The organism is Shumkonia mesophila (assembly GCF_026163695.1).
Taxonomy (GTDB): Bacteria; Pseudomonadota; Alphaproteobacteria; order Rhodospirillales; family Shumkoniaceae; genus Shumkonia; species Shumkonia mesophila.
Genome location: NZ_JAOTID010000003.1, coordinates 1 through 115343, shown reverse-complemented (window position 1 = coordinate 115343; position 115343 = coordinate 1). Strand labels below are relative to the sequence as shown.

Below are 115343 nucleotides of genomic sequence, written 5' to 3'. Positions count from 1 at the left end.
CGGATAATTTTGGGCAAATGCGCCTCCAGCCGTGGCGGCAAGAAAGACGCCAATGACTCCAGCCGTGATGACATTGCGCAGTCTCATGGGATGCCTCCTTGTATATGTTCTATTTGCTGATCAAAGAACGCGTACTGGACTGTGCTCCGCGAAATGTTGTCAAATTCCATAGGAGGAGCCTTGCCTCCCCGCATCCATCAGATGCACTTCCGGCGGGCGCTTTCGACACGCCGCTTTCGCGACATACGTTGCGAATTGATCCACGCGATTACCCAAACGGGCTTGACTCCCCAGCCCCGCAGCCACCATTCCTTCTCTGGTATTGATGCACCCTTTTTGTTTTATTAAGCCGGATTAGCCGTCCCGCAACAATTGCAGAAATTGATTTGATTAATGCGTTATACGCATTACTGACGTCCCCCAAAGCCCAAACCTGGATCAGTCCACGAACTCGCAGCCTTTGTCGATCAATCTGCTAATGACTAACGGCTCTGTACATCCCGATCCGCGGAGCGACGACCGGTTGGCTTGGAACAACACCGCATCCACAGCAAGACCACCAGCAAGACAAGGCTCAACCCGGCCGTGGTTAGACGCTCTTTCCAATACTGACGCTTCCGCATCCCATGGTCGAATGCCACGTCCATAGCGCTGCCCTCTTCCAAACCTCTCCGTAGAGCCAAGAAATGCCGCGTACAGGTAACGGCCGGATGTCCGGGGCATGGCATCGTGTAACGCTGTGTAACACGCATGGCGGGTGAAACACGGCGTTACAATTTTCAGAGAGGCAGACATCCGGGTTGGCGATTGGCGCGATGGCCGACAGCGGCTTCTCCATTGTCCTTGACGAGACGACGACCAATTAATACAAACGTTTGAATTAGACCCAGTCATGGGAACTCGCATGCCCCCTGAATCGCGAACCCGCAGCCGGATCCTGGACGTCGCCGAGGACCTGTTCGCCAGCCGCGGCTACAAAAACGTGTCGCTGCGCGAACTCACCGCGGCGGCCGAAGCCAATCTGGCCAGCGTTCGCTACTATTTCGGCTCCAAGGACCAGCTGCTTTACGCCATCTACGAGCGCTACTGCACGCCGCTGAACAACGCGCGCCTGCAGCGGCTGGCCGAGTGCGCGCCGGGCGACGGCCGGCCACCGATGATCGAGCAGATCATCGCGGCCTTCCTGGAACCGGCCCTCGATGTCAGCGTCGACGCCGTCGGCGGCGGCGCCCGCTTCACGCGTCTCAGGGCGGTGCTGATCGGCGAGAACCTGGACTTTCTGGAAGACCTGATCGCCCGCAACTTCGATACCACCAGCCTGACCTTCGTCGAGGCCATCCGCAAGGAGTTTCCGGCTCTCGGCCGCGAGGAGGTGCTGTGGCGGTTTTCGTTCGTACTGGGCATCCTCCACTACATGCTGATCGATCCCAACCGCATCCGGCGCCTGTCGCGCGGCCGGTGCGACCCGGGTGACAGCCGCACCATGGCCCGTTTCCTCGTCCCGTTCATCGCCGAAGGGTTCAGGGCGCCGGGCATCGACGCGCCAACAACCGCCGTCGCCCCGCGGGCCAAAGCTGGCCGCCGCACACGGCGGAGGGACAAGGAGACCGCGGCATGAGCATGCAGGCCCGCATCCCGGCCACGATGATGCGCGGTGGCACCTCCAAGGGCCTTTATTTCCGCGCCGAAGACCTGCCCGGCGACGTCGCGACGCGCGACCGGATCCTGCTGGCCGCCATGGGCTCGCCCGACCTCCGCCAGATCGACGGCGTCGGCGGGGCCGATCCGCTGACCAGCAAGGTCGCCATCGTCAGCCCCTCGACACGCGAAGGGGCCGACGTCGACTACTTGTTCTGCCAGGTCGTGGTCAACGAAGCCGTGGTCGACACCAAGCCCAACTGCGGCAACATGCTGGCCGGCGTCGGCCCATTCGCCATCGAGAAGGGCATGGTCAAGGCGACCGATGCCGAGACGGTGGTCCGCATCTTCATGGTCAACAGCGAAATGATCGCCGAGGCCACCATCCAGACCCCCGGCGGCCGGGTCGACTACGACGGCGACGTCCACATCGACGGGGTCCCCGGCGAGGCGGCCGGCATTCCCATCGCCTTCCTCGATACCGAGGGCTCGGCCTGCGGCGCGCTGCTGCCGACCGGGAACCTTGTGGACACCATCGATGGCATCGACGTCACGCTCATCGACAACGGCATGCCGGTCGTCGTGCTGGAGGCCGCCGCCCTCGGGCGCACCGGCTATGAGAGCCGCGAGGCGATGAACGCCGACGCCGATTTGAAGAAGCGGCTGGAATCGATCCGCCTTCAGGCCGGCCCGATGATGAACCTGGGTGACGTCGCCAACCAAGTGGTGCCCAAGATGTCGCTGGTGGCGCCGCCGCGGGCGGGCGGCAGCGTGTGCACCCGCACCTTCATCCCCCATGTCTGCCATTCGACCATCGGCGTGCTGGGCGCGGTGACGGTGGCCACCGCCTGCGTGCTGCCCGGCTCGGTCGGCGCCCGCGTCGCCAAGGTGCCGGACGGGCGGCGCAAGCGCCTGTCGGTCGAGCACCCCACGGGAGAATTCTCGGTCGACCTCGAGGTGGGCGGCACGGCCGACGCCCCGAAGGTGGAACGGGCCGCCCTGCTGCGCACGGCGAGGCCGCTGTTCGAAGGGGCCATCCTGGTGCCGGCCCGCGCCTGGGGCGGCACCGTATAGGCGTCCCGCGGCGGCTTTACGACTTCGGCGCCCGACGATTTACGATACACAAAGGAGAGACACCAACCATGGCTGAACAGAAGGCGAAAACGGCGTTGGTCGTAAGCGCCCACTCGGCGGACTTCGTGTGGCGCGCCGGCGGCGCCATTGCCCTTTACGCCAAGCGCGGCTACCGCGTGTTGATCGTATGCCTGTCCTACGGCGAGCGCGGCGAGTCGGCCAAGCTGTGGAAGCAGCCCGGCATGACGCTCGATGCGGTCAAGAAAGCCCGCCGCGCCGAGGCCGAGCAGGCGGCGGCAATTCTGGGCGCGGAGACGATGTTCCTGGATGCCGGCGACTACCCACTGCGCGTCACGCCTGAGCTGTTGAACCGGCTGGCCGAAATCTATCAAGACCTTCAGCCCGAGTTCGTCCTCAGCCATTCGCTGGAAGACCCCTACAACTTCGACCATCCGCTGGCCACCCACCTGGCCCAGGAGGCGCGCATCGTCGCCCAGGCCCACGGCTTCCGCGGGGCAGAGAAGATCATCGGGGCGCCGCCGGTCTTCCTGTTCGAGCCGCACCAGCCGGAACAATGCAACTGGAAGCCCCAGGTGCTGCTCGACATCACCGAGGTCTGGGACGTCAAGCGCAAGGCCTTCGAATCGATGGGCGCGCAGGAGCACCTGTGGGACTACTACACCCGGGTGGGCTTGCAGCGCGGCGTCCAAGCCAAGCGCAATTCCAACCGTACGGCCACCAAGTATGCCGAAGGCTATCAGCGCGTCTTCCCCCATGTCACGGATCACCTGTCATGAAAAACGTCGTCGTCACCAAGATCGAACGCACACCCTTGGACCTGATCAATGCGCTGGGCGCCCAGGGCGTCGCCACCGTCCATGAGGCGCAGGGGCGCACCGGCCTCCTGAAGCCCTACATGCGCCCGATCTACGCCGGCGCGAAAGCAGCCGGCACCGCCATCACCGTGTGGACGCATCCCGGCGACAACTGGATGATCCACGTCGCCGTCGAACAGATGAAGGAAGGCGACATTCTGGTGGTCGGCGTATCGTCTGAAAACACCGACGGCATGTTCGGCGACCTGCTGGCCACCTCGGTCCGAGCGCATGGCGGCCGCGGCCTCGTCATCGAGGCCGGCTGCCGCGACGTCGGACCGCTGCGCGAGATGGATTTTCCGGTGTGGTCGAGGGCGGTGTCGGCGCAGGGCACGGTCAAGGCGACGCTGGGCGCCGTCAACGTGCCGATCCTCTGCGCTGGGGTGATGATCCATCCCGGCGATGCCGTCATCGGCGACGACGACGGCGTGGTGGTCGTGCCGCGCGCCCGTGCCGCCATTGTGGCCGAAGCCTCGGCCAAGCGTACCGCCAAGGAAGACGCCACGCGCCGGCAGCTGGCGGCCGGCAAACTGGGCCTCGACCTCTATGACATGCGGGCCAAGCTCGAAAGGGCCGGCCTCAGCTACGTCGATACTTTCGAGCCGGACTGAGTGCGGGCAAGGGGCCCGTCGCCGGCTCAGGAAGGCTTGCGTGCTTCCAGCCGGCGCAGCGCGGCCCGGGCAAGGGCGCGATAGTCCTCGGGCACGCCGTCCGGAAAATCGGCCGCCGCCCCCAGGTCGACGAACCAGTCCTGGCGGCGCGCCGTCGCCGCCGCCATGAAGCCGTCGATGCCCAACTCCTGCAGCGTCTTTTCGACCTCGCGCATCTCGGCGGCACGGCGCCGGCCGTGGACCATGACGCGCTCCATCATGTAGCCGGCATGCTTGGCCATATCCATGCCGGGATAGACGTTGCCCAGCGAATTGAGGATGCGTTCGTCCACCCCCGCCTTGACGGCGGCCACGACGCTTTCGACCATCAGGCTTTCGAAGCCCTTGACCAGGACGCTGCGGATCATCTTGATCACCGAAGCGTCGCCGACCTTCCCGGAGATCAGCTCGAATTTCATGTCCAGGCGATCCAGAAGGTCCGCCGCCTTCTCGGCGCCCGGCCCGCTGATGAGCAGCGGCGTGCGGTGCAGTTTGGGATGGACCGGAGCCATCACCGCGACGTCGACGTAAAGGGCGCCGGTGGCCGCGATCAGGTCGGCCGATGCGCGCTTGCGATTCGGCGACACCGAGTTGATGTCGAGATAAAGCGCGCCCGCCCCGATGGCCGGCACCACGCTTTCGGCGGCATCCAGGCTGGCGTCGGCGGTGACCGCCGAGAAGACGAAGGATGCGCCTTGCACCACCTCGGCGGCGCTTGCCCCACCCCCGATGCCATGCATCCGGTAGTCCTCTTGCTTGGCAATCCGGGTTTCCGTCTGATCGGTCTTGATGTCGTAGGCGTCGACGGCGAACTCGGCCACCGTGCGCCAGCCAGTCAGAAAGGCCTGTGCGGCCTCGCCGAACCCGATGAAGGCGATCCGACCGTCGATTTTCTTCTTGTCCTTCACGACCGCACCCATGTGTCTTTTCCCCACACCGAAATCACCCGTTTACAATAGCAAGCCGCCCGGCAACGGAACGTCCAGGAGGCGTTGAAAAACCAGATAGAGGAAGGCGGCGACGCCGCCGCCGACGGCAACCGGCAAGACCGCCTTGCGCGACGACTCCAGGACGTAGACGCCGACCGCCGAGAAGACGGCGGCGGCGACGACGAACCCGATGAACGGGATCGCCACCAGGAAAGCAAGGGCCAACAAAAGGAATCCGGCGCCTTGGCGGGTGAACGAGATGACCTCGTCGGCCGCCTCCCGCATCCGCCATTGCGACACCACCAGAACCATCGACAGCAGGACCCCGGCCACGCCCAGCCAGGTCGGCAACTCGCCGGGCCCGACGTCATCGGCGGTCGGACTTTCCGGCAGCAACTGCGCCTGATGGATGAAGGCGATGCCGAGCGCCATGAAGATCAAGGCAATGACGATGGAACCCTTTCTCATCTGTTCACCTTCTGCGCGATCGGCCGTTCCGCTCGATCGTCCTGGTCGTTGGGCGCCCCGGGGGATCGCGGGTCCCCCGGGGCCTGCACGTGTTCCTACTTCTTGAGGAAACCCGCCTTTTCAAGGTACGCGCGCTGCTCGACGATCTCCTTTTCCACCTTTTGGCGGAAGGCGTCGTCGCGGTAACCGGGATTCTCCTGGAACTCATCCTTCATGTAAGCCTGCCATTCGGCACTGGCCTCGACCTTGTCGAGCGCCTTCTGGATTTCCGCCACGATCGGTTCTGGCGTTCCCGCCTTCAGCGCCACGCCACGCCAGATCATGTCGACCAGATCGAAGCCCTGTTCCTTGAAGGTGGGCACGTCGGGCAGGAACTTGGAACGCTCGGGCAGGCTGACGCCGAGCAGCCGGATATCCCCCGACTGCACCTGCGACAGGCCGGACGACGGCGTCATCATGGAGGCGTCGATATGCCCGCCCATGATGTTGAGCGGAATCTTGGCCGAGGAATCGTGCGGCACCCATCCGGCTTCAAAACCGCCCTTCTCCATCAGCTGGAACAGCATGTACTGGTGGAAGCCGCCCGAGGAATGGCCGCCGGTCTTCAGCCCCTTTGGATGAGCCTTCATGTAATTGACGAAGTCGGCGGTGGACTTGAGCGGGCTGTCCTTGCGAACGGCCAGCGACGTCGGTTCCGCCGTCATCGCGCGCACGAAGCGGATGTCGGAGGTCTTGAACGGAATCAGCTCGCGGACGATGCCGGTGCTCAGCGTCGCCGTGAAGATCAGCCAGGTATGCCCGTCGGCCGGCTGGGTCATCATGTAGGACATGCCGACCGACCCGCTGCCGCCGGGGCGGTTCTCGACCTTGGTCGTCCAGCCCATCTCCTTGGTGAGCATCTCGGCAAGCTTGCGGCCGTATATGTCGAGCGCGCCGCCGGCGCCGCTCCAGACGGCGAGGTTGATGGTCTTTCCCGGGAAGGCGGCCCTGGCCTCGGGCGTGGCGACGGCGAGAACCAGGCAAACCGAGGCAAGAAGCCCCGAAACCCATCCTCCGGTTTTTCCAAATGTCATGTCGACCTCCTCTGTTGCGAAGCACTATTTGGTGGTGTTGAAACCGAGAACGCGAGCGACGCGTTGCTTGAGCAGCGGCCAGACGAAGGTGCCGACGCTGAGGACGATGAACAGCAGGCAAAGCCAATCCTCAAAAAAGATCGCGTAGCTTCCCTGGGACATGAGAAGCGCGGTGCGGAAATTGGATTCGACCAGGTAGCCCAGCACCATCGCGAGCACGATGGGCGGCATCGGGAACCTGAACTTCTTGAGGATGTAGCCCAGCACGCCAAAGCCCACTGTGACATAGACGTCGAACATCAGGCTGCGCAGGCTGAAGGCGCCGACGGTGGACAGCACGCAGATGACGACGACCAGCACCGAGTCGGAAACCGACATCAGGCGGGCCCACCAGGACAGCGTAAACGAGCCGATGAGGAACATCACGGCGACGCAGACCGCCAAGCCGATAAACAGCGCGTAGATCATGTCCGGCGCCTCGGTAAACAGCTGCGGTCCCGGCCGCACGCCGTGCAGGATGAGGGCGCCCATGAGAACGGCCGTGGTCGGCGAGCCGGGCACGCCCAGGGACAAGAGTGGGATCATCGCGCCTCCCACGGTGGCATTGTTGGCGGCCTCCGGCGCGGCGATGCCCTTGGGTTCGCCGGTACCGAAGCTTTCCGGATGCTTGGAGCGCTTCCTGGCTCGATCATAGGCGAGCCAGCAGGCGATGTTGCCGCCGACGCCGGGGACAATCCCCAGGATGGTGCCGATGATCGAGCCGCTCATCATGGTCGGCAGCAGGTCGCGCCATTGTCTGAGCGACAGGAGGATGTGTCCCACCCGTTCGTCAACCTTGCGTTTGGTGATCTTGCGCTCGGCCATGCCGAAGGCTTCGGACAGGGCGAACAGGCCGATCAGGGCGGTCAGAAAGGGAACCCCCTCGAAAAGTTCCATCTGCCCGAAGGCGAAGCGCGGCGCCCCGGAAATGGGATCGATGCCGATGGTCGCGATGGCCAGCCCGAAACAGGCTACCAGCAAACCCTTGATCGGCGATTCGGCCGACAGCGAGGCGACCGTCGTCAAACCGAACAGGCCGATGGCGAAATAGGCGGGCGGACCGAAGCGCAGGGCCACCTCGGCCAGCGGCTGGGCGAACAGGATCAGCGCCAGCGTACCGATCAGGCCACCCACCGACGAGGCGCTGAGCGAAATGCCGAGTGCCAACCCGGGGAACCCCTTCTGCCGCAAGGGATAACCATCAAGCACCGTGGCGGCGGCAGCCGACGTTCCCGGCGTCGCGATCAAAATGGCGCTGATGGACCCACCGTATTCGGCCGCCATGTAGAGCGAAACCAGCAGCAGCAGGCTATAGCTGGTCGAAAGTCCGTAGGTGAAGGGGATGAGCAGCGCGATGCCGATCGACGGACCGAGGCCCGGCATCGCCCCGACGAAGATGCCGACCAGGACGCCGATGACAATGCACGAAAGGCCGCCGATGCTGAAAACGATCACCAGCGCGTCCATCAACGTATGTGCCATTTCCCCCGCCTGCTCCCTTTGGCCTTGCCCCCGTCGTCGCTCCCGTCACCTGGTGGCCGGCTTGGCCCGCCGGTCCCAGCGGCTCCCGATCGACGGTCAACCGCCGAAGTTCAATCTCTCACCAGGTAAAACAAACGTTTGTTTTCATACGGTCGTTTTAGCATGGAGTAGGCGGCGGCGGTCCAGCGTTTTTTTGGCGCCGCTTTCCGATGCCGGATTATCCAACGGATCAACGATGGGTTTTTCGTCCCGCTTCCACCCTTCCGAGGCGACGACAAAAACGCCGCAGCTTTTGAGGCTGCGGCGCTCGGAGACCACCGGAACGGATGCGATGTCTTAGCGGTTGGCCGCCCCCCTGGCGAAGCGGCTGGCGTAGCGGACCGCCTCGATGAGGGACTGGGGGTTGGCGCGGCCTTCGCCGGCCCGATCGAAGGCGGTGCCGTGGTCGACCGAGACGCGGATGATGGGCAGGCCGAGCGTGATGTTGACGCCGGCCATCTGGGCCCAGGTGTCGGTCTTGCCGTCGTACTTGAAGCCGACCAGCTTGGTCGGGATATGGCCCTGGTCGTGGTACATGGCGACCACGATGTCGAACATGCCGCCGGCCATCTTGGAAAAGATGGTGTCGGCCGGCAGCGGCCCTTCGGCGGCGATGCCGCGCCCCCTGGCCTGCTCGACGGCGGGACGGATCTCGTCCTCGTCCTCGGTGCCGAACATGCGCGCCTCGCCGCAATGCGGGTTGAGGCCGCAGACACCGATGCGAGGTTCGGCGATGCCGAGCTGCTTGAGCGCGGCGTCCGCCAGTTCGATGACGCGCAGCACGCGCGGCGTCTTCACCCTGTCGCAGGCCTGGCGCAGGCTGACGTGGGTGGACACATGCACCACCCGGAAGTCGCCGTCGGCCAGCATCATCGCGTAGTCCTTGGTGCGGGTCAGTCCCCCGTAGATCTCGGTGTGGCCCGAATAGTGGTGGCCGGCGAGGTTGAGGGACTCCTTGTTGATCGGCCCGGTGACGGTGCCGTCGACTTGGCCCGCCATGGCCAGTTCGATGGCTTTGGCGACGTAGTGGAAGGCGGCGTCACCCTGCCTGGCGGTCACCTGCTTGTAGCGGTGTTCGTCGGGCTCCAGGAAGGCAAGGTCGAGGACGTCGAGGCTGCCGAAGCGGTACGTTCCCGCCGCTGGATCGTCGATGGCATGGATGGCGAGGTCGAGCTTGCACAGGCGCACGGCGTCTTCCATGACGCAGGCGTCGCCGATGACGAGCGGGCGGCAGATCTTGTACGTCTCCTGCTCGGCCAGGGTCTTGGCGGCGATCTCGGCGCCGATGCCGGCCGGGTCGCCCATGGTGATGGCGAGAATGGGCAGGCTCATGGTTGGTTCCTTCCTCATGACCAGAAATCACGCCATCGAAGCAACGCGTCGTCGTCGCCGAAGGCGCCAGGTTTGGTGCCGATGGCCAAGCCTTCGAAGGCACAGCCGACCACGGTACCCAGCACCAGGCCGGGCACGATCTCGAGTTCCAGCCGAAGTCCGCGCGCGCCCAGCCTGCCCAGCACCGACAACGCCGTGTCGCCGCCGGAAAGAAACAGGCTGGCCGGCGGCGTGCGCGCCACCAGGGCCGCCACCAGCGCGCCGAAGCCGCCGGCCACCCGCCGCGTGGTGCGCGCCGAGGTCTCGGCCGGCGGCGGCGCGATGCGCGCCACCACGTCGCCGTTCGCCAGCGCCTCCGCCAGGTCGGCGAGATCGTCCTCCTCGGGAACCAGGTCGGTCCTGGCCAGCCGGCCGGCATCCAGCTCGATGAGGGCACAGGGACGGGCGGCTTGCAGAACCTCGACCTGGCGGCGCGCCCGCGGCGATGCCGTGCCCAGCACGATCAGGTGATGGCCGGGCGCGGCGGCCAGTTTCCTGGGCCGGGATGCCGCGCGATGGCGCCGACAATCGCACAACCCCTCGGCCAGTCCCGCCGAGCCGACCAGCAGGGCATCCGGAAAAAACTTCAACGCCAAATGAGCCACCGCCGCCAGATGGCTCTGCTCGACGATGTCGAAAACGATGTGGCGGGCCCCCTCGTCCACCAGCCTGTTGACGGCGGCAACAAGCGCCGCCTCGCCGTCGACCACCGTCTTGAGGTCGACGTGGCCGACCCGGTGGTGGCTTTGGGCGGCGATGACCCTGGACAGCCGGCTTTCCGTCACCGGGGTCGCCGGGTCGCACCCCATCTCGGTCTCCGCCACCGGCCGACCGTGGACCAGATGGACGTCGTCGCGCGTGGTGCGCCCGACCTTGGGAAAGGCCGGCGCGATAAAGCTCATCGGCACGCCCAACGTATCCATCAGGGCGTCGGTCTCGGCACCGATGTTGCCGCGCAGGCAGGAATCCACCTTCTTGAACACCCGTCCCGGCCGCCATAGGGTCAGCCTCTCGCCGGCCAGCCGGATGCGGGCGCGGGCCTGCCCCACCGGCAGCGCCCGGCTCATCGTGTGCACCGCCAGCACCTCGGGCGTCGGCTGCGGCGGACGCGCCGCCAAGCCGTTGTCGGCCATCAGCAGCGCCTGGCCATAGAGGGCCCGGAACTGGATGCCGGTGTCCGCCGCACCCGTCAGGTCGTCGGCAATGATTGCGATCTCCAGCATGCCTTCCTCAGAAGACCTTGATCGGCAGCATATCGGCCGAGTTACCGGCGGGCCGCCAAGCGCCGGTAAATGCCGAGGATATCATTGCGACCGACATCCCGTGGATTATTGTCGAGCAGGCGCTTGATGGAGAAGGCCTCGTCGGCCATCGCCTCCAGATCGCCCTCGGCGAAAGACGGAATGGCGGCGCCATCGATCCCGACACCCCGGCAGAATCCGTCGGCGAGACGGAAGACTTCTTCCTCCGACGGAGTGTCGCCACCGGGCTGGCCGAGCAGATCGAGAATACGGGCCGTCTTGGCGGGACAGGCCGGCGCATTGAACGCCAGGACGTACGGGAAGATCAGGGCATTGGCCAGCCCATGCGGCAGGCCGAACCGGGTCCCCAGCGGGTAGGCGACGGCGTGACCGGCTGCCGTGTTGACGGGGCCGAGGCAAAGTCCACCGTACATGCTGGCCAGGCTCATGCCCATCCGCGCCTCGCCATCGTCGCCGGCGGTGACGGCTTGCGCCAGATGCCGTCCGACAAGCCGGATCCCCTCCTCGGCATAGAGATCGACGAGGGGGTGGGACTTGCGATTGGTGAACGATTCCACGCAGTGCGCCAAGGCGTCGACACCCGTCGCCGCCGTCACCGCCGGCGGGACCGATATCGTCAAATCCGGATCGATCACCGCCATGTCGGCCAGCATGTGGCGGCTTTCCACCGCCAGTTTCCGATGATTGGCCGCATCCGTCACCAGGGCGCGCGTGCCACATTCGCTGCCGGTCCCCGAAGTGGTCGGCACCTGGACCAGGACGCTTCGCCGTCCGGCGACACGGCCGGCGCCGACGACGTCGGCAAGGGTCTGGACGCTGTCGTGCAGGACCGCCGCCAGTTTGGCGAGGTCCATCGCGCTGCCGCCCCCGAACCCGATGACGAGATCGGGCGCAGCCCCGCGCGCGACGGCAAGAAGAGCGTCGAGATTGGCGATATCCGGCTCGGGCCTGATCCGATCGAAGACGACCGCCTGGCCGGGCAGCCCCAGCCGCTCGATCCGGTCCGCATTAAAGGCGTCCGCGACCACCAGAACGCGCCGGCACCCCTGCATCTCGGCCCAAGGGCCGACTGCCGAGGCGGTTCCCTGGCCGCATTGGAGGGTGGGCGGGTATTGCAGGGTGACGGGACGGGCAAGACTGGACAAAACCGATTCCTCCGACCGCAACCCTGCGCCAAGCTCTGGGGGGTGCACAAAATGTCTCTGACGCTTTTGTTCGTATTCCGAACATTCGCACGCGTTTGCGCATGGTGCCGTCAATCACCCCTCCTGTCAACCACCCGACGAGGGCCGCCGGGGCGCGCTCCCTCCGGTCCGTACTGGCTTCCCTTTGAAGCTTATCATAATCCAATTTTTTACGGATACCGAACACCCTGTGGCCAACTTCCCCTTTCTCTCAAGCCGGCCTCCAGATCCTCCCGCCAGCCAAGCCCCGGTGGCCGCCGGCCGCGTGTTGACAGGGCGCCGGCCCCCCTATAGATAACCAAGCAGACGTTCGGATAGCGATCAGGAGAAAGCCGGGATGGTCGAACGGCGTGACCCTACGGAGAACGAGAAGAACAAGGTCCGATCGGCGGCCAAGGTTTTGGGCGTGCTTGCGGTCTTCCAGACCGACGAACCGGAACTGTCATTGCCCGAGATCGCGGCCCGCGCGGGCATCGATCGCGGGACCGCCTTCCGCCTGGTCCACACCCTGGTTTCGTTGGGTTTCCTTCGCGCCACCAGCGACAACAAGCGGTTTCGACTGACCCTGAAGTGCCTGCAGATCGGCTACAACGCCCTGATGGGCTCCGATCTCCGCGAACACGCCTTTCCCATCCTGCGCGAGCTGGTCCCGGAGATCGCCGATGCGGCGTCCTATGGGGTGCTGGACCGCGACGACGTCGTCTACATCGTCCGCGTCGAAAGCGGACTGTCGTTGTCGGGACTCGACCGCCGCCCGGGGACGCGCACGAAGGCTTATGCCGCCGCCCTCGGGCACGCGATGCTGGCGTTCCTGCCGCGCCAGGAACAAATCGAGCGCCTGAATGCCTCGCACCGGACGAAGTTCTCCGAACGGACGCTGGTCGGCCTCGAGGAGCTGCTTGTCCGCCTGGAAGCCGTCCGTTCTCAGGGATATGCCGTTTCCGATGGCGAGAACGCCTTCGGCCTGCGAACGGTGGCGGCACCGGTCTTGAACGCCGATGGCGTGCCGGTGGGCGGCATCAGTCTGACCATCACGTCGGAGCGCATGGGCATCGAAGCCTTCGTCGAACGGGCGACGCCGGCCGTCCTCAATGCAGCCACAGAGCTGTCGGACGCCGTGAAGTTTTCCTTCGGCCGCCTCGCCGACGGACAGTTTTCGGCCCCCTCCACCTCCTCCCGCCGCTGAAGGCCGGACCTTTCTCCATAGTCCTGACCGGGCTCGGAAGGCGCCGGTCGTGAACCCCATCCCCTAGGACGGCATTCGCCGCGCCCGACGCATGCCCGTTGACAAATCCATCATCGGCGCGCATCATAAATCTCGAACACATGATCGGATTCCGATCATCACAAAAGCAGGGATAGGCGGTTCAGGCTGAGCGCGCACGGGTTGCGCACCAAACGACAAACAGCCGGCCGCCACGTGTGAACAAATGCCGTTTTGCCGTTCGAACCCTGGATTCGATGGGGTGGCCATCTGCCAACCGGCGACCTTGGCGCCCCCCGCAGAGCCATGTCATCACCCCCACCGATGGGCCACCCCTCGGAACGCCGTCGGCACCCCGAAACGGAACCATCCCCATGAATAGGCATGCCGATCTGTGGTTGGCGCTCGCCCTCCTGTCCTTCTGTGTTTTCGCCGCCGTGTTGACCACGGGCCTTTCTACTGTTGGCACGGGGACATGGGCGGGCCCCAGCTTTTTCCCATGGTTGATGATAGGCGGCATCGCCCTTCTCTCGATCGCGCTTGCCCTGCGGACGCTGGTGACGCGCCAACGCCAACCGCAAGAAGGCGCGCGCACCACCAGCGTCCGCCTCGCGATAAAACTCGCGCTTTTCTTTTTGCTGATGGTTGCCTACGCCGCCTTCTATGTCCAGACAGGGTACATCATCAGTACAGCCGCGTTCTTCATCATTGCGATGCTTGTTCTTGGCGAACGAAAAGTCCTCCATTTTGCCGTCATTCCTTTGGGAATCATTCTAAGCGTGTATCTGGTTTTTACGCAGATCATCAAAGTCTACCTACCCTGACGAATCGACGCCGCTGATAGCCCTCGATACATTTACAAGGAGAAGAGCGATGAAGTACCCCGTGACCGCCCTGGTCGGCTGCTGTTTGTCCGTTTTCGTCGCCACGGCCGCGGCGGCGGATTCCTATCCGGCCCGCCCCGTACAGATCGTCGTGCCCTATGCCGCGGGAGGGGGGACGGATCTGTCCGCCCGCGTCATGGCGGAATTCATCGAACCCTACTTAGGCGGCACCATGGTGGTGCGCAACATGCCCGGCGGCGGCGGCTCGATCGGCACCAGCGCGGTGCTTCACGCCGCCCCCGACGGCTACACCGTCGGTTTCGGCGCTCAGGGGCCGTTGGCGATGCTGCCCCACTACGGCGGCATCGACTACGCCGTCAAAGACGTCGAATTCCTCGCCCTGATGGGACGCAACCTCATGCTGGTCGGCGTCAACAAGAACGTTCCGTTCCAGGACGCGAAGTCGTTCCTCGCATACGCCAAGGCCAACCCCGGCAAACTGTCGGTCGGCAACTCCGGTGCCGGCGGCGCCAGCCACATCGCGATGGAAGGCTTGGCCATGGCGGCCGGCGTGCAGGTGAAGAGCATGCCGTACGGCGGCTCGGCGACGGCCATTACCGCCTGCGTCGGCGGCCACATCGATGCCGTGGTGGCTCATCCCTCCGAACTGCTCACCCAGGCTAAGGCCGGGAACATCAAGGTCATCATGGTCATGGAGGAGCAGCGGATCAAACAGTTCCCCGACGCCCCGACCGCCAAGGAAGCGGGCGTCGATTTCACGTGGTCGGCATGGAAGGGAATCATTGCGCCGAAAGGCCTTCCCGCGCCCGTCAAGGCGAAGCTGGAAGGCGCGCTCGACAAGGTGTTCCAAGATGCGAAGTTCCTCAAGAAGATGGACGACCTCGGCGAGTACATCGAGTTCCGGACCAACGCCCAGTACAAAGCGCTGGCCGAGCGGGATTCGGCGGTCGCCGAAAAGGTCATCCGTTCCCTCGGCATGTATGGAATGAACGTCAAGAAGTAGACCTCCCACGGACGCCGGCCGGGGCCGCAAACGCAGCGCGGCCCCGGCACCGACGGCCCCATCCCTTCTCGGTTCCATGACGGGGCGAAGAGAGCAGACATGGAGTACTTCCAGTACATTGAGGCGGCCTTCAGCCCAGGTGTCTTGTGGGCCATCGCGCTGGGAACGGCCGGCGGAATCGTCATCGGCGCGCTGCCGGGGCTAACCGCAACGATGGGCGTCGCCTTGCTCATCCCTCTGACGTTCGGGATGGAGCCGATCGAAGGCATCAACATGCTGATCGGCATTTACATCGGCGGCATCTATGGCGGATGCATCTCGGCCATTCTGATCAAGACGCCGGGAACGCCCTCCTCCGCCGCAACCGTTCTCGACGGCTACCCCTTGGCGCAGAAGGGATTCGCGGGAAAGGCGCTGGGGATGGCGACCATCGCCTCCTTCGTCGGGGGCGTCTTCAGTTCGATCGTGCTGGCGACCCTGGCCCCGCAGCTCGCCTCCATCGCCCTCAAGTTCGGCCCGTCCGAATATTTCGCGTTGGCTCTCTTTGGGTTGACGATCATCGCCAGCCTGTCCAGCGACATTCTCAAGGGATGCATCGCCGGCATGTTGGGTATTCTCTTGTCCTGCGTCGGCGGCGATCCCGTGACGGGCGCCACACGCTACACGTTCGGGTTTACCGGCTTTGCCTCCGGATTTGCCTTTACGCCGGCGCTGATCGGGTTGTTCGCGCTCTCCGAGGTTTTCGTCCAGCTCGAACACATCTTCGAAGACAGGATCAAGACGATCAAGATTTCGGGCGTCCTGCCCTCGTGGGCCGATATGCGGGAGTCGGCCGGCGTCCTGCTGCGCGGTTCGATCATCGGCACCATCGTCGGCATCATTCCCGGCACCGGGTCGGGAACAGCCTCCTGGATCAGCTACAACGAAGCTCGTCGGGCCTCCAAGACGCCGGAGAAATTCGGTACCGGACACGTGCCCGGCGTCGCCGCAACCGAGAGCGCCAACAATGCCGTCTGCGGCGGCGCGCTGGTCCCGCTGTTGGCACTGGGCATTCCCGGCGATGTGGTCACGGCGGTGCTCATGGGCGGACTGATGATCCAGGGCATTGCGCCGGGACCCATGCTTTTCCAGGAGAACCCAGGCATCGTTGTCGGCATTTTCACCGGAACCTTCCTGGCCAATATCTTCATGCTCATTTTCGGCATGATCGGCATCCGGTATTTCTCGAAAATTCTGGCGATCCCGAAGAAGACCCTGACTGTCTCCATCGTCGTGTTCTGCTTCATCGGCTCCTACGCGATCAACATGAATGACATAGACCTGTATACGATGCTGGGCTTCGGGGTGCTTGGCTACGTGATGCAGAAATTCGACTTCTCGCAGGCCGCGCTCTGCATCGCCTTGATCCTGGGGCCACTTGCCGAGACCAACCTGCGCCAAGGCCTCATGCTCGCCGACGACGATATCGTGAAGTTCGTCTCCAGCCCGATCACCGTGCTCTTTCTGCTTCTCACGCTGCTTTCGCTGGCCTGGCCGATCTACCAGAAGCGAGCCCAGAAGAAGAAAGACGCAACGACCTGAAAGCAGCGTCGCGCGACGCATCCGCACCGGCACCCGCGTCGGCGGGCGCCGATCCATCCCAACAGTCTTTCGATAACGTGAGGAATCCCATGAAAGAACGCCTTCCCTTTGTCGCGTTGGTCACCTGCTTCGACGATCAGGAGAACATCAACTATCCGGCGGTCAGAAAGCAGGTCCGCCGCCAGGTGGCCGCGGGCAACAACATTCTTTGCTGCGGCACCAACGGGGACTTCACCAGCCTGACCTTCGAAGAGAAGGTGCGGCTTTGCGGCGAGGTCGTCGACGAGGTGGCCGGCAAGGTCAAGGTGTTCGTGAACGTCGGAACGCCGTCGACCTACGAGACAATCCTGCTCGGCAAGGAAATGGTGAAGCTCGGCGTCGATGCGATCGCCGTCATCACGCCCTACTTCATCGGCTGCACGCAGGACGGTCTGTTCACCCATTTCTCCCGCGTCGCCGACGCTTTGCAGCGTCCCGTCTACCTCTACGACATCCCGGCGCGCACCCAGAACCATATCGAGCCGGCAACGGCGGCTCGGCTTGCCGACCACCCCAACATCCTCGGCATCAAGGACAGCGGCGGCACCAAGGAAACGATCGACGCCTACCTGGAGATCGCCAACGGCCGAAACGATTTCGATGTCTTCTCGGGGCCGGATTCCCTCATCTACTACGCGCTGTCCCATGGCGCCAAAGGGTGCATTTCGGGTCTCGGCAATGTCATGCCGGTGCCGCTCAACGCGATCTGCAAGGAGTTCGAGAAAGGCGACATGGCGGCGTCGGAACGCCAGCAGGATCTGTTCACCAAGCTTCGGATCGACCTCTATGCCCTGGGCTACGCGCCGGCGATGGTCAAGCGCGCGCTTTACCTGATGGACGCCAGCGTGGGGGCCAGCCGCCAGCCGGCCCTCCTGTCCACGCCCGACCTGGACGCGAAGATCCGGGCGATCCTGGAAAAGCACGCCATCGCGCAATAAAGGGGCCCTGAACGAGAGAGTGGATATCATGAAAACCGTCGTTGTCACCACGTCCCCCGGTTTCGGCAAGGTCGGCTGCGTGCCGCAGCGCATCCAGGAGCACGACTGGGAGTTCATTCGCTGCACGGACACGACGCGGCCGGACGGCGGGGTCGCCGATCATATCGAGCGGATGGAGTTCCTGGTGGTGGGGCTGATCCCGGCGACCGCCGCCGTCATCGGGAATGCCCCGCGGCTGCGCGCCGTCCTCAAGCACGGCGTCGGCGTCGACAATATCGACGTGCCGGCGGCGACGGCGCGCGGCATCCCGGTGTTCAACACCCCCGGCGCCAATGCCAACGCGGTGGCGGAATTGGCGCTGGGCAGCATGCTGTCCCTGGCCCGGCGTATTCCGATGATGCATCAGGTGGTGGTCGGCGGCGCTTGGCAGCGCCATATCGGCACGGAAGTCGAGGGCAAGACCCTGGGGGTCGTCGGGCTCGGCAACATCGGCAAGACCCTGGCGCGCAAGGCCCGGGCATTGGGCATGAAGGTCGTCGCAACCGAGCTGTACCCCGATGCCGCCTTCGTCCGGGAACACGGCATCGAGCTGCTCGGCCTCGATGCGCTTCTCGCGCAGGCAGACTATGTCTCGCTGCATGTCTTCGGCGGCAAGGACAATGCCCATCTCATCGGCGCCGCCGAACTCGCCCGGATGAAGCCCACGGCCTACCTGATGAACTTCGCGCGCGGCGAGGTCGTCGACCTGGACGCCCTGACGGCGGCCCTGCAATCCGACCGCCTGATGGGCGCGGCGATCGACGCCTACGTGGCCGAACCCCCGGACCGCAGCCACCCGATCTTCGTCCACCCGCGCGTGGTCTTCACCCCCCACTGCGGCGCCGATACCACGGAATCGGTGGAGCGCATGGGACTGATGACCATCGCCGATATCGATACCGTGCTGGCTGGCGATCGTTCCCCCCGCGTGCTGAACCCTGAAATCTATGCCACCCCGCAACGGGGGTGAGATGCGGCGGGAGATTTTCCGCAGGACGTCATGAGACCTCGATACCTCAAGCTGGTCGAACATGTCGGGCTGCCCCCCGTGGCGTTGGTCCGCCAGACCTTCGAGACCCGCGAGGCCGGCGATCCGGCAAGTGCCGTTCACGATGCGCTCGCCGGTGCACCGTGCGTTTCCGCGCTGAAGCCAGGCATGAGCATCGCGCTTACCGTCGGCAGTCGCGGGCTCGCCGATCTGCCGGAACTCGTCCGCGCCATCGTGCGGGAGGTGCGCGAACGTGGCGCCCATCCCTTCATCGTCCCTGCCATGGGGAGTCACGGCGGCGCCACGGCGGAAGGGCAGATCAGCGTGCTCGCCCAACTGGGCGTCACCGAACGGACGGCCGGCTGCCCGATCCGCTCGAGCATGGAAACGGTGGAACTGGGGCGTCTCGCCAACGGCATGGAGGTCCGCATCGACAGGCTGGCCTTCGAGGCGGACGGCATCGTCCTTTTCAATCGCATCAAGCCGCACAGCGCGTTCCGGGCCCCCAACGAAAGCGGCCTCGTCAAAATGCTGTCGATTGGCCTCGGCAAGCGGTCGGGCGCCGACAACTGCCACGCCTGGGGCTTCAACCACGTCGGGCGGTTCATCGTCGAAATGGCACGGATGAAACTGGCAACCTGCCGCGTGCTGTTCGGCATCGCCACTATCGAGAATGCCTACCACCGGCTGTCCCGAGTCGTCGTCTTGCCCACGGAACGCATGATTGAGCGGGAACGCGAACTGCTGACCGAGGCCATGCGCAACATGCCGCGCCTGCCGTTGGGCCCGCTCGATCAGCCGTTGGCTTCCGGTCCGCTGGATGTGCTCGTCGTCGACGCCGTCGGTAAGGAATTTTCCGGCAGCGGCATGGACCCCAACATCACCGGACGCCCGTCCACCACGGCGATCAGCGGCGGCCCCTCGGTTTCGCGCATCGTCGTGCTCGACGTGACGGACAAGAGCGAAGGCAACGCCACGGGCGTCGCCCGCGCCGACGTCGTCACCGAACGCCTGGCCGGCAAGTTCAGCCGCGACGCCGTCTACACCAATTCCCTGACCTCCTGCGTCCTAGGCGCGGCAGCCCTGCCCATGGTCATGCCCGATGACCGAACCGCCATTCAGGCCGCCGTCAAGACCTGCGAGTCCCACACGCCCGACTCTCTCGGCCTGATCCGCATCCCCAACACGCTGAACCTGGAATACCTCTATGCCTCCGAGGCGTTGCTTCCCGCCCTCAGGGATCGGCCCGGCGTCGAGATCCTGACCGACCCGCAACCGATGCGGTTCGGCGGGGACGGCGCATTGGTGGATCAATGGCCCGGGGCTGGGATCGGGATGCCGGAAGCGTAATCGCGGATCCCGACGGCTCGTGGCGTGAGTTATGGCGCCGCCCAACTCAATGCCGTGGCGGCAGTCCAGGAGAAGCGCTCGCCGCCAAGACCTTCGCCCGTGGTGGGATCGAAGTACTCGGCGAAGCCGCCACGGCGCACCAGGGCTTGGGTATGCCCGTGGATGCGCGTTGCCAGCGCGTCCTGCCCATAGTCGGCGAGACCTTCGGCGATCATGCGGTTGACGATGGCCCACACGGGGCCGCGCCAATAGCGCTTGGCGTCGAAGCGGGGATCGCGGGGCGACAGGCTGGGCACAAGGTATCTCACGGCCTCAGCCCATCGTTCGATTTCGGCGGCCATGCGCCGGGCCTGTCTGGTGTCGACCAGCCCGGCAAAGAGCGGCAGGAACCCGGCGCTCGTCGCGACCGGCACGGGGGCCTGCGCGATCAGGTCGAACGGCTCGAAGAGCCCGGCGGCCTCGTTCCACAAGCCCGGCATCGCCTGGCGTCGCCGCTCCAGGCGTAGCGCGATCTCGTCCTCGTCGCCGGGCTGGCCGAAGCCCCCAGCCAGCGCGAGCAGGTCGGTTTCGGCGCGGTGCAGCATGGCGTTGATGCCGACGTCAGCAACCTTAAAAGGGGTATGCGCCCACATCGCTTCGGGTTCCCAGCGCAGGGTCCGGAAGAGATCGACGAGCGCAATATAGCGACGGTATTCGTCGTCCTGCGGGCGCATGTCGGCACCGATGTGGCGGGTATCGCGGCGGCGGATTGGCGTGACGCCAGACATCGGCACGCGAGCCAACGCCAAATCCCACGCCGGGCTGTTGTCCATCCCCGATTCCCAGGGATGCAGGATGGCGACCAGGCCGGTGCCTTGGGGGTCGCGCGCCTTCGCCCACCAGCGATGCCACGCCAACAGCTTCGGATACAGCGCGGCGGCGCGCTCGGCGGCACCCGTTGCGTCAAACAGGCGGCGAACCACCGTCGCCAGCACCGGCGGTTGGGTGACGCCGGACGTCGCCGGGCGATGCTTGGTGCCCCATACGTCCGGCCCCGGAAAGTAGTCGTCGCTCGGCACGTGGAAAACGATGTGCGGCACCATGCCGTCGTCCCACTGCCCTTCGAGAAGCCGCTCGATCTCGCGCCACGCCCGATCCTCGTCGAAGGTGGCCCAGCCCAGGGCGACAAAAGCGGAATCCCAGTTCCACTGGAACGGATACAGGCGATCCGTGGGCACGGTATAGCCGCCCCGGTCGTTGGCGCGCAGGACGGCTTGGGCCGCGTCGATCAATTCCGTCATTCCTTTCGTTCCAAAGCCTGTTCCGACTTGGGGTCCATCCAGACGATCCGTCCCGCCGCGGGCACCAGGCCGATCCGGCGGCCGGCCGGCCAATCCACGATGTCCGGCGCGACAATCCTGATCGTGCTGCCGTCGCAGCGGGCGGTGAGCAGCGTATGCGAGCCCAGCGGCTCGACCACCAGGATCTCGGCGGCGATTCCTTGCGCCGGCTCGACGATGGCGAAGTCTTCCGGCCGCACGCCGGCCAGCAGCGGCCCGTCGCCGGCCGATACCGGAATGGCCAGGCCGCCAAGCCGCACCTGGCCGTCCTTGACCTCGGCCGACAGGAAGTTCATCGGCGGACTGCCGACGAAGCCGCCGACGAACCTGGTCTTCGGATGGCGGTAGATCTCGGTCGGCGTGTCGATCTGCACGATCCTGCCGCCGTGCATCACGGCGATGCGGTCGGCCAGGCCCATGGCTTCCGTCTGGTCGTGGGTGACATAGATGGTCGTCGTCCCGGCGTGCTGCAGCACGGTTTTCAGTTCGGCCCGCATCTCAAGGCGGAGCAGCGCATCGAGGTTCGACAGCGGCTCGTCCATCAGCAGCACCGGCGGTTCGACGGCCAGCGCGCGCGCCACCGCCACCCGCTGGCGCTGCCCACCCGAAAGGTTGCCGGGATAGCGCTCGAGGTAGGGCTCGATGTGCAGAAGCTGGGCGGCACGGGCCACCAGATCGGCGACCCGCTGCTGATCGGCCCGCTGCATGCGAAGGCCGAAGGCGATATTCTCGTAGACCGTCATGTGCGGGAAGACGGCGTAGTTCTGGAACACCATGGCGAGACCGCGACTGCGCGTCGGCACGTCGGTCAGGTCGCGCCCGCCGATGACGATCCGCCCGGCGGTTTGCGTCTCCAGCCCGGCGATGATGCGCAGCAGGGTCGTCTTGCCGCAGCCGGATGGCCCCAGCAAGGCAACGAATTCGCCGTCGGCGATCTTGAGCGTCACCTCGTCGAGGGCGCGAACCGGCCCGAAGTCCTTGCGGACGCGATCGATCAGGATCTCAGCCATCTTGCGACCTCAGCGGTTGGCGATGCCCCACATCGCGAAGAGGTACTTCCTCACCGCGAAGATGAAAGCGATGGACGGAACAATCAGCAGGAAGCCGCCGGCAAAGCGGAAATGAAGCGGCGATTCCGACAGCACGGTCAAAAGGTATGCGGTCAGGGTGCGCTCGCGCACCGTCAGCACCGAGGCCGCGAAAACCTCGTTCCACGAGATGACGAAGGCGAAGATGGCGGTGGCGGCGATGCCCGGCAGGGCAAGCGGCAGCACGATCTTGCGAAAAGCCTGGGCGCGCGTACAGCCGAACACCCAGGCGGCTTCTTCGAATTCGCGCGGGATGCCCAGGAACAGGCTGGAGGAAATGAGCGCCGCGAACGGCAGGGCAAGCGCCGTGTGGATGAGGGCGACGCCGAGCGGGGTATCGTAGAGGCCGACGCGAATGAAGATGACGGTCAGCGGCAGGGCCAGGATGGCCAACGGGAAGGCCCGCGTCAGCAGAATCAGCAGCCGATAGACGTTTTGGCCCGGAAAGCTGTAACGGGCGAGCGCGTAGCCGGCCGGGGCGCCGAGCGCGATCGAAAGGACCATGCAGATGCTGGCCGCAATCACGCTGTTCAGCGCGGCATGGCCGACTCCCTCGATGGACAGGAAGAGCTTGAAGGCGGCGAACGAGGTATCGACCGGCAGTACGCTCTTCGGCCATTTGAACACTCCCGTCCGGCCGCCGAAGGCGCCCAGCGTGATAAAGTAGATCGGCACCAGCACCCAGGCGCACAGCGCCAGAACGCCGGTGGCGTAGACGAGACGACGGAGCGCGCTCATGGACGCTGCTCCGACTTGTTGCGCAGGACCCGCAGGTAGAAAAGCGTAGCGGCCAGCGAGATGACGACGATGAGGACGGCATAGGCGGCAGCGACCCCGTAAGCCTGGTTGTCGCGCTGCCAGACATAGGCCTCGCCGACGAGCACCGGGAAGTTGCGGCCGGCGATGGCGTAGACCACCGCGAAGACCTCGAAGGCCAGGACGGTGCGCAGGATCAGCGCGGTCTGCAGGCTTGGTTTCAGGAGCGGCAGGGTGATGCGGAGGAAGGTCGTCCACGGGCTGGCGCCGAAGATCTCGGCCGCCTCGCGGTATTCCTTGGGGATGAGTTGCAGCCCGGCGACCAGGATGATGAAGACGATCGCCGTCGCCCGCCAGACCTCGGCCAGCAGGATGGCGACAAACAGAGTGCCGGGGGTCTCGTAGGTCAGCCATTGCGTCGGCCCGTCGATCAGCCCCAGCGCCGCGAGCGCGCTGGTGAGATAGCCGCGCTCCTGCATAATGGCGAGCCAGACGAGCCCAGCGGCAAGATCCGAAACGCCGAGCGGAATCGTCCAGATCCACAGGATGAGGTCGCGCCCCCGGGGCAGCTTCTGGAGCATCGAGGCCATGCCCAGCGCGAGGGCGACCTGCAACGGCACGACGGTCAGGACGAGCAGGAACGTGTTGCGTATGGCCGGCCAAAAGTTGAGGTCGCCGGCCATGCGTTGATAGTGGGCCAGCGATGGCGCGCCGTTGTCCGAGAACGAGAGCGCGATCGTCTCGAACAGCGGCACCACGAACAGCGCCGCCAGAAAGAGGACGGACGGCGCCAGCAGCAGGTACGGCAGGAGCTTGGAACGCGCGCTCATGTCATGCTTCCCGGACAGACCGGCGGCGCCGGCGAAAGGCGCGCCGCCGGTCGTGCCTTGTTGCTCAGTTGACCGGGCAGGCGCCCTGGCTCGGCTTGTCGGGCGCCCAGCACGGCGCCTTGGTGGCTTCCATGATGCCCTTGAGCGCCGCCGCTTGCGCGTCCAGCACGGTACGCGGCTGCTCGTTTCGCAGCACGATGCGCTGGAAGGTGTCGAAATAGACCTTGTTGAACTCGCCGCCCTTGTCGGCAAGCCCGACCGGTAGCAGGGCGGGAAGAGCGTCCTTGGCGTCCTGGGTTTTGGCCACCGCGCTGGCAATGAGCTTGATGCCCGGCGACAGGTCGGCCGGCAACTGGGCTTTGACGATCGGGAAGAAGCCCACTTCGGCGGCGGTCGTGATCTGCGTTTCCGGCCTGGTCAGGTGTTCGATGAGGGCAATCGCCCCGGCCCGGTTGGGGGCGTCCTTGGGAACGGCAAGCCCGGCGATGACAGGCATGTAACCGCGGCCCTTGGGGCCGGCCGGCGCCGGGAAGGTGACGAAGTCGTCAGGCATCTGGACGAGGGCTTCCTTGACCCGCGCCACGTGGTCGAAGGCGACCCATACCTCGCCGCCCATCAGCGGCTCCTGCATGAAATCGTACGAGGTCGAATTCGGGTTGACGTACCGCCAGAGGCTTTTGAACTGCGTCCACATCGTCTCGGCCTCGGGCGAGCGGAAGGGCGTGACGACACCGCCGGTAAACGACGGATAGAGATAGCCCTCGAAGAAACGCGGCATCAGGCCCTTGGGTCCCGCCGGGAAGCCGAGCAGGCGCTTGCCGGTCTTGTCGGTCATCGCCTTGCCCCAGGCCTCGAGATGCCCATAGGTCAGCGTGTCGATATTGGCGCCGGCCGGCAGATACTGGAGCGCCTCTTTCTTCGCGACCATGATGTAGGTTGCCTGCATCCATGGCACGTACACCTGCTTGCCGGTGCCGAATTTGCCAAGCTCCATCAGGTTCGCCGGGATGCCGCGGTCGGTTAGCTTGGCAACGACATCATCGAGAGAATCGAGATTGCCGGTTGGCTGCAGCGCCGACAATTCGCCATGCAAGGCACCCACAAGACTGATCGTGCGCTTGCCGGCCTGCCCCTCGGCGCGCACGCGCACGTCGAAGGGCGAGGGCTCCTCGACCAGGTAGGTGACCTTGCCTTTGAAGTCCTTGAGGATGACCTCGCGCACCTTCTGCGCCTCTTCGATGGGGCGCAGCTGCGTCGACAGGAACACGACGTCCTGTTGGGCGTCGGCCTGCTGGGCACTGGCGAGCGCCGCCACGCAGCCGACAGACGCCCAGGCGGCAATCTGTGTGAGCATTTTCATGATGAAAGCCTCTTCCTGTTAAAATGACTTAGCTTCGGCGCGGCTCTTCATGGCCGTTCACGCCCATTCTCAAGGCCCCTCCCCCGACGAAGCGCGCGGCATCTGGACGAGGGGACGGATTTCAACGAGGTCGCGGGGATCGGCCCCGCCAAGCCGCGCCAGCACCATGTCGGCGACCCGTTCGCCCACTTCGCGGAGTGGCAGCTCCATGGTGGTCAGGGCCGGATCGGTAAGGGTGGCGGCCTGGATGTTGTCGTGGCCGGTGATGGCGATATCGGTGCCGACCTTGAGGCCGAATTCGCCGGCGGCGCGCATGGCCCCGATCGCCATGCGGTCGGTCGCGCAGACCAGGGCGGTCGGGCGCTCGGCCCTTGCCAGAAACGCCTTGGCCAACGCGTAGCCGCCGTCCTCGGTAGGCGTTCCTTCGGCGATGAGATCGTCGGCCAGCCCCGCTTCAGTGAGCGCCCTACGCCAGCCCGACGTTCGAAAGACCGTAAACATCAGGTCGCCAGGCGCCGAAAGAAGCGCGATGCGACGGTGGCCGCGGGCGATCAGGCGCGCGGTCACGTCCCTGAACCCGCTCTCGCCATCGCCATCGATGAAAGCGTAGGGCGTGGCGACATCGGTGCGGCCGTGGCAGACGAAGGGCACGCCTTTGCTCTGCAAAAAGATGACCCGCTCGTCGACGCGCCGCGTACGCACCACGATCAAGGCGTCGGCGCGCCGGCCTTCGACGAGGCGCCGGTAGACGGCCATTTCGTCCGGCCCCGGGCGCGCGGCAAGCAGGACGAGATCGTAATGCTGGGCGGCCAACCGCTCGCCAACTGCCGCCAGTAATTCGACAAAGACGGGCTCGTAAAAGCGCCCCGGTTCGCTCGGCATGACCAGGGCGACCGTTTCACCGGAACCCTTGCGCAGGCGCCGTGCCGCCGAGTTGGGATGGTAGCCCGCTTCCGCCGCGGCCTTGAGCACGCGCTCGCGAGTCGCTGGCGAAACATCGGGATAACCGTCGAGCGCCCGGGACACGGTCGTGATCGACAAGCCAAGCGATGACGCGAAGCGGCGGAGCGAGGACATAGCCTCCATCCAAAACGTTTTGGATATAAAAAAGTAGCGTTTGTCCCTGTTTATGTCAATTGCGAAAGAGTTGCGGGTGGCTAGGCTTTGACGCAGCCAAAATCCGCGTTTCTTTTCTCGCAGAACGCGTTGACCGCCCCCATGAGGGGCGCATCCGGGCCCAGGGTGCCGCGCATTACGGGAACCGTCAGGTGGCCCTGCAACGCGCTTCCGAAAAGATCGAAAGCGCCGCCGAGCCCCCCGGCGACGAGGACGGCGTCCGCGCCGAAGGCCCGGACGTAGCCGCCGAGAAAGCGGCCGACGTCGTTTCCGAAGGCTTCGAAGACCGCCTCGGCGCGATGATCGCCCCGGCGCGCGTCACCCGCCGCCGCTTCGGGCCGGCGGCTGGCGGCTCCGGCCTGGACCAGGCGACGCTCGACCCCCCGGATGGAGAAACAGTCGTCGGCCATCGCCCCTTCGAACGGCTCGTCGAACAGCCAGCCTCCGTTCGCCGGCACGCCAGGCCCCTCGGTCTGGCGGCGGCCGTTCACGAAGAAGCCCGATCCGATGCCGGTTCCCAGGGTTACGCCGATAACGCGGGGATACCCGTGCGCCGCGCCGTACCTGATTTCGCCTGCGATCGCCGCTTCGGCGTCGTTGATGAACACGAAGGCGGATGGCGCGAAGCCGGTGCGTCGCGACAACTCGTGACCGATGGAGAGGCCGTAAATCGTCTCGAACTTCTGCACGCCGGCTATCCGGCAAATGCCGGTGTCGTATTCGAAGGGGCCGGGAAAAGCCAAGGCGACGCCGGCCACCGTGCCGGCCGGCGCCGATTCCGCATGGCCACGTATGCAGCGGGCGAAAGCGGAGAGGATGTCCCCGGCAGGGGCCCGGCTGTCGATCAGGGCGCGCGATCGGTCGGCAATCTTCATGCCGTCCGGTTGCACGAGGCCGCTCTTGACCGACGTGCCGCCGACGTCCAGGGCAATAACGAACGCCTCAGGTGCGTCCGTAGATGTCGTCCCGGCGCTCGATGTCATCTTCCCGCAGATCTTTGCCGTACTGAATTTCGATGATGCTCAACGGCGCGCTGCCCGGATTTTCCAGCCGGTGCCACGTGCGTACGGGAATGAAGACGCTGCCGTTCTCCTCGACCGACCGCACCTCGTCGCCCAAGGTGACCTTGGCGGTCCCCTCCACCACCACCCAGTGCTCGTGGCGGCCCTGGTGGCGCTGCAGCGAGAGCTGCTGGCCCGGCAGGACGACGATCCGTTTGACGACATGGGCGCGGCCGAGATCCAGCACCTCCCACGTTCCCCATGGGCGCGTGTCGTGTTCGCCCCTGTTGTAGGCGTTGACGCCGGCCGGGTCGGGCATGCTCACCTCCCTGTCATTTCAGCATCGAGGCATGGATGTCCGCGAGGTACAGGGCATAGGCATTGTCCATATGGCGTTGCATGGCGGCTGCCGCCCGTTCGGCGTCGCGGCGCAGCACGGCGTCGAAGATCTCTTTATGGTCCTCACAGGAGCGCCGGTTACGGTCCTCGACGTCGACGATCTCCGGGCGCTGCATGATCAGCCATTCGACGAATGCGTCGTGCATGGCCATGATAATGGGATTGCCGGCCGTTTCCGCAAGCGCCCGATGGAAAGCGACATCCGAATCGAGGAACGCCCGTTCCTGCCCGACGGCCCGCTGATTGTGCTCCAGGCAATAGCCGAGGCGGGCGATCTGGGCGTTTGTCGCGTGGTTGGCGGCATAGCGGGCCAGGCTGACCTCGATGAAGGAACGCACCTGCTCGAAATGGGCGATGCCCTCGGGCTGTCCCAGGATGAACCGCGCCGCGCCGCTCAATTCGCGCAGGATCTTGCCGACCGTCGGCTGGGCGACGCGGGGCCGCTGGCGCGGGGAAAGCTCGGCCAGTCCGGCGCGCTGCAAGGCGACCAGAGCTTCGCGGATCGACGGGCGGCCAACGCCGAATTCCTCGCACAACTCACGCTCGGAGGGAAAAAAGGACCCGACCGGATACTGTCCCGACCGCACCCGCTCCGCGAGTTGATCGACGACGTCGGTCGAAAGCCGTTTGGGGCTGCTCAGCAGTTCGTTCATGCGGCCTTGTACCATGGGGCGCCGAATCGTGACAATCTGGATGACCAAACGGCTGTTTTGGCTCGCTCAGTTCAGGAAGGCGTCAAGCACGCCGGAATCGATGAAGCGGTCCAGCTTGTCGACCGCGGCCGGGGCCCCCAGGGTCAGCGGAAGCCGGGACGGCCCGCAATCCACACCCCGCCGCGACAGCACGTGCTTGGTCGCCGGCAGCAGGTTGGCGTCGAGCAGGTGCACCACCAGATCGCGCGACAGGGCCTGGAGACGCCGCGCCTCGTCCAGGTTTCTGGCCTCGATGCACTGGTGGATCTTGCGATACAGCCCGCCGACCAGATTGTAGGTCGAGCCGATGCCGCCATCGGCGCCGAACAGGGCGCCGCCGGCATAGATCTCGTCCTTGCCGAAAAGCAGCGCGCGGTCAGGGAAGGCGCGGCGCAGGCGGCTGAACAGATAGAGGTCCTCCGAGGTGAACTTGATGCCGGCAACGCCTTCCATCGACAGCAACGCCGACGTCTCGTCGAAGCTGAAGGCCCGTCTCTCCCGCGATGGGAAGTGATAGACGAAAAGCGGAAGCCCGGAGGCCTGGAGGACGGCCTTGTAATAATCGAGGACGGCATCGAAGCCCCCGGCGTGGGATTCGTCGGGCGGCAAAGCCGAAACGGCGTCGTACTCCGCCTCGCGCGCCGCTTTCGCCAGAATTTCCGCCCCTCTCAGGCTCGGCGTCCCGACGTGGGCAATGAGGCGGGTGCGTTTGGGCTCGGCGCATTCGGCCACCACCCTCAACTGGGTGATCCGTTCCGAAATTTGCATCAGGGCCTGCTCGGCCGTGGTGCCGCCCACATAAAGCCCGTCGATATCCTGGCGGAGCACGTAGGCGCAGATGGCGCGCTGTCGCCCCTCGTCGAAGGCGCCGTCGTCGGCAAAGCCCGAAAGGATCGCTGCGTAGAAACCGGAAAAGCCGTGCGTGGACATAAACCTCACCCGATGGAAACCTGTCTGGCCGCGTATGGTTTACCAAACTTTATATTTTGGCAAGCCATATAGCAATTATTGACAGCCAAAATTGTCGAATGGTACGCTCTCGATGTCGATACGGATCAATTCCGGCCAGAACTGGCTACGGTCCGATGCCCGTCACTGACGAGTCGGCCCGGTAAGAACAGTCAAACCAGGAGGTTGCACGCCATGACCACAGCGAAAGGATTCGTTGCCGGCCTTATCGGGTTGGCGGCCATTCTGACGGCGGCGCCGTCGATGGCCAAGGACTACAAGTTCGCCATCCAGGATTCGCCCACCAGCATCATCTACAAAGGCGTCGAAGCGATGAAGGCGGAGGTCCAAAAGATTTCCGGCGGCGAGGTGACGTACGCGATCTTCCCCTCCGAACAACTGGGCGGCCTGCAGGCGATCATCGATCAGGTCCGCGAAGGGGAAATCGACTTCACCGCCGTCGGCTATCCGGACATGAGCTATCTCATCCCCGAGTTGAAGCTTATCGGCGAACCCTACGTCGTGAAGGACTACGACCACCTGCTGCGCATCATCAAGGGCCCCTACGGGCAGAAGATGAACACCGAGTTCAACAAGAAGGGCGTGCGCGTGCTCGACATCTGGTACGGCGGAACCCGCCAGACCTCGTCGAACAAGCCGATCAAGGCCATCGCCGACATGAAGGGCCTCAAGCTGCGGACGCCGAACGTCGACTTCCTCATCGATTTTGCGACGGCCGCCGGAGCGAAAGCGGTTCCGGTGGCCTTCCAGGAAGTCTACCTTGCGCTGAAGACCAACCAGGTCGACGCCGAGGAGAACCCGCTTCCCACGATCGACACCATGAAATTCTACGAGGTCCAAAGCCACATCGCGCTGACCAACCACTTCGTGGCCAGCAAGGCGATCGTGGTTTCGGAAAAAAGCTGGCTGGGGATGAACGACAAGCAACGCACGGCGATCGTCCAGGCCGCCGCGAGCGCGCGCAAGGTCAACAACGACATGATGTTCAAGCAGGAAGCCGAACTGCTGGACAGTTTTCAGAAGCGCGGCATCACGGTGACGAAGCCGGATACGGCGCCGTTCCGCGACGCCATGCGTCCCTTCTACCAGAAGCTGGAAGACAAATTCGGCGCCGGCACCATCGACGCCCTCATCAAGCAGTAGGTCTTTCGTGAACGCCGGGGCGATACTCCCGCTCCGGCGTTCGTTTTACGCGCGATGAGGCCGGTGCCCCGATGGATGAAGCCCCGATCAAGAAAACGTCTCCTGAAGGATGGACGGCCGCCGGGCTGCTGCTGGGGGTCTTCCTCGTCATCCTCCTACAGATCCTCAGCCGTTATCTGCCGTTACCGGCTCCCGTTTGGACGGAAGAACTGTCGCGCTGGCTGTGGGTATGGCTGGTTTTCGTCGGCATCGCCGAAGTCGAACGAACCGATGCCCACCTCAAGATGGATCTCCTCGCCCCCCTGCTCCCTCCCCGGTTCCGGACGCTGATCTTCCTGGCGATCGACCTTTTGTCGCTTGTCGTCTTCGTCGAGCTCATCCGCATCGGGTACAAGGGCGCCGTGCGGAGCATGGACGCCACCTCGGTCACCCTGCCGGTGACCATGGTCTTCTTTTACGCGGCCTATCCCGTTGCCGGCGTCTTCATCGTCCTGCGCGTCATGCAGCGGATCGTCCGCCGCCTGCGAGGCCTGGGCGGCCAATCGGGGACGGGAAATCGATGATCATCCTGATCCTCGCCTCCGCATGGCTCGGCCTCGTCCTCGTCGGGGTGCCGATCGGCATCGCGATGATCGTCGTTTCCGTCGGGTACTTCCACATCGTCGGCGCCGGGCTCAGTTTCGCCGTCAGGCTGATGTCGGACGGCCTCAACAGCTTTCCGCTGCTCGCGGTGCCGCTGTTCATCCTGACGGCGACGCTGCTCAACTCGTCGGGCATCTCGCGTCGCTTGTTCGACTTCGCCAAGACCCTTGTCGGGCACGTTCCCGGCGGGCTCGGCCACGTCAATATCCTGGCCAGCCTGTTCTTCTCCGGCATGTCCGGTTCCGCCATGGCCGATGCGGGGGGGCTCGGCAAGATGGAAATCAAGGCGATGCGCGACGCCGGCTACGACGACAAGTTCTCGGGCGCGGTGACGGCGGCCTCCTCCATGATCGGCCCGCTGGTCCCTCCCAGCATCCCGATGGTTCTCTATGGCGTCATCGCCAACACCTCGATCGGTGACCTGTTCCTCGGCGGCGTCGTTCCCGGCTTTCTGACGGCCGGCGCCTTGATGGTCATGGTCTATGTCTATTCCCTGCGCCGCAACTACCCGGTCGCGAAGCGGGCCACCCTCCGCCAGATCATGCGCGCTTTCTGGGAATCGATCTGGGCCCTGCTGACGCCGGCCGTCATCATCGGCGGCATCTTCAGCGGCTATTTCTCGCCGACCGAGGCCGCAGGTATCACCGTGCTATACGCCATCCTTCTGAATCTTTTCGTCTACCACGAGCTGTCACTGAAGAAGTTCCTGGCCGATGTCTATGAAACGGCCGTGACGTCGGCCTCGGTCGGAACCATCATCGCCGGAGTCGGCCTGTTCGGTTACATCCTGGCGCGCGAGCAGGCCCCCCAGCAGATCGCCGAATTCTTCCTCGGCCTCACCAGCGATCCGCTTGTCTTCCTGTTCATCGTCAACGCCCTGATGTTCGTGCTGGGCGCATTCATCGAATCGCTCGCGATCCTTCTCATCCTGGTGCCGATGGTGGCGCCGGTGGCCATCACGCTCGGGGTCGATCCGGTTCATTTCGGGGTCGTCATCGTCCTCAACCTGATGATCAGCATCCTTACGCCGCCGATGGGCATGTCGCTCTTCATGGTCGCCAAAGTCGGCAACATCCCGATGCAGGACCTCGCCCGCGCGATCCTGCCGTGGCTTATCCCGCCGGTGGTGGTGCTGATCCTGATCACGGTGTTCCCGGACCTCGTGACGTTCCTGCCGGGATTGTTCCACTAGCCGCGCGTCTCCTGGACTCCCTCCCCATGCCGTCCGGCACCGACACGCCCCACGCTGGGGTTACGGTGCCGAACCGTGCGCGACCTCGAAACGCCCATAGGCGTCTTCGAGCGCCCATTGCAGGCGCGCCTTTTCGCTGCCACCGAGAAAGGCGGCGCAGGCGGGGGAAGGCACTGGCGTTCCCGGCCGGTCGTCTCTGCACGCCTCGACACGCCGGGCGCGGACCGGATCGGACCACAGGCTTGCTCCCTTGAGGAAAGCGTAGGTCAGGCTGTTGCGCGACAACTGCTTCACGTCGTCGTAGGTAAGATCGTAGGTGAGGACCGCGCGGCCATATTCATGCGTCAGGTCGATCCTGGACACCCCCTCGTCGTCGGTCGAGAGCGCCAGCGGCACGCCGAAGGCGCGATAGGTGGCAAACGGGTGCGCGTCGCCCGCGACGCCGAGGATGACATCGTTGCTGGTCAGGTTGATCTCGACCATGACTTGCTTGCGCGCCATCTCGGCAAGCAGGGTTTCGGGGGCATCCTCGTGCATGATGTCGATGCCGTGACCGATGCGCGCCGCGCCGGCGACGCGCACCGCCTCGGCGATGTGAAAGCGCAGTTCCTTGGGCGGCACCAGGCCCAGCGTCAGTTCGCCGGCATGCAGCGTGACTTGCACCTCCGGGAACCGCTTCCGCAAGGCCGCGATCATGCGCATGTGCAGGCTGTAGTCGTCCAGGCTGACGCGATCGTCTTCCGGCGCCACCAGGTTCAGGCCGACGACGCGCGGGTCTTGCGAGGCGAGCAGGAAGCCCAAGGCGATCTGGGCGAACACCTGCTCCTTCGGAAACACCCGGATGACCTGGGCGATGAACCGCGCCTCGACGCCGCAGCCCGCATCGGGCGCCGCGCCGGAGCAAGCCATCAGGGTGCGCGAGCGGGCCTCCATCGCCGCGAAGTCGGCCCTGGCGTCGGCGGCGACGCGATCAAGGCCGGCCGCAGCAAGGCGCTCGTACATGCGGGTGAAATCCTCGTCCCAGCCGACCTTGCGGCCCAGTTGGGCGGCCGGCCACATGCCGGAGGAATCCATCAGTTCGAGATAGAGAATGTTCTGTTGGCCGGCGCGAGAGCGCACCTCGGCCAGCATGTCGCCCTTGCGGCCCTGGTCGGCGGCGTCGAAGCGGTCGAAGGTGGCGAAGAACTGATCGTGGCCTGAAACCGGGCGGATGGCGTAGTTGCGCACGGAAAAAGCGTCGATCAGTGCGTTGTAGGCCTCAGACTTGGCGACGGCGTCCTTGACTGGCAGCCGGCCGGCGGCCGGGTCGCACGGCGGCGGCGTGATCGTCTGCGTCGCCACCGTAAGGCACAGCCCGTCCTCGATGGCCCAGGCGATGAAGCTTTCGGCATAGACGGCGCCGCTCATGTGGTTGTGCAGGTCGCCGCCCTTGGGCATGGCGCGCAGGAAGGCAGAGAGCTGCGGCGGCGAGGATTTCAGCGCCTCGAAGCGGGCAGCGACGGGACCGTCCACGGCGGGGCGGGCGACACAGCCCGCGACCATGAAAACCGCGGCTAGCGGCAACAGACTCAGACGATGCAGACGCATGGCTTCCTCTCCCCTCGTGGCCGCTCCTGCGGCCCCTTTACACGAACAGCGGCAGCGGCTTCTGGGTTTCCACGTCGAACAGCGGGTACTTGTCGGTGATCCGCACTTCCGGAATGACGGCCAGCGCAATGCCGGTCATGGCGACGATCGGCGTCGCCGTCTCGGGGCGGATTCCCCGCTCCAGGGCCGCCGCGTTGAACGCCTCGATCTGACGGCCCACCGCCTCGCACGGCTCGAACGACATCAGCCCGGCCAGCGGCAGCGGCACCTCGACGATCACGGCGCCGTCCTCCACCAGCACGAAGCCGCCGCCGGTCCGGCGCAGCGCCGCCACGGCGGCGGCCATGTCGGCTCCCGAGCGGCCGGCAACCAGCAGGTTGTGGCAGTCGTGGGCCACCGTGTGGGCGATGGCGCCGCGTTCAAGCCCCAGGCCCAGCATCGGCACCGCCGTCGGCCGCCCGCCCTGGCCGTGGCGCGGCACCACCGAGAGCATGCAGGCACCCTCGGGCAGGCTCTCCGGGGTGATCCCCGCGTCCGCCGCCTCGACTGTGACCTGGGCCAGCGTGGTCAGGCGGGTCGGCAGCAGATGAATGGCGTTCATCGTCGCCCGGCCCTTGGGTGCGGCGATGGCGAAGTCTGCCGCCGCCACCGTCCCGGTGCGTACCGAGTTGGCGAAGTTCTGGGGCTTCAGCGGGTCAGCGATCGCCTCTTTCAGCCGGCCGTCGGCGACGATGTGGTGGCCACCGACGAAGACGTCGGAGGTCCTGACCTCGTCGAGCGAGGACAGCAACTGGAAATCGGCGATGAAGCCCGGCGCGATGGCGCCGAAGTCCCTGAGCCCATAATGCTGCGGGCCGATGTAGCAGGCCCAGCGGATGGCGCGGGCCGCCGGCACGCCATAGGCCATGACGCCGCGCACGACCCGGTCCATGTGGCCGTTGACCAGCAGATCCGCCGGCTCGACGTCGTCGGTGCACAGCGCGACGTCGACGTGTTCGGCCTTGAGCAGTTCGGGCATGAGGCGCGGCAGATGGTTGCCATGCGATCCCAGCTTGACGAGGGGCAGCAGGCCGAGGCGCAGCTTTTCGAGAATTTCGGGGCCCAGCCGGCATTCGTGGTCGTTGTCGATGCCGGCGGCGATGTAGGCGTTGAGTTCCCGCCCCATGAGGCGCGGGGCATGCCCCTGGATGTTGACGCCGCGCGCAAGCGCCGCATCGACGATGCCGCGCATGCGCAGATCGTTGCCGATGACCCCGATGTAGTCCATGACCTCGGCCAGCGAGATGACGCGCGGCCAGGTCAGCATCTCGGCGATTTCCTCGGGGCCAAAGAAGGCGCCGGCCGTCTCGTGGCCGAGCACCGAGGGCACGCAGGACGGCACCGCGACGTAGACGCGCAGCGGCAGGCCCTCGCTTCCCTCGATCATGGCGCGCACGCCGGCCAGCCCCATGACGTTGCCGATCTCGTGGGGGTCGATCACCGCCGTCGTCGTCCCGAAGGGCAGCACGCCGGCGGCGTAGTTGGCGGGCGTCACCATGGCGCTTTCGATGTGAAGGTGGGAATCGAAGTAGCCGGGGCAGGCCCACTTGCCGGTGCCGTCGATTTCCGCCTTGGCCGCAAGGTCATGGGCGCCGGCGGCAGCGACGATAGCGATCCGTTCGCCATAGACACCGATGTCGGCCGGATAGATCTCGCAGGTCAGCACGTTGACCAGCCTGACGTTACGCACGACGAGGTCGAGCGGCCGCCTTCCGCTGGCCGCTTCGACGAGGGCCAGGCGGTCGGCCGGAAGGCGCTTGAATACCTCTGTCATCGCATTCTCCATCAACGGTCCGTGAAGATCTTGAGGCCGACCGTCACGCACAAAGTTTTGTCCGCCGCGCTCCCTAGTCGCGCGCTCAGGTGAAATTGGGCATCGCGAACTCTTCCAGGAAGATGCCGAAAGTGATGACCAACATCAAAATGTCCGTGTCGAACGTCGTGTCGATCCTGGCGTTTCCCTGGGAGTACTGGTTTCGCAGTCGATTGACGGCCCCGGCGTCGAAATAGTTCTGGCGCTCGATGCGCGCCGGCGAGAGAAGGTCTTCGACCCATTCGACTTTTTGCGCCAGCAGATAGGGCGATCCCGGCGCCACGAAGCTGAATTTTTCGCGCTCGGCGAGCGCCGGCGGCAAATGGCGTTTCGCCACCTCGCGCAGGATCCATTTTTCGCGCGCCCCACGCACCAGCAGGTCGGGCGGAATGGTGCGGGTGAACTCGACCACGTCGAGGTCGAGAAAGGGATACCGCGCCTCGATCGAATTGGCGTAGGAAACCCGATCCCCATGATCGGCCAGCAGATGGTCGGCCAGCCTGAGCTTGCAATCCACATAGGAACGCTGGTGCAGGGGATGGCGCCCCTTGAGGCGCCGATGGTCCACCGCCGGCCCGGCCGTGCAGTCGAACTCCGCCAGGCGCGCCCCGACATCGGCGGAATAGAACCCGGCCTTGAGGTCGCGGAATTGGCGGTACTCGCGCTCATAAAAAAAGGCGGGGTCACCCCAAAGGGCGCCGCGCAATTCCGCCTCCAGCAGTTCCTCCAGGGTCTCCTCGCGGGGCTCCCGGCCACCCAGCGCGTCCAGGCGATAGCCGACATAGCCGGCGAAAAGTTCGTCCGCCCCCTCCCCGGTCAGCACGACCTTGTGCCCGCTTTCGCGCACCTGGGCCGAGAGGGCAAGGGAACAGGTATCGTACGATTCCTTCAGCGGCGCCTCGGCAGCAACAACCACCCGGCGCAGATGCTTGAGGATTGCCTCGGGCGGGAAGGCGATCTCGTGGTGGCGGCTGCCCAGGTGGCCGGCCATCAGCCGCTGCGCGCCGCTTTCGTCGATCTCGGCCTGGGGAAAGGTGATGGAAAAGGAATGGAACGAGCGCTCGGGCGCAAGCCTGTGCGCCAGCGCCCCGATAAGGCTGGAATCCAGGCCCCCGCTGAGGTAGAGCCCGACCGGCACGTCAGCCTCCAGGCGTCGGCGCACCGCCTGCAGGAGCAACTCTTCCAGGCGATCGACGTAGAACTCGGGCTCCCGCCCTTGCGAACCCGGCGCCTGCTCGGGATAGACGAGGTCCCAATAGGCGCGGGGTTGCGGCGACGGACCGCCCAGTTCCAGCGTATGGCCCGGCGGCAGGGCGTGGATGCCCGCAAACAGGGTGGCGGGACTGACCAGGCCGGGAAAGGTCAGGATCTGGTCGAGCCCGGCCAGGTTGACCCGCCGTTCCACCCGCGGATGGGCCAGCAGCGCCTTGATTTCCGAGGCAAACAGGACCTCGCCGCCGACCTCGGTATAGAAAAGCGGCGCGATGCCCATATGGTCGCGCCCCAGCAGCAAACGATGGCGGTGCCGGTCATAAAGGGCAAAGGCGAACTGCCCGTTGAGCCGGGCGATGAAGTCGGGCCCATACTCCTCGTAAAGATGAACCAGGACTTCGACGTCGCAGCGGGTACGCAGCGAATGGCCCCGCCGCTCCAGATCCTGTCGGAGTTCCCGGTGATTGTAGATTTCACCGTTGCAGATCGAGACGACCTGCCCGTCCTCGCTGAAATGGGGCTGATTGCCGGTCGCCAGATCGATGATGGACAGCCGCCTGAAGCCGAGCGCGATTCCTCCGCCGGCGTACGATCCCTCGTCATCCGGCCCGCGATGACAGAGCGTTTCCGTCATCGCGGCAAGCGGCCCGGGAGCGATTTCCCGCTGCCGGTCAGGACTGAAGATGCCGACGATGCCGCACATGGTTCGGGTTCCTACGGAGCGACCGGGGCGCACGCCTAGTCCCTATTTCGCCGTCTTGAAGCTCCACAGGGGACCGCTGACCACCGGCGTCGCCTGATCGGGAGCCAGGGTGTCGACCTTCCAGTAAAGGGTCTGGCCGCGGCCGGCCGTGAGGCGCGCCTTGGTGTCGGTGACGGCGGCCATCTGGACACCCTCGTGGGCAAGACCGGTGGCTGCATCCACCTTGCCGGCATCGGCGCCCCAGAAGACGGTGTAGCTGCTGCCGTAGACGCGCCCGGCCTGCCAGGAGACATCGACCGTCCCGTCGCCGCCCACTTTGACGCCGGTGGCGCCGGCCTTGGGGCGGGGCGTCGTCGCCGCCGAGGCGACCAGCGGCATGATGCCGTCGAGCATGGCGACTTCCCATCCCTGATCCCAGGTGTTGGTGGCCAGGACGAAAAACGTGTCGGCATCGAAGAAGTAGTAGAGCAGGGTCTTGTAGCCGGGGAAGGCGCCGCCGTGTCCACGCGCCGTGCCATAGGCCCGATGGGGCTGCATCAGGCCGCCGACCCCGTATTCCGACACCTCCCAGCCGATATGAAGGTCGGAGGAAACGAACGTGTACCATTTCTCCTTGGTGCCCTGGTTGAGGAGGGTGTTCGACTTGAACACCGCGTCGCCCAGCTTCAGCAGGTCCCACGGGGTCGAAACCACCCCCCCCGCCGTCCAGGCATAGCTGGGGTTGACGGCCGTCACGTCGCACCAGTCGTTGTAGACTTGGTGGGGATAGGGAATGGGGCCCCATTTGGTATAGCCGTGGATGTGCGGCAGCGTCTTGTTGTCCGTCGCCAGATAGGTATCCGGCAGGCCGGCGCGGTCCATCACGTAACGCTGCATGACCTGCTCGGCCTTCAGGCCGCTGACCTTCTCGGCGATCATGCCCAGCAGCGTGTAGTTGGAATTCGAATAGTACCAGAAGGGATAGGGCGCCGGCGCCGGGCTCGGCGGCTGGCCCTGGAAGACCGACACCCAATAGGGATTGGGGTAGGTTTGCTTGGGGACGAAGTCCGGCGGCAGGGGCTTTTCGCCGCCGGCCGTGCTCAGGACCTTGACCAGATCCTCGGGATCGAAATGCCGATCGGGCGTCACCTGCGGCGAAAAGCCGATGGCGGGCGCGCCAAGGTAGTTGGCGATGCCGGACTTCATCTGCAGCAGGTCGCCGACGGTGACGTCCCCAATGTGGGGAATACCCGCGACCAGCGCGTTGTCGCCCAGATGCTTGAGCACCGGATCGGTCAATCTAAGCCGCCCCTCCTGCTCCAGTTGCAGGACGGTGAGGGCGAGGAAGAGCTTGCTGACGCTGCCGACCCGGAATTGCATGTCCGGCGAGATCTTGGCCTTGGATGCCAGGTCCGCCACCCCTGCGGTTCCCACCCGCACCCCCCACGCCGGCGACTTCACGATGACGACGGCGCCCGGCACCCTGCCCTCGCCCACCAGGCCGTCGAGAATCTTCTGCCAGCTCGCGGGGAAGGGGCGATAGGACTGGGCGTTGACGGAAGGCTTGGTCAACGGTGCGGCCGGCGGTGGCGGCGCGGCGCAGACGGCGGGCGGAAATCCCTCCGGCGCCGGGCTTGCCGCATCATCGGCAGCAAGGGCATCGCCCGCCCAGACAGTTCCCAGGCAGGTCCCGATCACGATGGGCAGGCTCAGCAGGAACGCCGACTTTCTCGATATAAGCATTTCTCCCCCCACTCCCCTCGATCCGGCGGCGATACGGCCCGACACCTGAACCAAGCCGTTACCAATACCTCAATTCCCCGAAACTTGCTCTAGCCGTCGTCCGCTGCCCGGAACGCTTCGACGAGGGCATCAAGAACCCTTTTCACCGTGGCGCGGCCGTGGATGGACGGGGCATAGCGCAGAGCCACGTGCAGGCATCCCTTGCTCACGCCGGCTTCCAACTCCAGCAGGCGGCGGCGTTCCATGGCGCCGGTCGTGGCACTGGGCAGGCGCTCGCTAAAACGGAAATCCCCATCGAGGTCGGGTTCCATCCGGCCCACGTAGTTGAGGCTGATTTCATCCTCCGGGGCCTCGATGGGCCTTGGGGCCAGCCAGCGCAACACCCCCCAGCCGAGGCCCTTCGAGGGCACGCCGGCCAGCCGAGCCGCGATCGCGGCAACCGCCGCCGGTCCGCCGCCGGGACAGTCGAGCAGGAACGGATGGTCGGCGGTGAACCAGCCGACGGTGCGGCTGGGATCGACGCCGGGGAAAGGCGAATGGCGGCCATGGGTCGCGAGCAGAACCCGGCCCCGCTCGCGCCCGTCCCAGCCATGCAGGGCCACCGCCAGCGCCGCCAGAAGGCCGGCGACGATGCGGGCGTCCGACAGGCCAGCGGCCCTCTCCCCAAGGTCGGCGGCAACGGTGTCGGTCTCGGCATAGCCGTGGGGTCGCACCGGATGGTCGGTGGGGAGAGGCGGAATGGGCACTGCCGCCACGTCGTTCCAATACGGCCGCTCGGCTTCCAGCGCCGGACTTAGGCTCCATTCGGCGAGGCGTTCCGCCCACCTGGCATAGGAGGTGGTCTTCGAAGGCAGGCTCATCGCGTTGTCCGCATCGGTCTGCCGGAGCGCCAGGAACAAGTCTTCGAGGATAAATCCCCAGGAGACGGCGTCGACCACCAGGTGATGGGCCAGCAGGAACAGGCAATCGCCTTCCGGCAGGCGATAGCGGGTGGCCTTGAAGAGCGGCCCGGCGGCCAGATCGAAGCCCGTTTGCAGCGACAGCGCATCGATTTCCAGCGCCGCCCACGGGTCCCCGGCCTGCCGCAGATCGATGTCGCGCAGAGGTGGCGCCGGTTCCGGCGGCACGATCGTCGCCACCCATTGCCCATCGCCCTTTGAAAAACGGAGGCGCAGCGCATCGTGATGGCGCCACACCGCCGCCACGGCCGCTGCCACCGCCGCCGTCGCCAACGGCCTACCCGCCTCCAGGAGAACCAAGTGGTTCAACTGCGAAAGGCCCTGGGTGTGGGTCCGCAGGAACCAATGCTGAATGGGCGTGAGAGGCAGGCTTGCGCCGGCGGACTCGGCCTCGGCGGCCCCGCCTACGTCCTCCTTGGTCGAGTCGGCGAGCGCGGCCATCGCCGCCACCGTGTCGGCCGCCAGTACCGCCGGCAGGTCGAGCACCAGACCGCCGCGCCGTAGCCGGGCCAGCAACTGAATGGCCTGCAATGAACCGCCGCCCGACGCGGCGAAGGAAGCCCGCCGTCCATAGGGACCGCGGCCCAGGACCTGGGCGAAGGTCTCGGCGACGACCGCTTCGATCGCCGTCAGGGGAGTGTCGTCCGCCGATGCCGGCGCCGCCGGGTCCGGCAGCGCCCGCCGGTCGACCTTGCCGGCCACGGTGCGCGGCAACGCATCCAGCATCACGATGGCCGCAGGCACCATCCAGGCCGGCAGGGACTTGGCCAAGTGGCGGCGTAACGCCTCCGGCTCGACCGGCCGGCGCAGGACCACATAGGCCACCAGGCGCCTGGGCTCGCCGCGCACCAGAACGGCGGCCTGCGCCACGTCGGCATGGGCGCGCAGCAGGCTTTCGATTTCTCCCGGCTCGATGCGATGGCCGTCGAGCTTTACCTGCTCGTCCCGCCGCCCGAGATAGAGGAGCGTGCCGTCTTCCTGCCAGCGCCCGGCATCGCCGGTGCGGTAGTGGCGGCGCCCGCCGATGTCGACGAAGCGTTCCGCCGTCAGTTCCGGCCGGCCGAGGTAGTGGCGCGCCAGTCCCGGTCCCGCCAGGCAGATCTCGCCCAGCGCGCCGACGGGCACGGCGCGGCCCCAGCGGTCGAGGACGGCCATTCGGGTATTGGCGACCGGCCGCCCGATGGGAATGCCCTCGGCATAGGGAGCCTCGGCCGCCACCTCGTGCCAGCTGGCGCAGACCGAGGCTTCGGTCGGGCCGTAGGCGTTGAAATAGCGCAGGCGGCGGGCATAGTGGCGGGCGTCGCGCCCGTCGGGCGGCTCGCCGGCGGTGATGAGGACGCGCAGGCTTCCCAGGTCGGCGCCGTCCAGGGCCCGCAGATACGACGGCGGCAGGGTCGCTACCGTCACCTTTTCAGCCGCCATCAGCGCCAGCAGCCGGGTGCCGTCGCGAACTGCCGCCTCGGGAGCGATGATAAGCCGCGCCCCGGCCAGCAGGGCCATGAAGATTTCCGACAGCGAAGCGTCAAACGAGCAGGAGGCGAACTGAAGCACGGCGTCGTTGGGACAGACGCCAAAACCGGCGATCTGGGCCTGGATCATGTTGACGAAGCCGGAATGGGCCAGGGCCACGCCCTTGGGCCGGCCGGTCGAGCCCGAGGTGTAGATGACATAAGCAAGCGACGTCCCGGAAACCGCAATGCGTTCCCCCTGCTCCGGTCCCTCGGCGGGCTCCCCAGCCAGCGGGCGGGCCAGGCCGGGCGCCAGGGCGGAGAGGTGCCCGGCGCCCATGGGGTCGGCCAGCACCTTGCGGCAGCCGGTATCCTCGAGGATGAAGCGCAGGCGGTCGTCGGGGAAGGCGGCGCTGAGGGGAAGATAGACGCCGCCAGCCTCCAGGATGCCGAGCAGAGCGGCGATGCGGCCATACCCCCTCTCGGCCAGCACGCCGACGATCTCCTCGGCCTGCAATCCTTCCTGGCGCAGGCGCCGGGCCACGCCTTCAGCCAGGCGATCCAAGGCCCGATAATCGAGCCTTTCGCCGCCCGCCACCACGGCCACCCGGTCGGGCGTCCGTGCCACCTGCCGATGCCAGAGATCGGCGAGGCTCGCCTCTTCCGGCCAAGCCGTGCGGGGTCCCTCGGCGAAACCCTCGACCCGCGTCCGCTCGGCTTCGGCAAGCATGTCCAGGCTTTGCAGGGACCGCGACGGATCGGCCAGCACCTGCCCGATCAGACGGCGCAGATGGGATTCGACTTGGCCCATGCGCCCGGCGGTGAAGACCGTCTGGTCGTAGGGCAGCGAGATGGTGCACGCGGAGCCCATGTGCACCATCAAGCCGAAATCGTAGTTGGCCTGCTCCTCGCTCTCGGTGCCGGTCACCACGAAGCCGGTCTCGGCATCCCCCGCCTCGGCCTCGGGATAATTCTCGAACACCAGCAGATGGTCGAGCAATCCCGGGCGCAACTCCGACCGGGCCTGGATATCGGCCAGGGCCACATGGTCGTGGGCCAGCGCGGCGATGGCCTGTTGCTGCACATCCTGAAGCAGCGCGGCGAAGCTCTGTTCCTTTTCAAAGCGCACCCGCACCGGCAGGGTGTTGATGAACAGTCCCACCAGCTCTTCGACCCCGGCGGTCGCGACCGAGCGTCCGGACACCACGGTGCCGAACACCACGTCCTGGCGATCCGTCCAGCCGCCAAGCACCAGCCCCCAAAGGGCCTGAAACAGCGTTCCCGCCGTCACCCCCTGACTTTTGGCGAGCGCGGCAAGGGCGTCCGCCTGCCCCGGCTCCAGTTGAAAACTGTGCCAGGCGGACCGGGCGGCGGGGGACGACGCCGGCCGGCTACGGTCGCGGGGCAGCGTCGCCGGCTCGTCATAGCCGGCCAGCAATGCCGCCCAATAGTCCAGGCTGGCGGCGGGATCGCGGCGAGCCAGGGCGGCGAGATATTCCCCCGGATGGGGCGGCGGCGGCAGGTCGAGGATGCGGCCCTGGCGCGCCGCGGCGTAGAGTCGGGCGAATTCCCCCAGCAGGATGGACCCCGACCAGCCATCCAGCAGGATATGCGGATGGCTCCACACCATCTCGAAGCGATCGTCCGCCAGCCGGAAAAGCTGCACGCGCATCAGGCGCTCGCGCCTGAGATGGAATCCGCGCTTGGCATCGGCCTCCCGCCAAGCCAGGACCCGGGCCGTCGCATCCGGGCCGGCGACGTCCAGATAGCCGAACTCGACGTCCTGATGCTTCAGGACGATCTGGATCGGCTGCGCCGCCGTCTCGTAATCGAAGACCGAACGCAGCAGGCAATGGCGCGCCATCAGGCGGTTCCAGGTCGCCTCGCAGAGGGTGGGGTCTATCTTGCCGCTGAGCCGGAAACACATCTGCCGGAAATAGGGCGACGCCCCGGGAGAGGACAGTTCGTGAAACAGCATCCCCTGCTGCACCGGCCGCAGGGGGTAGATCGCCTCGACGTTCTCCCGCGAAAGCTTGGGAACGCCTTTATTCACCGTCCAGCAACTCCCCGATCTCGTCTTCGCTGAGGGCCACGTGGGTCGTCAGCCCGCTGTCGGCGGCAACCCGGGGCGCGGCGTCCTTGGTCCCCCTCAGGCGCGCCGCCAGGGCGGCGACGGTCGGCACCTCAAGGAAGCCGCGCATGTCGATCTCATAGCCGGCCTGCCGCAGGCGCCCCACCACCTGGATCGCCTTGATGGAATCTCCCCCGGATTCGAAGAAGCGGTCGTGGCGCCCGAACTCGCGGTGCCGAAGCACCTCCCGCCAGATCCCGGCGACCAGCACCTCCTCGGCGCTTTCGCGGTGGGCCTCCTCCGACTCGGCCCTCACCGGATTGGGCAGGGCGGCATAGTCGATCTTGCCGTTGGGCAGCAGGGGCAGGCTGTCCAATCGCACCCAGAAGGCGGGGAACATGTACTCGGGCAGGCGCGGCGCCAGAATGCTGCGCAATTCCTCCCACGACGCCGGCCCGTCGAGCACGACATAAGCCGCCAGGTCGGGGCCGTGCTGGCTGACCACGGCGCTGACGATCTTCGGATGGCCCAGGAGCGCGCGCTCGATCTCGGCCAGTTCCACGCGATGGCCGCGCACCTTCACCTGCTTGTCGCGGCGTCCCAGGTAAAGGATGTTCCCCTCGGGCGTAACCTGCCCAACATCCCCCGTGCGATAGAGCTTCCGGCCGGGCTGGAAGGGATGAGGCACGAAAGCGGCAGCGGTCAGTTCCGGGCGGTTGTGATAGCCCCGGGCGAGACCGATGCCCCCGACGTGGATCTCTCCCGGCACCCCGACGGGCGCCAGGTTCCCTTCCCGGTCGAGAACCAGCACCTCGGCATTGGCGATCGCCCGCCCGATGGGAATCGGCCGGTCGCGATCCTTCCCGGGGTCCACCCGGTACCAGGTCGCACAGACGGTGACCTCGGTCGGCCCATAGGCGTTGATGAACGCCAGCCTGCCGGCCAGCCGCAATGCCTGGTCCGCGTTCGGTGGCTCGCCCGCGCTGATCAGGATTTCCAGTCCCGCCAGATCGTCGTCCTCCAGACAGCCGAGATAGGTCGGCGGCAAGGTTGCCACATTGACCCGCTGATGGCGCAGATATTGGCTGAAGGCCCGCGTGTCGCGAATGGTGTCCGGCCCGGCGATGACCAGCGTCGCTCCGTTGAGCAGGGCCATGATCAGTTCCGAGATCGACGCGTCGAACGACGACGGCGCGAATTGCAGCACCCGGTGGCGGGGTTCGATTCCCAACTCATGGCGCTGGGCCAGGGCGAAGCTCACCGCCCCGCGATGCTCCAACAAGACGCCCTTGGGCAGCCCGGTGGAGCCTGAGGTATAGATCATGTAGGCGAGGTCGGATGGATCGAGTGCCGGCAGGCCGGTGGCGCGGCCCCGCTTGCTGCCCAGGCTTGCGATATCGAAGCTCCGGCAGGCGTGCCCCGCCGGCAACGCCCCGTCGGCGCCCTGCACGATCACCAGCCTGGCCCCCGAATCCTCCAGCATGTGGCGCAGGCGCTCCTGCGGATAGGTGGGATCGAGCGGCAGGTAGACCCCTCCCGCCTTGAGGATGCCCAGGATGGCGACGAGCCAAACCTCGGATCGGGCCAGCAGCACCCCGACGATGTCGCCCTTTTTCACACCATGCTGCTTGTTCAGGCCCCGGGCCAGGGCGTTGGCCCGGCCGTCCAGTTCGCCATAGGTCAGGCTGGTCTCTTCGTAAACGACCGCGACCTTTTTCGGGTGGGCCCGGGCAAACGCCGCGAAAACGCCGGGGATGGTGGCCTCGGCCGGCAGATCAAGGGCGATCGCCGTCTCCGTCCCCGTCAGCAGCCGCCGCTCGTCGGCACCGAGGTAATCGATGGCGGCCAGCGGTGCCGTTGGGGCGGCGACCACGGCCTGCAACAGGGTTTGCATGTGGCCGGCCAGCCTCAGGACACGGGCCCGCTCGAACAGGTCGGTGGAATATTCGAGGTTGAGGCGAAGCTCCTCGTCGGTCTCGACGAATTCGAAGGACAGTGGGAACTTGGCGACGTCCGGTTCTTCGCCCAAGGGGCGTACGGTGACGTCGTCCAGCGTAAAGCGGCGCTGGCCGGCGTCCTGGAACACCACCATGACGTCGAACAGCGGCGGCCGGCGGCTGTCGCGCGGCAGGTTCAACTCGTCGACCAGCCGGTCGAACGGATAGCGCCTATGATCCAGGGCCGCAGCCAGGCCATCCCACATCCGGGACACGAGGCCGGCGAACGTGTCGTCCTTTTCGAGGCGCAGCCGCAGGGCCAGGGTATTGACATAGAAGCCCACCTGGCTTTCCAGTTCGGGGTCGTCCCGATTGGTCACCGGGGTGCCGACGACGAGGTCGGACTGGCCGCTGTAACGGTGCAACAACACCATCACCAGGCTCAACAGCCCCGCGAACAGCGTGCCGCCGGCCGCCTGGGCGAACTGGCGCAGCCCGTCGATGGCCCCGGCCGGCAGAACCACGCTGACCCGCCCACCCTGGAAGGTGGGAAGATTGGGCCACGGCCGGTCAAAGGGCAGTTCCAGGCGCTCGGGCAGATCGGCCAGGGACTTGTGCCACCAAGCCTTCGCCTTCAGCGCGGCCGGGCTTTGCAGGTCCGTTGCCTCCCACAGGGCGTAATCCTTGTAGTGCAGGCGCAGCGGCGGCAGGTCGTCGCCGCGCATCAGCCGCAACATCTCGCCGATCATGACGCTGACCGACCAAGCGTCGCTGACGATGTGGTGCACGTTCACCAAAAGGACATGGCGTTCCGCGCCCAGGCGCAGGAGCGCCACCTTGAACAGCGGCGCCCGGCCGAGGTCGAAGCGATGGGAGGCATGCTGGACAGCCAGCCGTGCCGCCGCCGCCAAGGGATCGGCTTCCGCGGACAGGTCCTGGCGCTCCACCTCGAAGGCCGGATCGTCGAGGATCTTCTGGCGCGGTCCGCCACCGATTTCGACGAAGGCGGTGCGCAAGGACTCGTGGCGTTTGACCAGCCCTTCAAGGGCCGCCACCAACGCCTCCGGCTCCAGCTTGCCGTCCAGCAGGTAGGCGCCGGGCAGGCTGTAGGCCGCGGGATGCCCGCCCATCTGGGCCATCACCCACAGGCGGCGCTGCGCATGCGAGAGCGGATAGTCGGTGGCCTTGGGGGCCAACGGAATGCGTCCCTCCTTCGCCGGCGCCGGCTCCGGCCGCAAGGCGGAGGCGATGCCGCGCACCGTCGGCGCCTTGAAGAAGGCGGCCAGCGTCAGGTCGCGCTCGAAGGCCTGGTTCACCCGCGAGATGACGCGCATGGCGCGCAGGGAATCGCCGCCGATGGCAAAGAACGGTGCCGTCACCCCGACCCGCTTGAGACCCAGCACCTCGGCCCAGATCGCCGCCACCTTTTCCTCGACGGCGTCGACCGGCGCCTCGTAGCGGATGCGGTCCTCGATCAGTTCCTCGGGCTTGGGCAGGTTGCGGCGGTCGACCTTGCCGTTGAGGTTGAGCGGGAAGGCCTCCAGGCGCACGAAGAACTGGGGGATCATTCCCTGGGGCAGTTCGAGAGTCAGGCGCTCGCGCAGCTCGGCCGCATCGAGGGGCCGCTTTTCGGTGTAATAGCAGGCGATGGCGTTGTCGCCGTCGGCGCGCTTGTGCACCACGGCCACCACTTGATCGATTTCGGGGTTGCAGCGGGCGGCGCTTTCGATTTCGGCCAGTTCGATGCGAATGCCGTTAACCTTGACCTGGCCGTCCAGGCGGCCGCAGAACTCGATCGTTCCGTCGGTCCGCACCCGCCCCAGATCGCCGGTGCGATAGAGCACGCCGTCCCCCCCCGTCACGGTCGAAGCCGGCAGAAAGGCCTGGCGCGTCGCCGCCTCGTCGCGGAAATAGCCCAACGGCGTGAAGGGCGGCAGAACATAGAGTTCCCCCAGGACCCCCGTTGCGGCCGGGCGCCCGTCCTTGACCACCAGCACCTGGGTCCCGTCGATGGGCCGGCCGATGGGCAGCATCCGTCCGGGCTCGACCGGCCCGTCGCCGATCGCCATGCAGCATTTCGCCAGCGTCGTCTCCGACGGCCCATAGAGATTGCGCAACGCCACGGCCGGCCCGAGGACCTGGCGCGCCCGGGCGACGTCGCTGCCCCACAGGCTTTCGCCGGCAAACAGCAGATGGGCCAGGCGGGGCAAGGCGTGACGGGCCTGATCGAGTTCCTTCAGCACCAGCCGGAAGAACGAGGGCACCACGTGGACGACTTCGACCCCGGCATCCGCCAGCCACGCCGCCAGGCGCGGGATGTCGCGGCGCGCCGCGTGATCGGGCACGCACACGGTGCCGCCGGCGGCCAAGGGCAGGAAGATGTCCCGCAGGCTGACGTCGAAGGTGGTGAGCGCGAGGTTGCTCACCCGCGCGCCCGGCCGCACCTTCAGTTCGGCCAGCTCCCAGAGGATGAAATGGTGCAGGGCCTCGTGGCTGGACAAGATAGCCTTCGGCTCGCCCGTCGAGCCCGAGGTGAACATCACGTACATGGCATCGCCGGGCTGCGGCCGCAGTTCGAGGCTCTGTCCCTCCACCTTGCCCGCGCGATGGTCGAGCGTCCCCTCCGGCCCCCAGACGACCAGGTGTCCACTCACCGATCCCAGCGTTTCCTTCAGGGCCCGATCCGTGACGACGACCCGCGGTTCCACCCGCGCCAGCATCTTGTCCCGCCGCCGTTCGGGCTGGTCGACATCGATGGGCACGAAGATGCCGCCCGCCTTCTGCACCGCCAGGATGCTGGCCACGTAGTCGATGCCGTTGCGCAGGAACAGCGCCACGGGCACGGAGGGGCCGACGCCCAAGGCCTTGAGCACCCGCGCCAAGCCGTTGGCCCGTTCGTCCAGGGCGGCATAGGTCAACGCCTGCCCATCGGCCTCGATGGCCAGTCGGGACGGACCCAAAGCCACCTGGCGGTCGAACAGGTCCAGCATGACCCCGCGCGGCACGGAGGTTGCCGTCGTCGGCACCGGCACCGGCGTTTCCGCGAGATCGAAGTCCGCCACCGGCCGGTCCGCCGCACGAAGCACCCCGGCGACCAGCACCCGGAAATGCTCCTCGATCCTGGCGAATTCAGCGGCGGCGAAGACGTGGCGATTGAAGGTGAACTTGACGTCCAACTGCGGGCCGGGATGAACGATCAGGCTGAACGCATAATGGATCTGCTCGAACGCCCGCACGTTGTCCAGCCGGAAGCGCCCGCTGGAAGCGCCGGTATCGAACGGATAGTTCTCGAACACCAGCGCATGGTCGAAGAGCGTGCGCCGCGCGCCCTCCAGGCGCTGCATCTCGGCCAGCGGCAGATGATGGAAGGGCTCGCCCGCCGCCGCCTGGGCCTGGATCTGGCGAACCAGCGAGGCGAAGGTCGTGCCGTCATCCAGTTTCACGCGCACCGGGATGGTCTGGAGGAACAGGCCCACCATCTCCTCGACGCCCGCCAGTTCCGGCGGACGGCCCGAAACGACGGCGCCGAAGATGACGTCGTCCGATCCGTTGTAGCGGGCCAGCAGCACGGCCCACAGGCCTTGCACGACGGTGTTGAGGGTCACTTCCAACCGGGCCGCCAGACCCGTCAGCCCGCCGGTATCTTCGGCCGACAGCAGGAAGGCATGTTCCTGCATTTCATAGCCCTGCTGCCCGGCCGCATAGTCGCCGCCGGGCAGGGTGGAGGGGGCGGGGCACCCGGCCAGCAAGTGGCGCCAATAGCTGCGGGCCGGCTCCGGGTCCTGGGCGGCCAGCCAATCGAGATGGCGGGCGAACGGAGGCGGCGGCGCCAGCCGGCAGGGCCGCCCTGCCGCCACGGTGTCGTAAAGCTCCATCACGTCGTGGTGCAGGATGCCCATCGACCAGCCGTCGAGGATGATGTGATGGCTGCTCCATACGACATCGAAGTCCCTGGGCCCCAGTTGCACCAGGGCGACGCGCATCAGCGGGTCCCGCGCCAGGTCGAAGCCGCGCTTGCGGTCGGCCAGGGCCAGGGCCGCCACGGCGGCACCCTGCTCCGCCGCCGGCAGGGCCGTGAGGTCGTGCCGCTCGAAGGGCATCGGCCGGTCCTTGAGGATCACCTGTAGGGGATGTTCGCCCGGCGGGTCGATCACCGCCGCCCGCAGAAGCGGGTGGCGCCGCGCCAGGGCCTGCCAGGCAGCCTCGAACCGCACGGGGTCCAGCTCGCCCGCCAAGTGGTAGGTGAACTGCTCGAAATAGGACGTATTATCCCCGGAAAGTGCGACGTACAGCATCCCGGCCTGGAGAGGAGAGAGCGGCATCATGGCTTCGATGTCGTCCGCCGCCACCCCCAGCCGCTGCAGGACGCCGACAGGCAGGCTCGCGGCCCCGCTTTCGACCAGCAGTAGCAGCCCCCGTTCGAAGGCCGCCGCGAAGGCCGCCATGGTCTCGGCGGCATGCAGGCGGCGCCCGTAATTGACGGTGACGGAAAGCCTGCCGCCGGTCACCGCTGCTTCCACCTCGATCAACTCCTGGCGCGCCTGGCGTTCGCTTCGGGGAGGCCCGGTGTCCTCGGGGGCCAGGGAGAACCCGCCCGCCGACTGGTCGGCGAATTCCCCCATGTAGTTGAAGCCGATCTGCGGAAGCTCGCCGAAGGTCAGATTGCGCTTGAGATCGCAGGGCGTCAGGTACTTGAGAACGCCGTAGCCGATGCCCTTGCTGGGCAGCTCGGTCAGGCTTGCCTCGACGCGCTTCAGGGCCGAGACCGCATCGGCCGCCCCCGTCACATCCAGCACCAGCGGGAAGATGGTGGTGAACCAGCCGAGGGTGCGGCTGAAATCGGCCCCCGGCACGATCTCTTCGCGCCCATGGCCTTCCAGACGGACCCGCAATCGCTCCAGCCCGAACGTCGTCTTGCAGGCATGGGTAAGACCGGTGAGCAGCAGGGCGTTGACCTGCACCCCGTGGCGACGCTGCACCTCGGTCAGCAGGGCCTGGGTCGGCGCGGCGGCCAGAGTGAAGGTCACCGTGGCGAGGTCGCGCACCTCGTTGGCGGGGGCCTCGAAGTCGCAGGGCACGGCGGGAACGTCAACCGCTTCGCTGCGGCTCCAATAATCGATTTCCGCCAGCAACTGCGGGCTGCGGGCGTAGCTTTCCAGGATGCCCGCCCAATCCAGCCACGGACGGCTGGCGGCAAGCTCGGGGACGGGCAGGCCCGCCGCCAGCGCCCCATAGGCCTCGGTCAAATCCTCCAGCAGGATGCGCCAGGAAACCCCGTCGATGACCAGATGGTGACACAGGACCAGGACCCGATCCCCTTCGGGCAGGCGATAGAGCACCACCCGCAGCAGGGGCGGCTGCGCCGGATCGAAGGTCCTGTGCAGCCCCGCCGCATGTTCGCTCAGCATGGCCGAACTCGTGACCAGGACGACTTCCACGGGAACGGCCAAACGTTCCGCCACCCGCTGGCGCATGGGCTGTGCCGCCAGGGACAGGCGCAGGGCGCCGTGGTGGGCGACGATCCGATCCACCGCCCCTTGCAACGCCGCCGCGTCTACCCGCTTCCCGCTGGCCAGCAGGACCGCGTTGGTGAAGTGGCCAGGGTCCTGGCGGTGGGTGGCGAGGAACCAGTGCTGGATCGGTGTCAGGCCGGCCTCGTTGGCGCAGCCTTGCCCCTCGGGCGGCATAAGAGGCGCCGGGACGGTCGCGTCGGGCGATGCCTGCTGGGCCAGCCGGGCGATGGTCTTGGCTTCGAAGATCTGCTTGAGGGTCACCCGCAATCCTGCCCGATGCAGGCGGCTGACGATTTGCAGAGCCTTGATCGAATCGCCGCCGATGGCGAAGTAGTTCTCCTCGACGCCGATTCGCGGCAACGCCAGAACCTCCCGCCAGACCCGGGCGATCAGGGCCTCGACCGGCCCCCGGGGTTGCACGAAGCTTCGCTCCGCCACCAGCCGGGCCGTTTCCGGGGCGGGCAACGCGGTGCGGTCGATCTTGCCGTTGGCGGTCAGCGGGAAGGCCTCCAGGACCACGAAATGGCCGGGGACCATGTAGGCCGGCAGCGCCTGATCCAGGTGGAAGCGCAGCGTTTCGACCGTCGGCGCGCCGCTTTCCTTGCCGATCACATAGGCGACGAGTTCCTTGATCCCCTGGCCTCCGTCGCGATCGAGGACGAATGCCTTCGCCACATCGGGATGCCGAAGCAGTTCCTGGACCACGGCGGCGATCTCGACGCGATGGCCGCGGATCTGCACCTGGTGGTCGTTGCGGCCGAGGTATTCCAGCACCCCGTCGGGCCGGAGCCGCCCGACGTCGCCCGACTTGTAAAGCCGCCGGCCGTCACGTTCGACAAAGCGTTCCCGGGTCAACTCCGGCCGGTTGAGATAGCCTTGGCCGACCCCGCTGCCGCCGATCCAAATCTCGCCCGGCACCCCCACGGGCTGAAGCTCCATCAGGGGGCTCAGCACCTCGACGGTGGTTTCCGGCAGCGGATGGCCGATCAGGCTGCGTCCGGGCGGGCCGAAGACGTCGGCATCGGTGACGCGATGACAGGTCGAATGCACCGCCGTCTCGGTGATGCCATAGAGGTTGACCAAGCCGATCCGCTGAAGCGGATAGAGGGCCGCCCACGACTGCAGGTAGGTCGGCTCCAGCCTGTCGCCGCCGAAGAACACATAACGAAGATGGTCCCCGAGATCGTGGGACGCATTGCGGCATTCCGCCTCGATCAGGCCATAGAAGGCTCCCGGCGTCTGGCTGAGCACGGTCACCCGATGGCTGCGGATGAGCGCGAGCCGTGCCACCGGGTCGCGGATCTCGTCCCGGCCGGCGATGACCAACTGGCCGCCGTAGGCAAGGGCGCCCCAAATCTCCCAGACCGAAAAGTCGAAGGAAAAGGAGTGCGCGGAAAGCCAGACATCGTCCGCGCCGAACCCGAAGTCATGGCGGCTGGTGACCATCAGGCGCACCACGTTGCGGTGCGAAACCAGGCAGCCCTTGGGGCGCCCGGTGGTGCCGGAGGTGTAGATGACATAGGCGATGGATTCCGGCCGCAGGCTGCGGAGCTCTAAGGCAGGCGTCTCGCCTTCGAGGTCCTCCACCGCCAAAGCCAGGTGCCGTCGCGCCTCCGGCAGGTGCGCCGCCAGGATCTCCGTCGTCAACACCGCCTGGCAGTTCGAATCCTCAAGCACATGGGCGATCACGGCGGCGGGACGATCGACCTCGATCGGCACATAGGCGCAGCCCGCCTTGAAAGCGGCGAGGATGCCGACCACCACCTGTTCGGACCGTTCCAGGAAGATGCCGACCAGGGCCCCTTCGGCCACCCGGGCGGCCAGCCTGGCGGCCAGGGCCGTCGCCTGCCGGTCCAGGGCCTCGTAGGACAGCGTCGTCTCGCCCCAGCACACCGCCGGCCGTTCGGGATGGCGCCGCACCGAGGCCGCAAACAGGTCGAGCAGGGTGGCTCCGGCCGGATAGTCGGCCGCGGTATCGTTGAATTCGGCAATGAGTTGGCGTTCCGCCGGCCCCAGCAGGTCGATGCGACCCAACGGCCGGTCGGGATCGCCGAGGATTTCGGCGACGATGCGCTCGAACGATGCCACCCAGCGCTCGATGGTGGCCCGCTCGAACAAGGCGGTGGCGAAGCTGAAGCGAAGAGACAGGCTCTCCTGCTCCTCGATCGCCTCAAGCGCCAGGTCGAACATGGCGGCCGGCAGGGTGACGTCGCGCCGGGTGAAGGTCAGCGCGTCGATGTTGAAGGTCCGCTCGCTGGCATTTTCGTAGGAAAGCAGCGCATCGAACACCGGGTTGCGATCGTGCGGCCGGTTCGCATCGAGGCGGAGCAGGTGCTCGAATGGGTAATCCTGATGGTCGTAAACGGCGAGGCAGGTCTTGGCCATCGACCCCAGAAACTGGCGGAACGGCAGCTGCGAGTCGGGCCTGGTCCGGAAGGCAACCGTATTGGCGAACATGCCGACGGCGGCGGCAAGGTCCAGGTTGTTGCGCCCCGAGACGGCGCCGCCGATGACGATGTCGTCCTGACCGCTCAAGCGATGCAGCAGCGTGCTCCAGACCGCCAGCAGGACGATGTAAAGTGACGCCCCCGACTGGCGCCCCAGATTGCGCAGTTGGCGCGTCACCTCGGCGGGCAGGGTGAGGTCGACGGCATCCCCCGTGAAGTCGGCTTCGGCGCCGCGCGGCCGGTCCAGCGGCAGATCCAGCAGCGGCAGCTCGCCCGCCAGCTGTTCCGCCCAGAAGGCCTCGTTGACGCGGCCGCGCTCGCCCTCGCCACCGGCATCCACGAGGTTCTGGCAATGGCGCAGGTCGTAAGTGACGGGCGCCACCGCCTGACCCTGGTAAAGGGCCATCAGCTCGGCCGCGATGACGTTGAACGACAGGCCATCGGCGACGATGTGGTGGGCGTCGGCCAGCAGCAGGTGACGCTTGGGCCCGACCTCGACGGTCGCCACCCGCAGCAGTGGGGCGGCGGCCAGATCGAACGGCCGCACGAACGCCGCAACCACCGCGTCGATATCGGACTCTTCGGCCTGCAAGCGTTCGATCTCGAAGCGCGGCTCGACCCAGCGCTTGGCCAGAAGCTCGCCGTCCACCATCACGAAGCTGGTGCGCAGGCTCTCATGGCGGCCAATGATGGTGCGGAACGCTTCGTCCAGCCGATCGATGTCCAGCGGACCGTCGATCCAGAAGGCCTGCGGCAGGTGATAGGGCAATTGCCCGCCCGCCCGCTGGCCCAGCGCATAGAACCGCCGCTGCACGGACGAGAGCTGGGTGAACTGTGGCGACGGATAGTCTTCGACCGACCACGAAAAGCCCCCGGCGCGGATGTCCTCGATGCTGCCGGTGACGACCTCGAACACCTTCTCGACATCGGCCTCGGTGTGGGCGGTGGAGAAGAACGAGATCCGGCGTTCCCACGTATAGACGCCGCGGTCGATCATCAGCAGATAGAGCAGTTCCATCTCGATCGGCTGCAGGTCCTTGTCGCCCAACGGCACCAGCCGCCATTGCGACGAGAAATGCTTGGCCCGCAGCGGCACCCGATGGGTCTCCAGCCACCGGTTCAGCCGGTCGCAGAAGCCGGTGGTCAGCGCGCTCACCCCCTCCTGCAAGGCCGGTCCCGCCGCTTTCATGTGGGTCAGCGCGGCATGGGTGGTGGCCATGGTCGTCGGATTGCGGCAGAAGGTGCCGCCGAAATAGATCATCGGCGAATGCGGGCCCGACCGGTCGCCATAGTCCCAGGCCCCACCGTCGATGTAGTCGAGGAACTTCGCCTTGCCGGCGATCACGCCCACCGGCATGCCGCCGCCGACGATCTTGCCATAGACGGCGATGTCCGCCTCGACCCCGAACCACGCCTGGGCGCCGCCAGGCAGGATGCGGAAGCCATTGATCATCTCGTCGAAGATCAGGGCCGTTCCGGCCGCCCGCGTGACGCGCCGCAGCTTCTTGAGGAAGCCCTGGGGCTGAAGGTCGGGATCGCGGCTTTGCACCGGCTCGACCAGCACGCCGGCAATCTGGTGGGCGTTCTCCTCGATGATCCGCAGCGACTCCGGCGAGTCGTAGTCGAGGACCATCACGTCCTCGACCATGGCGGGCAGCGTGCCGATGCCCACGGGCACGACGTCGCCGTTGTCATCTGCCGCCAGCACGCCGTCGAAAATGCCGTGGTAGGAACCCTTGAAGATGACGATCCTGGGTCGCCCGGTGACCGCGCGCGCCAGGCGGACGGCAATCATCACCACCTCCGAGCCGGTGTTGCTGAAGGTCACCCGCTCGCTGCCGGTGAGTTCGTGCACCAGTAGGGCCGCCGCCCCGGTCAGCTTCGACTGGGTGCCCAGTTCCAGCCCGGCCGCCATCTGGCGGGACAGCGCCTCATGGATGAACGCCGGCCGATGGCCGAAGAAATGGACGCCCATGCCCAGCGCGACGTCGATGTATTCGTTGCCGTCGAGATCCCAGAAGCGCGCCCCCTCCGAGCGGGCCGAAACGATCGGATACTTGGCTTCCTTCAACTGGCCCCAGAAGGACAGCGAATGTTTCCAGTCGGCCAGGACGGCGCGCGATTCCTGGGTCATCGCCTTGGAGCGCCCGGTCCGCGCCACGTGATCGGCGACCAGGCCGGCAACGAAGGCCTGCTGCGTCGGGGTCAGGCGGGCGCCCGCCATATTGATGCCGCGAATGGCGGCGATGGCCTCTTCCCTTGGCGCCTTCGCCGCTTTGGCGGCCCGCGCCGGGCGAGGGGTTCCGGCCGGGGGCGGCTGGGGAGCCGGCGCGCCCGCCTGCCCCGTCATGGCCATCTGCTGGCGGATCAGTTCGCTCATGCTTTGCAGGTTTTGCGCCGCCACCTGGGCCATGTAGTGCAGCTGCTGCTGGAACAGCGGCACGGCCGGATCGAGGGGCCCCGGCCCCGCCGCCGAGACGCCCGGCACCGTGGGCAGCATGGCAACCGGCGGCGCCATGGGCAACGTCGCGGGGGCGAGAGAAGCCGGCGCGGCCGCCTTTGCTCCCTGGGCTTCGAGATGGGCAGCCAGTCTGTTCACGGTGCCGAGTTCATCGAACAACTGGCTCGGCTTGAGCTCGACGCCGTAGGTCCGCTCGACCATCTGGCCGAGTTTCACGAGCATCAGGGAGTCCAGCCCCATGTCCGTCAGATGGTGGTCGGGATTGATCTCGTGGGGCGGAAATCCGCTGACCTCGGCCACGATGGCGATGAGGTCGCGGGTTATCGACTCGGCCTGCTCCATAACGCTCGCCTCTTTCGCATGACCGGCAGGTTTTGCCGCTTCGATCGTCGGGGTGTTTGCGACGCTGACGGCGGCAGGACGCAAGGGTGCCACCTCCAGCCAGTAGTCCTGTCTTTGGAAGGGATAGGTGGGAGCCTCGAGCGTGCGGCGCGGCCAGGGGGCGTCGAAACCCGCCCAGTCGATCTCGGCGCCGCGCTCCCACAACGCTGCCAACCCCTCGGCCAGCGGTCCGTCCCCGCTCTCGCCCGGGCGCAGGGAACTCAGCAGCAGGACGGGCTTGTCGCCGGCGGCCGGGCCCAGCAGGCTGAGCACCTCGTCGCCGGAGCCGATTTCGAGGAAGGCGTCGTAGCCGTCCCGCACCAGCGCCGCAAAGGCGTTTTGCAACGGCTCCACCTGGGCGGGACGTTGCCGCCAGTGTTTGGCCGGCAGGGGGTCCCGGCCCGGCCACAGGCCGCCCGCCGCACCGGAATAGAAGGGCACCGGCGCCCCCTGCCCATCGCCGGCAAGCAGGCCGGCAACCGCCGCCGCCGCATACTCTCCGGCGCCATGGCCCAGCACCGCCGCCGGCCGCACGCCCCACGCGGCCCACAGGTCCACCAGGGCCCGTTGCAGCGCGTAATGATCCCCGCCATGGCGGTCGAAGGCGGCGCGGAATGCCGGTTGGGTTTCGGCAAGCGCGCGTGCCGCCATCCAGCCCTCGCCGTGCCCGCCGAACAGGAAGACCACGCCCTTGCCCCCGATGCACCGTCGACGCCGGGTGAAGCGTTCGCCGGGCAGCGAGGAGAGCGCCGCCGCCAGGTCCGCGGGCGTCGCCCCGGTCACCGCCAGCCGCTCGCGCAGGGCCGTGCGGCGGGCCGCGGTGTGGCAAAGATCGGCGATCTCGGCGGGATCGGCCGCCTCCAGGCGGGCCTGCCAGCGCTTTGCCAATGCTTGCAGAGCCACGCCGGTCGCCGCCGAGAGGGGCAGGACGTGACGGCTCCGCTCGGGGCCCGCCACGGCCGCCACGGGCTCCGCCATCGGCGGTTCGGCGACGACGACATGGGCATTGGTGCCGCTCAACCCGAAGGAACTGATCCCGGCGGCACGCGGACCGGCGCCTTTTTCCCAGTCGCGGGCCTCATCCACCATCTTGATGGAAGACGTCGCCCAGTCGATATGCCGGTTGGGCCGGATGAAATGCAGGCTTTTGGGCAGGCGTCGGTGCCGCAAGGCCAGGATGACCTTGATCACGCCGGCGATGCCGGCGGCGGCTTCGGTATGGCCGATGTTGGTCTTGACCGAGCCCAGCCACAGGTCCCGCCCCGGCGGCCGCCGGCCGAAGACCGCGCTCAGCGCCCCGAATTCGATGGGATCGCCAAGCGGCGTGCCGGTGCCGTGCGCCTCGACATAGTCGATGGCGTCGGGAGTGAGGCCGGCATCGGCCAGCGCGTCCCGGATCACTTGCTGTTGCGCCAAGCCGTTGGGAGCGGTCAGCCCGTTGCTGCGCCCGTCATGATTGACGGCGGAACCGGCCAGCACCGCCTGAATGGGATCCCCGGCCCTTAAGGCATCGTCGAGGCGCTTGAGCACCAGCAATCCGCCGCCCTCGCCCCGTCCATAGCCGGTGGCGTCATCGTCGAAGGCCCGGCTGCGCCCGTCGGCGGCCAGGGCCTTCACCTTGCACAGGGCGACCGTGCTGTCGGGCGACAGCATCAGGCTGCCCCCCCCGGCCAGGGCAACGTCGCATTCCCGCCGGCGCAGACTCTTCATCGCCAGATCGAGGGCCACCAGGGACGATGAACAGGCGGTGTCGAGGGTCACGCAGGGGCCCTTGAGATCGTAGAAGTACGACAGCCGGCCCGCCGCCGTGCTGAACATGACGCCGCTGCCGGAATAGGCATCGATGCGCGCCGGATCGCCGGAATGAACGTGGGCCTGGACGTAGTCGTAGTTGGAGAGGCCGACATAAACCCCGGTCCGGCTTCCGGCCAGACGCCGCACGTCCTGGCCGGCCGCCTCGAAGGCCTCCCAACTCAGTTCCAGAAGCAGCCTTTGCTGGGGGTCCAGGGCGTGCGCTTCCTTCGGCGTGATGTTGAAAAAGGCGGGGTCGAAGCCCTTGACGTCATCGAGGAAGGCGCCGGTCCTGGTGTAGAGCTTGCCCGGTGCCTCGGGGTCGGCATCCCACCAGCGCTCGACATCCCAGCGCTCCTTGGGAACGGGCGCCACGGCATCCCGGCCCTCGGCCAGAACATCCCAGAATTCGCCGGGCGAATTGCCGCCGGCGGGAAATCGACAGGCGACGCCGACCACCGCAATGGGGGAGCGCTGCCTCAGCCGCGCGTTCTCGCCCAGCAATTCCTTGATGGTCTCCGATGCCCGCTTCAGCGCCGCGACATAGGGTGCATCAGACGCGCCGGTCACGCCTCGCTCCTCTGTCCGATCAGGTTGTCGATCTCGTCGAGCACGGATGCCGCCGCCGAGGCAACCGGGGCCGCCGCGGGGGCGTCCCCCAGTTGCACCACGTCGTCGAGGAGATAACGGGCGATCTTGTTCAGGGTCGGATAGTCGAACAGCAGGGACGCCGGCAGGGCACGCCCGAGACTTTTGTTGAGGCGGTTGCGCATGTCCACCGACATCAGGCTGTCGAAGCCCTGCTCGACCAGCGGCTGGTCGATCTCGATGGCTTCGGCGTCGCCATAGCCCAGGGTTTGCCGCGCCAGAACCTGAAGGTAGTCCCGCATCAGGGCCGCGCGCTCGACGGGCAGCACGGCCCGCAGTTCCTCGGCGATATCGCGGCCGGCGACGGCGGCCGCGGCCTCGCCGCCGGCCTTACCGGTGGCGGCCAGGAGCGCGGCCAGCAGTCCGGCCTGACCGGCAATCCCGTGGGCTTGGGCGTAGGCGGGCCAATCGATGTCCGCCACAGTGGGCTGAAGCAGGTTTTCGCGCAGCACGTGCCTGAGAACGCGCAGGCCCTGGGCCGGCGCCAAGGCGCGGATACCTTGGGCGGAAAAGCGGTCAATTTCCTGGTCGGCCGCCATGCCGGTCTCGGCCCACGGGCCCCAATTGATGCTGGTGGCAGCCAGTCCCCGCTTGCGGCGATAGGCCGCCAACCCATCCATGAACGCATTCGCGGCGGCGTAGTTGGCCTGCCCCAGGTTGCCGATGATCGCCGCCACCGAGGAAAAGAGGACGAAGAAGTCGAGGTTGAGCGACCGGGTGGCCTGGTGCAGGTTCCACGCCCCCTTGACCTTGGGCGCCATGACCCGCGCGAATTTTCCGGGATCGAGATCGGCGATCATGCCGTCCTCCAGCAACCCTGCCGCATGAACGACGCCCAACATCGGAACCTTCGCCTGGCCCAGAATGCGCGCCACGTCGCCGGCATCGGCGACGTCGCCCAGGGCAACGGTGACCTCGGCTCCCTTTTCGGTCAGTGCGTCCACCGCCGCCCGGGCCTTGGCATCCGGCGCCCGGCGGCCGGTCAGGATGACATGGCGCGCACCTTCGCTCACCAGCCACTCGGCGACCAGCAGCCCCAAAGCCCCCAATCCGCCGGTAACCAGGTAGGCGCCATCGGGCCGCACCAGTCCGTGGGCCTCCGTCAGTTCCCGGCGATGCTCGTCCTCGCGGGTCAGCACCACCTTGCCGATATGCCGGGCCTGGGCCATGAAGCGGAAGGCTTCCTCGGCCTCGGCCATGGGGAAGATGACCTGGGGCAGAGGCCGGAGGGTGCCGGCCTCCATTTCCGCCAGCAGGTCACGGAACATGCCGGTGACGAGCGCCTCGTCCTCATCGATCACGCTTCCCAGATCGAAAGGGCGATACAGCCAGGACGGATTGAGCGCGCGCACCCGCGCCTCGTCCCAGATGCCGATCTTGCCCATTTCGAGAAAGCGGCCGTTCTCGGCCAGCACCGAGAAACTGGCGGCGATGGCCTCCCCCGACAGGGAGTTGAGCACGATGTCGACCCCCTTCCCGCCGGTCAATTTGCGGATCTCCGCCGCGAAGTCCGTGGTGCGCGAATTCAGGATATGGACGACGCCCATGGCCCTCACGTGCTCGCGCTTCTCGGCCGAGCCGACGGTGGCAAAGACCTCGGCCCCGGCGGCCAAGGCCATCTGCACCGCCGCCAGGCCGACACCGCCAGCAGCGGCGTGGATCAGCACGCGCTCGCCGCGCTTGATGTGGCCGAGGTGGGTCAAGGCGTAACGGGCGGTGAGGAAGGTGGCCGGCAACGTCACCGCCTCCGCCACGCTGAGACACTGGGGCTTCAGCGCCACCAGGCTTCGCGAAACCGTCAGGTGGCTGGCGATGCAGCCGCCGGCGCCCATGACGATCACCGTGTCGCCCAACGCCAGGTCGCTGATGCCGTCGCCCAAAGCCGCGATGGTACCCACGGCCTCGAAGCCAAGCAGCCCGGCCTCGCCGGGATATTGTCCCAAGGCATTCAGCACGTCGCGGAAATTCACCGCCGATGCCTGAACGGCGACCTCGACCTCTCCCGGGGCCGGCGGTCTGCGCGGCCGGGCCCTGAAGACCAGATCGTCCAGCGTCCGGCGCTGGCCCTTGTCGAGGAAATAGGCCTCGGTCTCGGTCACCTTGGGCAGACGCCGCAAGCTTCCCTTGTCGGCCGCAGCAACCTGCTGCGCTGCGACCAGGCGTTGGGCGAACAGTTGGTTGCCGCGACGCAGGGCCAAATGATCCTCGCCCCCGGGCACCGCGATCGCCGCCCGCAGGGCGGCCACGGCAAGCGGGCCGGGCTGGTCTTCGACATCGATCAGCCCGCCCCAGATTTCGGGAAACTCGGTCGCGATGGCGCGGCCGAAACCCCACAGCGCCGGGCCTTCGTGCCACGGCGTGCCCGCAGCACGATCCTCCCGCACCATCGAATGGGCCTGCCGGGTCAGGACCCAGAGCTTGAGGCGCTCCCGTCCCTCCAGGCCGCCGATGGCCTGCACCAGCGCCAGCAGACGGGCGCAGACGCCCTCGCAATCCGCCGCCGGATCGTTCCCCCGGCCGTGATCGGCGAACAGCAGATTGACGGTCTTCGCTTTCGACCGCGTCAGCCAGACTTGCAGCACCTTGGGGCTCGGCGATTGCGGCGACTGGGTCAGGACTTCGGTTCCGTCCTCCTCAAGGGCGCGGGCCAGCGCACCCCCCCAGCCGTCCCCTTCGGAAACGACGATCCAGCCGCTTTCCTCGCGCCCTTCGGCGGGCGCCGGCAGGGCCACCGGCAGCCAATCCAGGACATGGATCAGGCGGCGGTCGTCCAGCCGCGTCTCCTGATAGAGCGTGCTGCGGTCGGTCTGCTTCAACAGGAAGTCGCGGATTTCCAGCAGTGCCGTCCCCTGGGAATCGTAGGCGACGATCACGCACTTGACCAAATCCCGGGTCACCTCGACCTTGGTGTGCGTGAACAGCGGCTGGGCCAGGCTGCCCAGGACCCGCACCGATCCCATGTGCAGGGGAATGAGCACCGATTCCGCCGTCAGCATGTGGGCGGCGGAGGTTTCGCACGCCGGCAGGACCGTTTGCAGCAGGCTGTCGATAAGGCCGGGATGGATGGCCTCGTCGTCGACCTTGTGGGTCGCCTCGATGCGGCAGCAGGCCTCGTTGTCGCCCTTGTGGATCTCGCGGATGCATTGGAAGCTGGGACCGGTACGATAGCCCAGGGTCTCGATCAGCGCATAGAAGGCGGCCGGTGTCATGGTTCCGGGGCACGCCTGGCGCAGGCGCTGCCAATCCACGCAGGCCGGCGGCTCCGCCGAGGGGCGGGCCCAACGGCCGGTGCTGTGGGTAATCCAGTGCGAGGCCGGTTCGTTCGCCTCCTGGCTCAACAGCCGATAGGTGGGCTGGCCGGCCTCTTCGACGATCAATTGCACCGTGCGCGGCTGGCCGTCGGCCACCACCAGGGGGGCCGTGAAGGCCACATCCTCCAGCATCCGTCCCCCGCCGGCGGCCGAGAGAGCCATCGAGAGATGGGCGGCGGCGGGCGAGATGATCCTGCCGAAGATCTGATGGTCTTTCAGGAAAGCCGGCTGCTCGGCGGTGAACACGGCCTGGTAGAGCACGGTGCCGGCGGGAAGCGCGGCGGACTGGATCCGCTGCCCCAGGTAGGGATGGGACTGTCCCGTCGCCACGGCGGCGCCGCCGACGGCGGCATCGGCGATGGGGGAAAGGTAGAAGCTCTTGCGCTGGAACGGATAGCCCGGCACGACCGCCTTGTGCGCCCCCAGGCCCTCGGACACCTTTGCCCAGTCGACGTCGGCGCCCTGGGCATAGAGGACGGCCAGGCTCTGCAAAAGCTGGCGCCGGTCGTCCTCTCCCGGCTTTTGCAGCGAGCCCAGGAAATGATGGCCCTCGGCGGACAGGGTCTGGCGCGCCAGGCCGGTGAGTATGGCGGTCGGGCCGATCTCCAGGAAGATCGTCGCCCCCGCGGCCGCCAAAGCCTCCGCCGCCGCCGCAAAGCGCACCGGCGATTCGATCTGGTTGGCCCAATAGGATGCGGTGGTGAAGGCGCCGTCTGCAATCTTCACCCCGCTGACCGTCGATATTACCGGCAGTTGGGGTGCCTCGAAGCGCCGCGTTTGCGCCTGCGCCTCGAAGGCGCCGACAATGGGGCGCATCAATGGGGAATGGAAGGCGTGGGACACCCGCAACGGATGGGCAACCACCCCCTTGGCCTCGAAACGCTTGATGACATCGGCGACGGCCTTTGCCGAGCCGGAAATCACCGTTTCGCGCGGCGTGTTGATGGCGGCAACGGCGATCTCGCCGCCCCCCTTGGGGCCCACCTCGGCAAGCATGGCGGCCACCGCCGCCTCGTCGGCGAAAACGGCGGCCATGGCACCGCCGGCAGGCAGCTGCTGCATCAGGCGTCCGCGCTCGGCCACCAGGGCCAAGGCGTCTTTAAGGTCCAGGATGCCGGCGACATGGGCGGCGGCGTATTCGCCGATGCTGTGGCCGCACACCATGTCGGGCTCGATGCCCCACGATTGCCAGAGCCGGGCCAGGCCCACCTCGACGGCGAAGATCGCCGGCTGGGCGAAGCCGGTCTGCTTCAGTTCTTCCTCGCTGGCGTCCTCGCCGTACAGGAGGTCGATCAGCGAGCGCCCCAGCGGCTGGCGCAGGGCCTCGTCGCACGCCTCGATGGCGGCCCGGAAAACCGGCTGCTCATGGTAGAGCTGGCGGCCCATGCCGACGTATTGCGACCCTTGTCCGGTGAAAAGGAAGGCGACCTTGGGCCGCGAGCCGGGGGCCGCCCCGACCGCCAGCGAACGCACGCCCTTGCCAGCCAGATAGGCCTTAAGCGCGGCCGAAATGTCGGCCGCGCCGGTGCCGGTCGCGGCCAGGCGATGGGTAAAGTGGCTGCGTCCGACGCCGGCCGTGAAGCAGGCGTCGGCGAGAGCCGCCGACGGCGCGTCGAGCCAATCCACCCAGCGCTGCGCCAGGGCCTGCAAAGCCTCGGCCGTGCGGGCCGAAAGCGGCAGAAGCTGGGTGCCGGTCCGTTCGGCGCCGAGGGTCGGCGGCGGCGGGGCCTCGCCCAGGATGAGATGAGCGTTGGTGCCGCTGAAGCCGAAGGAACTGATTCCCACGTGGCGGGGCTTGCCGGAACGCGGCCACGGCGTGCGTTCGGTCGCCACCTTGAACGGATACTGCCCCCAGGGGATCCGGGGATTGGGGTTGTTGAGGTGCAGGTGGGCCGGGATCTCCTCGTGGTTCAGGCACAGGACGGCCCGGATCAGCCCGGCGATGCCCGCCGCCGCCTCCAGGTGGCCGATGTTGGGTTTGACGGTGCTTAGGATGACCGGGTCGTCGGCGGCCCGCTGGCCCTGCATGACGCGGCCAATGGCTTCGACCTCGATCGGATCGCCCAGGGGCGTTCCGGTGCCATGAACCTCGACATAGCCGATGTCGGCCGGGGCCAAACGGGCCCGTTCCAGGGCCTCGCGAATGACCCTTTCCTGGGCCAGTCCGTTGGGGGCGGTGAGGCCATTGCTCTTGCCGTCCTGGTTGACGGCGGAGCCCTCGATCACGGCCAGGATACGGTCGCCTCGCGCCTGCGCTTCGCTGAGGCGCCTGAGCACCACCATGCCGCAGCCCTCGCCGCGTCCATAGCCGTCGGCGGAACTGTCGAAGGTCTTGCACAGGCCGTCAGGCGAGATGGTGCCGAGCTTCGAGGAGGCGACGTGGAAAACCGGCGACAGGATGAGGTTGACCCCCGCCGCCAGGGCCAGGTCGGCGTCGCCGCCGCGCAGGCCCTGGCACGCCAGGTGGACCGCCACCAGCGACGACGAGCAGGCGGTGTCCACCGCCATGCTCGGCCCTTCGAGACCGAAGGTGTAGGACAGCCGGCCGGCGGCCGGCGCAAAGCAGCTGCCGGTCAGGGCGTAGCCGTCGATCAGATCCAGATGGCCCGAATGGCGATGGGCCTGGGAATAGTCGTCGCTGGAAATGCCGACGTAGACGCCGGTCCGGCTGCCCCGCAGGCCGGCGGGATCGATGCCCGCATCCTCCATGGCCTCCCAGCCCACCTCCAGCAACAGACGTTGCTGGGGGTCGAGACCGACGGCCTCCTTGGCCGAGATCCCGAAGAAGGGGGCGTCGAAGGCATCGATGGGCATGGTAATGAAGTTGGCGTGCGTCGCGTGCGTCTGCCCCGGCGCGTCGGCGTCGGGATCGTAGAAACGCTCGTGCGCCCAGCGTTCGGCCGGGATGGGAATGGAGGCGTGATGGCCGCGCCTCAGAAGATCCCACAGCAGGGCGGGATTGTTGGCGCCGCCGGGCAACCGGCAGGCCATGCCGACGACCGCGATCGGCTCGCTCTGACGCATTTCCAGCTCGCGGACGCGCGCCTGGCTCTTTTTCAGGGCGATGAAGGTCTTTTTGAGCACGTCGCCAGACCGTTCGGGAGGCCGGGAGCTGTTCATAGACGGTCCACTTCACGGTCGATCAGGGTTTCCAGGTCCTCGTCGGAGAGATCGTCGAGGAAGGCGAATTCGTCGGCAGCCTGGTGGGAGATCGAAACCGGCGCTTCCTGTGGCGGCTTCACGGGCTGCGGGAGCTCTCCCAACAGGAACTCGGCCATGCGATTGATCGAGGGATAGTTGAAAAAAAAGGTCGAGGGCACCGCGATCGCCAGGTCCGTCTCCAGGGTCTTGCGCAGTTCCATGGCCATCATCGAGGTGAACCCCTGCTCCAGCAGGGCCAGATCGGGATCGAGGGGCGCCAGGGGCCGGTCGCTGAGAACCCGGCGGGCGCGCTCGTCGAGGAAGGCCCGCATGGCCTGCGCACTGCCTCTCGCCAAAATTCCCGCCGTCGATGGAACCGGGACGGGCTCGGGAGCCGCCCCGTCCGGGCCGGCGTTGCCGCAGCCGCCCATCACCGGGTCCAGCCAATAGGGCTGGCGTTCGAAAGGATGACCCGGCACGGCCGTCTTCCGGGCGCCCAAGGGCCCGTAGAGACGGTCCCAATCGACCGTTCCGCCCGCCGTCCACAGACGAGCCAACTCGTCCAGCTTCCGGCGCATCGGCTCCTCGTCGGCGGAAGCAGCCCACAGCGCCGTCTCGCCACGCAATCGCGCCGCCAGCTCCGCCGGCGTTGCGCCGACCACCGCCCGGCGATGGGCAAAGGCCGTGCGGCCGGCGCCGAGTGTCAGGCCGACATCCGCCAGATTGCGCGGCGACGCCTCCAGCCACTCGGCCAGGGTGGCGGCGAGGGCCTCCAGCGCCGCCGGCGTACGGGCGGAAATGGGTAACAGGATGGGACCTGGAGACAGGGCTTCCACCCGCTCCTCGACGCCGGCCTCTTCGACGATCACGTGCGCGTTGGTGCCGCTGAAGCCGAAGGCGCTGACCCCCGCCCGCCGCGGCCGCCCGGTGCGGGGCCACGGTGTCAGGGACGTCGGCACCTGCAATGGGGCCTCCGCCCAGTTCACCCCGGGCGTCGGCCGGTCCATATGGAGGTGGGGGGGGATCTCGCCATGGCGGATGCACTGGATGGCCTTGATCAGTCCGGCGATGCCGGCGCCGGCCTCCAGGTGGCCGATGTTGGTCTTGACCGAGCCGACCAGCAGGGGAGCCGCCGGGTCCCGTCCCGCCGCATAGGTGTCGAGCAGGGCGCGAAGCTCGATGACGTCGCCCAAGGGCGTGCCGGTGCCGTGGGCTTCGACGTAGTCGATGTCGCGTGGCAACAGGTCTGCCCGGGCCAGAGCCTGTTCGATCACCCGCGCCTGCGCTTGGCGGCTGGGCGCCGTCAGCCCGTTGCTGCGGCCGTCCTGATTCACCGCCGAGCCCCGGAGAAGCGCGAGGATGCGGTCGCCGTCCCGGCGGGACCGGTCCACCATCTTCAGCACCACCGCGCCACACCCTTCGGCCCGCACGTACCCGTCGCCGGAAGCGTCGAAGGCCTTGCAGCGCCCGTCGGCGGACATCAGGCCCATGGCGGTCAGGCAGACGTAGAGGTTGGGAGTGAGCAGCGCGTTGACGCCCGCCACCAGCGCCGCCTCGCATTCGCCGAGGCGCAGGGCCTGGCAGGCCTGATGTACGGCAACCAGTGAGGACGAGCAGGCGGTATCGATGGCCAGTGAGGGCCCCTCGAAGCCGAAAACATAGGACAGCCGCCCGGCAGCGGCGGCAAAAGAGGCTCCCGTGGCCGTAAAATGGTCGATCGCGGTCAAGCCCGGCCGCCACAGTTGCGCGCCGTGGTAATCGGCGGTGCCGATCCCCACGAAAACGCCGACCGGCAGTCCGTTGGCGGGATCGGGGACCAGTCCGGCATCCTCGCAAGCCCGCCACGCCGTTTCCAGCAGCAGGCGCTGTTGCGGGTCCAGCGCTTGAGCCTCTTTGGGGGGAATGTCGAAGAAGGCGGCGTCGAAGGCGCCGGGAAAAGGATCGGGCAGGAAGCCGCCCCAGCGGGAGACGCTTTTCCCCGGCCGGTGGGAGTCGGGGTCATAAATCTCCTGCGGCCATCGCCCCGACGGGATTTCGCACACGGCGAAGCCCCCCTGGCGGAGAAATGCCCAATAGCTTTCGGGAGAGTCGCAACCGCCGGGATATTGGCACCCCATACCGATGACAGCGACGACACCTTCTTGTTCTTGGGCCAGCGCTTTTTCTTGGCTCAACGCTTCTTTTTCGGTTGTCGGAGCCACGGTCGACCTTTGGGGCTATCCCGGATGACACGGCGTTGTTGCACAAACCAGAATCGGGCCGGAGCCCGCCGCGGCGGCGTAGCACGGTCGGGAACATCACAGCCTTCGCTCCGGCGGCGAAGCTTGGCAAACTCATGACGATGATTCTCGCTGCCTTGTGTATAGCACGTGAAAGCGGCCACCAAAAGGACGCGGCTCATCCTCCTGGTCCCGCTCCAGGCTTGTTGGCCTGGGGCCGGTTCGTCCGCCATGCGGCGGCGGAGAGGTCGAAGACGGGTCAAGGCCGTGCGAACTCGAGTACCGCCGCAGCGGCATCCGTGCCCGCCACGACCCACTCGTAGGTTCCTATGAGAATGCTTGGGGGATTAGGGCCAAGGTTGATCCCTGGCCGCCATGTCTATTTCTTGACCGGCCGCATAGTCCGGGCCATGCGAATGGCAGCCTGCATGTTTTGCGGGTCTGCCACGCCTTTCCAAGCGATGTCAAAGGCCGTGCCATGATCGACGGATGTCCGCAGGATCGGCAGGCCGGCCGTCACGTTCACCGTTTCGTGGCGTCCCAGCAATTTTGCCGGGATATGCCCCTGATCGTGGAACTGGGCGACAACGAGATCGTACTTGCCATCGACCGCCTGGGAAAAAACCACATCGCCGGGAACGGGGCCGGTAACGTCCATCCCCTCGTCGCGCGCCGCCGCGACCGCCGGCACGACGAATGCGTCGTCCTCGGTGCCGAACATCCCACCCTCTCCGGCGTGGGGATTAAGCGCCGAAACCGCGATCCGGGGGTTTCCAATGCCGGTGCTGAGCACGTGGTCGTGGCCAGCGCGGATGGTGCGCAGAATTCTTTCGACCCGGCACAGTTCGGCGGCCTTGGAGAGCGAAACATGGGTGGTCACGTGAATTACGGAGAACTGGGGGCAGGCAAGAACGGCATAGGACGTATCCACGCCGCACAGGTGGGCAAGCGCCCCGGTATGTCCGTTATAGGGATAACCCGCCTCGCGTAGCGCCGCCTTGTTCAGGGATGCGGTCACGATGACATCGATGTCTCCCCTCAGGGCCATCTCCACGCCGCGCTTGACACACTGAAAGGCGGCTTCCCCCGCAGCACCCGACTGGATGCCGTCGCGGATGGCGTCGCGGTTTTCCGACGGAACCGCTTCCAGACGAACCTTGCCCAAGGGAACGGCGTCTCCTTTTTCGACGAATGCCACGTCCGCCCCCACCAGCGCGGCAGCCCGACGCATGTAATGCGGGTCGCCTATCACGATGGTCGCCGCCCGATCCTCTGTCGACATCGCGGACAGAGCCTTGCAGATAACCTCCGGCCCGATCCCGGCGGGATCGCCCATCGTGATACCGAGCATGTTTCTCGTGCCCATGGCGCGCTGTCCTCCCAGATTTAGACGACACGAAACATATCACTAAACATGTTATGTATCACGAAAAATAAAAAAATATGTGTTATATCTACCGTCAATCATGATATATCCGGATGGGAAAGTGAAGAAGAACGGGGCTGAAATGGCCCGGGATGGCTGATCATGGGATTAAGCTTCGGTGGCGAGAGCCGCCTGCTGCTGACATTCTACGGAGACGATTTCACCGGGTCGACCGATGCCATGGAAGGCCTCGCGATGGCCGGTGTGCCGGCCGTTTTATTCCTCTCGCCGCCTGACGAGGAACAAATCGCGCGCTACCCCGGCGTCGCCGCGGTGGGTGTCGCCGGGACCAGCCGCAGCCGCACGCCCGATTGGATGGATCGGGAATTGCCTAGTGTTTTCCGCCGTCTTCGCGATCTCGGCGCACCGCTCTGCCATTACAAGACCTGTTCAACGTTCGATTCGGCGCCGACCGTCGGCAGCATCGGCCGGGCGGCGGAAATCGGCGGGGATGTCTTCGGCGGCGCCGTCCTGGTCCTGGTGGGGGTCCCCAAGCATAAAAGATTCGTGGTGTTTTCAAACCTGTTCGCCGCCGCTTCGTTTTCGGGCGACCGGGAAATCTTCCGGATCGACCGCCACCCGACGATGAGCCGCCATCCCGTAACGCCGATGACCGAAGGCGATTTGCGCCTGCATCTCGCCCGCCAGACCAGCCGCCGGATCGTCGGTTTCGATTTCCTGAAAATGCGCACCGGGGATGCAGATGCGGCGCTCGACCGCGTCATGGCGGAAGAAGCCGACCTTGTCGTTCTCGATACCTTCGACGAGGCGACCACACGCGTTGCCGGACGCCTGATCGCGGGCCGGGGGGCGAAGCGGCCGACGTTCCTGGTCGGATCGTCCGGCGTCGAATACGCCTTGACCGAACACCTGACCCAAGCCGGCCTGTTGCCGCTTCTGAAGCCGCCGGGCCCCACGCGCCCCGCAGAGAAACTGGCGGCGGTCTGCGGCAGTTGTTCGCCGGTCACCGAGGCGCAGATCCGGTGGGCCGAAGCCAACGGATACGTCTTACTGGGGATGGACACCGTCAAGGCCGTCGAAAGCGAGGAAAACCCCGCGTTCATGGGCGAGATGACGGACGCGGCGGTCTCGGCGCTGGAAACGCATGTTGGCGTCATCCTGCATACGGCACGAGGCCGGGAAGATCCAAGGATCGACCAGACGCGAGAGGCGCTGAGGAAGCGCGGCCTTGGCGATGCCGAAAGCGCGGCCGTTCTTGGCGGAATCTGCGGACGGATTCTGCGCGCTGTCGTTGCCAAAAGCGGAGTTCGCCGCGTGGTGTTGGCGGGCGGCGACAGTTCCAGTTATGCCGCCCAGGCGCTCGGCATCGAGGCGCTGGAAGTCGCGGCATCCCTGGTGCCGGGCGCTCCCCTTTGTTGCGTGCATGCAGCCGACCCCGTCGTCAACCGCCTCGAAATCGTCCTCAAGGGAGGACAGGTTGGCGACCCGGAATTTTTTGGCCACGTGCTCCGGGGGCACGTGGAAGACAAGGGATAAGACGGCGAGAAAAGGGAAACATCGGATGAAAAGAGTGGCTTTTTTGCACACGGGTTCGTTCCTGGTCGATCTATTCAAGAAGTTGATCGGCGAGCGCTATTCCGACCTTTCGACGTTTCATATGGTCGATGAAAGCCTGATCCAGGATCTGCTCGCCAATGGAGAATCGCCGGGAATCGTGCGCCGCATCGCCACCCATGCGGCCCTCGCCGAGAGCGCCGGGGCCGATCTTCTGGTGTTTACCTGTTCATCGACGTCGCCGGCCGTCAACGTGGCGCGCCAGATGGTCTCCATCCCCATCATCAAGATCGACGACGCGATGGCCGAAAAGGCGGTCGGCCTTGGGCGCAAGATCGGCGTGGTATGTACCACAAGCAGCACGGTCGGCCCGAGCACCGGACTGATCCGCGAGCACGCCGAGCGACTGGGCCGGACAATCGAAATCGAGCACCGGCTCCAGGGCGCGGCATTCGACGCCATCGTCAAGGGCGACCGCGAAACGCACGATGCCATCGTGACCAAAACGGCCGAGGATCTCGCCACGTCCTGCGATGTTGTGATCCTGGCACAGGCCTCGATGGCCCACCTGCAACCGGATCTGGAAAAGAGGCTCGCCGTACCGGTTCTGGCGAGCCCGCATCTCTGCGTCGAATCGTTGGCCAACTACCTGTGAACGGCAGGAACCCATACCTTTCTCGCGGCAGATAAAGAACGGCTGATCGCACTCGCCACAAGCCGCATTCGCGACCACGAAAGACCAAGAAGTCTCAAACCGACAACCAAGGGAGTTCACGCTGATGAAGAGCAGCTTACGGACGATGGCTTTGGCGGCGGCTGTTGGCGCCGTTACGGCAGGAACGATGGGCGACGGCCTTGCCGCCGATACCACGAAGATGCGCTACGGTCATATGAATGCGCCGGGAAGCGTCGCCGGCGAACAGGCCCAGATGTTCGCCGACCTGTTGGCGGAACGGACGAACGGTGCCATGAAAATGACCGTGTATCCCTCCTCCCAGCTCGGCAAGCTGCAGGAACAGGCGGAAGGCGTGTCCATGGGGTCGATCACCATGTCGCACAACACGGCGGCCGGGATCGGGTCCCTTTATGCCCCGTTTGCCGCGCTCGACACGCCCTATCTCTACCGCGACGTCGATCACCTGATGAAGGTCGTGGACGTCGACTCTCCGGTTATGAAGACCCTCAACGAGGGACTCATCAAAGCCGCCGGAACGCGCGTCCTCTATGCCTTTTATTTCGGAACACGCCAGTTGACCGCCAACAAGGCCTTCCCCTCACCGGAAAGCCTGGCGGGCACGAAAATCCGGGCCATTCCCTTTCCCATCTACATGAGCACCGTCGCCGGGTTGGGGGCGATCCCGGTTCCCGTCAATTTCTCGGAACTGCCAACGGCCCTGGCCACGGGCGTGGTATCCGGACAGGAAAACCCGATTGAAACGATCTATGCCAGCAAGATCTACGAGGTCCAGTCGCATATCATGCTGACCGGCCACATCATGGGTGCCGAGATCGTGGTCATCAACAACAAGTTCTGGGAGGGCCTGGATCCGAAATCGCGCGACATTATGGCGGCGGTCGCCAACGAAGTGCGCGTCAAGGCCACGAAGATGGAACTCCAGGCCGAAAAGGAAGACCTGGAAATCATGAAGAAGGCCGGTGTCACGGTCATCGGCGAAGCCGAAGGGCTGAAGCTGGCCGCATTCAAGGCCAGCGTACGCAAGGTCGTCCAGGAGCGCCTAGCCGACAAGTATGGCGATCTCTACAAGATGATCGAAGCCATCAAGTAAGGGTTCGTATCCCCGGGACCCGGCCCGCCATCGGAAGCCGGCCGGGTCCCGCATCGCCCCATCAAGAATGGGGCGGAACCGAAAACCAAAAGGGAAATCTCCTATGTCCGACGAACCTGGTGTCTCGTCTCTTTTCGGCGGCTTCGGAAGAGCGTGCGATGCCCTGGAGTGGGTCGCGATCCGGCTTTTGCTGATCTTAACCCTGCTTCTGGTCATTCAGGTCGGGGCCCGCAATTTTTTCTCTTTGGGCCTGACCTGGGCCGATGAACTGTCGCGCTACTGCGGGTTGGGAATCGTCTTTCTGACGGCTCCCGTCCTGGTTCGGCGCAATATGCAGGTTCGCGTCACCCTGTTCGTCGAAATGATGCCGCCGGTAATGCAAGCCATCGCGGAATTGCTCGCAAGCATTGCCGTCAATCTTTTCTGTCTGGCCTTCATGATAAGCGCGTACATGTTCATGTCGCATGCCTGGAGTTTCGTGACGCCGGCAATCGGCATGCCCAATATTGTTTTCTATCTTCCGGCGCTGTTGGGAATCCTGTTTTTCTGGATCGCCGCGGCGGAACAAACCATCGACTGCGTGCGGCGCATCAAATCCGTCAGGGACGGAGAAGCCCGATGATCAGCCTAGTATCCATGGTGCTTTTCATCGCCTTCATCATCGTCGGCGTGCCCATTGGTGCGGCCATGGGGTTGGCGGCGGCCCTGGTCATCGTCGTCGGCGACCTGCCCTTTTCGGTTATCGCCCAACGGATCGTCAATGCCCTGGATTCCGACTCCTTGCTTGCGGTTCCGCTCTTCATTTTCGCGGCCAATCTGTTCGATGCATCGGGCATCACCACTCATATTTTCAATTTCACCAAAATCCTGGTTGGCAAAATCCGCGGCGGGCTCGGTTATGTCACCATCTTGGCCAATTTGATTTTTTCCGGCATCTCAGGGGCCGCGCTTGCCGATATCGGTGGCCTGGGAGCCGTGCAGATCCGCATGATGCGCGAGCAAGGTTACCGGGACGAATTTTCGTCAGGAATCACCATGGCCGCGGCAACGATTGGGCCGATCTTCCCGCCCAGCATCCCGTTGATCATTTACGCGACGGCGGCCGAGGTTTCCTCGATCAAGTTGTTGATTGCAGGTGTCGTCCCGGCGCTTGTCATTGCCGCGTTCCTGATGCTGGAAGTCGCCTTGATGGCGAGATTCCGGGGCTTGCCGCGCGCCGAAAATCTGGGCGAAAGCCGGTGGCAAGTCGCCAAAATCGCATTTCCCGCGCTCCTGGCGCCAATCATCCTCATCGGTGGGCTTATCAGCGGCTTGTTCGGTCCGACCGAGGTTGCGGCCATCACAGCGCTTTACGGCGCGTTCCTCGGCCGGGTCGTCTATCGCAAGCTCGACTGGGCGAACTTGATCGAAGCCGCCCGCAAGACGGTTCTGGCGACGGCGAGCGTCCTGTTCATCGTCGGTTGCGCGGCGATTTTCGCCTGGGTGTTTACGATCGAACAGGTACCGATCAAGGTCAGCGAACTTCTCCTCTCGGTCAGCGCAAACCCACTCGTCCTGCTGGCCATCGTCAACATTGCTTTGCTGGTGATCGGCATGGTCATGGAATCGATCGCCGCGATTCTTATCCTGGCGCCGATCCTGGCGCCCGCGCTGGCCATGGTCGGCGTCGATCCCATTCAGTTGGGCGTCGTCGTCGTGCTCAATCTGATGATCGGCTTGCTGACGCCGCCCGTGGGCATGAGTCTGTACATGGTCGCCGTGGTCGCCGATATGCCGGTGGAACGCGTGTTGCGCGGCAGCCTGCCGTTCCTGATCCCGCTTCTGTTGTCGCTTGTTGTGGTCACCATGGTGCCGGCCATTACCACGTGGCTGCCGAACGTTGTGCTCTAACGGTTATGTGGCGCGGAAAGGAAATCCCATGACTCCGGACGGGCGAAGGCAGGAAATCGTTGCCATCGTCATGCGCGAGGGATCGGTGCAGATCGATTCCCTGGCCGAACGGCTAGACGTCAGCCGAATGACCGTACACCGCGACCTCGACCTGTTGGAGCAACAGGGCCTGCTGCGCAAGGAACGGGGCATGGCAACGGCGGAGAGTTCGCTGCTGTTCGAGAGCAATTTTCACTATCGCATTCAGGTCGCGGCAGAAGACAAGCAGGCGCTCGCCAAGGCTGCGGCCAAGCTGGTGGAGCCAGGCAGCGTTGTGATGATCGACGAGAGCACGACGACGCTACCGCTGGCGGATGCTCTTTCCGGCATGGAAGCCCTGACGGTGATCTCCAATTCCTTGGCCGTCCAGGAGAGGGTCCGCGACCTTCCGAACATCCGGATGCTTGCTCCGGGTGGGCTCTACAACGCCAAACAAAAGGCATTCTACGGCCTGATCTGCGAACACTCGTTCGGCAAACTGCGGGCGGATTGGGCATTCCTGTCCTCGTCTTCGGTCATCGGAACCTCGCTTTACCATCAGGAACAGGAAGTCATCCGGGTCAAGCGCGCCATCATGGATTCGGCGGAACGCAGGGTGTTGCTGGTGACGGCCAACAAGTTCTCGATCCGGGCATTGAACCATTACGCCGAACTGGCCGAATTCGACCATGTTTTCATCAAGGGGCCGATCGACGAAACGATCGTCAGCCGGCTCCAGCAAGCCGGTATTCACTTCGAAACGATATAAGAGGAGAGCATCTCCCATGCACGGGATGATCGGAAAACAAAGGCGGATGTCGCGGATCGTGGACCCGATGACCGGACGCGGCTTTGGCGTCGCGCTCGACCATGGCTTGCACTTGGGAAACTGTCCCGGCGTGGAACATCCGGAAGAAACGCTCGATCAGATCGTCGAAGCGGGCGTCGATGCGGTCATCCTGTCCGTCGGCACGGCGATTCGATACGGCGCGCGGATCGTGCGCGCCAACGGGCCGGCCCTCATTCTGCGTCTGGACCACACGACGATGTGGCGAGAGGGGGGCTTGGCTTATCCCGACGGCCATACCCGTTTGATCGCCTCGGTCGAGGACGCGGTCGCGCTCGGCGCCGATGCGGTCATCACCTATCTGTTCGTCGGACACAACGATCCCCAGCTCGAAGACCGTGCGTTCGAAGATTGCGCGAAGGTCAACGCGGCCGCGCATCGGGCCGGAATGGTCCACATCATCGAGACCATGGGCGCGCGCGGCGCGCGCTGTCCCGACATCGCGGACCCCGATCTCGTTGCGGCGCACACGCGGATCGGCATGGAATTGGGGGCGGATATCCTCAAAACAGACTGGCCCGGATCGGCGGAAGCACTCCGCCGGATCGCCGGCAGTCTGCCCATTCCGGTCATGCTTGCCGGGGGTCCCAACGGCGGATCGGACCGCGGGACGCTGGAAACTGTCGCCCAGATCATCGCGGGCGGCGGTGCCGGCGTTCTCTTTGGCCGCTCCATCATCCAGGCAACGAATCCGATGGCGGTTATGCGCGCGACCCGCGCGATTATCCACGATGGCGCTTCGGTCGATGAAGCGATGGCAACCGCAGGCATCGTCACCGACGCGGGTTGCGAAGCGAGCGACGGGTGATGGCGCGTTCGAGGCCGAGCTCGAGGGCGACCTCGCCGGCATCCTTGAGCTTTGCTCGGCAAGCGAAAGGCCCTCGCGGTTTTCGCCGGAGGGCCTTTTGGAATCAAATCTGGTTGCGAGGGCACGCAACCAACTGTCCCGAAACTATTCCCGCCCTTCCGAAAGCCTGGAGTTCCGCCGTTCTCTGAGTACGTGAACTTGTTCGGTCCGGGATAGGCACTGCGTGAGCGTGAGGGCTCTGGCAGCGACGGGTGCCCGAAACGCGCTTTCCTTTCAGTGCTTCAACTTTATTTTCTTGAACTTCGACACTTGCTCGGTGATGGCCCGCTCCACCGGAAGTCGCTCCATGCTCGAGGCCCCATAGAAGCCGTTGATGCCTGGCATGCGCTGCATCGCCTCCGCCACGTTCTCCGGTTCGTCGAAGGGCCCGCCGTGGCAGATCACCAGCAGGTCCGGACGGATCTTGCGGGCCGCGGCAGCGATCCGAAGCGTGGTGTCGATCGCTTCGTCCAAGGAGAACGCGTCGGCCGCACCGATCGTCCCCCCGGTCGTCAACCCGACATGGGCCACGATGATGTCGGCGCCGGCCTTGGCCATGGCCTGCGCCTCGTCCTCGTTGAAGACGTAAGGGGTCGTAAGGAGGTCCATCTCGTTGGCGAGGCGGATCATCTCCACCTCTTTCGCGTAGCCGAGTCCGGTCGCCTCCATGTTGGCCCGCATTTTGCCGTCGAACAGCCCGACGGTCGGGAAGTTCTGGACCCCCGAGAATCCCCGTTCCTTCACCTCGCGAAGAAACACCGGCATCAACCGGAAAGGATCGGTCGCGTTCACGCCGGCCAACACGGGCGTGTGCCTGACGACGGGAAGCACCTCGCCCGCCATCTCGAGGACGATCTGGTTGGCATCGCCGTAGGCGAATAGACCGGTGATCGAGACTCTCCCCGCCATGCGGTAGCGGCCGGTATTGTAGATGACGAGCAGATCGATGCCCCCCGCCTCCTCGCACTTGGCCGAGATGCCGGTCCCGGCACCGCCCCCGACGATGGGTATCCCTGCCTCGGTCTGCTCACGCAGTTTCCGCAGGATTTCCGTTCGTGTGATGGCCATTTTGTTTCCCCTTTTCCATCATCCGCAGCAGCGTATTCGCCGCCTCTTCCGAGAATTCCGCATCGTTGACGTTGTAATCCATGGGCAAAACCGGGATGTCCGGGCGGAGATCGGCGCGCAGCGCGTCGACGAAAGCCCGATCCGCCTCCGGCCACCAGAACGGCTTGCCCGGAGCATCCAATTCCGAAAACCCCTTCAACGGCACGAGGACGACCACGGGACCGCGGGCGGCAGAGAGCTTTTCAGCGAAAATCCGCCCCATGCTCGCGTTCTCCTCCGGGGTCGTGCGCATCAGTGTGACGTTGGGATTCCAGTGATGGAGTGTCCGTCCGGCATAGCGGGCCGGCACGGTTTCCGGCGCCCAGAAATTGCACATGTCGATGCACGCGGGTGTGACCACCTGGGGTATTCCCGCCCGTCCGGCCGCCTCCAGGCGGGTCGGACCGGCGCTCAAGGCCCCGCCGCATATCTCGTCCGCCCACTCCGTGGTGGTGAGATCAAGGACGCCGGCGAAGTATCCTTCCCCGATCAGCCGCTCCATGGTGCGCCCCCCCGTCCCGGTGGCGTGAAAGACCAGCACCTCGAAACCCCTTGCCTCCAGCAGGCCCCTGGCGTGGTCGACCGCACGCGTTGTGTTGCCGAACATCGATGCCGCTATGAGGGGACGGTCGCCGGCTTGGGGCGGGCTCTCCAGCCGCCCCTTCACCATGCCGCAGATCGCGGCCGCCGCATTCGCGAAGATCGTCCTGCTGATGCGGTTGAGCCCGGCAACATCCACGATGGACGGCATCATGATGATGTCGCTGGTGCCGACGTATGGACTGGTGTCGGCCGACGCGATGGTCGAAACCATGACTTTCGGGACGCCGATGGGTAGCGCCCGCATCGCACTGGTACCGAGCGCGGTTCCGCCGCCGCCACCCATGGAAACGATGCCGTCGAACCGCCCCTCGTCGAAGTAGCGCTTCACCACCGCCGGAAGCATCCGCGCCATGGCGTCGAGGGCCGTACCGCGATCGAGGTGATGCAATGCGGGAAGCGAATCCTTCCCCTCGGAGCAAATTTCTGCGGCGTCGACGTCGGGAGGAAACGCTGGCGTTCCCGATACGCCGGCGTCGAACACCAGGGTCTTGCAGCCATGCCGCTCGATTTCCGATTTCAGGAAGGCGAATTCCGCACCCTTCGTATCGAGCGTCCCCACTATCGCCACTGTTTTCATGGATTCCCTCCTTTACACCCCGAGGTACTTCTGCCGGAGTGCCAAGTCCTCCAGGAAAGCTTGGGCGGGCGACTCGTAAACGGTCTTGCCGCTCAAGATCACGTAGATGCGGTTCGCGAGCGCTTCCGCGACACGGATATTCTGCTCGACGAGGAGGATCGCGAGCCCCTCGCGCTGGAGCGCCCTGCAGGTTTCGATCACGCGTTCGTTGGCCACCGGCGACAGCCCTTCCGATGGCTCGTCGAGAAGCAGAACCCGCGGGTTGGTGACGAGGGCCCGCCCGATCGCCAGCATCTGCTGTTCGCCCCCGCTCAGGCGCGTTCCGCTGACGTGTCGCCGATCCCAGAGTTCGGGAAAGAGTTCAAACACGCGGTTCGGCGTCCATTCGTTCGGCCGATGCGTCGAGGCATAGGTCAGGACGAGATGTTCCTGCACGGAGAGGGATGGAAACAGGCGCCGCCCCTGTGGGACGTAGCCAATGCCGTGTGCCGCGATCTGAAAGGGCTTGAGGCCCGCCAGGTCCTCGCCGTTCAACACGATACGGCCGGATTTCGGCGCCGTGAGTCCCATGATCGCGCGAAGCAGCGTGGTCTTGCCCATGCCGTTCCGTCCCAGGACGGTGACGCACTCGTGCCCGACCGAGAGCGAACAGCCCTGAAGCACATGACTGTCTCCATAAGACGCGTGGAGATTCTCGAGAACGAGGACTGGCTCGGGAATCGAGGAGTCAGACATGTGCCTCCCCCAGGTAGATGCGCTGCACCATCGAATTCTTCTGGATCTCGCCGGGCGTTCCTTCGGTAACCACGACACCCCGATGCAGCACGGTAATGCGCTGCGCCAGCTGCATGACGATGTCCATGTCGTGCTCGATGAGGATGAGCGTGATGTCGGGTGCCATTGCCTGGATGAGCACGACCAGTGTCTGGCGCTCGGCCGGCGAAAGGCCCGCCGCGGGTTCGTCGAGCATCACCAGGCGCGGTCGCATTGCGAGTGCCATGCCGAGTTCGAGTTGGCGCTGAAGCCCGTGTGACAACTCTCCCACACGACGGAACAGATGATCCGCAAGGCCGACCCGCTCGGCCACTTCGCGATTCCAGGCCCGCTCCCCGGGCCGATCCCGCCACCCGCTAAGCAGGCTCAGGCCGAATCCGGTACCCGTGCCGCTTGCGAGGAACAGGCTCTGTTCGACCGACAACTCCAGGAAAAGCTGGGAGATCTGGTAGGTGCGCCCAAGCCCAAGGCGGGCACGACGCTGCACGCTGAAACGGGTGGCATCCCGGCCGAGAACGTGGATCTGTCCCTCGTCTACCGAAATTTCTCCGGTGATCAGGTTGAAGAGCGTCGACTTGCCGGCACCGTTAGGCCCGATCAGAGCACGCCGCTCGCCCACGGCGACGGCGATATCCACCCCTTGGACGGCCTTGATACCGCCGAAGGTCTTCGATACCTGCCGTGTGACGATGGCGTACTGCTGATCGGGGAGAGTCATGGTGTACCCTGCTTCCGGCAACGGCCTACTTGCCGAACGGGACGAACTCGTAATCCCTGGCCACCTGAAGCATCTCAGAAGGCATCTCCGCGCGGAGATCGGGCGGACTGGTGCGGCCGTCGGCCGGCTGCTTCATGTAGACCTTGGGGTCATAGGGACCGAACTGACTCACGTTCTTTGCCGTAAACAAGCCCTTGTTGTACATGACGCCGTCCGACCCGAGCGCCACTTCCCGGATGTAGACGTTCTCGATCGCCGCGTTGTAGTCGTCGAGCTTCACCGGTCCCCGCGGTTCGTCGCTCATGTCCACGCTACGCATGGCCGCGACCAGGGCTGCCTTGTCGGCTACGTCTCCCTTGCGGGCCTCGATGGCCCGGAGGATGAGCTCCATGGACCCGTAAGCGAACTCCGAGGCCGCCGACGGGCTGTGGTTCCAGCGCTTCTTGAACGCATCCCGGAACTTGTTCCAGTTGGGCGTGTTCAAGTCGTCGGCGGTCAGATGCGCCGAATATGCGCCAACGATCTCCTGGGGCATGGAATCGAGATCCGGCTTCTCGAAAGTGTTGGACTGGCCGAACAGCGGAATCCGTTTCTGCATGCCGAATTCCACGTATTGCTTGACGAACGCCACGGCGTCGGACCCGGCGCCATTGTAGAGGACGGCGTCATACTTCTCACCGAGGGGGATCGACGCGATGATCGAGGAGTAGTCGGAGGTGGGAACCGCATGCCAAACGGTCTTCACCTCGACGCCGCCACCCCGCAGGAAGCCGCGCTTGAAGCCACCCGCTTGGTTGTAGGGGTAAGAGTAGTCCTCCCCGATCATGTAGATCTTCTTGATGCCTTTGACCTTTGCCAGCCAATATCCGAACACATCCATGGGCTGCGCGCCGGTCCAGGTCGGCCGCACGATAAAGGGGTACCACTCCCGCATGGTCGAATCCTCGGAGGCCGAGTACATGGGCACCACCGGGATCTTCTTGTCTTTCATATAGGCCCCGACCGAAAGACCTTCGTCTCCGGAAACGAGGCCGGTGATCACATCGACCTTATCCTGCTCGACGAGTTGTTTCGCCTTGGTGACCGCCAACTCGTTGTCGAGCTGGTCGTCCGCGTAAATGATCTTGATGGTCTTTCCGGCGACCTTGTAGTCCCTTTGCTCCAGCGCCAAGACGGCACCCTCCTTCTGGAGCTGTCCGAACGAAGCGAACGCTCCGGTGAAAGCGCTGAGCATCCCGATGGTAACGGTCCCGTCGGCAGCGAAAGCCGCCGCGGGCGTCGCGATGATGCCTGCCGCGACGAGCGGTGCGAACGTCTTCTTGATCGCGTCGTGACTAATCATGTTAATCCTCCTCTGCCCTTGACAGCCTGCGCCGCACCTTCGGCGCAGTCGAAAGCGCTTCCGCGTGATCGCTCTCCGCCACCCCGCGGAATCTTCGCCGTTTAGCGCTTATTTTCTCCCACACTCCCAGGATCCCATTCGGCGCAACGAGGATCACCACCACGAACACGATTCCGATCACGGTGTTGTAACGGGGCGTAAGCTGACTGATGATGACGTCGAGCCAAACCGCGATCACGGCTCCGAGAACCGGGCCCCAGAAATACCGCGCGCCACCCAGGATGACGACCAGCAGGATCCAGATCGTCCGGCTGAGCTGGAGCGCCGTCGGGGTGACGATTCCGGAAGACCACGCGGCAAGAATTCCACCAACCCCGGCATAGAGCGCGGCGATCACGAACGCCATCACCCGCAGCCAGAAGACCGGGTATCCCAGCGCGCTCATGCGCCGGGGACTTTCCCGGATTCCATTCAATGCCAGCCCGAAAGGCGACTCGACAAGCCGCCAAAGGAGGAGCAGCCCGAGACCAAAAAGTACCAGTGACATCCAGTAGAACGTCGCGTTCTGGGTCAGATCGAGACCGAAGACGGAAGGCGGCTGGATGCCCCGGATGCCTGCCCATCCATGCAACACGCTGGTGTTCTGGCGGGCGAAGGACCAGCAAATCTGACCCAGCGCCAGGGTGAGCATGAGAAACACAATTCCGTGGGTGCGCATGACGACCAGCCCGAAGAGGAGCGCGGTCGCGGCGACGAGGCCGAGACCGGCCAGTTCGGGGATCGGGAACGGGAGGCCGCGTTCGGCACCGAGAAGTCCCACGACATAGCCGCTGATACCGAAAAAGGCGGTCTGCGTGAGGCTGATCATCCCTCCCTGGCCCAGCAGGAAGCCAACGCTCAAGGCCAGGAAGCCGAAATAGATCGTACGGATGAAAGTGGTCAGCGTGTACTGGTCCCCATAGGCCGGAAGCGCCACCAGGGCAACGATGAGAGTGCCCCCCGCTATCAGTTTGGCCCCCCGGAAGGTGTCACGTTGGACCGCGCTTCCCGTCATACTCGCCTCCCAAAGAGACCTTCGGGACGAACGGCGAGCACGATAGCCATGGGCACGAACACCAGGAACATCGACATCTGGGGAGCGTAGGCCAGACTGAAAGACAGAATCTGGCCGAGAATCAGCGAGCTCACCACGGCGCCCATCAGGCTGCCCAGGCCGCCGACGATCACGACCACCAGCGAATACGTAAGGATCGTCGTATCTTCTCCAGGGCTTAGCTGAAGGTAGGTGCCTCCGAGAACGCCGGCGATGCCGCCCAGGAAAGCCGAAAGCATGAACATCAGCGAATAAACCGTGTCGATGCGCACGCCCAGTGCGCTGACGATTTCGCGATCGTCCACGCTTGCCCGCACCGCGATGCCAAAACGGGTACGATAGAGAATGAGCCACAGCAGAAGGGCGATCAGCACGCTGATGCCCATCAGGACGTAGCGGAACCCCGGATAGGTGATCCCGAAAATGGTGACGGGCATGCTGATGGCCGCAGGGGCGCGGATCGAGAGTGAATGTCCGCCCCAGACGGCCAGCGCGACGTCCGCGATGATCATGGAAAGGGCGATCGTAAGAAGCGTCTGCGAGAGATCGCCGCCCTCCCGGACACGCGCCAGCATGCCCCGCTCAAGCAGGAGGCCAAGCAGCGCGATGGAAAGCCCGGCCGCCACCACGGCCGCCGTCCAGCTGCCCGTGAGTCTGAGGGTGGCGAGGCCCAGGTAACCGCCCAGCAGATAGAATGCGCCGTGGCTCATGTTGACGATGCGCATGAGTCCGAAGGCCAGGGTGAGCCCACTGCCAAGGACGAAGAAAATCGCTCCTTGCGTGAGTCCATTGAGCACCAGGATCACATAGCGCGCATCCATGGATTCGCCTTCGTGGCCGGCACCGGCACACAGCACTTACGTTTCAGCGACGCGATCTGTAGTGAGTCTGAGTCCCGGAAAATTCTTTTTTTTGAGGTTCCGGTTCTCGCATTCCCTGTGTCTAGTTTCTCGGAATACTGTAGGACCGCTTGACAGCCCCGCCAAGATCAAGAAAAGTCGAAATTGGGTAAAATTGGGTAATTGGCATGGGAAATTTGCAGATTCCTGCTGTCTGGAATCGGATCGAGGTTGGGGTCGGACAGTTCACGCCGGGCCCGTACCGCAGCGGTGACGTCGTCCTGCCGGCCATTCGCCGCGCCCCCGGCCTGTCCGTCGAACTATCCGGCCTGATGCCCAACCGCGACCATAACGGCGACCTTCTGCAGGCGGTCGAACGCATGCCCCATTGCCTACCGGGCGAATGCCCGGTGATCGGCATTCTCGCCGCCGACCCGTTCCTGCGCATCGACCAGCTGGCCGACCGGCTGGCGGAAAAGGGCTATCGGAACCTCGCAAACCTGCCCAGCGTGACCCAGTACGGCGTCACCTTCCGGACGATCCTCAACGACCTCGATGTCGGGCCGGCGCGCGAGATCAAGGTGCTTGGGGAGTTCGCCCGACTCGGCTTCGCCGTCTCCGTCGCCATCGCCCACATCGACGATGTCGCGGTAGCGCTTGCCCTCGCCCCGGCCTGCCTGTTCGTCGTTCCCAGCTTCGACCTGTGGCGTGACCAAAAGCTCGATCCCGACGGCCTGCTCGCGTTATGCGGCCAAGTAACGGAGGGCCGCCGGCGAGCCTCGCCCGAAACCCCAGTCGTCCTGTTCGCCGACCGCATGGCAATTTCCCAAACCCAGGCACACGACGCCGGGGCCGATGGCATCCTCGAGGACTCATGCGACGCTCAGCGCTGCCCGGTGAGGCGGTAGCGCCGGATCTTGTTGTAGAGGGTTTTCCGGGAGATCCCCAGAAACGCGGCCGTGCGGCCGCGATGGAAGCCGTGGCGCCACAGGGCGTCAAGCACGATGTCGCGCTCGGAGGCAACGCGGCGCCCCCGCTCGGTCTCCCCGGACAGCAGGCGCCGCACAGCCTCCTCGTCGACCCGTCCTCCGGCGTGATGGGACACCAGTTTGGCGGCGAACGCCCGCAGTTCGGGCAGGTTGCCCGGCCAGTCGTGGCGCCGCAGCCGACGCATGGCCGAGGGCGACAGAACGGGCCGTTGTGCCGGCTCGCCGTCGGTCAGGCGGAAGATGGCGCCGTCGAGCAGTTCCTCGATGTCCTCGGACCGGTCCCTCAGCGATGGCAGGTGAATCTCGTGACCCTCGACCTGTTGCGCCAAGCCCGGGTCGATGTGCCCTTCGGCAATCAGCCCCTCCAGCGGCGCGTCGGCGATGAACAGCAGGCGCTTGCCCCATTGCAGCGAACGCCTCCCGCCGATCGGCGTGAAGCGGCCGCGCTCCATATAGACGGCGATGCGCGCCTGCATCTTAAGCGGAATGCGATCGATGCCGCGCACGGCGATCGAGGCAATGTCGTCGCGTGCAGCCAGGCCGGTCAGCGAGCTGCCGCTCTGCACCGCGCCGCGCCCGAACAGGGAAATCATCACCTGCTGGCCCGACGTCTCGCCGGCATCGATCACGGCCAGCGTCTTGGGGTCGCCCCCCGACAGGGTATGCAGGGCCTCGACGGTGGTCTGGCGGCCGGTCCCGCGCGCCCCCGAGACCAGCATCGATTCGTTGGAGCCGCTGAAATGGCGGATCGTTTCATAGACGCGGATCATCGCCTGCGAGGTGCCGGCAAGACCGATCCGATGGCCGAAGGAGATGAGGTCGCCCTCCTCGTGGCTGAGCACACGGGCCAGAACCGCCGCCGATTTGAAGCGCAGCGTCTGGCCGGCGACGGACTCGGCCAGCGGCAGGCGGTCGATGGTCGAGCCGCCGACGTAGCCGTGAATGCGCGCCACCCGGCAGATGGTCGCCAGGTGGTCAGGGTCTTCGATGGGGCCGCCCTCGAGAACGAAGAATGCCTCCGGGTTCTCCCGGGTGACGATCCGGGACATTTCTCGGGAATGAGCCGCCGCCTCCTCGACGCTGATTTCGCTGGCCAACCCCTTGGCTCCCCCGGCATTCCAGCCGAAATTGAAACAGATGATGTCGACCCCCAAGGCAGCGGCGGCGCGCGCCTGCTCGCCGGTCCGCACGTGGGCCAGAGTGCTGAGGCCGCGGGCATGGGCGGCGGCAAACAGGGCCAATTCCTTGGAAAAGCCGATCCCGACGGCGTCGAGGGCGGCCCGGACTGGGGCCGGATAATGGGCCACCGTCGGAAAATTGACGACGCCGGCAAACCCCAGTTCGGCGATCTGGTCGGCCAGTTCCTCGACCGACAGGCCCGGGTCCAGGGTCGAGGCCCCGAAATAGACCGGGACCGAGCACTGGCTCAGCAGTTCCGCCGGAGCGAACGACTTGACGAACTGGTTGGAATCGCGGATCGGCAGCATGCAGGCCACCGACGCCGCCCCCATGATGCGGAAGCGCCCGGCGTTGAGCGCCAGCACGAAGTCGGCGCCGCCCTGCTCTGCCGCCTGTCCGAAGATCCCGGCGCCGATCGCCGCGCCGACCAGAAACTCGCCGCGATCCCGCGCCTCGGCGAAATGCTTGCGGATCCTCAATCGTGGCGTATCGGTTGCGGATCCCATCGAAGGGTGCTTTCTCGGCATGGCCAAGGAACGGCGGCAAAACGACCGGATACCGGGGGCCCGCCCGTAGCGGCTGGTATTGGCTGTGGTGGCGGGTCGCTGACGGCAATGGAAATCAATGTAAGGGAACGATCGCCGCACGCCAATAGACGTGACGTGAGACCGAAGTTTCCTCCAGAGTGATCTTGATGCCCAATGCGGGCGGCGATGGCAAGACGGACGGAATGCGCGAAGCGGCGCGATGTTTTCTGGCTCGAAAGGCGAAGCCCCACGGCTTTCGCCTGCGGGGCTTTTTTTACGATTTGATTTGGTTGCGGGGGCTCGCAACCAACTGTCCCGAAATTTTTGTTACACTCCGGAAAACCCGGATTTCAGCCGCCTTTAAAGAGGGTGAGGTTTAGAGCTGCGCTGTCGCTTGCGTCACCCTGACGATGTTGCAGAGACATGCGGATGGCAGCATCCCAACTCAAAGCCGACATAATCCGTACACCCTGTCCGATCCCGGCGTCACACCGCAACGCAAGCCATGGCCGTGTGGTGTCACGGTCCCGTTGAAACGGGTATGCCAACAGGGTTCCCCATTGAGAATGAGGAATCGAAGGTGGACAGGTCTGTGCCGACTGGAATGCTCTGAAAATAAAGATCCGGCCGCACCGCGGGTCCCCGCGCTTCTCAGGTTCGGAGAGCGAGCGTGCTCAGGAAGCCGTCATGAATGAGAATTCTCGTCGCCGCCAAGGGCGCCGGGTTGCGGGCAACCTCACCCGGCCCTCAATGCATCCAGAAAATGTCGCCAATCCCACGGCGTCAGATCGTGGACTCCGGGGCGCAGGTGCCAAGCCAGCGGCCCGGCCCGCAGGACTTGGCCGGGGAGCAGCGCGCCATCCGCGTCGGGGAGTTCGGGAATTGGCGTCCCGCCGCCGATTCGCCAGAATGGCAGCGCGGCCTTGAGGGCGAGGTATTCGCCCCTGGGGTCGGCCCACAAGTCGTCGGCGGCCGAAGCGACGTAAAGCCCGCGAGGCGCGACGCAGGCCAGGAGCTGGTGCTGGTCAACCGGCAACCGCGTGGCTTGGGCGGGGCAGGCGGGGGCCAGCCAATGCGGGTAGCGCGCCGTCAGGTGGGCAAGCGTCTCGCCGAAATCGCGCCGCGACAGCTTGGTGCCGGCGCACCCCGCGTCGTTGATCAGGACGTGGCCGACCCGTTCGTCGTTCGCCGCCGCCCACAGCGCCGCCTTGCCGAGCCGCGAATGGCCGAACAAGGCGATGCGACTGGCGTCGATGTCCGGCAGACGGGTCAAGGCGTCGACCAGGCGCGACATCGTCCATGCCCACAGCGAAATCGCTCCGGGCCGCTGCGGACCGTCCTCCGGCAACAGGAACGGCCATAGGCCCGATTCCCGCCAGCGGTCGAGATGGTCCGGCACCCACTCCCCGTACCCGGAGAGCAGGAGGGCGAACCCCGCTCCCGTGATGAGGGGGATCGGCGAGCGGTCGGCGTGGCAGCCGCGGGTGGCCTCGGTCGGCCGGCCGTCGCGTACGCCGTGGTTGGCGAAGCCATCGATGAAGGCGTCATCGCATACAGCCACCGCCGGGGAGGGCGTCGCCCCGGCGGCGCCGAGAAAGGCGAGACCGGCGATGACCGGGACCGGCCGGGCGGAATCGGGACGCCACAGCGTCAATCGCCGCGCGAAATGACGGCCCCGGCAGATCAGCGCGACATCGATCTCTTCGGTGCGTACCCCGGGAAACTCGGGCGGAAGTTCGCGGCGGCCGATTTCCAGGACATCGGGCGGCGGCGGAATGGCACCATACATCATCCGCGCGAACGCGCCCAGCAGCCATGCCCGGCATCGCCGGCGGTCTTCGGCCGTGGAGACGGGCGTCCCGTCCGATCCCCGCATGAGATCCGGCAGGTCGACCGGGCCGACCCGGGATTCGTCGTAGTTGGTGGGAATCATGGCGCGTCGGCGGCTTTTTTCATCACGGGACCCGAATTTCGCCTTCCCGCGTCCACCGGGAAGGATCGACCGTGCGGCCTTCGGCCCCAACGATGGCCGAGGCATGGCAGACGACGGTTCCGTAGTCAGGGTCTTCAAACACGATGTCGGCGGCCGCCCACCTCAGCTCCAATCGCCGCATGCGGGTCGCGAAGCCGGCAAGGTCGGCGTCACGGGAAGTATCCGAAAGCCGCACGATCCAATGGCCGTGGCGTCCCGCGAGGCGTACCTCGCAGCCGGCGCTCGGCCCCCTTTCGATCTGCTCGATCGGGCCGCTGGCGGCAAGCAGGGCGAACGCCTCTCCGGCCCGCAGCCAGAGCCGGTTGTCCTCGGCGATCACCTCATCGAAGGCGGCCTGGGGCACGTAGGCGTGCGTGAAGTCAGGCGTGTCGGGGTGGGTGTCGAAGACGAGGACGGCGAGCGCCCGGTACTGGTGCACCCTCGGCAGGGTTCCGCAGCCCCCCCAGAATGACGGCCGGCCGAACCCGCCTTGCAGTGTCTCGCCGGGATGGTTGATCCACACCTGCGCCTCCGGCCGTTCGCCCAAGCGCAGGTGCAGGACGGTTTCCTGATAGCCCCAGCCGCCGGGCTTGTAGGCGGCCACGCTGCCGATCGCGAAATGGCGGGTCTTGTAGTGGTAGAGAGAGGCAAATCCCCCCTCGCCCTGGCGGAAGCACCATTCCCGCGCGCCGTCCTCCGCGAACACGGCAATATCGCGCAGGTTTTCGTCGGGGCGCCAACCGTGATCGCGGATGCACAGCGCCAGCAGCGGCAGCGCATGGAAGCGCCGTCCCAAGCCTCCATGCCCCCAGACGAGGCGGCCGATCGCCGTGACCTCGAGCGTACGGGCGGGCCTGAGCGAATGGTCGTAGCTGCGTCCCTGGGACGCCGTGAGAATGCCGCGGTGGCAAGAGGCGGCAACGATGGCCAGCAGCCGCCGGATGGCCCGCTCCGCCCGCTCCCTGATGTCGGCCTCGGGGGAAAGTGCCAGCAGTGCGGCAAGACCCTTGAGATCGATCGGGAAATAGGGGGCGGAGTTCCATTCCGCCATTTCGCAGGCCTCGAAGTGATCGAACCATCGCCGCACCCGCTCGGCGCCGATGTGCCGCTGCGCGCTTCCCAGGCGGCCCGACCGGGTGAAGCGGGCCTCGGGGAACAGCGTTCCGGCGAGGTGGCAGGCGGCGTGGAACAGCAGCGCGTGATTCTCGCTGAAGTACCACATGACGTCGTTGCCGGGTTCGTCCATCCAATAGCGGAAGCCGAGGATGGCATCATCGACACGCGCCCGGGTTTCACGCCCGATGCCGTCGCCCCATCGCATGCGCGCCCACAGCAGCGGCACCAGAAGGAAATCGGCGCAATCGTGGCAGTCGGCGATGGCGGGAAGGCACGCCTCGATCATGGCGTCGGTTTCGGGTCCGCGGCGCCCGGTGGCAACTCGAGCAAGGGCGCACACCGTATCGGGCTCGGCGTTCAGGGCGACATGGTCGAGGGCTTCCTCCACGCGCAACGGCAGTGACCCCGGTGGCGCGGGCGTCGGCGGGGCAATCTCGACCCCGAGGGCGCGAGACGCCGTCACCTCGCCGGCCCGCAGGGTAATCCGGAACGTCCGGAAATCGGCCGGCAGCTTGTCGACCGACGCCACCACCACTTCGTCTTGGCCGTCTTCCAGGTGCCGTTCCAGATGTGTCGCCTCGGCTGAAATGAAGTCGCCCGTGACCGTGATCCCGACCTCGAAGGGCCGCGAAGAGGGGCGGGCGAACCGCAGGACGACCTCGCCCGCCTCGTACCATGGGCGGTCGAAGTGCACGCCGTCGAGCAGGGCCTCCATCTCGCGGACGGCCTCCGGTTCGATCGGCACGCGGAGGCCGGCGGCAACGCCCTCCCCTTCCAGGATCTGCAGCGAGAAGAAATAGCGCGCATCGCGTTCGCAGAGATCGGCGAACCAGACGGTGATCTCGGTTTCCCCGGCTGGCAGCGGCAGGTCGAAGTCGACGCCCTCTTCCCAGTTGCGCCGGTAAGGCGCCAGCCAGGCGACCTCCCGGCCGTCGGCGAACAACATGGCCGCGCCGCAGGTCGTCAGGCGGAAGCGGCACGCCTGATCGTGATCGGCGACGAGGCACGTTCGCGCCCATGTTTCGACCCGTGTGGGGCGGAACCAGAAGCCGGAGAGATCCACCCGCGTGGCGCCGAAAGGAAACCACCAGTGGCCAGGCGTGAAATGGCTTCTGGGTTCGGGTCGCCGTTCCCGGTGGACGGCGGCGAAGGCGCGCCGGCAGGGATATTCGTGGGGAATGTAATTGCGCTCGCCGGTGAGGAAGAAGCCGGCGTCCATCGAGCCCTCCATCGGTTCGTCCGGGACGTCGAAGCGTTCCTCCCGCGTCGCCGAGAGCTGCCAACGGTCGACGGTGCGGCCGGGGGCAAGAGTGGTGACGAGGCGAGGCATTACGCGGTCTCCAAATGCCGTACGGCCTCGGCGAGAAGGAGCACGGCAAGGGCCTGGCCGTAGGCGGTCGGGCGCATGGGGATGTCGCGGTAGAATTGCAGGTCGCGACCCATGCGGGTGCCGTAGCTGACCCCTTGCACAATCCCGTCACCGTCGATCCGGGCCAGTACGTAGGCGAGGCCCCTGAGGCCGGCCTCCCGGAACCGCGGTTCCACCAGGCCGAGGCGCGCCGCCTTGAGGAAACCATAGGCGATACCGGCGGTGGCCGAGGTCTCAAGGCAGGACGAGGGATCATCGAGCAGCGTGTGCCAGCCGCCACTTTCGTCCTGGAGTGCGGCAAGAGCGTTCATTTGGGCAGCTAGGCATTCCAACAGAAAATCGCGCACCCCGCCTTGCAGGTTCAGGATGTCAAGGAAATCCAGGATGCCGGCAGTAATCCAGGCATTGCCGCGGGCCCAGCGGGCGCGGGCGAAATGGTGCCGGCCGGCAAACGTCCAGCCGTGGAACCACAGGCCGGTCTCGGTATCCGTCAGGTACCTGGCGTGGAGGAGGAATTGCCGGACCGCCTCCTCGGCCAAGTCGTGCCGGCCGCTTGCCCGTCCATAGGCGGCAAGGGGCAACACCAGCATGAACAGGGTATCGTCCCACAGCTCGCCGGCATTCACGCCGTCCGAGACGATGTGCTGGAAGCCGGCCTCCGGGGTGCGCGGCAAGTCGGCCATCACGTGATCGGCCCATGCGGCGAGAGCCGGTTGCCAGCGGGCATCGGCCGTCCGCGCCCACAACAGGGCCAGGGCCAGCATCGGCGCGCTGGTATTGACGTTGATCGGCGGCAGACCGGTGGCGAGGCGGAGAGCATACCAATCCTCGATCAGGCGGCGCAGGGCGTCGTCGCCACGAAACTCCCAAAGGCGGAACAGGCCGTAGAGACCGACCCCTTGCGGCCACTCCCAGCTTGTAAAGCCGACGTAGTCGCCGGGTGATCCATCGAGATTCGGTTCGTCGATCCGGCCGTCGCCCTTGAGGCCGGTCATGCCGGTGACCAGAAGATCGAGTTTCCGAAGGACGTCGGCGGATCCCCGGTTCATCCATCCATTCCGATCAGATCGAAAGTCTCGAAGCTGACCACGACCTCGTAGTCGCCGTCCGGATTGGGATACTTGACGCGCACGGCCGCGCGGGCGGCATCGTAGATCCAGCCGTCGTCGGCGGCCGCCCATTTCCTGCGGTCGAGAAACTGCGGGATGCGCCGGCCGGCGACGGAAACCCAGTAGGCGCCCTTCCGCTCGTTGACGACGTCGAGGACCATGGTCTTGATGGAGGAGGCATAACGCCCCCGCCGAGCGAACGTCAGGATCGTGCGCGCCCCGGCCCTCAGGTCGACACGGGTTTCCAGGAACGCGCTGTCTTCGTAGGCGTTGGAGACGCCGTCGTCCTCGTAAAGGGTGAAGGAAGCGTCGCGGCCGGGCGTGACGATCCACTCGAGGGTGGCGGCCTCGTCATCCCGTCTCAGGCTGGCGAGGCCGGGTGCCGTCGGCACGATGGCGCCGTCGCGGATGAACAGTGGAATCGACGCAAGGTCGACGTCGAGCGTGATCTCCTGGCCTCCGGCGTAGCGCCGGCGGTCGGCCCAGTCGAACCAGTCGCAGCCGGCCGGCAGGTAAAGGGTGCGCGTCTTCGCTCCCTCCTCCACCACATTGGCGACCAGGATCGAGGGCCCGAATATGAAGGAGATATCCTCGCCGTCGCACCGCGGGTCTTGCTGGAACGCGTAGACGACAGGGCACATGATGGGTGCGCCCGTTACGTGCGCCTGGCGCATCAGCGAGTAAAGGTAGGGAATGAGGCTGTAGCGCAGCCCGATCGCCTGGCGAATGAGAGACGTGTAGGGCTCGCCATACATCCACGGCTCGGTCACCGTGTTGTCGGAGTTGGCCGAGTGGATCACGAAGTGCGGCTGGAAGATGCCGTTCTGCACCCAGCGCACCAGCAGTTCCGGTCCCGGCCTGGGCCCCGCGAAACCGGCCGTGTCGCAGCCCTGGTTGGCGACGCCGGAAAGCCCCATGCCGAGGATGGTGGCGATGTTGAAGCGTAGCGTGTTGAAGGATGTAAAGTTGTCGCCTGCCCAGGTCTGGGCGTAGCGCTGGATGCCGGCGCCGCCCGACCGGCAGAGGACGTAGGGCCTCTCGGCGGGACGCGATTCCCGCAACGCCAGGTGCGAGGTCATCGCCATCAGGTTGGCCTGGATGTTGCGCACAGCCCCGGCCGGTTTTTCCGCGCCGTCTCCGTGGCAGCGTGCCAAGCGGTCGGTCAGGTCGTACTCGCAGTTGTCGTTCCAGATGGACGAAACGCCTTTGGAAGCCAGGGCGCCGATGATGAAATTCTTCCAGACCTCGCGTCCCTTGGGATGGGTGAAGTCGACGAACGAGCCGGGGCCACCCCACCAGCGGTCGACGTAGGGCTTGTCCTCATGGGGGTTGCGGATGAAGCCGCCGGCCTTGGCGAAATCGTCGTATTGGGGGTGATCGAGCAGGATACCCGGCTTGATGTTGGGCGACACCGGCACGCCCAGTTCGTTCATGCGCGCGAAGAAGGCATCCGGGTCCTTGAAGCGCGCGGCGTTCCAGGTGAAAACATAGCGCTTGTTGCCCGGGCCTACGGTATAACCGGACGAAAGCTGGAAGCCGTCGATGGGGATTCCCTCTTCCCGGGTTTTCTCGATGAAACCGATGATGGCCTCGTCGCAGTCCTTTTCCAGTTCGACGTAATACATGGTCGAGCCGAGATGGCCGAGCGAGGCCCGGGTCGGCATGACCGTCTTGCCGGTGAGGTCGGTGTAGCGTTCGACCACCTCGGCGATGGTGGGCCCGTTGATGAAGAAGACATCGAGATCGCCGCCCTCGGCGCAATAGCTGGTGTAGCGGGGCCAGTAGCCGCTGATCTCGCTGCCCATGTCGAACTCGGCATCCCAGGCGTTGTGGTAGAAGAGGCCCGAGGCGCGGCGACCGGCCCCCTCCAGGCGGATGTAAAAGGGGATGTGCTTGTAGAGGCAGCTGGTGTGCTCGGCGTCGTAGCCGATAGCGTCCTTGGGACTGAGCCGTACGCGCCGGCCGGCCTTGTCGAGCGGGCCTGTTGTTTCGCCGAATCCGTAGTAACGGTCGCCCTCGCCCCGTTCCTTGTAGTGCCACACCCGCCCCAGATGGTCCTGAACGAACGTGCGCCCCCGCAGGTCGGCGTGCAGCCGGCGGTCTTCGAGGTCGCGGATCTCGATGCCGAAGGGGTCCTTGAAGACGATGAGCCGCAGGCTTTTCGTCGTGAAAACCAAGCGCTCGCCTTCGTCTTGCGGTTCCGGCATCAGGGGCTCGACCCGCCGCCGCTCGCGGGCGAGCAGCGTGTCGAGGCGGTCCTCCCAGGCGGTGAGGACCAAGGTGTAAGACTCCTCGGCGAACGCGCGGTCGAACGAGGCCCGAATGCGCACGATGTCGTCGGTAAGGAAATGCAGGCGCACCGTCGGACCATCGGTTTCCAGCGTGTGGAAGCCGGCGCCGACCTTGACGCCGGTCATGCGATTGGCGGCAGTCATCGCTTTCCCTTTCCGAATGCGCGCTCTTCCTCGATCGCTTCGCGGCCGGCAAGTTCGCCGGTGTGCTGGACGACGGGGCCGAGCGGCACGACCGCGCCGTCGCGGGCGAACAGGGCGGCGCGATCCAGAGGCACGGTCAGATCATGGACGCAGCCGCCCGCGAATTCCTCGCCGCTCTCGAAATCGTACCACCGCCCGCGCGGCAGGTAGACCGAAACCCTCCCTCCCGGCCGCACCACCGGGGCGGCCAGCAGGTCGGGGCCCAGCATGTACTGCCCGTCGAAGGCCCATGCCGCGCGATCGTCGGGAAAGGCCAGCGCCATGGCGCGCATGACCGGCAGGCCGGTGGTGGCGGCGGCGGCCACCGTTTCTTCGAGGTACGGCAGCAGGCGGTAGCGGAATTCCAGCCATTGGCGCGAGATGCGCTCGGCCTCGTCGCCAAAATACCAAGGCTCACGCGGACCGATGCCGTGGATGCGGGTGTGCGAGGCAAGCACGCCCGCCTGGATCCACCGCACGTAGAGTTCCGGATCGGGCGGGCCGGCGTAAAAGCCGCCGATGTCATGGGCATAATAAGGCACGCCGGAGAGGCCCCACGAAAGGCCGCCGCGAATGCTGGCAGCCAACCCTTCCCAGTCGGTCTGCGGATCGCCGCCCCACTGGATGGGGCAGGTCTGGCTGCCGGTCCACCCCGAGCGGCCCCACACCAGGCCGTCTTGCCCGAAGCGTTCGCGCGTCGCCCGATAGGTGCAGCGGTTATAGAGCAGCGGATAGACGTTGTGCAGGCGGCGCCCGCTGTCACCGTTGTGGGCGACGGCGTCATCCGGCACCTGCTCGCCGAAATCGGTCTTCATGACGTCGATGCCGGAAACGAACAGCTTTTCGTGACTGGCGGCGAACCAGGCCTCCGCGTCGGGATGCGTGAAGTCGACGATGCCGCTTTCCGGCAGGGGCGTCAGCACCGCCCCGAAAGGCGACATGTCCCACTGGTAACGATAGGCTTGGCCGTTCTGGTTCTTCAGCAGCCATCCCTTGGCAGCCAGTTCGTCGAACAAGGGATTCTTGACGGAAACCAGCGGGTACTCCCAGGCGCAGATGCGAAAGCCCATCGCCTTAAGGGCAGAAGTGAAGGCCTTGGGGTCGGGATAGCGGCTGGCATCCCACTCGAAGCCGAAGCGGGTGTCGACGGCGAGCCAAGCCCGACCGTCGAGGGTAAAGACATCGCAAGGGATGCGGCGAGTCCGGATCTCGCGCGCCACCTCCATCGCTTCTTCCGCCGTCTTGTAATAGGCCCGGCTTATCCAAACGCCGAGACTCCAGCGCGGCACCTCCGGCGCGGCGCCCGTCAGCGCGCGAAAACGTTCAAGAATGGCGGCCGGGGTGTTGGCGGAGATGAGGAACAGGTCCATCACCGCGTCTTCCACTTCCAGCACGTAGGAGCGGTGCGACCACGGGGCGTAGCCGACACCATGGGTGACGGTGGCCGGCGTGTGGACGAGCAGCCCCCACCCCTCGGGCGACCAGGCGAACGGCACGTTCTTGTAGGAAATCTCGGCATTGACCCCGAGCGCATCCTCGTTGCGGCTGACGACAAGCTGGCCGCGACGGTCGAGCGGTCCCCACTTTTCGCCAAGGCCGTAGACGGGCTCACCGCTGCGCAGGTCGATGGAAACAAGCCAGCCGTCCCCGGTACGGCCGAAAGGCGGCAGCCGGAAGCGGCGGACGAAATGACCGTCCGTTGCCGAGCGCATGAGAACGCGGCCGGCTCGCGAAAGTGTGAAATTCAGCGGATCCTGGGCCAGTTCGAGCGTCAGGTCGCCGGCCCGCAACCGGACCGTCGCTTCTGCCGCCTCGACGGCCATGGGAATGGGCGCGGGTGCCGGGGCCAGCAAGCCGTAATCGGCGCCGCTTGCCGGACCGAAGCGCAGGCGGAATACGCCCTCGGCATACGCGGTGACCTCCAGGGGACCCAGATCCGTCTCAAAGGCGGCGACGCCTGCATGGGTTTTGCCGCAAGTTGCCCGCGCGACCGTGCGGAGGGACTTGAATTCGATCATCGCGGAACCGCCGCTGCTTTGGCGCCCGCGCGCGGCAGGGCCGTGCCGTCGGCATCGAACAGATAGGTCTGGTGCGGCGGAAAATTCATGGCGATCTCGTCGTTCCGACGGGCTTCGGTCTGGCCCGACGCATGGATGACGATCTTATGGTCTCCCTGAAGCATGCAATAGAGGTAGGACTCCCCGCCCAGCTGTTCGGAGACGGTGACGACGGCACGGAATGGTGCGCCTCCGGCCGTCTCGTGGCGGATGTGTTCCGGCCGGATGCCCAACGTCATCTCCTGGCCCGGGGAAAGACGCCCACCATCGAACGGCAACTCGATTTCGGCGATGCCAGCGACCTCGACCATGACATTGCCGGGGGCGGCTTTCAGGAATCGGGCCGGCAGGAAATTCATCTTGGGCGAGCCGATGAAGCCGGCGACGAAGCGGTTAGCGGGGTGGTTGTAGAGATCCAGCGGGCGACCCACTTGCTCGACCCTGCCGTCACGCAGCACGACGATCTTGTCGGCCAGTGTCATCGCCTCGACCTGGTCGTGGGTGACATAGATCATGGTCGCCGCCAACCGGTTGTGGAGGCTCGCCAGTTCGGCCCGCATCAGCACGCGAAGCTCGGCATCCAGGTTGCTGAGCGGCTCGTCCAACAGGAAGATCCGGGGCTTGCGCACGATCGCCCGGCCGATCGCCACCCGCTGGCGCTGGCCGCCGGACAGCGCCTTCGGCTTACGATTCAGATATTCCTCGATGCGCAGCAGGCGTGCCGCCTCGCGCACGCGCTGGTCGATCTCCGGCCGCGGCACGCGGGTGTTCTCCAGCCCGAAGGCCATATTCTGGTAGACGCTCATGTGCGGATAAAGGGCGTAGGACTGGAAGACCATGGCCAGTCCCCGCTCGGCAGCCGAGACGTCGTTGACGATGGCGCCGTCGATCTCGACGGTGCCGCTGGTCACCTTTTCCAGGCCGGCCACCATGCGCAGCAGCGTCGACTTCCCGCAGCCGGATGGACCGACGAAGACCACGAACTCACCGTCGACCACCTCGAGGTCGACGTCGTGGATGACATGCGTTCCGCCGAACCTCTTGTTGACCTTGTTCAAGCGAAGCGTTGCCATCACTTCATTCCCGTGCTGGCGATGCCGGTGGTTATGAACTTCTGAAGGAATGCGAAGACGAGGGTGATCGGCAGCAGCGTGACGACCGTCATGGCCAGCACGAAGTGCCATTGCACCTGGAGCTCGCCTTGGAAGGCATTGAGGCCTACCTGCAGGGTGTAGACCTCGTTGCGCGTGAGGATGATGAGCGGCCAAAGGAAGTCGTTCCACCGCCACATGATCGAGAAAATGGCCAGCACGGCGATCGCCGGCAGCGAAAGCGGCACGATGAGGCGCCAATAGATCTGCCATTCGCTGGCGTTGTCCATGCGGGCGGCGTCGATAAGTTCGTCGGGGATGGTCAGCATGTATTGGCGCAACAGGAAGACTCCGGTCGGCGTCGCCGCGCCCGGCAGGATGACGCCCCACAGGCTGTTCACCATACCCAACTGGGTGGCGACCAGATAGACCGGCACCATGATCACCGTAATCGGGATCATCAGCGTGCCGATGATGAAAATGAGGATCGAGGTGCGGCCCCTGAACTCGTATTTGCTGAGGCCGAAGGCGGCCATGCTGTTGACGACAAGGGTGATGAACGTCGCCACCGTCGTCACGACGATGGAGTTCCACAGATAGCTCATGAAGTTGAACTGCTTGAGCGGCGTCACGTAATTTTCCCACGCGAAGGCAAGGCTCCTGATCGGGGTGCGGTCTTCGAACTTCACGCGGATGGTCTGGTCGGGCTGTTTGGGATCGACCATCTGCGAGACGATGCCGATGCGGCGTACCTGGGCCATCGGCTTCTTCGAGCCGTCCGGCAGCGTCACCTCGAACAGCGGCAGGGGATCCTTGTAACCCTCGACCATCACCTGCTCCTGCGAGTAGGGCAGGAAGCTGGGCGGAAATTCGACCAGGCCGGCCTGCGTCTTGAACGACGACATGAGGAGCCACACCACCGGGCCGAACATCATGAGGACGCCGAGCATGAGGTAGACGTAAGACAGAATGTCCGTGGGATGCCAGCCTCGGCCGTCACGCCGGCGGGTCAGGAATGCGAGGGTGCGGTTCATCTTGGCGCTCCTCTCATCGTCTCTCTCCGCGGGAGCCGAGCCGCATCTGGATCAGCGTAAGGATGAACAGCACCGTGCCGAGCAGGATGGACGCCGCGGCGGCCAGTCCGAAGTTGTGAACCTGGGTGGCAAACGCCGTTTCGTAGATGTAGTGGACGATGAGCTGGGTGGCGGTCCCCGGTCCGCCGCCGGTCAGCACGAACACCTCGTCGAACGTCTGCACCGACTTGATGAGCGACAGCACCAGGACAACCAACATGGTCGGCCACAATAGCGGCATGGTGATGCGTCGGAAGGTCCGCCAGCGAGAGGTTCCGTCCATCTCGGCCGCCTCGTAAAGGTCCGCGGGGATCGACTGCAGTCCAGCCAGGAGGATGAGGGTGTAGAAGCCCATGTGGGCCCACGTCGATACGAAGATGATCCAGAACATCGCCCACTGCGGCTCGGCAAGGAACAGCACCCGATCGCCCCCGAAGGCGGCAATCACGGCGTTCAGCACACCGTCACGCTGCAGGATCCATTTCCAGATCAGGGCGACGACCACTGGCGACAGCAGGACAGGATAGAAGAAGACGCTGCGGAAGAAGCCACGGGCGACGATGCGTCGGTTGAGAATGACCGCCGTAAGGAGCGACAGGCCGACCATCGCCACAACCTGGAAGGCCACGAAAAAGATCGTGTTGTAGACGCCCCGCCAGAACCGGTCCTCGCGGCAGGTGAACGGGCTGAGATGGTTCTCGCAGTCGAGCAGATAGCCATACTGGTCGGCGCCCACGAAGGGCCGGTCTTCGGGAAACAGGGCGGTTCCACCCGTCACCGAGTAGTAGAAGTTGATGAAGAGCGGGACGACGACGAAGGTACCGAAGATCAGGAGATTCGGCAGCACGAACACGTAGGGCATGCGGCCCTGGCCGATCAGCCGCTGGACCCCCCGCATCGGATATTCGAGGGCCCGCATGGCTACTTCCCACGGCAGCCGCAACAGGCCTTCGGCCCTATTCCCCCGCAATTCGCCGTCACCCGCAGAGCGTTTCATGACGTCCTTGATGTCCGCGGTGCCAAAATCCCGACCGGCCGTCGCCACGGCTTCGGCGGGGCGGGAGCGACGAATCCGCCCCACCCCGCATTCGACCGGAACCTACTTCTTGTTGCGTTGCTGTTCGGCCATCTGGGCTTCGATGTCCTGGGTGATCCGCGCGTAGGCGTCATCGAGCGTCAACTCGCCGACCACGGCTTGCCCCAAGCGGCTGATGACGGCGTTGAAGATAACGCGGTTGTACGGATAGCCCTGAAGCGCGGAAGCCACCGGCGACAGGTTGGGGACATGCCCGGTGAACACCGACAGGGCGTCCTTGGCAAGCCTGAGGTCCGTTTTGAAGTCGACCCCCTTCTTCACGACGCCCATATGGGCAGGCAGGATCAGCGTGCGGGCCGAGAATTCGGTGATCACCGGCTCGCTGGCCAAATACTCCATGACCTTGGCCACTTCCTTGGGATGCTTGGTCTGCTTCAAGGCGACCGTGCCGGCGCCACCCGGCATGCCGGTGCAGGCGGCGGGGCCGCAGGGTTGCGGTACCGCAACCCAGTCGAAGGCATCGCCGATCTGCTTGGCGAACTGCGAGATCTGCCAGCTACCGCTCATGTACATGACGACCTGGGCGTTGGCGAACTCCTCGTTGGCGCCCCGGTAGGCCGAGCCGCTGACGCCGCCCCACAGTTCCTTGCCCATGGTGCCGTCGTCGTGCCACTTCTTGATGCGCGAGGCCATCGCCTTGAAGCCGTCGTCGATGACCGCCGGGGCGCCCTTGTCGTTGAGGAATTTAGCGCCCATGCTGATGGCACCGCCGGCGAAACGATGGCCGGAACGGTCCATGGCGATGGGAAACGGGATCTTGAGCTTCTTGGCGACGGCCACGGTGGCGGTGGCCCAATCGTCCCACGTCGCCTTGGCGCCGGGAATGGCGACGCCGGCTTGGTCGAACAGCGTCTTGTTGATGAACGGGCCGGTCATCGTCAACTGGTTCTGGATGCCGTAGATCCCCTTGGTGTCGCCCGACTGGCGGTACCATTGCAGATAGGGGCCGAAGCTGGCACGCCAGTATTCGGGATCCTTGAGATAGGGCGTGAGGTCGAGATAGTACCTAGAAAGCCCGCCAAGATCGGTGACGCGGGCAATGTCGGGGCCCTGGCCTGCGGCGAGTTGAACCGGCAGGCTTTCCAGGATCGCCTTGTAGGCCACGTTGTCGACGATGATCTTGATGTCCGGATTCTGCTGCTCGAACCGATTGAGAAGATCGCGGACGACCTCCCCCTCGTTGCCGTCCGAGTACCACATCATGCGCAACTCGACCGCGGCGCCCGCCGGGGCCGTCCATGCCAAAACTGCGACTGCGGCGCTTGCGAATAGTCCTTTCACCCCGTAGGTATCCATGTGTCATGTCTCCCAGGTTGAGTGCTCGTTCGGGATGGGAAACCCTCATCCCGAGGCTTATCGCCCGTGCGACTGCCTCAAATCGGTCATAAAAAGTTCACATTCGAACATAAGCCGCCCTTCGTTTGCGCGTTTTCTTACACATTTATACTTCGAAACGGTTCGGCGCAACAATCGCGGGAGCCACTCTGCGCCCACCCCGCCAGGAATGCGACGCGAAGTCCGCAGCGTTTTCGACTTCGAAAGTATATGCCCGGTCGTCCCCCCCCCCCCGATGGGCGAGGATCAACAGGTCCGGCGCGACGGCCGGCCGAACTGTTGGGGGGGGGCACTGGCAGCGCGTCGCCCTGGCCCGCTGCTGCTGCTCCGTGCCCGCGCGGTCGATTGCATGTTGTCTGACCACAGCTAATCAATGGCAAGGAGGCGGTCGACCTGGCTACGGCCCGGAATACCACTGCGGCCTCCGAAGCGCGTGCATTTGAGAGCTGCCGCCGCGCCGGCGAACCGCACGGCGTCCATCTCCGTCCGTCTCTCGGCCAACGCAACGGCAAACGCCCCATGAAAAACGTCACCCGCCCCGGTCGTGTCGATCGCTTCAACGCGAAAGCCAGGGACCAATTGGATCACTCCATCTTCTATCACCATGCAGCCGTCGGCACCGAGGGTGACGCACAGCCACCCTTCAAGCCGCTGCTCCGCAATGCATAGCCCCGTTTCCGGATCGGCCACGCCGCTGAACTGCTGCAGGCCGCCCTGCGAAAAGGCGACATGACTGGCCAGGGGTGCCAAGCCTTTCACTGCGGCATCCGGCGTGGTATCGCCATCGAGCACGGCGATCCGGCCGTCCGCCCGGGCCCGCCGGAGAACGGCTTCGGCCCCGGCCGGCCAGCGGCAGTCGCAGAGCACCGCGTCGGCCTCTTTCACGCCGGCCAGGGGAAGCCACGCCGGGTCAGTGTCCAGCGCGGGGTCGGCGAAATTGATGGTCAGGCGTTCGCCGGCGGCATCCACCACCACCGCCGACAGCCCGGAACGCGCTCCGGCCACCCGCCGAACCTGCCCGGCATCGACGCCGAAGCCGGCCAATTCGGCAATGATCCGATCGCCCGTGCCATCCTCGCCGACGCGCGCCCACAACGCCGTGTCGGCGCCCATGGCTGCCGCCGCCACCGCCGCCGTCGAGGCCGGGCCGCCGCCGATGGAGCGGTAATCGCTGGCGAAATACTTGCCCGGCCGGGCCGGGATCTCGGCCACCGCGAAGATCTCGTCCAGCACCGCGATCCCCACGCAGATGATCGAAACCATCCCCTTACCCTTCCTGCTGCCGCCCGGGCCGACGGCCATCATACGCCGGATGCCGTTCACCGTCGCCGATCGGGATTTTGACGTTTGCCGAACATCGGAGTAGGTTTTGCCTCAGCCATTCAGGGAGCGCCCGAAACCCCACGATGCCCGTTCCGCTTACCGCCGTTCGATGGTCCGACGGATGAAGGGACGTCAACGCCGAGACGCCATTTTCGAGATCGTGCGGCGCCGCGGCTTCGTCGTGGTCGAGGCGCTGGCCGAGCACTTCGACGTCTCGACGCAGACCATCCGGCGCGACATCCAGCAGTTGAGCGACGCCAACCTGCTGGTCCGCCACCATGGCGGCGCCGGCCTGCCGTCGAGCATCGTCAAGACCGACTACGCCGCCAAGCGGGTGGCTTCCCTGGCCGAGAAGGAGGCCATCGCCGAGGCCGTCGCCACCTACCTGCCGGACAACGTCTCGCTGTTCCTCAGCATCGGCACGACGACCGAGATGGTGGCCCGCGCCCTGCTCAAGCGCCACCGTCTCAAGATCATCACCAACAACCTGCACGCCGCCGAGATCCTGCACGCCGAGGCCGAATTCGACGTGTCGGTGGCGGGTGGAACAATCCGGCCCCACAACGGCGGCATCGTCGGCCCCCAGGCGACGCAATTCGTCGAGCAGCACCGCGCTGACTATGCAGTCGTCGGCATCGGTGCGGTCGATCCGGACGGCACGCTTCTCGATTTCTATCCCGACGAGGTCAGCGTCGCGCAGGCGATGATGCGCAATGGCCGTCAGGTGCTGCTGGTCGCCGATCATACCAAGTTCTCCCGCACCGCCACGGTCGCCCAAGGGTCGATCACCGACGTGTCGGCAGTGTTCACCGACAGCGCGCCACCGGCGCCGATCGCCGGGCTGCTCGACGAAAAGGGCATCGAGGTCGTTCTCTGCCCCGCTGCGCGGTTGTGATCGCGACAACGGCTCCGACCGCCGCCGCCATAATCCCGCGTAGCCGATGCGATGAGACCTACCAATTCTCGTATCCCCACTAAAAATGTCCATATACGAAAATTTTATTGTACATTAATGTTGAAATTCGTACAATTATCGGTCTGAGGCTACTGAAAAGACGCAATGAGGCGCAAAGGGTAGCTGCGGCAGGGAATGGGCTTTCGTAGCCGACCTTCGGTCGGCAGGAGTGACGATATGCACCTTTCGGCGGGGAAGCTGTGGTCATTGCGACGCCTCGCCGATGCCAGCGGCCGCTTCAAGATGGTGGCCGTCGACCAGCGCCCCCCGATCATGGACCTCATCAAGCGGCGCAAGAACGTCGCCGGTGCCAGCTACGAGGACGTGGCCGCCGTCAAGGAAGCCCTGACCCGCAATCTGGCCGCCGACTGTTCGGCGATCCTTCTTGACCCCATCTGGGCCTATTCCTCATCGATCGCCCACGTCCGCCCCGGGCAGGGCCTGCTGCTGACGCTCGAGGACCACGAGTTCGTGGAAACCCCGGGCGGGCGCATTTCGCGCGAAATCGCCGACTGGAGCGTCGCCAAGATCAAGCGGATCGGCGCCGACGGCGTCAAGCTGCTGGCCTGGTACCGCCCCGATGCCGATCCCAAGATCTGCCGGTGCCAGCAGGATCTGGTCGAAAGAGTCGGCCGGGCCTGTGTCGAGCAGGACATCTGTTTCCTTCTCGAACTGCTGGTCTATCCCCTGCCCGGCGAGCACGGCCAGACCAGGGACTACATCGAACATTCCGCCAAGCGGCCCGAATTGGTCGTCGAATCGCTGCGCACCTTCACCGACCCGCGCTTCGGCGTCGACATCTTCAAGCTCGAAAGCCCGCTTGCCGCCACCCATGTCCCCGACCCCGAATCCGCCGAGGCCGCGGCCTGCCAGCGGTGGTTCGACGAACTGAGCCAGGCGACCACGCGGCCCTGGGTGATGCTGAGCGCCGGCGCCGACATGAAGGCCTTCCGGCGCATCCTCACCTATGCCTACCGGGCCGGCGCCAACGGGTATCTGGCGGGACGGGCGATCTGGTGGGCGGCGGCCCAGATGTTTCCCGACCTGCGCTCGATGGACCAGGCCCTGAAGGCGGACGCCCTTTCCTACATGCACGACATCAACCGCCTGACCGACCAGCGCGCGACCCCCTGGCAGAACCATCCGGCCTTCCTCACCGAGGCGTCTCTGTTCGGGGCCGGCCCGCAGTTTCCGGCCAACTACGGAATGGCCCTCCCATCATGACCCTGCTCACCCCCCGCATCGGGCTCGTCGTCCTGGCCAGGCCCCAGTTCGATACTGTCTTCGCCCAGGAAATGGTAGAGCGCGCCTGGCGCCGGCTGCAGGGGCTGGAGGCCGAGTTCGTCGGCGCACCCGACCTGCTGTTCGACGCCGATGCCGTCCGGGGCCGCTTGGCCGAGTTGACGCGCGGGCCGCTAGATCTTCTGCTCGTCCTCCAGGCAACCTTCACCGACGCCACCATGACGGTGGCGCTGGCCGAGGCCATCGACGCGCCCCTCTTCCTGTGGTCGTTCCCCGAACCCCGCACCGGCGGTCGCCTGCGCCTCAACGCCATCTGTGGCGTCAACCTGGCGGCCCATGCCCTGGGCCGAGCCGGCCGCCCCTACGACTATGTCAACGCCGAGCCCGACGACCCCGCCGCCCTTGCCGAGATCGACGCCGCGGCCAGGGCCGGCGCCGTGCGGCGCAAGCTGGCCGATACGCGCATCGGCGTCATCGGCCTGCATCCCGCCGGCTTCGATTCCTGCCGGTACGATGCGGCCTCGCTCAAATCCCTCTTCGGCGTGGCGGTGGAACCGATCGACCTCGCGGCCTTCTTCGGGCGCGCCCGCGAAGTGACCGATACCGACATCCAGGCGATTCGCGACCGCGTCGCCTCGGAAATCGACGGCCTCGACGGCCTCGACCAGGACGCCCTGGCCAAGAGCCTCCGTGTGTACGCGGCCCTGCGGCGCACCGCCGATGAGGGAAAGTTCGCCGGCCTCGCCGTGCGCTGCTGGCCGGAATTCTTCACCGAGCTGGGCGGCGCGGCCTGCGGCCCCATGGGCATGATGGGCGAGGACGGCACGCCCTGCGGCTGCGAGGCCGACGTCCTGGGCACCCTCTCGACCCTTATCCTGCGTTGGCTTTCCGACGCGCCCGCCTTCAACTCGGACCTGGTCGACGTCGACGCCACCGACGACACGGCTGTGTTCTGGCATTGCGGGCAGGCCCCGGTGTCGATGGCCGACCTGGATGGCCCGAGGCGGGCGACCGTCCATTCCAACCGCCGGCTGCCGCTGCTTTATGAATTCGCCTTCAAGCCCGGGCGCATCACCCTGGCCCGCCTCAGCCAGTCGAAGAACCAGCTCCGCCTGGTGGTCGGCGGCGGCGAGGTGTTGAAGCGCCCGATCAGCTTCTCGGGGACGTCGGGCGTGGTGCGGTTCGACCGGCCGGCCCGCCAAGTCATGGATGCCGTTATCGGCGAAGGGCTGGAACACCATATGTCCTTGGCCTATGGCGATCACCGGCCGGCCCTGCGCCGGCTGGCGCGGATGCTGGACATTCCGGCCCTGGAGCTGACCTAGCCGGAACGGGAGGTAGGGGAGCAGGAGCGGATGGCGGGCGTAGAGCTTCGCAAGGTCGCCAAGCGCTTCGGCGACGTCGAAGTCGTCCACGGCATCGATCTGGTGGTCCGGCACAACGAGTTCGTCGTGCTGGTCGGCCCGTCGGGATGCGGCAAGAGCACCGTGCTGCGGATGATCGCCGGCCTCGAGGACATCACCTCGGGCGAGATCGTCATCGGCGAGAAGGTGATCAACGAGCTGGCGCCGAAGGACCGGGACATCGCCATGGTGTTCCAGGACTACGCGCTCTACCCCCACCTGACGGTCTACAAGAATATGTCGTTCGGCCTGGAGATGCAGAAGCTGCCGGCCGCCGAGATCCGCGAGCGGGTCGAATCGGCGGCCCGGATTCTTAACATTACCGAGTTTCTGGAGCGCAAGCCGCGCCAGCTTTCCGGCGGCCAGCGCCAGCGCGTCGCCATGGGCCGAGCCATCGTCAGGCGGCCCAACGTCTTCCTGTTCGACGAACCGCTGTCCAACCTCGATGCCAAGCTGCGCACCCAGATGCGCACCGAGATCAAGAAGCTGCACGAGACGGTCAAGACGACGGTGATCTATGTGACCCATGACCAGGTCGAGGCCATGACCCTGGCCGAGCGCATCGTCGTCATGCGCGACGGTTACGTCCGCCAGATCGGCTCTCCGGACGAAGTCTACAACCGCCCCAACTCGATCTTCGTCGCCGGCTTCATCGGCGCCCCGACGATGAATTTCATCGCCTGCCGGCTGGCCGAAGGGCCACGGGGATTGAGCCTGACGCTGAAGGACGGCACCGCGCTCCTCATTCCCGCCCACCATGCCGAACGATACGGCGCCTGCAAGGACCGCGATCTCGTTCTGGGGCTGCGCCCCGAGGTCTTCCGCCAGGACGACACGCCAGGCGCCGGCGGCGCCGCGACCCGCATCGCGCCCTCCATCGGCGTCATCGAGCCGCTGGGCTCGGACACCCTTTTCTTCTTCGATCTGGCGGGAACCGAGGTGGTGGCCCGCATGCCGCCGCTGGTCGGCCTCAAGCGCGGCGACAAGCTGCCCCTGGTCATCGACATGGGCAAGATGCACCTCTTCGATGCCGCCACCGAACAGGTGCTGTGAGGCGGGAATGGACACGGCAAATCCCCTGACCATTGCCAAGGAACGCCTCGCCGAGGGGGCCAGGATCCCAGTCGAGATCGTGGCCGACGACGCGGCCGTCATCGGCCGCTTCGCCGAGGACCTGCTGGCCGAATACGCCGCTGCCAAAGGGCGGGGCCGCGACAAGGTCGTCTTCATCCTGCCGGTCGGGCCGGTCGGCCAGTACGAAATGGTGGCCGATCGCTGCAACGCCGAGGGCATCAGCCTCGCCGATCTCGTCGTCATCAACATGGATGAGTATCTTACCGCCGACGGCCGGGGCTGGATCGCCGCCGACGACCCCTTGAGCTTCCGCCGGCACATGGATGCGCATTTCTACGGCCGGCTGCGCCCGGACCTGGCGCCGCCGCTTGAACAACGGCATTTCCCCAACCCGCGGGATGTCGCGGCGACCCCTCGCCTGATCGCGCGCCACGGCGGCACCGACGTCTGTTTCGGCGGCATCGGCATCACCGGCCATGTCGCCTTCAACGATCCGCCCGAGCCTGGGGAGGCCTGTTCGCCCGAAGCGTTCGCCGCCCTGCCCACCCGCGTCGTCACGCTGTCGCGGGAAACCCGCCTGATCAATTCCATCACCACGTCGCGCGGCAACGTCGAGCGCATCCCCGCCCTGGCGGTGACGGTCGGCATGCAGGAGATCCTGCAAAGCCGCAAGGTCCGCATCTACATGAACCGGTTCTGGCAATCTGCCATCGTGCGCAAGATCCTGCACGGTCCGGTCACCGCATCGGTTCCGGCGTCGCTGCTGCAGGGCCACGCCGACGTCCGTTTCGTCGTCGCCGATTTCGTCGCGGAACTGCCCGAACCGCAGTTGCGCTGAAGAGAGAGAAGAAAACCGCGTTTTCTGAACCGTCGATCGCCCCGCAAGGAGGAAGCACCTGGATGGTACGTTTCGGGCTGATCGGATATGGACTGTGGGGACGGCATCATGCGGCGGCCATCAAGGGCGCGCCGGGCGCCGAACTGGCCGCCATCGCCTGCGGGGACGGTGCCTCCGCCGCGGCTGCCCGGGAAGCCCACCCCGATGTTCCCCTCTACACCGACTATCGCCAGTTGCTGGCCCAATCCGACATCGACGCCGTCGACGTGGTCGTCCCCAACCATCTGCATTGCGAGATCGGCACCGCCGCGCTGGACGCCGGCAAGGACGTGCTGCTTGAAAAGCCGATGGCGCTCACGGTGGCTGAATGCGACCACCTGATCGCGGCGGCGAGGCGGAACGGCCGCGTGCTGACCATTGGCCACGAGTTCCGGCTGTCCAGCCAGTGGGGCGCCTTGAAGACAATCATCGAAGCGGGCGACATCGGCACGCCGCTTTACGCCAACGTCAGCCTGTTCCGCTTTCCCTATCGCCCCGGCAGCGGGTCCTGGCGCTACGAACCTGGAAAGGTCGGCTCGTGGACGCTGGAGGAGCCCGTCCACTTCTTCGATTCCCTGATGTGGTACTTCGAGGCCTGGGGCGATCCGGTTTCGGTGCTCTCGATCGGCAGTTCGAAAAGCCGCGACGCCGGCATGAGCGACAACTTCACCAGCATCGTCCGCTGGCCGGGCGCGCTTTATGCCGTCGTCACCCAGACGCTCGCCGGCTTCGAGCACCATCACGTCATGGAAATCGTCGGCACCGAGGGCTCCATCCGCACCTGGTGGTCCGGCACCATGGACCGGACCCGCGAACCGGCGTTCGAGATCAAGGTCCAGCGCAGGGGCCGGAAAGCGTGCGAAACCCTGAAGGTTGCCCCGTCCGGTGAACTATTCGAACTGGAGGAGGAACTGAGGCGGGCGGTAACGGCCTTCCGCGAGCGGAAGCCGATCGTCCCGGGCGAGGAGGCCCGCAAGCGCATCATCGTCTGCCTCGAAGCGGAGCGGTCTCTGATGGAGGGAACGGAACTGGCCTTGGCCTACTGAAGGCCCTCCGCGGCATCGTGCCCGCCAACGAAAAGAAGACGGCCCGCCGAATTCCCGGCCGGGTCGAAGAAGACAGAAACAGGAGAGGACACCATGACCCTGAAACGCATGACACCGATCGCCATCGGCGCCGCGTTCGCCATGGCACTCGGCCTTGGGACGACGGCGGCCCAGGCCCAGAAGAAGATTTCGATCCTGACCTGGAACATTCCCTACTTCGAGGAGGGGATGAACCAGTGGAAGGAAATGTTCAAGAAGACCCATCCCGACGTCACCGTCGAATGGCTGGACAAGAAGGGCACCGAATTCAGCACCTTCTATCAGACCCAGGTGGTCGCGGGAACCGCGCCGGACATCATCGACGTGCAGGGCGGCCTATGGCTGGAATACGCCTCCCAGGGCGGATTGCTCGACCTCACCCCCTATCTGAAGCGCGACAAGGCCTTCACCGACGGCCTCTATCCCGAGGTCGTGAACGGCTGGGTGTTCGAGGGCAAGAACTACGGCGTGCCCTTCTACATCTCCAAGACCCTGCTGTTCTACAACAAGCTGATGTTCAAGGAGGCCGGGCTGACCAATCCGCCCGCCACCTTCGACCAGCTGATGGATTACGCGGCCAAGATGACCAAGGGCGAGAAGTCGGGCTTCATGACGCTCAACTTCGACTGGCTCTATTGGCCGCTCTTCGCCGAGAACGGCATCGACCTTCTCACCCCCGACCTCAAGAAGGCCGCCTTCAACACGCCCAAGGCCGTGGCCCTGGTCGAAAAGCTGGCCAAGGCGACCAAGGACGGCGTCATCAACAAGATCAGCTGGACCGGCCGCTGGGTCGAACCGAACGGGGCATTCGCCGCCGGCACCATCGGCATGCTGAATGCCCACGCCCCCGCCTACCTGTGGTTCAAGAGCAAGGGCCCGTGGGTCAACGAGGACACCGTCGGCGCCGCCGATTTCCCCGGCAGATGGTCGACGCCCAACTCGCACGCGTTCCTCATCTCCAAGGGCACCAAGCACCCCGAGGAGGCGTGGGAATTCGTCAAGATGATCAGCAGCGGCGACGGCGCCTACGTCTTTGGAACCGGCTCCAACAACCTGACCGGCGACAAGGCCGCGAACAGTCGGCTGATGAAGTATTTCGCCGAGAAGATCCCGGTCGTCGTTCCGGTGCTGGAAACACAGTTGAAACACCTGGACAAGCTGACCGGCAACTGGCCGATCGCCAAGGACGCCCAGGTCAAGGAAGCTTTCTACCCCGAGCTGCAGGCGGCCCTGTTGGGCGACAAGAGCGCCAAGGAAGCGCTCGACGAGGCCGAGAAGAAGGTCAACCGCGTCCTCACTCGTCGCTGAGATGACGGCGCAAGCGTCGAGCCGAAGCGGGCGAGTGCCGGGCGTCCCGGCACTCTTCCCGCCTTCGGCGCCAGTCTAGGAAATGGGAAAATGGCTCTCGCCATTCGCAGGAAACGGACGCGCGAGCTTCTGCTGATCTGGTTCTTCCTCGCGCCGTCGCTGCTAATCTTTTTGCTCTACCGGATCATTCCGCTCCTGTGGAACGGCGTCCTGTCGTTCGAGTTCTGGTCGCCCTACAAGCCGGCCGAGTTCGCCGGCCTCTACCACTACGAGGAAATGCTCATCTACGACGACGTGTTCTGGCAGGCCTTCTGGAACACGGCGATCTTCATGGCCAGCGCGCCCATCGGCATTCTGATCGCGCTGATGGTGGCCATCCTGGTCGACACCCCGATCCGCGGCCGCAACGTCTATCGGACCATCGTCTTCATGTCGTATCCGGTGATGACGGTGGCCGTCGGCATCATCTGGCAGTGGCTCTACAACGAGAAGGTCGGCCTCTTCAATTACGTCCTGATGTCGCTGGGCATCGTCGAGCAGGGCATCCCGTTCCTGGAAACCGCCAGCTTGGCGCTGCCGGCGGTGATCGTCGCCTCGATCTGGCAGGTGCTGGGCTTCTACATGATCGTCCTGCTGACCGGCCTGCAGAACATCCAGCCCAGCCTCTATGAGGCGGCGGCCATCGATGGCGCCAACGCCTGGATGCGCTTCAGGCGCATCACCCTGCCGCTGTTGCGCCCGTCGATCTTCCTTTGCTTCGTCATCGGCATCATCAATTCGTTCACAAACTTCGACCTCATCTACGTGATGACCGACGGCGGCCCCAGCCACGCCACCGAACTGCTGGTCACCTACATCTATCGCGTGGCGTTCAAGCTGGCCAAGTTCGACTACGCGGCGGCGCTCACCATCGTCAATTTCCTGTTCTTCGTGTTCCTGGCCTGGCTGGCCAACCGGCTGTCCGGCGGCGAAGCCGGCGCCGTGGAAACAGGCTGAAGGAGGCCCCATGAACCGCTTCCCGAAATGGGTGATCCATCTGGGTCTCGGCATCATCTGCGCGGCCATGATGGTGCCCTTCTACTGGGTCCTGAAAACCAGCCTGACGGGGGAGAACATCTTCGCCTACCCGCCGGCCCTGATCCCTGAGAACCCGCACCTCTTCTATTACGTCGACGTGTGGTACTCGATCCCGTTCTTCCGCTACCTGGTCAACAGCGTCATCGTCTCGATCATCGTGGTGGTCGCCAACGTCGTGCTCAACGCCATGGCCGGCTTCGCGCTCACCCGCGAGTTCATGGGCAAGGGCGCCATCATCATGCTGTTTTTGAGCTGCATGATGATCCCCTTCCAGGTGACGATCATCCCGGCCTACCTGATCACCAAGGAGATCGGGCTCTTGAACAGCCACCTGGGCATGGCGTTGCCGCTCTGTTCCACCATCGTCTGCATCTTCGTGTTCAAGGCCAGCTTCGACGCCATTCCGAAATCGCTGATCGACGCGGCGCGCATCGACGGGGTGCCGGACTGGATGATCATCTTTCGGATCATGGTGCCGCTGTCGCAGTCGGCGATCGCCACCAACATCATCCTGGCCTTCATCTGGTCGTGGAACAACTTCCTGTGGCCGCTGATCATCATCCGCGACAACGACATGCAGACTCTGCCGCTCGGCCTGGCCCGCTTCCTTACCGTGGTCGAGGACTCCACGGGGGCGCTTTACGCCTTCTGCATCATGGTGCTGGTCCCCGGCCTCGTCATCTTCCTGCTGGCCCAGAAGCAGTTCATCGCCGGGCTGACGTCTGGCGCCGCCAAGGGATGAGGGACAAGCCATGAACTGGCGGGCGTTCCTTCTCAACCGCTACATCGTGACCTTCGGCTCCGTCGCCGCCGTCGCCCTGGCGTGGAACCTCTACATCGCCATGAACGACGACGGCATCATCAGGGGGCGGGTGGTCGATGCCGACGGCCATCTGGTCGCCGGAGCCACCGTCGTGCTGTCCGAACGGACCTTGCTGGTCACGGCGCCACGCGACCGCGTGACGACCGACGCTGATGGGCGTTTTACCTTCACCGGCCATCGCTTCCACCGCATCTGGCTGGAGGCGGGAAAACGGGGAGTCGGCACCTATCAGCAAACGGAATACCGCATGTACTTCAAGGGCCAGAACATCGTCGTGAAAAATCCGCTTCAGCTGGCGCCACCGGCCGGCGGCCAGCCGGGAAAGCCGTCATGACCGGCGCTTCCGCCGGCACCCTGGCGCGCGCCCTCGGGCTTGGCGACGACACCCGCCTGGTCATCGCCCATCAGGACGACGTTGGCATGTGCCATAGCGCCAACGCCGCTTTCGCCACGCTCGCCGGCAAGGGGTTCATCACCTGCGGCTCGGTGATGGTTCCCTGCCCGTGGTTCCGCGAGGTGGCGTCGATGGCCGAGGCCGATCCGACGCTCGACATCGGGGTTCACCTGACGCTCACCAGCGAGTGGGAGCATTACCGCTGGCGGCCGATCAGCACCGTCTCCCGCGCCTCCGGCCTGATCGACGGCGATGGTTTCATGTGGCGACGCATCCCCATGCTGCGCCAGCACGTCGTGGCCGAAGCCGCCGAGGCCGAGCTGCGCGCCCAGATCGACACCGCGCTGGCGGCCGGCATCCAGGTCACCCACCTCGACACCCATATGGGCGCCGCCCTGACCCCGGAACTGATCGACGTCTACCTCCGCCTTGGCCACGATTACGCCCTGCCGGTCCTCTTTCCGCGCGGCGCCAGCGGCTATATCGAGGCCCTCAACATGGGCCCGGTCGATCCGGCCGCCTACGAGGCAAGGCTCGCCGGCATCGAGGCAGCGGGCAATCCGGTCGTCGACCACGTGGCGATGACCCCCGGCGGGCCGTCGACGGAAAGCGACGGGGCCTATCGCCGCCTCGTCGCCGCGGTGCCGCCGGGCCTCAGCTTCCTGGCCTTCCACTGTTGCCAACCGGGCGACATCGAGGCCATCGTCCCGCCGCGCGCCCATTGGCGGACCGACGAGTTCCGGATGTTTCAGGATGCCGCATTCCTGGACTGGGTGGCCGGCGCCGGCATCCACCTGATCGGCTTTCGCGAAATCATGAGATTCATGAGGGCAAGCTGATTCCGGAGGTCCGGTCCCCTGCATTAGGCCGCCATTCCCGGTCCCCTCGGCGGGGCCTGGAGAATCTGGATGGCCGCCACGCCCAGCAACGATGCGCCCCCCCGGGAGCATGCCGGACACCTGCCGGACACGATAAAAAGGCTTAGCAGGGATTTGCTGCTAAGCCTTTGGGATGGTTGGTTGCGGGGGCTCGCAACCATCTTAAATTGCTGGTGTCAGCCATCACCTCCCATAGATCATCAGTCACTTAAAAAAGCGAAATAATTTGCGATCCATGATCTCAGAGCAGAGAAGCCGGTCCACTGGCCTAATCCTTGTGAGTTATTGAGATACGGTCACAAACTCAGTGGCTCTATGCCAGTCCGGGGCGACACAACGACGGCATCAACTCAATGCGGTACACGCCCTCTGAATGCGAGCACACGCATCCTTGAGAAGTTCGGTCGCGGTGGCGTAGCTAATGCGGAAATACGGCGACAGGCCGAACGCCGCGCCCTGTACCGCCGCAACGCCCACGGCGTCGAGGAGGTACGTCATAAAATCGCCGTCGGTCTCGATCTCCTTACCGTCGGGCGTTTTCTTGCCGATCACCCCTTCACACGACGGATAGACATAGAATGCGCCTTCGGGCGTGGCGCAACTCAATCCCTTCGCCTGATTGAGCATCGAGACAACGAGATCGCGACGCTCCCGGAAAATTGCGTTGTGCTTGGAGATAAAATCTTGGGGACCATTGAGGGCCGCGACTGCGGCCGCTTGTGAGATGGAGCTCGTGTGGCTCGTCGATTGCGACTGGATGTCATTTATGGCCTTGATAATGTCGGTTGGACCAGCCGCCCAGCCAACCCGCCAGCCGGTCATGCAATAGGCCTTCGATGCCCCGTTTAGCGTCAGCGTCCGCTCGTAGAGCCTGGGCTCGACCTCGGCAATGGTCGAGAACGCGAAGTTGTCATAGACGATCTTCTCATACATGTCGTCCGACAGGACCCAGACATGGGGATGCCTGAGCAGAACGTCGGCCACCGTCCGCAGGTCGGCCCGCGTGTAGGTGGCCCCCGACGGATTGGAGGGCGAGTTCAGGATCAGCCACTTGGTCCGCGGCGTGATGGCCCGCTCCAGGTCCTCCGCCTTCAGGCGGAAGCCGCTCCGCTTGGGACAGTCGACGATCACCGGCGTTCCCTCGGCGAGCATCACCATGTCGGGATAGGACACCCAGTAGGGGGCCGGGATAATGACTTCGTCACCCGGGTTCACCGTCGCCATCAGCGCGTTGTATATCGTCTGCTTGCCGCCGCAGCCGACGGTGATCTGTTCCGGCTTGTAGTCGAGGCCGTTATTGCGCTTGAACGCCGCGCAGATGGCCTTGCGCAGTTCGGGAGTGCCGGCCGGCGCTGTATACTTGGTCTCACCCCGCTTCATGGCTTGGTAGGCCGCCTCGATGATGTGGTCCGGCGTCGCGAAATCGGGTTCGCCGGTGCCGAGGCCGATGACGTCGCGGCCTGCCGCTTTCAGCTCGCGGGCTTTGGTGGCCGTGGCGATCGTTGGCGACGGCTTGATTCGACCGAGACGCGTGGCGAGGAAGGACATGATCGTTCCTTTCATTCAAACGTAAGGGTGATCTCGCTGCGGCGGCACGCCGCAGCAACGCCAATCTTCACGCCGAAACTTCCGGCCGCCTCAGATGCCGCCCGGCAGTCTCCAGCCGATGGTCTTGAGGTCGGCGAGCAGGCGGACCGACTTCTCGGCGTCGAGCGGTACCATGGGTGGACGCACTCGGGCCCATTCCTCGTCGCCCCAGAAGTGCGCGCAGATGCGCTTCAGCGCCGGCACCATCGGGTAGGCCTGGATGGTCTTGCGTACCGCGTCGATACGCGCCTGCAGGGCGTCCGCCCGGTCACTCTGCCAGTTGTCATAGACCTTGCGGATCTCCGCCGGGTTGGCGTTGCCCGTCGCCGTGATGCAGCCGGCGCCACCGGCCCGAAGGCCGCGCAACAGGAACAGTTCGGAGCCGGGGAACACCGAGAAGCCGGGGAACGCCTTGAGCACCGCCTCGGTGTTGTTCCAGTCGCCCGAACTGTCCTTGAGGCCGACGACCGTATCGGGATAGGCCTTGCACAGCATCTCGATCAACTTGAGGCTGATCCCCGTCACCGTCTGCGGCGGGATGTGGTAGAGGTACACCTGCAAGTCGG

At 65.7% G+C, this 115343-nt stretch carries 80 protein-coding genes (1 of these 80 running past the window's edge); 33 read left to right on the top strand and 47 right to left on the bottom strand.

Translation table 11 applies throughout. The features are described 5' to 3' along the window. Nucleotides 1-87 carry the beginning of a Bug family tripartite tricarboxylate transporter substrate binding protein gene (locus tag ODR01_RS07085; RefSeq protein ID WP_316976929.1) on the bottom strand. The gene continues 894 nt to the left of window position 1, outside the view, so only the first 87 of its 981 coding nucleotides appear in the window; it begins with the start codon at nucleotides 85-87; its stop codon lies off the left edge, out of view. A gap of 817 nt (nucleotides 88-904) precedes the next feature. On the opposite strand from ODR01_RS07085, the gene ODR01_RS07080 reads away from it, so the two are divergent. The 4 genes from ODR01_RS07080 (at nucleotide 905) to ODR01_RS07065 (ending at nucleotide 4198) form a co-directional block, all read left to right on the top strand. After that, nucleotides 905-1618 carry a TetR/AcrR family transcriptional regulator gene (locus ODR01_RS07080; protein ID WP_316976928.1) on the top strand — a complete coding sequence of 238 codons (714 nt, stop codon included), beginning with the start codon at nucleotides 905-907 and terminating at the stop codon, nucleotides 1616-1618. Further along, nucleotides 1615-2712 carry a 4-oxalomesaconate tautomerase gene (locus ODR01_RS07075; RefSeq protein WP_316976927.1) on the top strand — a complete coding sequence of 366 codons (1098 nt, stop codon included), beginning with the start codon at nucleotides 1615-1617 and terminating at the stop codon, nucleotides 2710-2712. Before ODR01_RS07080 ends, ODR01_RS07075 begins: the two co-directional genes overlap by 4 nt. A 68-nt stretch (nucleotides 2713-2780) precedes the next feature. Further along, entirely contained in the window at nucleotides 2781-3509 is a 729-nt protein-coding gene (locus ODR01_RS07070) for a PIG-L deacetylase family protein (protein ID WP_316976926.1), read from the top strand. Further along, nucleotides 3506-4198, top strand: a complete 693-nt coding sequence (locus ODR01_RS07065; protein ID WP_316976925.1) for a 4-carboxy-4-hydroxy-2-oxoadipate aldolase/oxaloacetate decarboxylase — start codon at nucleotides 3506-3508, stop codon at nucleotides 4196-4198. The genes ODR01_RS07070 and ODR01_RS07065 overlap by 4 nt, the downstream gene beginning before the upstream one ends. A gap of 26 nt (nucleotides 4199-4224) precedes the next feature. On the opposite strand, the gene ODR01_RS07060 is transcribed toward ODR01_RS07065, so the two are convergent. The 7 genes from ODR01_RS07060 to ODR01_RS07030 form a co-directional block, all read right to left on the bottom strand. After that, entirely contained in the window at nucleotides 4225-5157 is a 933-nt protein-coding gene (locus ODR01_RS07060) for an NAD(P)-dependent oxidoreductase (RefSeq protein WP_316976924.1), read from the bottom strand. Nucleotides 5158-5187: 30 nt separating this feature from the next. Beyond that, on the bottom strand, nucleotides 5188-5634 hold the full coding sequence (locus tag ODR01_RS07055) for a tripartite tricarboxylate transporter TctB family protein (RefSeq protein ID WP_316976923.1): 447 nt from the start codon (nucleotides 5632-5634) through the stop codon (nucleotides 5188-5190). Nucleotides 5635-5729: 95 nt separating this feature from the next. Then, nucleotides 5730-6707, bottom strand: coding sequence for a tripartite tricarboxylate transporter substrate binding protein (locus tag ODR01_RS07050; protein ID WP_316976922.1), 978 nt, complete (start codon nucleotides 6705-6707; stop codon nucleotides 5730-5732). 24 nt (nucleotides 6708-6731) lie between these two features. Beyond that, on the bottom strand, nucleotides 6732-8228 hold the full coding sequence (locus tag ODR01_RS07045) for a tripartite tricarboxylate transporter permease (RefSeq protein WP_316976921.1): 1497 nt from the start codon (nucleotides 8226-8228) through the stop codon (nucleotides 6732-6734). A 336-nt stretch (nucleotides 8229-8564) separates the two neighbouring features. Next, the gene (gene pdxA / locus ODR01_RS07040) at nucleotides 8565-9599 is read right to left on the bottom strand and encodes a 4-hydroxythreonine-4-phosphate dehydrogenase PdxA (RefSeq protein ID WP_316976920.1); all 1035 of its coding nucleotides are present in this window, start codon (nucleotides 9597-9599) and stop codon (nucleotides 8565-8567) included. A 14-nt stretch (nucleotides 9600-9613) separates the two neighbouring features. After that, nucleotides 9614-10861, bottom strand: a complete 1248-nt coding sequence (locus tag ODR01_RS07035) for a four-carbon acid sugar kinase family protein (protein ID WP_316976919.1) — start codon at nucleotides 10859-10861, stop codon at nucleotides 9614-9616. 41 nt (nucleotides 10862-10902) lie between these two features. After that, entirely contained in the window at nucleotides 10903-12045 is a 1143-nt protein-coding gene (locus ODR01_RS07030) for an iron-containing alcohol dehydrogenase (RefSeq protein ID WP_316976918.1), read from the bottom strand. A 376-nt stretch (nucleotides 12046-12421) separates the two neighbouring features. On the opposite strand from ODR01_RS07030, the gene ODR01_RS07025 reads away from it, so the two are divergent. From ODR01_RS07025 to ODR01_RS06995, 7 genes are all read left to right on the top strand, one after another. Further along, nucleotides 12422-13270: an IclR family transcriptional regulator gene (locus ODR01_RS07025; protein WP_316976917.1), complete on the top strand. Its 849-nt coding sequence runs from the start codon at nucleotides 12422-12424 to the stop codon at nucleotides 13268-13270. A 392-nt stretch (nucleotides 13271-13662) separates the two neighbouring features. Continuing rightward, nucleotides 13663-14112, top strand: coding sequence for a tripartite tricarboxylate transporter TctB family protein (locus ODR01_RS07020; protein ID WP_316976916.1), 450 nt, complete (start codon nucleotides 13663-13665; stop codon nucleotides 14110-14112). A gap of 49 nt (nucleotides 14113-14161) precedes the next feature. Next, nucleotides 14162-15136 carry a Bug family tripartite tricarboxylate transporter substrate binding protein gene (locus tag ODR01_RS07015; RefSeq protein ID WP_316976915.1) on the top strand — a complete coding sequence of 325 codons (975 nt, stop codon included), beginning with the start codon at nucleotides 14162-14164 and terminating at the stop codon, nucleotides 15134-15136. Nucleotides 15137-15235: 99 nt separating this feature from the next. After that, nucleotides 15236-16717, top strand: coding sequence for a tripartite tricarboxylate transporter permease (locus ODR01_RS07010; RefSeq protein ID WP_316976914.1), 1482 nt, complete (start codon nucleotides 15236-15238; stop codon nucleotides 16715-16717). 89 nt (nucleotides 16718-16806) lie between these two features. Continuing rightward, complete coding sequence (locus ODR01_RS07005) at nucleotides 16807-17694, top strand: dihydrodipicolinate synthase family protein (protein ID WP_316976913.1); 888 nt, start codon at nucleotides 16807-16809, stop codon at nucleotides 17692-17694. Between the two features lie 28 nt (nucleotides 17695-17722). Then, nucleotides 17723-18703 carry a phosphoglycerate dehydrogenase gene (locus ODR01_RS07000; RefSeq protein ID WP_316976912.1) on the top strand — a complete coding sequence of 327 codons (981 nt, stop codon included), beginning with the start codon at nucleotides 17723-17725 and terminating at the stop codon, nucleotides 18701-18703. 30 nt (nucleotides 18704-18733) lie between these two features. Next, the gene (locus ODR01_RS06995) at nucleotides 18734-20071 is read left to right on the top strand and encodes a lactate racemase domain-containing protein (protein WP_316976911.1); all 1338 of its coding nucleotides are present in this window, start codon (nucleotides 18734-18736) and stop codon (nucleotides 20069-20071) included. Nucleotides 20072-20100: 29 nt separating this feature from the next. Here the strand turns inward: ODR01_RS06995 and ODR01_RS06990 are convergent, their stop codons facing one another. The 10 genes from ODR01_RS06990 to ODR01_RS06945 all read right to left on the bottom strand — a co-directional run bounded on the left by ODR01_RS06990 (nucleotide 20101) and on the right by ODR01_RS06945 (nucleotide 29562). Then, nucleotides 20101-21351 carry an MGH1-like glycoside hydrolase domain-containing protein gene (locus ODR01_RS06990; RefSeq protein WP_316976910.1) on the bottom strand — a complete coding sequence of 417 codons (1251 nt, stop codon included), beginning with the start codon at nucleotides 21349-21351 and terminating at the stop codon, nucleotides 20101-20103. Further along, the gene (locus ODR01_RS06985) at nucleotides 21348-22400 is read right to left on the bottom strand and encodes an ABC transporter ATP-binding protein (protein WP_316976909.1); all 1053 of its coding nucleotides are present in this window, start codon (nucleotides 22398-22400) and stop codon (nucleotides 21348-21350) included. The genes ODR01_RS06990 and ODR01_RS06985 overlap by 4 nt, the downstream gene beginning before the upstream one ends. Nucleotides 22401-22409: 9 nt before the next feature. Continuing rightward, entirely contained in the window at nucleotides 22410-23216 is an 807-nt protein-coding gene (locus tag ODR01_RS06980) for a carbohydrate ABC transporter permease (RefSeq protein WP_316976908.1), read from the bottom strand. After that, complete coding sequence (locus tag ODR01_RS06975; RefSeq protein WP_316976907.1) at nucleotides 23213-24064, bottom strand: carbohydrate ABC transporter permease; 852 nt, start codon at nucleotides 24062-24064, stop codon at nucleotides 23213-23215. Before ODR01_RS06975 ends, ODR01_RS06980 begins: the two co-directional genes overlap by 4 nt. Before the next feature lie 64 nt (nucleotides 24065-24128). Next, nucleotides 24129-25424: an ABC transporter substrate-binding protein gene (locus tag ODR01_RS06970; RefSeq protein WP_316976906.1), complete on the bottom strand. Its 1296-nt coding sequence runs from the start codon at nucleotides 25422-25424 to the stop codon at nucleotides 24129-24131. Nucleotides 25425-25493: 69 nt separating this feature from the next. Beyond that, a complete protein-coding gene (locus ODR01_RS06965; RefSeq protein WP_316976905.1) occupies nucleotides 25494-26501 on the bottom strand; it encodes a substrate-binding domain-containing protein in 1008 nt (335 codons plus the stop codon). 80 nt (nucleotides 26502-26581) lie between these two features. Continuing rightward, complete coding sequence (locus tag ODR01_RS06960) at nucleotides 26582-27523, bottom strand: ROK family protein (protein ID WP_316976904.1); 942 nt, start codon at nucleotides 27521-27523, stop codon at nucleotides 26582-26584. Further along, the gene (locus ODR01_RS06955) at nucleotides 27483-27860 is read right to left on the bottom strand and encodes a phosphomannose isomerase type II C-terminal cupin domain (protein WP_316976903.1); all 378 of its coding nucleotides are present in this window, start codon (nucleotides 27858-27860) and stop codon (nucleotides 27483-27485) included. Before ODR01_RS06955 ends, ODR01_RS06960 begins: the two co-directional genes overlap by 41 nt. A 13-nt stretch (nucleotides 27861-27873) precedes the next feature. Further along, the gene (nanR, locus tag ODR01_RS06950) at nucleotides 27874-28593 is read right to left on the bottom strand and encodes a transcriptional regulator NanR (RefSeq protein WP_316976902.1); all 720 of its coding nucleotides are present in this window, start codon (nucleotides 28591-28593) and stop codon (nucleotides 27874-27876) included. A 66-nt stretch (nucleotides 28594-28659) separates the two neighbouring features. Then, nucleotides 28660-29562 carry a dihydrodipicolinate synthase family protein gene (locus tag ODR01_RS06945; protein ID WP_316976901.1) on the bottom strand — a complete coding sequence of 301 codons (903 nt, stop codon included), beginning with the start codon at nucleotides 29560-29562 and terminating at the stop codon, nucleotides 28660-28662. Between the two features lie 213 nt (nucleotides 29563-29775). Here ODR01_RS06945 and ODR01_RS06940 point away from each other — a divergent pair, with 213 nt between their 5' ends. From ODR01_RS06940 to ODR01_RS06930, 3 genes are all read left to right on the top strand, one after another. After that, on the top strand, nucleotides 29776-30744 hold the full coding sequence (locus tag ODR01_RS06940) for a DctP family TRAP transporter solute-binding subunit (protein ID WP_316976900.1): 969 nt from the start codon (nucleotides 29776-29778) through the stop codon (nucleotides 30742-30744). Nucleotides 30745-30815: 71 nt separating this feature from the next. Next, on the top strand, nucleotides 30816-31307 hold the full coding sequence (locus ODR01_RS06935) for a TRAP transporter small permease (RefSeq protein WP_316976899.1): 492 nt from the start codon (nucleotides 30816-30818) through the stop codon (nucleotides 31305-31307). Beyond that, nucleotides 31304-32578: a TRAP transporter large permease gene (locus ODR01_RS06930; RefSeq protein ID WP_316976898.1), complete on the top strand. Its 1275-nt coding sequence runs from the start codon at nucleotides 31304-31306 to the stop codon at nucleotides 32576-32578. The genes ODR01_RS06935 and ODR01_RS06930 overlap by 4 nt, the downstream gene beginning before the upstream one ends. Nucleotides 32579-32638: 60 nt before the next feature. Here ODR01_RS06930 and ODR01_RS06925 read toward each other — a convergent pair whose 3' ends face one another. The 9 genes from ODR01_RS06925 to pdxA (ODR01_RS06885) form a co-directional block, all read right to left on the bottom strand. Then, nucleotides 32639-34165: an adenosine deaminase family protein gene (locus ODR01_RS06925; RefSeq protein ID WP_316976897.1), complete on the bottom strand. Its 1527-nt coding sequence runs from the start codon at nucleotides 34163-34165 to the stop codon at nucleotides 32639-32641. Between the two features lie 37 nt (nucleotides 34166-34202). Further along, nucleotides 34203-35978, bottom strand: coding sequence for an adenine deaminase (locus tag ODR01_RS06920; RefSeq protein WP_316976896.1), 1776 nt, complete (start codon nucleotides 35976-35978; stop codon nucleotides 34203-34205). A gap of 85 nt (nucleotides 35979-36063) precedes the next feature. Beyond that, complete coding sequence (gene asnB / locus ODR01_RS06915; protein ID WP_316976895.1) at nucleotides 36064-37932, bottom strand: asparagine synthase (glutamine-hydrolyzing); 1869 nt, start codon at nucleotides 37930-37932, stop codon at nucleotides 36064-36066. A gap of 42 nt (nucleotides 37933-37974) precedes the next feature. Beyond that, nucleotides 37975-39654: a serine hydrolase domain-containing protein gene (locus ODR01_RS06910; protein ID WP_316976894.1), complete on the bottom strand. Its 1680-nt coding sequence runs from the start codon at nucleotides 39652-39654 to the stop codon at nucleotides 37975-37977. Nucleotides 39655-39743: 89 nt separating this feature from the next. Next, complete coding sequence (locus ODR01_RS06905) at nucleotides 39744-44114, bottom strand: amino acid adenylation domain-containing protein (protein ID WP_316976893.1); 4371 nt, start codon at nucleotides 44112-44114, stop codon at nucleotides 39744-39746. Then, nucleotides 44107-59232 carry a non-ribosomal peptide synthetase gene (locus ODR01_RS06900; RefSeq protein WP_316976892.1) on the bottom strand — a complete coding sequence of 5042 codons (15126 nt, stop codon included), beginning with the start codon at nucleotides 59230-59232 and terminating at the stop codon, nucleotides 44107-44109. Before ODR01_RS06900 ends, ODR01_RS06905 begins: the two co-directional genes overlap by 8 nt. Continuing rightward, nucleotides 59229-65741 (bottom strand): type I polyketide synthase, encoded by a 6513-nt coding sequence (locus ODR01_RS06895; protein ID WP_316976891.1) that lies wholly within the window; start codon nucleotides 65739-65741, stop codon nucleotides 59229-59231. Before ODR01_RS06895 ends, ODR01_RS06900 begins: the two co-directional genes overlap by 4 nt. Beyond that, nucleotides 65738-67963: a type I polyketide synthase gene (locus ODR01_RS06890; RefSeq protein WP_316976890.1), complete on the bottom strand. Its 2226-nt coding sequence runs from the start codon at nucleotides 67961-67963 to the stop codon at nucleotides 65738-65740. Before ODR01_RS06890 ends, ODR01_RS06895 begins: the two co-directional genes overlap by 4 nt. Before the next feature lie 397 nt (nucleotides 67964-68360). Continuing rightward, nucleotides 68361-69347 (bottom strand): 4-hydroxythreonine-4-phosphate dehydrogenase PdxA, encoded by a 987-nt coding sequence (gene pdxA / locus ODR01_RS06885; RefSeq protein WP_316976889.1) that lies wholly within the window; start codon nucleotides 69345-69347, stop codon nucleotides 68361-68363. Nucleotides 69348-69509: 162 nt separating this feature from the next. Here pdxA (ODR01_RS06885) and ODR01_RS06880 point away from each other — a divergent pair, with 162 nt between their 5' ends. The 7 genes from ODR01_RS06880 (at nucleotide 69510) to ODR01_RS06850 (ending at nucleotide 76272) form a co-directional block, all read left to right on the top strand. Beyond that, on the top strand, nucleotides 69510-70904 hold the full coding sequence (locus ODR01_RS06880) for a four-carbon acid sugar kinase family protein (protein WP_316976888.1): 1395 nt from the start codon (nucleotides 69510-69512) through the stop codon (nucleotides 70902-70904). Nucleotides 70905-70929: 25 nt separating this feature from the next. Then, nucleotides 70930-71577, top strand: a complete 648-nt coding sequence (locus ODR01_RS06875) for an aspartate/glutamate racemase family protein (RefSeq protein ID WP_316976887.1) — start codon at nucleotides 70930-70932, stop codon at nucleotides 71575-71577. Nucleotides 71578-71701: 124 nt separating this feature from the next. Next, nucleotides 71702-72709 carry a TRAP transporter substrate-binding protein gene (locus tag ODR01_RS06870; protein ID WP_316976886.1) on the top strand — a complete coding sequence of 336 codons (1008 nt, stop codon included), beginning with the start codon at nucleotides 71702-71704 and terminating at the stop codon, nucleotides 72707-72709. 103 nt (nucleotides 72710-72812) lie between these two features. Continuing rightward, complete coding sequence (locus tag ODR01_RS06865; RefSeq protein ID WP_316976885.1) at nucleotides 72813-73331, top strand: TRAP transporter small permease; 519 nt, start codon at nucleotides 72813-72815, stop codon at nucleotides 73329-73331. After that, nucleotides 73328-74599: a TRAP transporter large permease gene (locus ODR01_RS06860; RefSeq protein WP_316976884.1), complete on the top strand. Its 1272-nt coding sequence runs from the start codon at nucleotides 73328-73330 to the stop codon at nucleotides 74597-74599. Before ODR01_RS06865 ends, ODR01_RS06860 begins: the two co-directional genes overlap by 4 nt. A 28-nt stretch (nucleotides 74600-74627) precedes the next feature. Beyond that, a complete protein-coding gene (locus ODR01_RS06855; protein ID WP_316976883.1) occupies nucleotides 74628-75386 on the top strand; it encodes a DeoR/GlpR family DNA-binding transcription regulator in 759 nt (252 codons plus the stop codon). A 16-nt stretch (nucleotides 75387-75402) separates the two neighbouring features. After that, nucleotides 75403-76272 carry a class I fructose-bisphosphate aldolase gene (locus tag ODR01_RS06850; protein ID WP_316976882.1) on the top strand — a complete coding sequence of 290 codons (870 nt, stop codon included), beginning with the start codon at nucleotides 75403-75405 and terminating at the stop codon, nucleotides 76270-76272. A gap of 273 nt (nucleotides 76273-76545) precedes the next feature. Here ODR01_RS06850 and ODR01_RS06845 read toward each other — a convergent pair whose 3' ends face one another. From ODR01_RS06845 to ODR01_RS06815, 7 genes are read right to left on the bottom strand one after another with little or no spacing between them, the layout of a single operon-like run. Further along, on the bottom strand, nucleotides 76546-77379 hold the full coding sequence (locus ODR01_RS06845) for a phosphoenolpyruvate hydrolase family protein (protein ID WP_316976881.1): 834 nt from the start codon (nucleotides 77377-77379) through the stop codon (nucleotides 76546-76548). Further along, nucleotides 77339-78598 carry a Tm-1-like ATP-binding domain-containing protein gene (locus ODR01_RS06840; protein ID WP_316976880.1) on the bottom strand — a complete coding sequence of 420 codons (1260 nt, stop codon included), beginning with the start codon at nucleotides 78596-78598 and terminating at the stop codon, nucleotides 77339-77341. The genes ODR01_RS06845 and ODR01_RS06840 overlap by 41 nt, the downstream gene beginning before the upstream one ends. A 12-nt stretch (nucleotides 78599-78610) precedes the next feature. Beyond that, nucleotides 78611-79333: an ABC transporter ATP-binding protein gene (locus tag ODR01_RS06835; RefSeq protein WP_316976879.1), complete on the bottom strand. Its 723-nt coding sequence runs from the start codon at nucleotides 79331-79333 to the stop codon at nucleotides 78611-78613. Continuing rightward, the gene (locus ODR01_RS06830) at nucleotides 79326-80090 is read right to left on the bottom strand and encodes an ABC transporter ATP-binding protein (protein ID WP_316976878.1); all 765 of its coding nucleotides are present in this window, start codon (nucleotides 80088-80090) and stop codon (nucleotides 79326-79328) included. The genes ODR01_RS06835 and ODR01_RS06830 overlap by 8 nt, the downstream gene beginning before the upstream one ends. A 25-nt stretch (nucleotides 80091-80115) precedes the next feature. Then, nucleotides 80116-81432, bottom strand: a complete 1317-nt coding sequence (locus tag ODR01_RS06825) for an ABC transporter substrate-binding protein (RefSeq protein WP_316976877.1) — start codon at nucleotides 81430-81432, stop codon at nucleotides 80116-80118. A 1-nt stretch (nucleotide 81433) separates the two neighbouring features. Continuing rightward, nucleotides 81434-82486, bottom strand: a complete 1053-nt coding sequence (locus ODR01_RS06820; RefSeq protein WP_316976876.1) for a branched-chain amino acid ABC transporter permease — start codon at nucleotides 82484-82486, stop codon at nucleotides 81434-81436. After that, nucleotides 82483-83346: a branched-chain amino acid ABC transporter permease gene (locus ODR01_RS06815; RefSeq protein WP_316976875.1), complete on the bottom strand. Its 864-nt coding sequence runs from the start codon at nucleotides 83344-83346 to the stop codon at nucleotides 82483-82485. The genes ODR01_RS06820 and ODR01_RS06815 overlap by 4 nt, the downstream gene beginning before the upstream one ends. A 206-nt stretch (nucleotides 83347-83552) precedes the next feature. Here ODR01_RS06815 and ODR01_RS06810 point away from each other — a divergent pair, with 206 nt between their 5' ends. Further along, nucleotides 83553-84272 carry a phosphoenolpyruvate hydrolase family protein gene (locus tag ODR01_RS06810; RefSeq protein ID WP_316976874.1) on the top strand — a complete coding sequence of 240 codons (720 nt, stop codon included), beginning with the start codon at nucleotides 83553-83555 and terminating at the stop codon, nucleotides 84270-84272. On the opposite strand, the gene ODR01_RS06805 is transcribed toward ODR01_RS06810, so the two are convergent. The 11 genes from ODR01_RS06805 to ODR01_RS06755 all read right to left on the bottom strand — a co-directional run bounded on the left by ODR01_RS06805 (nucleotide 84248) and on the right by ODR01_RS06755 (nucleotide 102014). After that, nucleotides 84248-86038 (bottom strand): phosphoenolpyruvate hydrolase family protein, encoded by a 1791-nt coding sequence (locus ODR01_RS06805; RefSeq protein WP_316976873.1) that lies wholly within the window; start codon nucleotides 86036-86038, stop codon nucleotides 84248-84250. The genes ODR01_RS06810 and ODR01_RS06805 overlap by 25 nt on opposite strands. Before the next feature lie 757 nt (nucleotides 86039-86795). Next, on the bottom strand, nucleotides 86796-87992 hold the full coding sequence (locus ODR01_RS06800; protein ID WP_316976872.1) for an alpha/beta hydrolase: 1197 nt from the start codon (nucleotides 87990-87992) through the stop codon (nucleotides 86796-86798). A gap of 22 nt (nucleotides 87993-88014) precedes the next feature. After that, the gene (locus ODR01_RS06795; RefSeq protein ID WP_316976871.1) at nucleotides 88015-90477 is read right to left on the bottom strand and encodes a hypothetical protein; all 2463 of its coding nucleotides are present in this window, start codon (nucleotides 90475-90477) and stop codon (nucleotides 88015-88017) included. Beyond that, nucleotides 90477-91565, bottom strand: a complete 1089-nt coding sequence (gene bglB / locus ODR01_RS06790; RefSeq protein ID WP_316976870.1) for a beta-galactosidase BglB — start codon at nucleotides 91563-91565, stop codon at nucleotides 90477-90479. Before bglB ends, ODR01_RS06795 begins: the two co-directional genes overlap by 1 nt. Then, the gene (locus tag ODR01_RS06785) at nucleotides 91562-94060 is read right to left on the bottom strand and encodes a glycoside hydrolase family 31 protein (protein ID WP_316976869.1); all 2499 of its coding nucleotides are present in this window, start codon (nucleotides 94058-94060) and stop codon (nucleotides 91562-91564) included. The genes bglB and ODR01_RS06785 overlap by 4 nt, the downstream gene beginning before the upstream one ends. Next, complete coding sequence (locus ODR01_RS06780) at nucleotides 94057-96117, bottom strand: glycoside hydrolase family 31 protein (protein ID WP_316976868.1); 2061 nt, start codon at nucleotides 96115-96117, stop codon at nucleotides 94057-94059. The genes ODR01_RS06785 and ODR01_RS06780 overlap by 4 nt, the downstream gene beginning before the upstream one ends. Further along, on the bottom strand, nucleotides 96114-97229 hold the full coding sequence (locus ODR01_RS06775; RefSeq protein ID WP_316976867.1) for an ABC transporter ATP-binding protein: 1116 nt from the start codon (nucleotides 97227-97229) through the stop codon (nucleotides 96114-96116). Before ODR01_RS06775 ends, ODR01_RS06780 begins: the two co-directional genes overlap by 4 nt. Beyond that, nucleotides 97229-98281, bottom strand: coding sequence for a carbohydrate ABC transporter permease (locus ODR01_RS06770; protein ID WP_316976866.1), 1053 nt, complete (start codon nucleotides 98279-98281; stop codon nucleotides 97229-97231). Before ODR01_RS06770 ends, ODR01_RS06775 begins: the two co-directional genes overlap by 1 nt. Before the next feature lie 13 nt (nucleotides 98282-98294). Next, nucleotides 98295-99239: a carbohydrate ABC transporter permease gene (locus tag ODR01_RS06765; RefSeq protein ID WP_316976865.1), complete on the bottom strand. Its 945-nt coding sequence runs from the start codon at nucleotides 99237-99239 to the stop codon at nucleotides 98295-98297. Nucleotides 99240-99419: 180 nt separating this feature from the next. Continuing rightward, complete coding sequence (locus tag ODR01_RS06760; protein ID WP_316976864.1) at nucleotides 99420-100712, bottom strand: ABC transporter substrate-binding protein; 1293 nt, start codon at nucleotides 100710-100712, stop codon at nucleotides 99420-99422. A gap of 405 nt (nucleotides 100713-101117) precedes the next feature. Continuing rightward, nucleotides 101118-102014 carry a PfkB family carbohydrate kinase gene (locus ODR01_RS06755; protein WP_316976863.1) on the bottom strand — a complete coding sequence of 299 codons (897 nt, stop codon included), beginning with the start codon at nucleotides 102012-102014 and terminating at the stop codon, nucleotides 101118-101120. Between the two features lie 181 nt (nucleotides 102015-102195). Between ODR01_RS06755 and ODR01_RS06750 the strand changes: the two genes are divergently transcribed. The 11 genes from ODR01_RS06750 to ODR01_RS06700 all read left to right on the top strand — a co-directional run bounded on the left by ODR01_RS06750 (nucleotide 102196) and on the right by ODR01_RS06700 (nucleotide 113151). After that, nucleotides 102196-102969, top strand: a complete 774-nt coding sequence (locus ODR01_RS06750) for a DeoR/GlpR family DNA-binding transcription regulator (RefSeq protein ID WP_316976862.1) — start codon at nucleotides 102196-102198, stop codon at nucleotides 102967-102969. Between the two features lie 237 nt (nucleotides 102970-103206). Next, entirely contained in the window at nucleotides 103207-104253 is a 1047-nt protein-coding gene (locus ODR01_RS06745; RefSeq protein WP_316976861.1) for a tagatose 1,6-diphosphate aldolase, read from the top strand. Then, complete coding sequence (locus ODR01_RS06740) at nucleotides 104250-105596, top strand: L-fucose/L-arabinose isomerase family protein (protein WP_316976860.1); 1347 nt, start codon at nucleotides 104250-104252, stop codon at nucleotides 105594-105596. The genes ODR01_RS06745 and ODR01_RS06740 overlap by 4 nt, the downstream gene beginning before the upstream one ends. 30 nt (nucleotides 105597-105626) lie before the next feature. Next, a complete protein-coding gene (locus ODR01_RS06735) occupies nucleotides 105627-106727 on the top strand; it encodes an ABC transporter ATP-binding protein (protein ID WP_316976859.1) in 1101 nt (366 codons plus the stop codon). Nucleotides 106728-106734: 7 nt separating this feature from the next. Continuing rightward, nucleotides 106735-107586, top strand: coding sequence for a sugar phosphate isomerase family (locus tag ODR01_RS06730; RefSeq protein ID WP_316976858.1), 852 nt, complete (start codon nucleotides 106735-106737; stop codon nucleotides 107584-107586). Nucleotides 107587-107648: 62 nt separating this feature from the next. Next, nucleotides 107649-108671, top strand: a complete 1023-nt coding sequence (locus ODR01_RS06725; RefSeq protein WP_316976857.1) for a Gfo/Idh/MocA family protein — start codon at nucleotides 107649-107651, stop codon at nucleotides 108669-108671. Between the two features lie 93 nt (nucleotides 108672-108764). Further along, on the top strand, nucleotides 108765-110018 hold the full coding sequence (locus tag ODR01_RS06720; protein WP_316976856.1) for an ABC transporter substrate-binding protein: 1254 nt from the start codon (nucleotides 108765-108767) through the stop codon (nucleotides 110016-110018). 90 nt (nucleotides 110019-110108) lie between these two features. Further along, the gene (locus ODR01_RS06715) at nucleotides 110109-111014 is read left to right on the top strand and encodes a carbohydrate ABC transporter permease (RefSeq protein WP_316976855.1); all 906 of its coding nucleotides are present in this window, start codon (nucleotides 110109-110111) and stop codon (nucleotides 111012-111014) included. A gap of 10 nt (nucleotides 111015-111024) precedes the next feature. Then, nucleotides 111025-111837, top strand: a complete 813-nt coding sequence (locus ODR01_RS06710) for a carbohydrate ABC transporter permease (protein ID WP_316976854.1) — start codon at nucleotides 111025-111027, stop codon at nucleotides 111835-111837. Nucleotides 111838-111847: 10 nt separating this feature from the next. Next, a complete protein-coding gene (locus ODR01_RS06705) occupies nucleotides 111848-112252 on the top strand; it encodes a carboxypeptidase-like regulatory domain-containing protein (RefSeq protein ID WP_316976853.1) in 405 nt (134 codons plus the stop codon). Further along, nucleotides 112249-113151: a polysaccharide deacetylase family protein gene (locus ODR01_RS06700; RefSeq protein WP_316976852.1), complete on the top strand. Its 903-nt coding sequence runs from the start codon at nucleotides 112249-112251 to the stop codon at nucleotides 113149-113151. Before ODR01_RS06705 ends, ODR01_RS06700 begins: the two co-directional genes overlap by 4 nt. 384 nt (nucleotides 113152-113535) lie before the next feature. Here the strand turns inward: ODR01_RS06700 and ODR01_RS06695 are convergent, their stop codons facing one another. After that, complete coding sequence (locus ODR01_RS06695; RefSeq protein WP_316976851.1) at nucleotides 113536-114738, bottom strand: pyridoxal phosphate-dependent aminotransferase; 1203 nt, start codon at nucleotides 114736-114738, stop codon at nucleotides 113536-113538. 90 nt (nucleotides 114739-114828) lie between these two features. Further along, nucleotides 114829-115343: dihydrodipicolinate synthase family protein (locus ODR01_RS06690; protein WP_316976850.1), on the bottom strand; the 515-nt coding region annotated here is incomplete at its 5' end.

What these genes read in the sequence shown, in the direction of transcription:
- ODR01_RS06985 (WP_316976909.1), bottom strand. Translation starts at nt 22,400, where the DNA reads ATGGCTGAGATCCTGATCGATCGCGTCCGCAAGGACTTCGGGCCGGTT.
- ODR01_RS06840 (WP_316976880.1), bottom strand. Translation starts at nt 78,598, where the DNA reads ATGAAAACAGTGGCGATAGTGGGGACGCTCGATACGAAGGGTGCGGAA.
- ODR01_RS06895 (WP_316976891.1), bottom strand. Translation starts at nt 65,741, where the DNA reads ATGAACAGCTCCCGGCCTCCCGAACGGTCTGGCGACGTGCTCAAAAAG.
- ODR01_RS06870 (WP_316976886.1), top strand. Translation starts at nt 71,702, where the DNA reads ATGAAGAGCAGCTTACGGACGATGGCTTTGGCGGCGGCTGTTGGCGCC.
- ODR01_RS07060 (WP_316976924.1), bottom strand. Translation starts at nt 5,157, where the DNA reads ATGGGTGCGGTCGTGAAGGACAAGAAGAAAATCGACGGTCGGATCGCC.
- ODR01_RS06780 (WP_316976868.1), bottom strand. Translation starts at nt 96,117, where the DNA reads ATGATCGAATTCAAGTCCCTCCGCACGGTCGCGCGGGCAACTTGCGGC.
- ODR01_RS06830 (WP_316976878.1), bottom strand. Translation starts at nt 80,090, where the DNA reads ATGACTCTCCCCGATCAGCAGTACGCCATCGTCACACGGCAGGTATCG.
- ODR01_RS06720 (WP_316976856.1), top strand. Translation starts at nt 108,765, where the DNA reads ATGACCCTGAAACGCATGACACCGATCGCCATCGGCGCCGCGTTCGCC.
- ODR01_RS06925 (WP_316976897.1), bottom strand. Translation starts at nt 34,165, where the DNA reads ATGCGTCTGCATCGTCTGAGTCTGTTGCCGCTAGCCGCGGTTTTCATG.
- ODR01_RS06810 (WP_316976874.1), top strand. Translation starts at nt 83,553, where the DNA reads ATGGGAAATTTGCAGATTCCTGCTGTCTGGAATCGGATCGAGGTTGGG.
- ODR01_RS07050 (WP_316976922.1), bottom strand. Translation starts at nt 6,707, where the DNA reads ATGACATTTGGAAAAACCGGAGGATGGGTTTCGGGGCTTCTTGCCTCG.
- ODR01_RS06945 (WP_316976901.1), bottom strand. Translation starts at nt 29,562, where the DNA reads ATGTCCACGCACGGCTTTTCCGGTTTCTACGCAGCGATCCTTTCGGGC.
- ODR01_RS06855 (WP_316976883.1), top strand. Translation starts at nt 74,628, where the DNA reads ATGACTCCGGACGGGCGAAGGCAGGAAATCGTTGCCATCGTCATGCGC.
- ODR01_RS07075 (WP_316976927.1), top strand. Translation starts at nt 1,615, where the DNA reads ATGAGCATGCAGGCCCGCATCCCGGCCACGATGATGCGCGGTGGCACC.
- ODR01_RS06765 (WP_316976865.1), bottom strand. Translation starts at nt 99,239, where the DNA reads ATGCGGGCCCTCGAATATCCGATGCGGGGGGTCCAGCGGCTGATCGGC.
- ODR01_RS06730 (WP_316976858.1), top strand. Translation starts at nt 106,735, where the DNA reads ATGGACACGGCAAATCCCCTGACCATTGCCAAGGAACGCCTCGCCGAG.
- ODR01_RS06750 (WP_316976862.1), top strand. Translation starts at nt 102,196, where the DNA reads ATGAAGGGACGTCAACGCCGAGACGCCATTTTCGAGATCGTGCGGCGC.
- ODR01_RS06755 (WP_316976863.1), bottom strand. Translation starts at nt 102,014, where the DNA reads ATGGTTTCGATCATCTGCGTGGGGATCGCGGTGCTGGACGAGATCTTC.
- ODR01_RS06745 (WP_316976861.1), top strand. Translation starts at nt 103,207, where the DNA reads ATGCACCTTTCGGCGGGGAAGCTGTGGTCATTGCGACGCCTCGCCGAT.
- ODR01_RS07045 (WP_316976921.1), bottom strand. Translation starts at nt 8,228, where the DNA reads ATGGCACATACGTTGATGGACGCGCTGGTGATCGTTTTCAGCATCGGC.
- ODR01_RS06725 (WP_316976857.1), top strand. Translation starts at nt 107,649, where the DNA reads ATGGTACGTTTCGGGCTGATCGGATATGGACTGTGGGGACGGCATCAT.
- ODR01_RS07065 (WP_316976925.1), top strand. Translation starts at nt 3,506, where the DNA reads ATGAAAAACGTCGTCGTCACCAAGATCGAACGCACACCCTTGGACCTG.
- pdxA (WP_316976889.1), bottom strand. Translation starts at nt 69,347, where the DNA reads ATGGGCACGAGAAACATGCTCGGTATCACGATGGGCGATCCCGCCGGG.
- ODR01_RS06820 (WP_316976876.1), bottom strand. Translation starts at nt 82,486, where the DNA reads ATGACGGGAAGCGCGGTCCAACGTGACACCTTCCGGGGGGCCAAACTG.
- ODR01_RS06955 (WP_316976903.1), bottom strand. Translation starts at nt 27,860, where the DNA reads ATGCCCGACCCGGCCGGCGTCAACGCCTACAACAGGGGCGAACACGAC.
- ODR01_RS06700 (WP_316976852.1), top strand. Translation starts at nt 112,249, where the DNA reads ATGACCGGCGCTTCCGCCGGCACCCTGGCGCGCGCCCTCGGGCTTGGC.
- ODR01_RS07025 (WP_316976917.1), top strand. Translation starts at nt 12,422, where the DNA reads ATGGTCGAACGGCGTGACCCTACGGAGAACGAGAAGAACAAGGTCCGA.
- ODR01_RS06835 (WP_316976879.1), bottom strand. Translation starts at nt 79,333, where the DNA reads ATGTCTGACTCCTCGATTCCCGAGCCAGTCCTCGTTCTCGAGAATCTC.
- ODR01_RS06920 (WP_316976896.1), bottom strand. Translation starts at nt 35,978, where the DNA reads ATGACAGAGGTATTCAAGCGCCTTCCGGCCGACCGCCTGGCCCTCGTC.
- ODR01_RS06815 (WP_316976875.1), bottom strand. Translation starts at nt 83,346, where the DNA reads ATGGATGCGCGCTATGTGATCCTGGTGCTCAATGGACTCACGCAAGGA.
- ODR01_RS06865 (WP_316976885.1), top strand. Translation starts at nt 72,813, where the DNA reads ATGTCCGACGAACCTGGTGTCTCGTCTCTTTTCGGCGGCTTCGGAAGA.
- ODR01_RS06825 (WP_316976877.1), bottom strand. Translation starts at nt 81,432, where the DNA reads ATGATTAGTCACGACGCGATCAAGAAGACGTTCGCACCGCTCGTCGCG.
- ODR01_RS06710 (WP_316976854.1), top strand. Translation starts at nt 111,025, where the DNA reads ATGAACCGCTTCCCGAAATGGGTGATCCATCTGGGTCTCGGCATCATC.
- ODR01_RS06770 (WP_316976866.1), bottom strand. Translation starts at nt 98,281, where the DNA reads ATGAACCGCACCCTCGCATTCCTGACCCGCCGGCGTGACGGCCGAGGC.
- ODR01_RS07070 (WP_316976926.1), top strand. Translation starts at nt 2,781, where the DNA reads ATGGCTGAACAGAAGGCGAAAACGGCGTTGGTCGTAAGCGCCCACTCG.
- ODR01_RS06875 (WP_316976887.1), top strand. Translation starts at nt 70,930, where the DNA reads ATGAAAAGAGTGGCTTTTTTGCACACGGGTTCGTTCCTGGTCGATCTA.
- ODR01_RS06860 (WP_316976884.1), top strand. Translation starts at nt 73,328, where the DNA reads ATGATCAGCCTAGTATCCATGGTGCTTTTCATCGCCTTCATCATCGTC.
- ODR01_RS06980 (WP_316976908.1), bottom strand. Translation starts at nt 23,216, where the DNA reads ATGAGCGCGCTCCGTCGTCTCGTCTACGCCACCGGCGTTCTGGCGCTG.
- ODR01_RS06850 (WP_316976882.1), top strand. Translation starts at nt 75,403, where the DNA reads ATGCACGGGATGATCGGAAAACAAAGGCGGATGTCGCGGATCGTGGAC.
- asnB (WP_316976895.1), bottom strand. Translation starts at nt 37,932, where the DNA reads ATGTGCGGCATCGTCGGCATCTTCAGTCCTGACCGGCAGCGGGAAATC.
- ODR01_RS06995 (WP_316976911.1), top strand. Translation starts at nt 18,734, where the DNA reads ATGAGACCTCGATACCTCAAGCTGGTCGAACATGTCGGGCTGCCCCCC.
- ODR01_RS06940 (WP_316976900.1), top strand. Translation starts at nt 29,776, where the DNA reads ATGACCACAGCGAAAGGATTCGTTGCCGGCCTTATCGGGTTGGCGGCC.
- ODR01_RS06775 (WP_316976867.1), bottom strand. Translation starts at nt 97,229, where the DNA reads ATGGCAACGCTTCGCTTGAACAAGGTCAACAAGAGGTTCGGCGGAACG.
- ODR01_RS06845 (WP_316976881.1), bottom strand. Translation starts at nt 77,379, where the DNA reads ATGGCCATCACACGAACGGAAATCCTGCGGAAACTGCGTGAGCAGACC.
- ODR01_RS06695 (WP_316976851.1), bottom strand. Translation starts at nt 114,738, where the DNA reads ATGTCCTTCCTCGCCACGCGTCTCGGTCGAATCAAGCCGTCGCCAACG.
- ODR01_RS06880 (WP_316976888.1), top strand. Translation starts at nt 69,510, where the DNA reads ATGGGATTAAGCTTCGGTGGCGAGAGCCGCCTGCTGCTGACATTCTAC.
- ODR01_RS06970 (WP_316976906.1), bottom strand. Translation starts at nt 25,424, where the DNA reads ATGAAAATGCTCACACAGATTGCCGCCTGGGCGTCTGTCGGCTGCGTG.
- ODR01_RS07010 (WP_316976914.1), top strand. Translation starts at nt 15,236, where the DNA reads ATGGAGTACTTCCAGTACATTGAGGCGGCCTTCAGCCCAGGTGTCTTG.
- ODR01_RS06760 (WP_316976864.1), bottom strand. Translation starts at nt 100,712, where the DNA reads ATGGATACCTACGGGGTGAAAGGACTATTCGCAAGCGCCGCAGTCGCA.
- ODR01_RS07000 (WP_316976912.1), top strand. Translation starts at nt 17,723, where the DNA reads ATGAAAACCGTCGTTGTCACCACGTCCCCCGGTTTCGGCAAGGTCGGC.
- ODR01_RS06975 (WP_316976907.1), bottom strand. Translation starts at nt 24,064, where the DNA reads ATGAGCGCGCGTTCCAAGCTCCTGCCGTACCTGCTGCTGGCGCCGTCC.
- ODR01_RS06785 (WP_316976869.1), bottom strand. Translation starts at nt 94,060, where the DNA reads ATGACTGCCGCCAATCGCATGACCGGCGTCAAGGTCGGCGCCGGCTTC.
- ODR01_RS06960 (WP_316976904.1), bottom strand. Translation starts at nt 27,523, where the DNA reads ATGACATCGAGCGCCGGGACGACATCTACGGACGCACCTGAGGCGTTC.
- ODR01_RS07035 (WP_316976919.1), bottom strand. Translation starts at nt 10,861, where the DNA reads ATGCTGGAGATCGCAATCATTGCCGACGACCTGACGGGTGCGGCGGAC.
- ODR01_RS06935 (WP_316976899.1), top strand. Translation starts at nt 30,816, where the DNA reads ATGGATGAAGCCCCGATCAAGAAAACGTCTCCTGAAGGATGGACGGCC.
- ODR01_RS06930 (WP_316976898.1), top strand. Translation starts at nt 31,304, where the DNA reads ATGATCATCCTGATCCTCGCCTCCGCATGGCTCGGCCTCGTCCTCGTC.
- ODR01_RS06735 (WP_316976859.1), top strand. Translation starts at nt 105,627, where the DNA reads ATGGCGGGCGTAGAGCTTCGCAAGGTCGCCAAGCGCTTCGGCGACGTC.
- ODR01_RS07020 (WP_316976916.1), top strand. Translation starts at nt 13,663, where the DNA reads ATGAATAGGCATGCCGATCTGTGGTTGGCGCTCGCCCTCCTGTCCTTC.
- ODR01_RS06965 (WP_316976905.1), bottom strand. Translation starts at nt 26,501, where the DNA reads ATGTCCTCGCTCCGCCGCTTCGCGTCATCGCTTGGCTTGTCGATCACG.
- ODR01_RS07080 (WP_316976928.1), top strand. Translation starts at nt 905, where the DNA reads ATGCCCCCTGAATCGCGAACCCGCAGCCGGATCCTGGACGTCGCCGAG.
- ODR01_RS06740 (WP_316976860.1), top strand. Translation starts at nt 104,250, where the DNA reads ATGACCCTGCTCACCCCCCGCATCGGGCTCGTCGTCCTGGCCAGGCCC.
- ODR01_RS06990 (WP_316976910.1), bottom strand. Translation starts at nt 21,351, where the DNA reads ATGACGGAATTGATCGACGCGGCCCAAGCCGTCCTGCGCGCCAACGAC.
- ODR01_RS07055 (WP_316976923.1), bottom strand. Translation starts at nt 5,634, where the DNA reads ATGAGAAAGGGTTCCATCGTCATTGCCTTGATCTTCATGGCGCTCGGC.
- bglB (WP_316976870.1), bottom strand. Translation starts at nt 91,565, where the DNA reads ATGAACCGGGGATCCGCCGACGTCCTTCGGAAACTCGATCTTCTGGTC.
- ODR01_RS06795 (WP_316976871.1), bottom strand. Translation starts at nt 90,477, where the DNA reads ATGCCTCGCCTCGTCACCACTCTTGCCCCCGGCCGCACCGTCGACCGT.
- pdxA (WP_316976920.1), bottom strand. Translation starts at nt 9,599, where the DNA reads ATGAGCCTGCCCATTCTCGCCATCACCATGGGCGACCCGGCCGGCATC.
- ODR01_RS06715 (WP_316976855.1), top strand. Translation starts at nt 110,109, where the DNA reads ATGGCTCTCGCCATTCGCAGGAAACGGACGCGCGAGCTTCTGCTGATC.
- ODR01_RS06800 (WP_316976872.1), bottom strand. Translation starts at nt 87,992, where the DNA reads ATGATTCCCACCAACTACGACGAATCCCGGGTCGGCCCGGTCGACCTG.
- ODR01_RS06910 (WP_316976894.1), bottom strand. Translation starts at nt 39,654, where the DNA reads ATGCTTATATCGAGAAAGTCGGCGTTCCTGCTGAGCCTGCCCATCGTG.
- ODR01_RS07005 (WP_316976913.1), top strand. Translation starts at nt 16,807, where the DNA reads ATGAAAGAACGCCTTCCCTTTGTCGCGTTGGTCACCTGCTTCGACGAT.
- nanR (WP_316976902.1), bottom strand. Translation starts at nt 28,593, where the DNA reads ATGAACGAACTGCTGAGCAGCCCCAAACGGCTTTCGACCGACGTCGTC.
- ODR01_RS07015 (WP_316976915.1), top strand. Translation starts at nt 14,162, where the DNA reads ATGAAGTACCCCGTGACCGCCCTGGTCGGCTGCTGTTTGTCCGTTTTC.
- ODR01_RS06805 (WP_316976873.1), bottom strand. Translation starts at nt 86,038, where the DNA reads ATGGGATCCGCAACCGATACGCCACGATTGAGGATCCGCAAGCATTTC.
- ODR01_RS06705 (WP_316976853.1), top strand. Translation starts at nt 111,848, where the DNA reads ATGAACTGGCGGGCGTTCCTTCTCAACCGCTACATCGTGACCTTCGGC.